Origin of the sequence: Micromonospora sp. NPDC049801 (assembly GCF_040656575.1) — a bacterium.
Lineage (GTDB): Bacteria > Actinomycetota > Actinomycetes > Mycobacteriales > Micromonosporaceae > Micromonospora.
Window position 1 is genome coordinate 1 of the sequence record NZ_JBFAMS010000014.1, and the last position, 98,835, is coordinate 98,835.

183 protein-coding genes and 1 pseudogene (1 of these 184 only partly in view) are annotated in these 98,835 nt (G+C 68.5%); 130 read left to right on the plus strand and 54 right to left on the minus strand.

Annotation, left to right across the window (positions count from 1 at the left end):
* From AB0I89_RS23405 to AB0I89_RS23450, 10 genes and pseudogenes are all read left to right on the plus strand, one after another.
* A pseudogene (locus tag AB0I89_RS23405) lies at positions 1 to 450 on the plus strand (hypothetical protein); the annotation flags it as partial.
* Positions 447 to 617, plus strand: coding sequence for a hypothetical protein (locus AB0I89_RS23410; RefSeq protein ID WP_357130445.1), 171 nt, complete (start codon positions 447 to 449; stop codon positions 615 to 617). The pseudogene AB0I89_RS23405 and the gene AB0I89_RS23410, both read left to right, overlap by 4 nt.
* Before the next feature lie 77 nt (positions 618 to 694).
* On the plus strand, positions 695 to 859 hold the full coding sequence (locus AB0I89_RS23415) for a hypothetical protein (protein ID WP_357130448.1): 165 nt from the start codon (positions 695 to 697) through the stop codon (positions 857 to 859).
* A gap of 17 nt (positions 860 to 876) precedes the next feature.
* Positions 877 to 1,281, plus strand: coding sequence for a hypothetical protein (locus AB0I89_RS23420; RefSeq protein WP_357130451.1), 405 nt, complete (start codon positions 877 to 879; stop codon positions 1,279 to 1,281).
* Between the two features lie 306 nt (positions 1,282 to 1,587).
* Positions 1,588 to 1,899, plus strand: coding sequence for a hypothetical protein (locus AB0I89_RS23425; protein WP_357130454.1), 312 nt, complete (start codon positions 1,588 to 1,590; stop codon positions 1,897 to 1,899).
* Complete coding sequence (locus AB0I89_RS23430) at positions 1,896 to 2,576, plus strand: hypothetical protein (protein WP_357130456.1); 681 nt, start codon at positions 1,896 to 1,898, stop codon at positions 2,574 to 2,576. Before AB0I89_RS23425 ends, AB0I89_RS23430 begins: the two co-directional genes overlap by 4 nt.
* Positions 2,573 to 2,962, plus strand: a complete 390-nt coding sequence (locus AB0I89_RS23435; RefSeq protein ID WP_357130459.1) for a hypothetical protein — start codon at positions 2,573 to 2,575, stop codon at positions 2,960 to 2,962. Before AB0I89_RS23430 ends, AB0I89_RS23435 begins: the two co-directional genes overlap by 4 nt.
* Positions 2,952 to 3,263, plus strand: coding sequence for a hypothetical protein (locus tag AB0I89_RS23440; protein WP_357130462.1), 312 nt, complete (start codon positions 2,952 to 2,954; stop codon positions 3,261 to 3,263). The genes AB0I89_RS23435 and AB0I89_RS23440 overlap by 11 nt, the downstream gene beginning before the upstream one ends.
* Before the next feature lie 303 nt (positions 3,264 to 3,566).
* Positions 3,567 to 4,043: a hypothetical protein gene (locus AB0I89_RS23445; RefSeq protein WP_357130465.1), complete on the plus strand. Its 477-nt coding sequence runs from the start codon at positions 3,567 to 3,569 to the stop codon at positions 4,041 to 4,043.
* On the plus strand, positions 4,040 to 4,210 hold the full coding sequence (locus AB0I89_RS23450) for a hypothetical protein (RefSeq protein WP_357130468.1): 171 nt from the start codon (positions 4,040 to 4,042) through the stop codon (positions 4,208 to 4,210). The genes AB0I89_RS23445 and AB0I89_RS23450 overlap by 4 nt, the downstream gene beginning before the upstream one ends.
* Before the next feature lie 264 nt (positions 4,211 to 4,474).
* Here the strand turns inward: AB0I89_RS23450 and AB0I89_RS23455 are convergent, their stop codons facing one another.
* The gene (locus AB0I89_RS23455; RefSeq protein ID WP_357130471.1) at positions 4,475 to 4,723 is read right to left on the minus strand and encodes a hypothetical protein; all 249 of its coding nucleotides are present in this window, start codon (positions 4,721 to 4,723) and stop codon (positions 4,475 to 4,477) included.
* Between the two features lie 205 nt (positions 4,724 to 4,928).
* Here AB0I89_RS23455 and AB0I89_RS23460 point away from each other — a divergent pair, with 205 nt between their 5' ends.
* From AB0I89_RS23460 to AB0I89_RS23590, 27 genes are all read left to right on the plus strand, one after another.
* Complete coding sequence (locus AB0I89_RS23460; RefSeq protein WP_357130474.1) at positions 4,929 to 5,246, plus strand: hypothetical protein; 318 nt, start codon at positions 4,929 to 4,931, stop codon at positions 5,244 to 5,246.
* On the plus strand, positions 5,243 to 5,515 hold the full coding sequence (locus AB0I89_RS23465) for a hypothetical protein (protein ID WP_357130477.1): 273 nt from the start codon (positions 5,243 to 5,245) through the stop codon (positions 5,513 to 5,515). The genes AB0I89_RS23460 and AB0I89_RS23465 overlap by 4 nt, the downstream gene beginning before the upstream one ends.
* Positions 5,512 to 5,871 carry a hypothetical protein gene (locus AB0I89_RS23470; protein WP_357130480.1) on the plus strand — a complete coding sequence of 120 codons (360 nt, stop codon included), beginning with the start codon at positions 5,512 to 5,514 and terminating at the stop codon, positions 5,869 to 5,871. Before AB0I89_RS23465 ends, AB0I89_RS23470 begins: the two co-directional genes overlap by 4 nt.
* On the plus strand, positions 5,868 to 6,287 hold the full coding sequence (locus AB0I89_RS23475) for a hypothetical protein (RefSeq protein ID WP_357130483.1): 420 nt from the start codon (positions 5,868 to 5,870) through the stop codon (positions 6,285 to 6,287). Before AB0I89_RS23470 ends, AB0I89_RS23475 begins: the two co-directional genes overlap by 4 nt.
* Positions 6,284 to 6,523: a hypothetical protein gene (locus AB0I89_RS23480; protein WP_357130486.1), complete on the plus strand. Its 240-nt coding sequence runs from the start codon at positions 6,284 to 6,286 to the stop codon at positions 6,521 to 6,523. Before AB0I89_RS23475 ends, AB0I89_RS23480 begins: the two co-directional genes overlap by 4 nt.
* A complete protein-coding gene (locus tag AB0I89_RS23485) occupies positions 6,520 to 7,566 on the plus strand; it encodes a hypothetical protein (RefSeq protein ID WP_357130489.1) in 1,047 nt (348 codons plus the stop codon). The genes AB0I89_RS23480 and AB0I89_RS23485 overlap by 4 nt, the downstream gene beginning before the upstream one ends.
* 17 nt (positions 7,567 to 7,583) lie before the next feature.
* Positions 7,584 to 8,777, plus strand: a complete 1,194-nt coding sequence (locus tag AB0I89_RS23490; protein ID WP_357130492.1) for a hypothetical protein — start codon at positions 7,584 to 7,586, stop codon at positions 8,775 to 8,777.
* Positions 8,774 to 9,172, plus strand: coding sequence for a hypothetical protein (locus AB0I89_RS23495; protein WP_357130495.1), 399 nt, complete (start codon positions 8,774 to 8,776; stop codon positions 9,170 to 9,172). Before AB0I89_RS23490 ends, AB0I89_RS23495 begins: the two co-directional genes overlap by 4 nt.
* Positions 9,172 to 9,726, plus strand: a complete 555-nt coding sequence (locus AB0I89_RS23500; RefSeq protein ID WP_357130498.1) for a hypothetical protein — start codon at positions 9,172 to 9,174, stop codon at positions 9,724 to 9,726. The genes AB0I89_RS23495 and AB0I89_RS23500 overlap by 1 nt, the downstream gene beginning before the upstream one ends.
* A complete protein-coding gene (locus AB0I89_RS23505) occupies positions 9,723 to 10,049 on the plus strand; it encodes a hypothetical protein (RefSeq protein ID WP_357130501.1) in 327 nt (108 codons plus the stop codon). Before AB0I89_RS23500 ends, AB0I89_RS23505 begins: the two co-directional genes overlap by 4 nt.
* Entirely contained in the window at positions 10,046 to 10,738 is a 693-nt protein-coding gene (locus AB0I89_RS23510; RefSeq protein WP_357130504.1) for a hypothetical protein, read from the plus strand. The genes AB0I89_RS23505 and AB0I89_RS23510 overlap by 4 nt, the downstream gene beginning before the upstream one ends.
* Complete coding sequence (locus AB0I89_RS23515; protein WP_357130506.1) at positions 10,735 to 11,211, plus strand: hypothetical protein; 477 nt, start codon at positions 10,735 to 10,737, stop codon at positions 11,209 to 11,211. The genes AB0I89_RS23510 and AB0I89_RS23515 overlap by 4 nt, the downstream gene beginning before the upstream one ends.
* Complete coding sequence (locus AB0I89_RS23520) at positions 11,211 to 11,582, plus strand: hypothetical protein (protein WP_357130510.1); 372 nt, start codon at positions 11,211 to 11,213, stop codon at positions 11,580 to 11,582. The genes AB0I89_RS23515 and AB0I89_RS23520 overlap by 1 nt, the downstream gene beginning before the upstream one ends.
* Complete coding sequence (locus AB0I89_RS23525) at positions 11,582 to 11,950, plus strand: hypothetical protein (RefSeq protein ID WP_357130513.1); 369 nt, start codon at positions 11,582 to 11,584, stop codon at positions 11,948 to 11,950. Before AB0I89_RS23520 ends, AB0I89_RS23525 begins: the two co-directional genes overlap by 1 nt.
* A complete protein-coding gene (locus tag AB0I89_RS23530) occupies positions 11,947 to 12,174 on the plus strand; it encodes a hypothetical protein (protein WP_357130516.1) in 228 nt (75 codons plus the stop codon). Before AB0I89_RS23525 ends, AB0I89_RS23530 begins: the two co-directional genes overlap by 4 nt.
* Positions 12,171 to 12,488 carry a DUF4031 domain-containing protein gene (locus AB0I89_RS23535; RefSeq protein WP_357130520.1) on the plus strand — a complete coding sequence of 106 codons (318 nt, stop codon included), beginning with the start codon at positions 12,171 to 12,173 and terminating at the stop codon, positions 12,486 to 12,488. The genes AB0I89_RS23530 and AB0I89_RS23535 overlap by 4 nt, the downstream gene beginning before the upstream one ends.
* Entirely contained in the window at positions 12,485 to 12,850 is a 366-nt protein-coding gene (locus AB0I89_RS23540) for a hypothetical protein (protein ID WP_357130523.1), read from the plus strand. The genes AB0I89_RS23535 and AB0I89_RS23540 overlap by 4 nt, the downstream gene beginning before the upstream one ends.
* Positions 12,840 to 13,082 carry a hypothetical protein gene (locus tag AB0I89_RS23545; protein ID WP_357130526.1) on the plus strand — a complete coding sequence of 81 codons (243 nt, stop codon included), beginning with the start codon at positions 12,840 to 12,842 and terminating at the stop codon, positions 13,080 to 13,082. The genes AB0I89_RS23540 and AB0I89_RS23545 overlap by 11 nt, the downstream gene beginning before the upstream one ends.
* Positions 13,072 to 13,806 carry a hypothetical protein gene (locus AB0I89_RS23550; RefSeq protein WP_357130529.1) on the plus strand — a complete coding sequence of 245 codons (735 nt, stop codon included), beginning with the start codon at positions 13,072 to 13,074 and terminating at the stop codon, positions 13,804 to 13,806. Before AB0I89_RS23545 ends, AB0I89_RS23550 begins: the two co-directional genes overlap by 11 nt.
* Before the next feature lie 32 nt (positions 13,807 to 13,838).
* Complete coding sequence (locus tag AB0I89_RS23555; RefSeq protein WP_357131258.1) at positions 13,839 to 14,111, plus strand: WhiB family transcriptional regulator; 273 nt, start codon at positions 13,839 to 13,841, stop codon at positions 14,109 to 14,111.
* Positions 14,108 to 14,647 (plus strand): helix-turn-helix domain-containing protein, encoded by a 540-nt coding sequence (locus AB0I89_RS23560; protein WP_357130532.1) that lies wholly within the window; start codon positions 14,108 to 14,110, stop codon positions 14,645 to 14,647. The genes AB0I89_RS23555 and AB0I89_RS23560 overlap by 4 nt, the downstream gene beginning before the upstream one ends.
* Complete coding sequence (locus AB0I89_RS23565; protein WP_357130535.1) at positions 14,629 to 15,183, plus strand: helix-turn-helix transcriptional regulator; 555 nt, start codon at positions 14,629 to 14,631, stop codon at positions 15,181 to 15,183. Before AB0I89_RS23560 ends, AB0I89_RS23565 begins: the two co-directional genes overlap by 19 nt.
* The gene (locus AB0I89_RS23570) at positions 15,180 to 15,317 is read left to right on the plus strand and encodes a hypothetical protein (protein WP_357130538.1); all 138 of its coding nucleotides are present in this window, start codon (positions 15,180 to 15,182) and stop codon (positions 15,315 to 15,317) included. The genes AB0I89_RS23565 and AB0I89_RS23570 overlap by 4 nt, the downstream gene beginning before the upstream one ends.
* The gene (dnaN, locus tag AB0I89_RS23575) at positions 15,314 to 16,447 is read left to right on the plus strand and encodes a DNA polymerase III subunit beta (RefSeq protein ID WP_357130542.1); all 1,134 of its coding nucleotides are present in this window, start codon (positions 15,314 to 15,316) and stop codon (positions 16,445 to 16,447) included. Before AB0I89_RS23570 ends, dnaN begins: the two co-directional genes overlap by 4 nt.
* Complete coding sequence (locus AB0I89_RS23580; RefSeq protein ID WP_357130545.1) at positions 16,447 to 17,190, plus strand: hypothetical protein; 744 nt, start codon at positions 16,447 to 16,449, stop codon at positions 17,188 to 17,190. The genes dnaN and AB0I89_RS23580 overlap by 1 nt, the downstream gene beginning before the upstream one ends.
* A gap of 2 nt (positions 17,191 to 17,192) precedes the next feature.
* Complete coding sequence (gene ssb / locus AB0I89_RS23585; RefSeq protein ID WP_357130548.1) at positions 17,193 to 17,678, plus strand: single-stranded DNA-binding protein; 486 nt, start codon at positions 17,193 to 17,195, stop codon at positions 17,676 to 17,678.
* A gap of 68 nt (positions 17,679 to 17,746) precedes the next feature.
* Entirely contained in the window at positions 17,747 to 17,956 is a 210-nt protein-coding gene (locus AB0I89_RS23590) for a hypothetical protein (protein WP_357130551.1), read from the plus strand.
* A gap of 208 nt (positions 17,957 to 18,164) precedes the next feature.
* Here the strand turns inward: AB0I89_RS23590 and AB0I89_RS23595 are convergent, their stop codons facing one another.
* A complete protein-coding gene (locus tag AB0I89_RS23595) occupies positions 18,165 to 18,416 on the minus strand; it encodes a DNA-binding protein (RefSeq protein ID WP_357130554.1) in 252 nt (83 codons plus the stop codon).
* Between the two features lie 125 nt (positions 18,417 to 18,541).
* Here AB0I89_RS23595 and AB0I89_RS23600 point away from each other — a divergent pair, with 125 nt between their 5' ends.
* The 47 genes from AB0I89_RS23600 (at position 18,542) to AB0I89_RS23830 (ending at position 51,794) form a co-directional block, all read left to right on the plus strand.
* Positions 18,542 to 19,246 (plus strand): hypothetical protein, encoded by a 705-nt coding sequence (locus tag AB0I89_RS23600; protein WP_357130557.1) that lies wholly within the window; start codon positions 18,542 to 18,544, stop codon positions 19,244 to 19,246.
* Between the two features lie 39 nt (positions 19,247 to 19,285).
* Positions 19,286 to 20,161 carry a GIY-YIG nuclease family protein gene (locus AB0I89_RS23605; protein ID WP_357130560.1) on the plus strand — a complete coding sequence of 292 codons (876 nt, stop codon included), beginning with the start codon at positions 19,286 to 19,288 and terminating at the stop codon, positions 20,159 to 20,161.
* Positions 20,158 to 21,150, plus strand: coding sequence for a hypothetical protein (locus AB0I89_RS23610; protein ID WP_357130563.1), 993 nt, complete (start codon positions 20,158 to 20,160; stop codon positions 21,148 to 21,150). The genes AB0I89_RS23605 and AB0I89_RS23610 overlap by 4 nt, the downstream gene beginning before the upstream one ends.
* 14 nt (positions 21,151 to 21,164) lie before the next feature.
* Positions 21,165 to 21,836, plus strand: coding sequence for an ATP-binding protein (locus AB0I89_RS23615; protein ID WP_357130566.1), 672 nt, complete (start codon positions 21,165 to 21,167; stop codon positions 21,834 to 21,836).
* Positions 21,833 to 23,185 carry a replicative DNA helicase gene (locus tag AB0I89_RS23620; protein WP_357130569.1) on the plus strand — a complete coding sequence of 451 codons (1,353 nt, stop codon included), beginning with the start codon at positions 21,833 to 21,835 and terminating at the stop codon, positions 23,183 to 23,185. Before AB0I89_RS23615 ends, AB0I89_RS23620 begins: the two co-directional genes overlap by 4 nt.
* Before the next feature lie 5 nt (positions 23,186 to 23,190).
* Positions 23,191 to 23,409, plus strand: coding sequence for a hypothetical protein (locus AB0I89_RS23625; RefSeq protein ID WP_357130572.1), 219 nt, complete (start codon positions 23,191 to 23,193; stop codon positions 23,407 to 23,409).
* Complete coding sequence (locus AB0I89_RS23630; protein ID WP_357130575.1) at positions 23,406 to 23,603, plus strand: hypothetical protein; 198 nt, start codon at positions 23,406 to 23,408, stop codon at positions 23,601 to 23,603. Before AB0I89_RS23625 ends, AB0I89_RS23630 begins: the two co-directional genes overlap by 4 nt.
* The gene (locus tag AB0I89_RS23635) at positions 23,600 to 23,941 is read left to right on the plus strand and encodes a hypothetical protein (protein WP_357130578.1); all 342 of its coding nucleotides are present in this window, start codon (positions 23,600 to 23,602) and stop codon (positions 23,939 to 23,941) included. The genes AB0I89_RS23630 and AB0I89_RS23635 overlap by 4 nt, the downstream gene beginning before the upstream one ends.
* A complete protein-coding gene (locus AB0I89_RS23640) occupies positions 23,941 to 24,978 on the plus strand; it encodes a hypothetical protein (RefSeq protein WP_357130581.1) in 1,038 nt (345 codons plus the stop codon). Before AB0I89_RS23635 ends, AB0I89_RS23640 begins: the two co-directional genes overlap by 1 nt.
* Positions 24,975 to 25,589: a hypothetical protein gene (locus AB0I89_RS23645; protein WP_357130584.1), complete on the plus strand. Its 615-nt coding sequence runs from the start codon at positions 24,975 to 24,977 to the stop codon at positions 25,587 to 25,589. Before AB0I89_RS23640 ends, AB0I89_RS23645 begins: the two co-directional genes overlap by 4 nt.
* Before the next feature lie 11 nt (positions 25,590 to 25,600).
* Entirely contained in the window at positions 25,601 to 26,032 is a 432-nt protein-coding gene (locus AB0I89_RS23650; RefSeq protein ID WP_357130587.1) for a hypothetical protein, read from the plus strand.
* A complete protein-coding gene (locus tag AB0I89_RS23655) occupies positions 26,029 to 26,319 on the plus strand; it encodes a hypothetical protein (RefSeq protein ID WP_357130590.1) in 291 nt (96 codons plus the stop codon). The genes AB0I89_RS23650 and AB0I89_RS23655 overlap by 4 nt, the downstream gene beginning before the upstream one ends.
* Complete coding sequence (locus tag AB0I89_RS23660) at positions 26,316 to 26,672, plus strand: hypothetical protein (protein WP_357130592.1); 357 nt, start codon at positions 26,316 to 26,318, stop codon at positions 26,670 to 26,672. The genes AB0I89_RS23655 and AB0I89_RS23660 overlap by 4 nt, the downstream gene beginning before the upstream one ends.
* Before the next feature lie 4 nt (positions 26,673 to 26,676).
* Positions 26,677 to 27,042, plus strand: a complete 366-nt coding sequence (locus AB0I89_RS23665; protein ID WP_357130595.1) for a hypothetical protein — start codon at positions 26,677 to 26,679, stop codon at positions 27,040 to 27,042.
* Positions 27,039 to 27,440, plus strand: a complete 402-nt coding sequence (locus tag AB0I89_RS23670) for a hypothetical protein (protein WP_357130598.1) — start codon at positions 27,039 to 27,041, stop codon at positions 27,438 to 27,440. Before AB0I89_RS23665 ends, AB0I89_RS23670 begins: the two co-directional genes overlap by 4 nt.
* Positions 27,437 to 27,847: a DUF6085 family protein gene (locus AB0I89_RS23675; protein ID WP_357130601.1), complete on the plus strand. Its 411-nt coding sequence runs from the start codon at positions 27,437 to 27,439 to the stop codon at positions 27,845 to 27,847. Before AB0I89_RS23670 ends, AB0I89_RS23675 begins: the two co-directional genes overlap by 4 nt.
* Positions 27,844 to 28,179, plus strand: a complete 336-nt coding sequence (locus AB0I89_RS23680) for a hypothetical protein (protein ID WP_357130604.1) — start codon at positions 27,844 to 27,846, stop codon at positions 28,177 to 28,179. Before AB0I89_RS23675 ends, AB0I89_RS23680 begins: the two co-directional genes overlap by 4 nt.
* Positions 28,176 to 28,442, plus strand: coding sequence for a hypothetical protein (locus AB0I89_RS23685; RefSeq protein ID WP_357130607.1), 267 nt, complete (start codon positions 28,176 to 28,178; stop codon positions 28,440 to 28,442). The genes AB0I89_RS23680 and AB0I89_RS23685 overlap by 4 nt, the downstream gene beginning before the upstream one ends.
* Positions 28,443 to 28,468: 26 nt before the next feature.
* Positions 28,469 to 28,852: a hypothetical protein gene (locus AB0I89_RS23690; protein ID WP_357130610.1), complete on the plus strand. Its 384-nt coding sequence runs from the start codon at positions 28,469 to 28,471 to the stop codon at positions 28,850 to 28,852.
* Positions 28,849 to 29,169, plus strand: a complete 321-nt coding sequence (locus tag AB0I89_RS23695) for a hypothetical protein (protein ID WP_357130613.1) — start codon at positions 28,849 to 28,851, stop codon at positions 29,167 to 29,169. Before AB0I89_RS23690 ends, AB0I89_RS23695 begins: the two co-directional genes overlap by 4 nt.
* A gap of 144 nt (positions 29,170 to 29,313) precedes the next feature.
* Positions 29,314 to 29,769 carry a DUF6221 family protein gene (locus AB0I89_RS23700; RefSeq protein ID WP_357130616.1) on the plus strand — a complete coding sequence of 152 codons (456 nt, stop codon included), beginning with the start codon at positions 29,314 to 29,316 and terminating at the stop codon, positions 29,767 to 29,769.
* Between the two features lie 318 nt (positions 29,770 to 30,087).
* The gene (locus AB0I89_RS23705; RefSeq protein WP_357130618.1) at positions 30,088 to 31,194 is read left to right on the plus strand and encodes a hypothetical protein; all 1,107 of its coding nucleotides are present in this window, start codon (positions 30,088 to 30,090) and stop codon (positions 31,192 to 31,194) included.
* A gap of 136 nt (positions 31,195 to 31,330) precedes the next feature.
* On the plus strand, positions 31,331 to 31,642 hold the full coding sequence (locus tag AB0I89_RS23710) for a hypothetical protein (protein WP_357130620.1): 312 nt from the start codon (positions 31,331 to 31,333) through the stop codon (positions 31,640 to 31,642).
* Between the two features lie 65 nt (positions 31,643 to 31,707).
* Positions 31,708 to 32,301 carry an HGGxSTG domain-containing protein gene (locus AB0I89_RS23715; RefSeq protein WP_357130623.1) on the plus strand — a complete coding sequence of 198 codons (594 nt, stop codon included), beginning with the start codon at positions 31,708 to 31,710 and terminating at the stop codon, positions 32,299 to 32,301.
* A 16-nt stretch (positions 32,302 to 32,317) separates the two neighbouring features.
* Complete coding sequence (gene terL, locus AB0I89_RS23720; protein WP_357130625.1) at positions 32,318 to 33,811, plus strand: phage terminase large subunit; 1,494 nt, start codon at positions 32,318 to 32,320, stop codon at positions 33,809 to 33,811.
* Between the two features lie 17 nt (positions 33,812 to 33,828).
* Positions 33,829 to 35,562 (plus strand): hypothetical protein, encoded by a 1,734-nt coding sequence (locus AB0I89_RS23725; RefSeq protein WP_357130628.1) that lies wholly within the window; start codon positions 33,829 to 33,831, stop codon positions 35,560 to 35,562.
* Between the two features lie 77 nt (positions 35,563 to 35,639).
* Positions 35,640 to 35,975 (plus strand): hypothetical protein, encoded by a 336-nt coding sequence (locus tag AB0I89_RS23730; protein WP_357130631.1) that lies wholly within the window; start codon positions 35,640 to 35,642, stop codon positions 35,973 to 35,975.
* Positions 35,976 to 36,200: 225 nt separating this feature from the next.
* The gene (locus AB0I89_RS23735; RefSeq protein WP_357130634.1) at positions 36,201 to 36,485 is read left to right on the plus strand and encodes a hypothetical protein; all 285 of its coding nucleotides are present in this window, start codon (positions 36,201 to 36,203) and stop codon (positions 36,483 to 36,485) included.
* A complete protein-coding gene (locus AB0I89_RS23740) occupies positions 36,485 to 36,721 on the plus strand; it encodes a hypothetical protein (RefSeq protein ID WP_357130635.1) in 237 nt (78 codons plus the stop codon). Before AB0I89_RS23735 ends, AB0I89_RS23740 begins: the two co-directional genes overlap by 1 nt.
* A gap of 9 nt (positions 36,722 to 36,730) precedes the next feature.
* Complete coding sequence (locus AB0I89_RS23745; protein WP_357130638.1) at positions 36,731 to 37,822, plus strand: hypothetical protein; 1,092 nt, start codon at positions 36,731 to 36,733, stop codon at positions 37,820 to 37,822.
* Positions 37,823 to 37,846: 24 nt separating this feature from the next.
* Positions 37,847 to 39,466 carry a hypothetical protein gene (locus AB0I89_RS23750; protein ID WP_357130642.1) on the plus strand — a complete coding sequence of 540 codons (1,620 nt, stop codon included), beginning with the start codon at positions 37,847 to 37,849 and terminating at the stop codon, positions 39,464 to 39,466.
* A gap of 2 nt (positions 39,467 to 39,468) precedes the next feature.
* Positions 39,469 to 39,825 carry a DUF2190 family protein gene (locus tag AB0I89_RS23755; RefSeq protein ID WP_357130645.1) on the plus strand — a complete coding sequence of 119 codons (357 nt, stop codon included), beginning with the start codon at positions 39,469 to 39,471 and terminating at the stop codon, positions 39,823 to 39,825.
* A gap of 13 nt (positions 39,826 to 39,838) precedes the next feature.
* The gene (locus AB0I89_RS23760; RefSeq protein ID WP_357130648.1) at positions 39,839 to 41,077 is read left to right on the plus strand and encodes a Mu-like prophage major head subunit gpT family protein; all 1,239 of its coding nucleotides are present in this window, start codon (positions 39,839 to 39,841) and stop codon (positions 41,075 to 41,077) included.
* A gap of 2 nt (positions 41,078 to 41,079) precedes the next feature.
* Positions 41,080 to 41,547, plus strand: a complete 468-nt coding sequence (locus AB0I89_RS23765) for a hypothetical protein (protein ID WP_357130651.1) — start codon at positions 41,080 to 41,082, stop codon at positions 41,545 to 41,547.
* A gap of 35 nt (positions 41,548 to 41,582) precedes the next feature.
* Positions 41,583 to 41,990, plus strand: a complete 408-nt coding sequence (locus AB0I89_RS23770) for a hypothetical protein (protein WP_357130654.1) — start codon at positions 41,583 to 41,585, stop codon at positions 41,988 to 41,990.
* On the plus strand, positions 41,975 to 42,406 hold the full coding sequence (locus tag AB0I89_RS23775) for a DUF6093 family protein (RefSeq protein WP_357130657.1): 432 nt from the start codon (positions 41,975 to 41,977) through the stop codon (positions 42,404 to 42,406). Before AB0I89_RS23770 ends, AB0I89_RS23775 begins: the two co-directional genes overlap by 16 nt.
* A 13-nt stretch (positions 42,407 to 42,419) precedes the next feature.
* Positions 42,420 to 42,773, plus strand: coding sequence for an HK97-gp10 family putative phage morphogenesis protein (locus AB0I89_RS23780; protein WP_357130660.1), 354 nt, complete (start codon positions 42,420 to 42,422; stop codon positions 42,771 to 42,773).
* Positions 42,766 to 43,212: a hypothetical protein gene (locus tag AB0I89_RS23785; protein ID WP_357130663.1), complete on the plus strand. Its 447-nt coding sequence runs from the start codon at positions 42,766 to 42,768 to the stop codon at positions 43,210 to 43,212. The genes AB0I89_RS23780 and AB0I89_RS23785 overlap by 8 nt, the downstream gene beginning before the upstream one ends.
* On the plus strand, positions 43,205 to 43,528 hold the full coding sequence (locus AB0I89_RS23790) for a hypothetical protein (protein ID WP_357130666.1): 324 nt from the start codon (positions 43,205 to 43,207) through the stop codon (positions 43,526 to 43,528). Before AB0I89_RS23785 ends, AB0I89_RS23790 begins: the two co-directional genes overlap by 8 nt.
* 28 nt (positions 43,529 to 43,556) lie before the next feature.
* Entirely contained in the window at positions 43,557 to 43,883 is a 327-nt protein-coding gene (locus tag AB0I89_RS23795; RefSeq protein WP_357130669.1) for a hypothetical protein, read from the plus strand.
* Positions 43,880 to 44,377, plus strand: coding sequence for a hypothetical protein (locus AB0I89_RS23800; protein ID WP_357130672.1), 498 nt, complete (start codon positions 43,880 to 43,882; stop codon positions 44,375 to 44,377). Before AB0I89_RS23795 ends, AB0I89_RS23800 begins: the two co-directional genes overlap by 4 nt.
* A gap of 100 nt (positions 44,378 to 44,477) precedes the next feature.
* Complete coding sequence (locus AB0I89_RS23805) at positions 44,478 to 44,687, plus strand: hypothetical protein (protein ID WP_357130675.1); 210 nt, start codon at positions 44,478 to 44,480, stop codon at positions 44,685 to 44,687.
* Positions 44,684 to 45,241 carry a hypothetical protein gene (locus AB0I89_RS23810; RefSeq protein ID WP_357130678.1) on the plus strand — a complete coding sequence of 186 codons (558 nt, stop codon included), beginning with the start codon at positions 44,684 to 44,686 and terminating at the stop codon, positions 45,239 to 45,241. The genes AB0I89_RS23805 and AB0I89_RS23810 overlap by 4 nt, the downstream gene beginning before the upstream one ends.
* 101 nt (positions 45,242 to 45,342) lie before the next feature.
* Entirely contained in the window at positions 45,343 to 45,651 is a 309-nt protein-coding gene (locus tag AB0I89_RS23815) for a hypothetical protein (RefSeq protein WP_357130680.1), read from the plus strand.
* Between the two features lie 18 nt (positions 45,652 to 45,669).
* Positions 45,670 to 49,344, plus strand: a complete 3,675-nt coding sequence (locus AB0I89_RS23820; protein ID WP_357130683.1) for a hypothetical protein — start codon at positions 45,670 to 45,672, stop codon at positions 49,342 to 49,344.
* 3 nt (positions 49,345 to 49,347) lie between these two features.
* A complete protein-coding gene (locus AB0I89_RS23825) occupies positions 49,348 to 50,364 on the plus strand; it encodes a hypothetical protein (protein WP_357130686.1) in 1,017 nt (338 codons plus the stop codon).
* 17 nt (positions 50,365 to 50,381) lie between these two features.
* A complete protein-coding gene (locus AB0I89_RS23830; protein ID WP_357130689.1) occupies positions 50,382 to 51,794 on the plus strand; it encodes a hypothetical protein in 1,413 nt (470 codons plus the stop codon).
* A 14-nt stretch (positions 51,795 to 51,808) separates the two neighbouring features.
* On the opposite strand, the gene AB0I89_RS23835 is transcribed toward AB0I89_RS23830, so the two are convergent.
* The gene (locus AB0I89_RS23835) at positions 51,809 to 52,036 is read right to left on the minus strand and encodes a hypothetical protein (RefSeq protein WP_357130692.1); all 228 of its coding nucleotides are present in this window, start codon (positions 52,034 to 52,036) and stop codon (positions 51,809 to 51,811) included.
* Between the two features lie 80 nt (positions 52,037 to 52,116).
* On the opposite strand from AB0I89_RS23835, the gene AB0I89_RS23840 reads away from it, so the two are divergent.
* Together AB0I89_RS23840 and AB0I89_RS23845 are read left to right on the plus strand one after the other, a co-directional pair.
* Positions 52,117 to 53,184, plus strand: a complete 1,068-nt coding sequence (locus tag AB0I89_RS23840; protein WP_357130695.1) for a DUF5047 domain-containing protein — start codon at positions 52,117 to 52,119, stop codon at positions 53,182 to 53,184.
* A gap of 2 nt (positions 53,185 to 53,186) precedes the next feature.
* A complete protein-coding gene (locus AB0I89_RS23845; protein ID WP_357130698.1) occupies positions 53,187 to 53,921 on the plus strand; it encodes a hypothetical protein in 735 nt (244 codons plus the stop codon).
* Here AB0I89_RS23845 and AB0I89_RS23850 read toward each other — a convergent pair.
* On the minus strand, positions 53,918 to 54,436 hold the full coding sequence (locus AB0I89_RS23850; protein WP_357130701.1) for a hypothetical protein: 519 nt from the start codon (positions 54,434 to 54,436) through the stop codon (positions 53,918 to 53,920). The two genes, AB0I89_RS23845 and AB0I89_RS23850, sit on opposite strands and share 4 nt — an antisense overlap.
* 86 nt (positions 54,437 to 54,522) lie before the next feature.
* Here AB0I89_RS23850 and AB0I89_RS23855 point away from each other — a divergent pair, with 86 nt between their 5' ends.
* From AB0I89_RS23855 to AB0I89_RS23870, 4 genes are all read left to right on the plus strand, one after another.
* On the plus strand, positions 54,523 to 55,053 hold the full coding sequence (locus AB0I89_RS23855; protein ID WP_357130704.1) for a hypothetical protein: 531 nt from the start codon (positions 54,523 to 54,525) through the stop codon (positions 55,051 to 55,053).
* Between the two features lie 13 nt (positions 55,054 to 55,066).
* Positions 55,067 to 55,957 (plus strand): hypothetical protein, encoded by an 891-nt coding sequence (locus AB0I89_RS23860; RefSeq protein WP_357130707.1) that lies wholly within the window; start codon positions 55,067 to 55,069, stop codon positions 55,955 to 55,957.
* A gap of 29 nt (positions 55,958 to 55,986) precedes the next feature.
* Positions 55,987 to 56,271: a hypothetical protein gene (locus AB0I89_RS23865; protein WP_357130710.1), complete on the plus strand. Its 285-nt coding sequence runs from the start codon at positions 55,987 to 55,989 to the stop codon at positions 56,269 to 56,271.
* A 112-nt stretch (positions 56,272 to 56,383) separates the two neighbouring features.
* A complete protein-coding gene (locus tag AB0I89_RS23870; protein ID WP_357130713.1) occupies positions 56,384 to 56,875 on the plus strand; it encodes a hypothetical protein in 492 nt (163 codons plus the stop codon).
* On the opposite strand, the gene AB0I89_RS23875 is transcribed toward AB0I89_RS23870, so the two are convergent.
* A complete protein-coding gene (locus tag AB0I89_RS23875) occupies positions 56,872 to 57,198 on the minus strand; it encodes a hypothetical protein (protein WP_357130716.1) in 327 nt (108 codons plus the stop codon). The genes AB0I89_RS23870 and AB0I89_RS23875 overlap by 4 nt on opposite strands.
* Positions 57,199 to 57,287: 89 nt before the next feature.
* On the opposite strand from AB0I89_RS23875, the gene AB0I89_RS23880 reads away from it, so the two are divergent.
* Together AB0I89_RS23880 and AB0I89_RS23885 are read left to right on the plus strand one after the other, a co-directional pair.
* A complete protein-coding gene (locus tag AB0I89_RS23880) occupies positions 57,288 to 57,635 on the plus strand; it encodes a hypothetical protein (protein WP_357130719.1) in 348 nt (115 codons plus the stop codon).
* 9 nt (positions 57,636 to 57,644) lie between these two features.
* A complete protein-coding gene (locus AB0I89_RS23885) occupies positions 57,645 to 58,028 on the plus strand; it encodes a hypothetical protein (RefSeq protein ID WP_357130723.1) in 384 nt (127 codons plus the stop codon).
* 373 nt (positions 58,029 to 58,401) lie between these two features.
* On the opposite strand, the gene AB0I89_RS23890 is transcribed toward AB0I89_RS23885, so the two are convergent.
* From AB0I89_RS23890 to AB0I89_RS23960, 15 genes are all read right to left on the minus strand, one after another.
* Positions 58,402 to 58,596: a DUF397 domain-containing protein gene (locus tag AB0I89_RS23890; RefSeq protein WP_357130726.1), complete on the minus strand. Its 195-nt coding sequence runs from the start codon at positions 58,594 to 58,596 to the stop codon at positions 58,402 to 58,404.
* Complete coding sequence (locus AB0I89_RS23895; protein ID WP_357130729.1) at positions 58,593 to 58,826, minus strand: hypothetical protein; 234 nt, start codon at positions 58,824 to 58,826, stop codon at positions 58,593 to 58,595. The genes AB0I89_RS23890 and AB0I89_RS23895 overlap by 4 nt, the downstream gene beginning before the upstream one ends.
* Positions 58,823 to 59,065, minus strand: coding sequence for a hypothetical protein (locus AB0I89_RS23900; RefSeq protein WP_357130732.1), 243 nt, complete (start codon positions 59,063 to 59,065; stop codon positions 58,823 to 58,825). Before AB0I89_RS23900 ends, AB0I89_RS23895 begins: the two co-directional genes overlap by 4 nt.
* 394 nt (positions 59,066 to 59,459) lie before the next feature.
* Complete coding sequence (locus tag AB0I89_RS23905) at positions 59,460 to 60,713, minus strand: helix-turn-helix domain-containing protein (protein WP_357130735.1); 1,254 nt, start codon at positions 60,711 to 60,713, stop codon at positions 59,460 to 59,462.
* 270 nt (positions 60,714 to 60,983) lie between these two features.
* Positions 60,984 to 61,229: a hypothetical protein gene (locus AB0I89_RS23910; RefSeq protein ID WP_357130737.1), complete on the minus strand. Its 246-nt coding sequence runs from the start codon at positions 61,227 to 61,229 to the stop codon at positions 60,984 to 60,986.
* Complete coding sequence (locus tag AB0I89_RS23915; protein WP_357130740.1) at positions 61,226 to 61,927, minus strand: hypothetical protein; 702 nt, start codon at positions 61,925 to 61,927, stop codon at positions 61,226 to 61,228. The genes AB0I89_RS23910 and AB0I89_RS23915 overlap by 4 nt, the downstream gene beginning before the upstream one ends.
* Positions 61,924 to 64,362 carry a hypothetical protein gene (locus AB0I89_RS23920; RefSeq protein ID WP_357130743.1) on the minus strand — a complete coding sequence of 813 codons (2,439 nt, stop codon included), beginning with the start codon at positions 64,360 to 64,362 and terminating at the stop codon, positions 61,924 to 61,926. Before AB0I89_RS23920 ends, AB0I89_RS23915 begins: the two co-directional genes overlap by 4 nt.
* A gap of 89 nt (positions 64,363 to 64,451) precedes the next feature.
* Positions 64,452 to 66,386, minus strand: a complete 1,935-nt coding sequence (locus tag AB0I89_RS23925) for a hypothetical protein (RefSeq protein ID WP_357130746.1) — start codon at positions 66,384 to 66,386, stop codon at positions 64,452 to 64,454.
* A gap of 3 nt (positions 66,387 to 66,389) precedes the next feature.
* The gene (locus tag AB0I89_RS23930; RefSeq protein WP_357130749.1) at positions 66,390 to 66,812 is read right to left on the minus strand and encodes a hypothetical protein; all 423 of its coding nucleotides are present in this window, start codon (positions 66,810 to 66,812) and stop codon (positions 66,390 to 66,392) included.
* A gap of 20 nt (positions 66,813 to 66,832) precedes the next feature.
* The gene (locus AB0I89_RS23935; RefSeq protein ID WP_357130752.1) at positions 66,833 to 67,120 is read right to left on the minus strand and encodes a hypothetical protein; all 288 of its coding nucleotides are present in this window, start codon (positions 67,118 to 67,120) and stop codon (positions 66,833 to 66,835) included.
* Positions 67,117 to 67,398, minus strand: a complete 282-nt coding sequence (locus AB0I89_RS23940) for a hypothetical protein (RefSeq protein ID WP_357130755.1) — start codon at positions 67,396 to 67,398, stop codon at positions 67,117 to 67,119. Before AB0I89_RS23940 ends, AB0I89_RS23935 begins: the two co-directional genes overlap by 4 nt.
* 140 nt (positions 67,399 to 67,538) lie before the next feature.
* The gene (locus tag AB0I89_RS23945; protein WP_357130758.1) at positions 67,539 to 67,751 is read right to left on the minus strand and encodes a hypothetical protein; all 213 of its coding nucleotides are present in this window, start codon (positions 67,749 to 67,751) and stop codon (positions 67,539 to 67,541) included.
* Complete coding sequence (locus AB0I89_RS23950; protein WP_357130761.1) at positions 67,751 to 68,008, minus strand: hypothetical protein; 258 nt, start codon at positions 68,006 to 68,008, stop codon at positions 67,751 to 67,753. The genes AB0I89_RS23945 and AB0I89_RS23950 overlap by 1 nt, the downstream gene beginning before the upstream one ends.
* A gap of 29 nt (positions 68,009 to 68,037) precedes the next feature.
* The gene (locus AB0I89_RS23955; RefSeq protein ID WP_357130764.1) at positions 68,038 to 68,397 is read right to left on the minus strand and encodes a hypothetical protein; all 360 of its coding nucleotides are present in this window, start codon (positions 68,395 to 68,397) and stop codon (positions 68,038 to 68,040) included.
* Positions 68,398 to 68,492: 95 nt separating this feature from the next.
* Positions 68,493 to 70,358 carry a DUF2637 domain-containing protein gene (locus tag AB0I89_RS23960; protein ID WP_357130767.1) on the minus strand — a complete coding sequence of 622 codons (1,866 nt, stop codon included), beginning with the start codon at positions 70,356 to 70,358 and terminating at the stop codon, positions 68,493 to 68,495.
* Between the two features lie 111 nt (positions 70,359 to 70,469).
* Here AB0I89_RS23960 and AB0I89_RS23965 point away from each other — a divergent pair, with 111 nt between their 5' ends.
* The 3 genes from AB0I89_RS23965 (at position 70,470) to AB0I89_RS23975 (ending at position 72,745) form a co-directional block, all read left to right on the plus strand.
* Positions 70,470 to 71,234, plus strand: a complete 765-nt coding sequence (locus AB0I89_RS23965; RefSeq protein ID WP_357130770.1) for a GntR family transcriptional regulator — start codon at positions 70,470 to 70,472, stop codon at positions 71,232 to 71,234.
* A 411-nt stretch (positions 71,235 to 71,645) separates the two neighbouring features.
* Positions 71,646 to 72,470 (plus strand): helix-turn-helix domain-containing protein, encoded by an 825-nt coding sequence (locus tag AB0I89_RS23970; protein ID WP_357130773.1) that lies wholly within the window; start codon positions 71,646 to 71,648, stop codon positions 72,468 to 72,470.
* A 77-nt stretch (positions 72,471 to 72,547) separates the two neighbouring features.
* The gene (locus tag AB0I89_RS23975) at positions 72,548 to 72,745 is read left to right on the plus strand and encodes a hypothetical protein (protein WP_357130776.1); all 198 of its coding nucleotides are present in this window, start codon (positions 72,548 to 72,550) and stop codon (positions 72,743 to 72,745) included.
* A 31-nt stretch (positions 72,746 to 72,776) separates the two neighbouring features.
* Here AB0I89_RS23975 and AB0I89_RS23980 read toward each other — a convergent pair whose 3' ends face one another.
* The 32 genes from AB0I89_RS23980 to AB0I89_RS24135 form a co-directional block, all read right to left on the minus strand.
* Positions 72,777 to 72,956: a hypothetical protein gene (locus AB0I89_RS23980; RefSeq protein WP_357130779.1), complete on the minus strand. Its 180-nt coding sequence runs from the start codon at positions 72,954 to 72,956 to the stop codon at positions 72,777 to 72,779.
* A complete protein-coding gene (locus tag AB0I89_RS23985; RefSeq protein WP_357130782.1) occupies positions 72,953 to 73,258 on the minus strand; it encodes a hypothetical protein in 306 nt (101 codons plus the stop codon). The genes AB0I89_RS23980 and AB0I89_RS23985 overlap by 4 nt, the downstream gene beginning before the upstream one ends.
* The gene (locus AB0I89_RS23990; protein ID WP_357130785.1) at positions 73,255 to 73,518 is read right to left on the minus strand and encodes a hypothetical protein; all 264 of its coding nucleotides are present in this window, start codon (positions 73,516 to 73,518) and stop codon (positions 73,255 to 73,257) included. Before AB0I89_RS23990 ends, AB0I89_RS23985 begins: the two co-directional genes overlap by 4 nt.
* Positions 73,515 to 74,042 (minus strand): hypothetical protein, encoded by a 528-nt coding sequence (locus AB0I89_RS23995; protein WP_357130788.1) that lies wholly within the window; start codon positions 74,040 to 74,042, stop codon positions 73,515 to 73,517. Before AB0I89_RS23995 ends, AB0I89_RS23990 begins: the two co-directional genes overlap by 4 nt.
* A 4-nt stretch (positions 74,043 to 74,046) precedes the next feature.
* Positions 74,047 to 74,337: a hypothetical protein gene (locus AB0I89_RS24000; protein WP_357130791.1), complete on the minus strand. Its 291-nt coding sequence runs from the start codon at positions 74,335 to 74,337 to the stop codon at positions 74,047 to 74,049.
* Positions 74,338 to 74,342: 5 nt separating this feature from the next.
* Entirely contained in the window at positions 74,343 to 74,717 is a 375-nt protein-coding gene (locus AB0I89_RS24005; protein ID WP_357130794.1) for a hypothetical protein, read from the minus strand.
* 2 nt (positions 74,718 to 74,719) lie between these two features.
* Positions 74,720 to 75,082, minus strand: a complete 363-nt coding sequence (locus AB0I89_RS24010) for a hypothetical protein (protein ID WP_357130796.1) — start codon at positions 75,080 to 75,082, stop codon at positions 74,720 to 74,722.
* A gap of 5 nt (positions 75,083 to 75,087) precedes the next feature.
* Positions 75,088 to 75,252 carry a hypothetical protein gene (locus tag AB0I89_RS24015; RefSeq protein ID WP_357130799.1) on the minus strand — a complete coding sequence of 55 codons (165 nt, stop codon included), beginning with the start codon at positions 75,250 to 75,252 and terminating at the stop codon, positions 75,088 to 75,090.
* A gap of 133 nt (positions 75,253 to 75,385) precedes the next feature.
* Positions 75,386 to 75,673 (minus strand): hypothetical protein, encoded by a 288-nt coding sequence (locus AB0I89_RS24020; protein WP_357130802.1) that lies wholly within the window; start codon positions 75,671 to 75,673, stop codon positions 75,386 to 75,388.
* The gene (locus AB0I89_RS24025) at positions 75,670 to 75,858 is read right to left on the minus strand and encodes a hypothetical protein (RefSeq protein ID WP_357130805.1); all 189 of its coding nucleotides are present in this window, start codon (positions 75,856 to 75,858) and stop codon (positions 75,670 to 75,672) included. Before AB0I89_RS24025 ends, AB0I89_RS24020 begins: the two co-directional genes overlap by 4 nt.
* Before the next feature lie 2 nt (positions 75,859 to 75,860).
* On the minus strand, positions 75,861 to 76,256 hold the full coding sequence (locus AB0I89_RS24030; RefSeq protein ID WP_357130808.1) for a hypothetical protein: 396 nt from the start codon (positions 76,254 to 76,256) through the stop codon (positions 75,861 to 75,863).
* A 40-nt stretch (positions 76,257 to 76,296) separates the two neighbouring features.
* A complete protein-coding gene (locus tag AB0I89_RS24035) occupies positions 76,297 to 76,497 on the minus strand; it encodes a hypothetical protein (protein ID WP_357130811.1) in 201 nt (66 codons plus the stop codon).
* Between the two features lie 93 nt (positions 76,498 to 76,590).
* Entirely contained in the window at positions 76,591 to 76,860 is a 270-nt protein-coding gene (locus AB0I89_RS24040; protein ID WP_357130814.1) for a hypothetical protein, read from the minus strand.
* Between the two features lie 94 nt (positions 76,861 to 76,954).
* On the minus strand, positions 76,955 to 77,194 hold the full coding sequence (locus tag AB0I89_RS24045) for a hypothetical protein (protein ID WP_357130818.1): 240 nt from the start codon (positions 77,192 to 77,194) through the stop codon (positions 76,955 to 76,957).
* Between the two features lie 100 nt (positions 77,195 to 77,294).
* The gene (locus tag AB0I89_RS24050) at positions 77,295 to 77,810 is read right to left on the minus strand and encodes a hypothetical protein (protein ID WP_357130821.1); all 516 of its coding nucleotides are present in this window, start codon (positions 77,808 to 77,810) and stop codon (positions 77,295 to 77,297) included.
* 490 nt (positions 77,811 to 78,300) lie between these two features.
* Positions 78,301 to 78,906, minus strand: a complete 606-nt coding sequence (locus AB0I89_RS24055; protein WP_357130824.1) for a hypothetical protein — start codon at positions 78,904 to 78,906, stop codon at positions 78,301 to 78,303.
* Positions 78,907 to 78,995: 89 nt separating this feature from the next.
* Positions 78,996 to 79,253 (minus strand): hypothetical protein, encoded by a 258-nt coding sequence (locus AB0I89_RS24060; RefSeq protein WP_357130827.1) that lies wholly within the window; start codon positions 79,251 to 79,253, stop codon positions 78,996 to 78,998.
* Positions 79,254 to 79,404: 151 nt separating this feature from the next.
* Entirely contained in the window at positions 79,405 to 79,575 is a 171-nt protein-coding gene (locus AB0I89_RS24065; RefSeq protein WP_357130830.1) for a hypothetical protein, read from the minus strand.
* Positions 79,572 to 79,766, minus strand: coding sequence for a hypothetical protein (locus AB0I89_RS24070; protein WP_357130833.1), 195 nt, complete (start codon positions 79,764 to 79,766; stop codon positions 79,572 to 79,574). Before AB0I89_RS24070 ends, AB0I89_RS24065 begins: the two co-directional genes overlap by 4 nt.
* A gap of 122 nt (positions 79,767 to 79,888) precedes the next feature.
* Entirely contained in the window at positions 79,889 to 80,293 is a 405-nt protein-coding gene (locus AB0I89_RS24075; protein WP_357130836.1) for a hypothetical protein, read from the minus strand.
* Between the two features lie 3 nt (positions 80,294 to 80,296).
* The gene (locus AB0I89_RS24080) at positions 80,297 to 80,482 is read right to left on the minus strand and encodes a hypothetical protein (protein WP_357130839.1); all 186 of its coding nucleotides are present in this window, start codon (positions 80,480 to 80,482) and stop codon (positions 80,297 to 80,299) included.
* The gene (locus AB0I89_RS24085) at positions 80,482 to 80,679 is read right to left on the minus strand and encodes a hypothetical protein (protein WP_357130842.1); all 198 of its coding nucleotides are present in this window, start codon (positions 80,677 to 80,679) and stop codon (positions 80,482 to 80,484) included. Before AB0I89_RS24085 ends, AB0I89_RS24080 begins: the two co-directional genes overlap by 1 nt.
* 95 nt (positions 80,680 to 80,774) lie before the next feature.
* Positions 80,775 to 81,041 (minus strand): hypothetical protein, encoded by a 267-nt coding sequence (locus tag AB0I89_RS24090; RefSeq protein WP_357130845.1) that lies wholly within the window; start codon positions 81,039 to 81,041, stop codon positions 80,775 to 80,777.
* Positions 81,041 to 81,214: a hypothetical protein gene (locus AB0I89_RS24095; protein WP_357130848.1), complete on the minus strand. Its 174-nt coding sequence runs from the start codon at positions 81,212 to 81,214 to the stop codon at positions 81,041 to 81,043. Before AB0I89_RS24095 ends, AB0I89_RS24090 begins: the two co-directional genes overlap by 1 nt.
* A gap of 81 nt (positions 81,215 to 81,295) precedes the next feature.
* The gene (locus tag AB0I89_RS24100; RefSeq protein WP_357130851.1) at positions 81,296 to 81,442 is read right to left on the minus strand and encodes a hypothetical protein; all 147 of its coding nucleotides are present in this window, start codon (positions 81,440 to 81,442) and stop codon (positions 81,296 to 81,298) included.
* Positions 81,439 to 81,819 carry a hypothetical protein gene (locus tag AB0I89_RS24105; RefSeq protein ID WP_357130854.1) on the minus strand — a complete coding sequence of 127 codons (381 nt, stop codon included), beginning with the start codon at positions 81,817 to 81,819 and terminating at the stop codon, positions 81,439 to 81,441. Before AB0I89_RS24105 ends, AB0I89_RS24100 begins: the two co-directional genes overlap by 4 nt.
* Entirely contained in the window at positions 81,816 to 81,971 is a 156-nt protein-coding gene (locus AB0I89_RS24110; RefSeq protein ID WP_357130857.1) for a hypothetical protein, read from the minus strand. The genes AB0I89_RS24105 and AB0I89_RS24110 overlap by 4 nt, the downstream gene beginning before the upstream one ends.
* Positions 81,968 to 82,180: a hypothetical protein gene (locus AB0I89_RS24115; protein WP_357130860.1), complete on the minus strand. Its 213-nt coding sequence runs from the start codon at positions 82,178 to 82,180 to the stop codon at positions 81,968 to 81,970. Before AB0I89_RS24115 ends, AB0I89_RS24110 begins: the two co-directional genes overlap by 4 nt.
* On the minus strand, positions 82,180 to 82,383 hold the full coding sequence (locus AB0I89_RS24120) for a hypothetical protein (protein ID WP_357130863.1): 204 nt from the start codon (positions 82,381 to 82,383) through the stop codon (positions 82,180 to 82,182). Before AB0I89_RS24120 ends, AB0I89_RS24115 begins: the two co-directional genes overlap by 1 nt.
* Positions 82,383 to 82,631, minus strand: a complete 249-nt coding sequence (locus AB0I89_RS24125; protein WP_357130866.1) for a hypothetical protein — start codon at positions 82,629 to 82,631, stop codon at positions 82,383 to 82,385. Before AB0I89_RS24125 ends, AB0I89_RS24120 begins: the two co-directional genes overlap by 1 nt.
* A 2-nt stretch (positions 82,632 to 82,633) precedes the next feature.
* A complete protein-coding gene (locus AB0I89_RS24130; RefSeq protein WP_357130869.1) occupies positions 82,634 to 82,861 on the minus strand; it encodes a hypothetical protein in 228 nt (75 codons plus the stop codon).
* Position 82,862: 1 nt separating this feature from the next.
* Positions 82,863 to 83,357, minus strand: a complete 495-nt coding sequence (locus tag AB0I89_RS24135; RefSeq protein WP_357130872.1) for a hypothetical protein — start codon at positions 83,355 to 83,357, stop codon at positions 82,863 to 82,865.
* A 189-nt stretch (positions 83,358 to 83,546) separates the two neighbouring features.
* Here AB0I89_RS24135 and AB0I89_RS24140 point away from each other — a divergent pair, with 189 nt between their 5' ends.
* The 31 genes from AB0I89_RS24140 to AB0I89_RS24290 all read left to right on the plus strand — a co-directional run bounded on the left by AB0I89_RS24140 (position 83,547) and on the right by AB0I89_RS24290 (position 95,875).
* A complete protein-coding gene (locus AB0I89_RS24140; RefSeq protein WP_357130875.1) occupies positions 83,547 to 83,771 on the plus strand; it encodes a hypothetical protein in 225 nt (74 codons plus the stop codon).
* On the plus strand, positions 83,768 to 84,292 hold the full coding sequence (locus AB0I89_RS24145) for a GIY-YIG nuclease family protein (protein WP_357130878.1): 525 nt from the start codon (positions 83,768 to 83,770) through the stop codon (positions 84,290 to 84,292). The genes AB0I89_RS24140 and AB0I89_RS24145 overlap by 4 nt, the downstream gene beginning before the upstream one ends.
* Positions 84,293 to 84,427: 135 nt before the next feature.
* On the plus strand, positions 84,428 to 85,288 hold the full coding sequence (locus AB0I89_RS24150; RefSeq protein ID WP_357130881.1) for a hypothetical protein: 861 nt from the start codon (positions 84,428 to 84,430) through the stop codon (positions 85,286 to 85,288).
* An 80-nt stretch (positions 85,289 to 85,368) separates the two neighbouring features.
* Positions 85,369 to 85,653, plus strand: a complete 285-nt coding sequence (locus AB0I89_RS24155) for a hypothetical protein (protein WP_357130884.1) — start codon at positions 85,369 to 85,371, stop codon at positions 85,651 to 85,653.
* 16 nt (positions 85,654 to 85,669) lie between these two features.
* On the plus strand, positions 85,670 to 85,873 hold the full coding sequence (locus tag AB0I89_RS24160; protein WP_357130887.1) for a hypothetical protein: 204 nt from the start codon (positions 85,670 to 85,672) through the stop codon (positions 85,871 to 85,873).
* Positions 85,870 to 86,325: an HD domain-containing protein gene (locus AB0I89_RS24165; RefSeq protein WP_357130890.1), complete on the plus strand. Its 456-nt coding sequence runs from the start codon at positions 85,870 to 85,872 to the stop codon at positions 86,323 to 86,325. The genes AB0I89_RS24160 and AB0I89_RS24165 overlap by 4 nt, the downstream gene beginning before the upstream one ends.
* A 22-nt stretch (positions 86,326 to 86,347) precedes the next feature.
* Positions 86,348 to 86,752: a hypothetical protein gene (locus tag AB0I89_RS24170; RefSeq protein WP_357130894.1), complete on the plus strand. Its 405-nt coding sequence runs from the start codon at positions 86,348 to 86,350 to the stop codon at positions 86,750 to 86,752.
* 27 nt (positions 86,753 to 86,779) lie between these two features.
* Positions 86,780 to 87,022, plus strand: a complete 243-nt coding sequence (locus AB0I89_RS24175; protein WP_357130897.1) for a hypothetical protein — start codon at positions 86,780 to 86,782, stop codon at positions 87,020 to 87,022.
* The gene (locus AB0I89_RS24180; protein WP_357130900.1) at positions 87,019 to 87,330 is read left to right on the plus strand and encodes a hypothetical protein; all 312 of its coding nucleotides are present in this window, start codon (positions 87,019 to 87,021) and stop codon (positions 87,328 to 87,330) included. The genes AB0I89_RS24175 and AB0I89_RS24180 overlap by 4 nt, the downstream gene beginning before the upstream one ends.
* Positions 87,327 to 87,557: a hypothetical protein gene (locus tag AB0I89_RS24185; protein ID WP_357130903.1), complete on the plus strand. Its 231-nt coding sequence runs from the start codon at positions 87,327 to 87,329 to the stop codon at positions 87,555 to 87,557. Before AB0I89_RS24180 ends, AB0I89_RS24185 begins: the two co-directional genes overlap by 4 nt.
* Positions 87,554 to 87,847, plus strand: coding sequence for a hypothetical protein (locus tag AB0I89_RS24190; RefSeq protein ID WP_357130906.1), 294 nt, complete (start codon positions 87,554 to 87,556; stop codon positions 87,845 to 87,847). Before AB0I89_RS24185 ends, AB0I89_RS24190 begins: the two co-directional genes overlap by 4 nt.
* Positions 87,848 to 87,863: 16 nt before the next feature.
* Positions 87,864 to 88,208 (plus strand): hypothetical protein, encoded by a 345-nt coding sequence (locus AB0I89_RS24195; RefSeq protein ID WP_357130909.1) that lies wholly within the window; start codon positions 87,864 to 87,866, stop codon positions 88,206 to 88,208.
* Between the two features lie 15 nt (positions 88,209 to 88,223).
* On the plus strand, positions 88,224 to 88,472 hold the full coding sequence (locus tag AB0I89_RS24200; protein WP_357130912.1) for a hypothetical protein: 249 nt from the start codon (positions 88,224 to 88,226) through the stop codon (positions 88,470 to 88,472).
* The gene (locus tag AB0I89_RS24205; RefSeq protein WP_357130915.1) at positions 88,469 to 88,891 is read left to right on the plus strand and encodes a hypothetical protein; all 423 of its coding nucleotides are present in this window, start codon (positions 88,469 to 88,471) and stop codon (positions 88,889 to 88,891) included. The genes AB0I89_RS24200 and AB0I89_RS24205 overlap by 4 nt, the downstream gene beginning before the upstream one ends.
* On the plus strand, positions 88,888 to 89,298 hold the full coding sequence (locus AB0I89_RS24210; RefSeq protein WP_357130918.1) for a hypothetical protein: 411 nt from the start codon (positions 88,888 to 88,890) through the stop codon (positions 89,296 to 89,298). The genes AB0I89_RS24205 and AB0I89_RS24210 overlap by 4 nt, the downstream gene beginning before the upstream one ends.
* Entirely contained in the window at positions 89,295 to 89,552 is a 258-nt protein-coding gene (locus tag AB0I89_RS24215) for a hypothetical protein (protein WP_357130921.1), read from the plus strand. Before AB0I89_RS24210 ends, AB0I89_RS24215 begins: the two co-directional genes overlap by 4 nt.
* Positions 89,553 to 89,564: 12 nt before the next feature.
* A complete protein-coding gene (locus AB0I89_RS24220) occupies positions 89,565 to 89,876 on the plus strand; it encodes a hypothetical protein (protein WP_357130924.1) in 312 nt (103 codons plus the stop codon).
* A gap of 189 nt (positions 89,877 to 90,065) precedes the next feature.
* Positions 90,066 to 90,278, plus strand: a complete 213-nt coding sequence (locus AB0I89_RS24225) for a hypothetical protein (RefSeq protein ID WP_357130927.1) — start codon at positions 90,066 to 90,068, stop codon at positions 90,276 to 90,278.
* 166 nt (positions 90,279 to 90,444) lie between these two features.
* Positions 90,445 to 90,780 carry a hypothetical protein gene (locus AB0I89_RS24230; protein ID WP_357130930.1) on the plus strand — a complete coding sequence of 112 codons (336 nt, stop codon included), beginning with the start codon at positions 90,445 to 90,447 and terminating at the stop codon, positions 90,778 to 90,780.
* A complete protein-coding gene (locus tag AB0I89_RS24235; protein WP_357130933.1) occupies positions 90,777 to 90,956 on the plus strand; it encodes a hypothetical protein in 180 nt (59 codons plus the stop codon). Before AB0I89_RS24230 ends, AB0I89_RS24235 begins: the two co-directional genes overlap by 4 nt.
* On the plus strand, positions 90,953 to 91,117 hold the full coding sequence (locus AB0I89_RS24240) for a hypothetical protein (RefSeq protein WP_357130936.1): 165 nt from the start codon (positions 90,953 to 90,955) through the stop codon (positions 91,115 to 91,117). The genes AB0I89_RS24235 and AB0I89_RS24240 overlap by 4 nt, the downstream gene beginning before the upstream one ends.
* Positions 91,114 to 91,329: a hypothetical protein gene (locus AB0I89_RS24245; RefSeq protein ID WP_357130939.1), complete on the plus strand. Its 216-nt coding sequence runs from the start codon at positions 91,114 to 91,116 to the stop codon at positions 91,327 to 91,329. Before AB0I89_RS24240 ends, AB0I89_RS24245 begins: the two co-directional genes overlap by 4 nt.
* Positions 91,330 to 91,594: 265 nt before the next feature.
* On the plus strand, positions 91,595 to 91,792 hold the full coding sequence (locus AB0I89_RS24250; RefSeq protein ID WP_357130942.1) for a hypothetical protein: 198 nt from the start codon (positions 91,595 to 91,597) through the stop codon (positions 91,790 to 91,792).
* 78 nt (positions 91,793 to 91,870) lie between these two features.
* The gene (locus AB0I89_RS24255) at positions 91,871 to 92,518 is read left to right on the plus strand and encodes a helix-turn-helix transcriptional regulator (RefSeq protein WP_357130945.1); all 648 of its coding nucleotides are present in this window, start codon (positions 91,871 to 91,873) and stop codon (positions 92,516 to 92,518) included.
* Between the two features lie 59 nt (positions 92,519 to 92,577).
* Complete coding sequence (locus AB0I89_RS24260; protein WP_357131261.1) at positions 92,578 to 93,114, plus strand: endonuclease domain-containing protein; 537 nt, start codon at positions 92,578 to 92,580, stop codon at positions 93,112 to 93,114.
* Positions 93,115 to 93,149: 35 nt separating this feature from the next.
* Positions 93,150 to 93,677, plus strand: coding sequence for a hypothetical protein (locus AB0I89_RS24265; protein ID WP_357130948.1), 528 nt, complete (start codon positions 93,150 to 93,152; stop codon positions 93,675 to 93,677).
* Positions 93,678 to 93,740: 63 nt separating this feature from the next.
* Positions 93,741 to 93,941: a hypothetical protein gene (locus AB0I89_RS24270; protein ID WP_357130951.1), complete on the plus strand. Its 201-nt coding sequence runs from the start codon at positions 93,741 to 93,743 to the stop codon at positions 93,939 to 93,941.
* A 70-nt stretch (positions 93,942 to 94,011) separates the two neighbouring features.
* Complete coding sequence (locus AB0I89_RS24275; RefSeq protein ID WP_357130954.1) at positions 94,012 to 94,554, plus strand: Panacea domain-containing protein; 543 nt, start codon at positions 94,012 to 94,014, stop codon at positions 94,552 to 94,554.
* On the plus strand, positions 94,547 to 94,840 hold the full coding sequence (locus AB0I89_RS24280) for a hypothetical protein (protein ID WP_357130957.1): 294 nt from the start codon (positions 94,547 to 94,549) through the stop codon (positions 94,838 to 94,840). Before AB0I89_RS24275 ends, AB0I89_RS24280 begins: the two co-directional genes overlap by 8 nt.
* 14 nt (positions 94,841 to 94,854) lie before the next feature.
* Positions 94,855 to 95,250, plus strand: a complete 396-nt coding sequence (locus AB0I89_RS24285) for a hypothetical protein (RefSeq protein ID WP_357130960.1) — start codon at positions 94,855 to 94,857, stop codon at positions 95,248 to 95,250.
* Positions 95,251 to 95,341: 91 nt separating this feature from the next.
* Positions 95,342 to 95,875 carry a nucleoside 2-deoxyribosyltransferase gene (locus AB0I89_RS24290; RefSeq protein ID WP_357130963.1) on the plus strand — a complete coding sequence of 178 codons (534 nt, stop codon included), beginning with the start codon at positions 95,342 to 95,344 and terminating at the stop codon, positions 95,873 to 95,875.
* 101 nt (positions 95,876 to 95,976) lie between these two features.
* Here the strand turns inward: AB0I89_RS24290 and AB0I89_RS24295 are convergent, their stop codons facing one another.
* The gene (locus AB0I89_RS24295) at positions 95,977 to 96,090 is read right to left on the minus strand and encodes an excalibur calcium-binding domain-containing protein (protein ID WP_357130966.1); all 114 of its coding nucleotides are present in this window, start codon (positions 96,088 to 96,090) and stop codon (positions 95,977 to 95,979) included.
* 28 nt (positions 96,091 to 96,118) lie between these two features.
* On the opposite strand from AB0I89_RS24295, the gene AB0I89_RS24300 reads away from it, so the two are divergent.
* On the plus strand, positions 96,119 to 97,327 hold the full coding sequence (locus tag AB0I89_RS24300) for a transposase (RefSeq protein WP_357130970.1): 1,209 nt from the start codon (positions 96,119 to 96,121) through the stop codon (positions 97,325 to 97,327).
* 81 nt (positions 97,328 to 97,408) lie between these two features.
* On the opposite strand, the gene AB0I89_RS24305 is transcribed toward AB0I89_RS24300, so the two are convergent.
* The gene (locus tag AB0I89_RS24305) at positions 97,409 to 97,660 is read right to left on the minus strand and encodes a hypothetical protein (RefSeq protein ID WP_357130973.1); all 252 of its coding nucleotides are present in this window, start codon (positions 97,658 to 97,660) and stop codon (positions 97,409 to 97,411) included.
* 105 nt (positions 97,661 to 97,765) lie between these two features.
* Between AB0I89_RS24305 and AB0I89_RS24310 the strand changes: the two genes are divergently transcribed.
* The 3 genes in view from AB0I89_RS24310 to AB0I89_RS24320 are tightly spaced (at most 2 nt apart) and all read left to right on the plus strand, a layout consistent with a single transcriptional unit that may run on beyond the window.
* Positions 97,766 to 97,957 carry a hypothetical protein gene (locus tag AB0I89_RS24310; protein ID WP_357130976.1) on the plus strand — a complete coding sequence of 64 codons (192 nt, stop codon included), beginning with the start codon at positions 97,766 to 97,768 and terminating at the stop codon, positions 97,955 to 97,957.
* On the plus strand, positions 97,954 to 98,199 hold the full coding sequence (locus AB0I89_RS24315; RefSeq protein WP_357130979.1) for a hypothetical protein: 246 nt from the start codon (positions 97,954 to 97,956) through the stop codon (positions 98,197 to 98,199). Before AB0I89_RS24310 ends, AB0I89_RS24315 begins: the two co-directional genes overlap by 4 nt.
* A gap of 2 nt (positions 98,200 to 98,201) precedes the next feature.
* A protein-coding gene (locus AB0I89_RS24320; RefSeq protein WP_357130982.1) for a hypothetical protein crosses the window boundary here: on the plus strand, positions 98,202 to 98,835 show its 5' portion. 185 nt of this gene lie beyond the right edge of the window; 634 of the gene's 819 nt are visible here — the first part of the coding sequence; it begins with the start codon at positions 98,202 to 98,204; its stop codon lies beyond the right edge, outside the window.

Here is a 98,835-nt window from a genome sequence, read left to right on the forward strand (position 1 = left end):
TACGCCTTGGCGACGTGCGGGGTGAGCGCGGCGACCAGTTCCAGCCGGCCGCCGCGCGCGTCGGACGCCACTAAGGGCGGTCCGAACCAGCGGGGCAGCGCCGGCGATCTGATGCTCCCGTCGGCGGTTCAGCCTGGGCGGTTCGGCCTGTACGAGTCGGCGGTACGCCGGCAGGAGCAGATATTCGGTGTTCCCGCCCCGGAGCCGACCGACCTGGGCCGTAATGGTTTTCCTCGGCTGGCTGCGGCGTTCCCGGAGTGGATGATGGGCAACCCGCCGGGCTGGATTACCGACTTGGTCACGTCGGGGCTGATTACCCGCAATGACGCGATCCGGATCGCTGGCAACGGCGTGGTGGAGCAGACGGTGTTGTACGCGCTGCCGACCCTACCGACGTTCCCTGTGGCACTTGCGTTGCTGGCGGCCGAGCGTGTGGCGGTGGCGGCGTGACGGGCGTTCTGCGTATCGAGCGTGCGTCGGGTCCGGTGGTGGTGCCGTTCGGTCCGGGTGACGTCCAGGATGCGGTGCGGTTGCGGGACCGGTTCGCGGGATTGGAGTCGGTGCGGTCGGGCCAGCGTCGGGTGGAGATCGTGCCCGCCGAGGGTGATGCCCGGTGATGCGCCTCTTGTCGAAGCCGCCTTTGGGTGCCCGGTACGAGTGCGGCGGCCCGTGTGTGCACTGCGCGGAGCCGGTGGTGCGTCTTCACGTGGAGGGGCGGGCCGCGCCGTCGCGGTGGCTGCACACGCCGAACCGGCTGCACTGCATCAACCCGCTGACTCGTGAGCCGGTGTCGACGGTCGCCGAGGCTGCGGAGCTGTCCGTGTTGCGGGATCCGGCGCGGGCGGGGGTCGCCTCGTGATTCGCCGTCTCGCCGTCGTGGCTGCGGTCGCTTTGGCCGCCGGTGTGTTCGTGGTGGCCGGGACGGTGGCGGTGTTGTTGGCCGCGTCGGCGGTGTTGGACCTGTATTGGGATCCGCAGGCGGCTGTGGTGCAGGCGATCGTCGCGGTGTGGGTGGTGCAAACCCCGCTGTTGGCGTGGCTGTTTGGTCGCCTGCGTCGCTCGGAGGTCGCCGTCCTGCGCGCCGAGTTGGACTCTGCCCGCGCCGAGGTGGCCGCGTTGGAGGGCGAGCGCGCCCACTGGTGGAACCGCGCCGCCGAGTCGCGGTGGGCCGACGACAACCGGCTGCTGCCTGATGACCGCCCGGACTGGGCGTCGATCGACCGCAAGCCTGACCTCTCCACGGCGGGCACCTCACTGCCTGCTGTTGTTCCTCATCCCTGACCCGTCCCTGAGGGGAGATCTTCGTGAATCTGTTGTCTCGCTTGGCCAGCAAGTTGCACAACGCAATCCGAGCCTCCGTCGCATTCGCTCCGTCTACGTCCGCGAACGTGCTGCCGATGGCCGCCGGCCGGGCACCTGTGCGTGTCCCCCGCGTCCGTGAGGTCGACGGCCCGACCGTCCGCCTGCCGCGTGTCGGGGAGCCGGGTGTGAACGATGGCCGCCGGTACACACCCCGGGTGGGTCGGCATCGGACACCGGACGTCAACCAGGTGCCGGCCCGGTTCACACGCCAGCAGGTGGCCTGAGATGGCCGACCTGATCGTGTACGCGGCGCTGCTGGGAATGCTCGTCGTCACCGCGGCCGTCCTGTTCACCGACCCTGCCCCGCTGTTGGCACGTGTGCGTGCCGTGTGGTCGGCGACGCACGTCGACCTACTCGGTTTGCCGTTGGGGCGTCCTCTGCATGAGCGGTTCGACTACCCGGACGGGCAGGAGGGCGCTTACGTCATCCACGTCGAGATGCGGGCATGGTCGGGGATCGTCGCCGGCCTGGCGGATGCGGCCGAGACTGCCGCGCGGATCGAAGCCGAGCACCGGCAGTCGGGGGCGGCGCGGTGAACGGGTGGGAGCTGGCCGGCTACACGGCAGGGTTCGCGGCGCTGCTGACCCTCGGAGCGCTCATCGTCCGTGAGTTCGTGCTCGACGAGCGTGAGCACCGGGCCGCGAACGAGCGCATCGGCACCGAGCACCAGCCGGTGTTGGCCCCTGCGCAGGCGTGGCAGGAGTCGTGCGGCGCCGGCTCCACCGTGTTCCCGGTGTCACGTCCGCGCCGGCCGTCGTGGCTGTCGGTGTGGTGGCGGCGTGTGGCGTGGGCGGGCCGGGTTGCCGCCGACCGCCTGATGGTGCGGGTTGGTCGGGGTGGTCGTGTCGCCGAGCCAGGCGGAAAGCGTGCGCCGACGGTGGGGTGGTCGCCGCGTGAGGTGGCCCGGCATTTGGCGGCCCGCGACCACCTGTCGCAGGACAAGGTGGACCGGATTGTGGTGGATGTCGCCGACCGGGTGGTGCGGGACCGGTTTGAGGCGGCGTGGTCGGCTGCAGCCACCGACGCGGGGCAGATGCCGGAGCGTCTGCCGTGGGATGTGGTGGATCGGGCGAAGGGTTCGGCTGCAGTGCCGCTGCCGTTCGACGAGCAGATCCGCGCACAGAATGACGTGCTGCATTGGCTGGTTCGCCCTGACGTGCCGGGCGATCAGACGCAGGTGTTGCCGACGGTCACCCCGGGTGGTGCCCGGTGAGGTGGTGGCGGTGGCTGCGGGCGTTCCTGTCGAACCAGGCCACGTTGGCGGCGCTGGTCGTCGACCTGGAAGCCCGCTCGGATCGACTGGTGGCGTTGCTGCGCCGGGAGAAAGCCTGCCGGGAACTTGAGGCGGAGATGCGCCGCGCCGAGCTGGCCACCGAGCGTGCCTCCCATCGGCGTGAAGCCGAGTCGCTGGACGCCGGCAACCAAACCCTGATCGAGCTGAACCGGCACCTTGAGGCGACGAACAGCAGGCAGGCCCAGCGTCTTGGGGCCGCGCACCGGTTCGCCGACCGCCTGCCCGACGACTTGGCCGCCGAGCTGCGCGCCCTGCTCGCCCCCACGTTTTCCGCCCAGCCTGAGGAGGCCACCCGTGTCCGTTGAGTTCACTGCCACGCCCATCGAGGTGGCCACGATCACCGCCGCCGACTATCTGGTCGCCGTTGGGTTGGGGTTCGTTCTCGCGCTCGCTGCTGCCGCCCTCGGGGCGTGGGTGTTCTCGCAGGGCGGTGAGTGCGAGCCGCCACCCGCCGACACGGATTCGTGGGAGTCGGCGGAGACGCAGGAGTTGCCGGAGTCGGTGCGGCGCCGTTCGGGTCTGCGTACGGGCACCCTGCACGGTCCTGTGTACCGCCGTTCGGATGACGACACGGTGGTCGTCAAGCCTGCGGAGACACGCCGGTGATGGGGACGTTGTTCAACCCTGGCCCGTTCTGGATTGTGGCCGGCGGCGCTGCCGTCTGCGTGGGCTGGGTGATGTTGTGTCGGGCGGTTGGCCGCCGTATCAGCTTCTCGGCCCGGCAGGCTCACGCTGAGGCGGTCGCCGAGATCACCCCGGCGTCGGGTGTGGCGCGAGTGCCGCAACCATGGCATCCGTCGCAGGGTGCGCCTCGCCCGGAGCCGGTGACGGAGCTGTTCACGCTGCGCGCGGACGAACCCGACTCGACCGTGGTCATGTCGCGTGTTCCCCGGCAGCGGGCGGTGCGCCGTGGCTGAGACGCGAACTCCGGCACAGGCCGAGGAGAACGGCGACCGCTGGCGGCGGCGTGGCTACTACTGCCTCGCCGCCGCCGTCCCGTTCGCGCTGTTCGGGTACGACACCCTCTTCTGGTTCCTGGTTGTCGTCGGTTTTGCCTGTGCCCGCGAGGCGGCGAGTCAGTTCGTTGGCGGGCCGGTTACCTGGACTGCAAGACCCATGCGGCGAAACGCCTTCGCGAGGTGCGCCGTGGCTGATCGGGAGCGGTGTGTGCCGCTGGTTGACGACGACGGCCAGGTGGTCGCGTCGGTGCGCGTGGCGGGCGATCTGGATGAGGAGTCGCGCGAGCATCTGCTGAACATCGTGCATGCCGCCCTGCGGCGCGAAGCCGAGCTGGACGCGGCGGACCCGGGGCGGGCGGAACGGCAGCAGGCCGCGATGGAGCGGATCCGGGAACGGGCTCGGCGCTGGCGGGGTGAGCTGCGGTGAACGCCACCGATCGACTGGTAGTCGGTGGGGCGCTCATCGCGTTCGGCGTGGCTGCTGCCGTCGCCGGCTGGCCGATGCCGGGCGCGTTGGTTGGATTCGGGTTGGGCACGGCGCTGTCCGGGCTGCTCGCCGTGTGGCGGGAACGTCGGTCGGGTGAGCCGTCGTGAGCCGCGCCTTCTATCGGGGCTACCAGTCGCGGCGTGTCACCCGCCTTCACGTCATGCGTGAGGACGGGCCATTCGCGGGTCGGCAGGGGTTGTGTGGCACGGGTGGTTGGGCTGGCCGCCGGTCGGAGCCGATCATCTTGGACCCGATGCCGTTGGTGCCGCCTGCCGGGTTGTCGTGGTGCCCGGCGTGTGTGGGTTGGTTGGCGGAGCGGCGTGGGCTGCTGGCCGGGTGGGCTGCCGAGATGGCGAGCGCACGGTGAACGACTACAGGTCGGTGGGGTCGCCGAGGGCTTCGCGGGCGCGGCGGTACCAGTCCATGGGCACGAGCGCGCCCCGGTCGGCTCCGCGCTTGCCAATGATCGTGTGGACGCCGGTCTTCTCGCCCTCATCCAGTCGCTGGCCGAGCACTTTGCGCACTGCCTCCACGCCGAACCGTTCGGTGTTCGCCACGCCGGGATCGTACAGCGCGGCTGGTGTTTGGCCGTACTGCTCGGCCGGCGCGGGACGAAACACGGGCAACTCCTTAAGCCGAAACACTAGCCCAACCTTAAGGTTCAGGGTAGAGTTAGTGGTGTCGAGGGGTCAACCAGACCACCTCACCACCCGCCGGTCCCGGCGGTACGGCACCCGCAGGCATACCGCCCGCACCGACTGCCTCCGCCGGGACGGCGCACAAGCCAACCAAACGATCACCTCCAACCTTTGGAGTCGATGACGCATGCCCGAAATCATCCTGCCGCCGCTGGACATGCCGTGCCCGCACTGCGCCACCGAAGAGGCGCATAAGCGAGCGGCTGCCGAGTACAAGGCATGGTCCGACGAGGAGCAGGCCGCCTACGAGAGCTTCGCCCTCACCTACGACCTGTCGTGGGGCGTGGCAGACGCGTGGAAGAACAGCCCCACCTACCGCGAGCTTAAGGACCGCGAGCCGGAGCCCGCCGGGGTCGGCTGCGTGGAGTGCGACTACACGCAGCGGAAGCTGACGGATGCCGGGCGGCAGGTGCTCGACTTCCTTCACACGTGGACCAGCAAGTGACCGCCCTCAACACCGCCGAGACGCAGAGCCCGTCGTACGTCGCGCTGGTTGCTGCCCTGCGTTCGGAGTTCAACTCGCTCGCGCTTGAGGCGCTGCGGATTCAGCTTCTCCCCCACCGCGACAGCCGCACCTCCCTCGGTCTGCTGACACGCGCTGTGATCGATGCCGGGGATATCACCTACGACGCGGGCGAGTCGGCCCACCCGGCGGTGCGCGCCTACCTGGATCGCGCGCTTGAGTCACACCGAGACATGCGGGTGCAGTCGTGACCGTCCTCGCGGTCGCCGTGTGCCGCCCTGCGGTGTTCCTCCTCCGCCGCATCGCCCACTGCCCCACCTGCCAGCGTCCCGGACCGTTCGCCGGCTCCGACGCCCCCTGGTACGGCACCACCTGGTCGTGCTGCGGCTGTGGCGACTCCTGGACTGACGGGGAGATGCACCCCCGCCCGTTCGCCCGTGGCTGGCGGAAGAAGGCCGTCGCGGAGGCCCGCCGGACGTGGATCGAGGCGATTGCGTTCGACCCCCGGGAGCACATGGCGTGGGTGCGGGCGGAGGTCTTCGGTGAGGCCGAGGCCGCCGACACCCCGCCGCTGGTTGAGGCCGCCGTGGCTGGTGATCTGCTGTGACCGCCGAGGTGGAGTTGCTGCGCGAGGCCGCCCGGCTGATGCGGGAGCGGGCCAACGCTGCCACACCGAGCCCATGGACGGCGACCAGCAACCGCAGCATCGAGGCGCCGGCTGGCTGTCGAGGGCGGGTGGTGGCGTCGGTCGGTGCGTACGAGTGCGGCTGGCCTTCGACCGCTGACGCCCAGCACATCGCGTCGTGGGATCCAATGTCCGCCCTCGCGGTCGCGGACCTGCTGGACACGTTCGCCGAATACGACTGGTCGGATGAGCGGCACCGCGCTGCGCTGACTCTCGCTCGCCGTTACCTGCGGCTGTGCACCTGCACGATCGATCCGGATGGTGCCCGCAACACGGACGGCTGCGTACTTCACGACCTGCCGCCGTGCGGGTTCCTGGTCGACGAGGTGAGCCGATGACCGCGCCCGCCCTGGCCGCGCCCAAGCCGCTCGACCAGCCGCTTGAGAAGGATCCGCCCCGCCACCCGGCGAACCCGGAGCCAATCCCGCCGCGCCCCTGCTACCAGCAGGCCACATGCCCGACGTGCCTTGGCCCCGTGGCGTCGCTGCTGGCCGCCTGCTGGGCGACCCCGGAATGCCTGACCGCTGACCTGGACTACGACGCCGCCATCGACGCGAGGTGCGACGACCTGTGAGCATTCAGACCGCCGAGCGTACCGGACCCATCTTCCACGGGGTCGAGGAAACCGACGACCGCCGCTTCTACCTGATCGGCGACCACCGGCTCATCTCCACCACCGCCGCAACCGGGGTCATCGCCAAAGACGCCCTCATGCAGTACGCCGCCAACCAGGCCGTGCAAGCCGTGTTCGCCGAACTGCCTGCGATCGTCATCGCGTCCCGCATCAAGCCGTGCGGGAACACGTACAACCGGTGCGAGCACGACCGCACCGAACGGTGCGACCGGTGCCCGTGCATCGAATGCAAGGCGTGCGTGGGCCGCTGGGTGGCCGACCGGCACAAGGTGAACACGGCCCGCCGCTCCGATGAGGGCACACGCGCCCACGATGTGGCCGAGTGGTGGTCGTTGACGGGTGAGATCAAACCCCACGACCAGGACATCGCCCCCTACGTGAAGGCGTTCCAAGCGTTCGTCACCGAGTACGGGCTAACGCCCGAATCGTTCCTGCTTTCTGAGGCGCTGGTCGTGAACCGGGGCGCCGGGTACGCGGGTACCACGGACGGGGTGGTGCGGTTCCGCGCCGACGCCACGCAGGCCGCCGCGAAGCTCGTGTCGCGGGTGACGTTGATCCCGTGGAAGAAGGCCGCGAAGTTGGGCCTGACCGTGGACTTGGTGGTCGATTTCAAGTCCCGCGAGGGTGAGGGGCCGCAGTTCTACCCGGAGCAGGCGTTGCAGCTCACCGGCTATCGGCATGCCCCCGTGCTGCGGATCAAGAACACGGACATTGAGCAGCCGATGCTGCCCACCGACGGCGGCATGCTTATTCAGCTCCGCCCGGACGGTGTCAGCACCCGCCTCGCGGTGACCACCGAACGTACCTACCGGCGCGGGTTCCTGTACGCGCTGGGCTTGACGAAGTGGCTGATCGAAGAGGGTCCGGCCGCGGTCAGCTCCCACACGTTTGTGCTGCCGGAGACGATCGCCGCCCGCAAGCGCAAGGCCGCGAAGGACGCCGCCGCCGTTCCCGCTCCTGAGCCGGCCCCGGCCGCCGCCTGAATCTGAGGAGAACACATATGCCTATCAAGACTTTGCAGCGACGACTGACGCAGGTTGGTGTGATCCGCCTCGGGGAGAAGCGGCTGTCGCAGCGCGGCAAGGAGTACCCGGCGAAGTTGGAGACGCTGCGGTTCACGTCCCCGTTCCGGTCGCTGATCGAGTCGGTGGCCGCGAAGTACGGCGGCGAGGTAAAGCCGTGGCAGCACACGACCGGACCGCAGTTTGAGGTGGTCACCGACGCGAAGACGATCCCCGTGTTGGTGCCGCCGCAGCAGATCGACCCGAACTACGAGCTGTGGGGCAACGGCTTCAAGTCGCGGCACTGCGACGGGGAGACGGAGAAGATCCGCAACGCGTCGTGCCTGTGTGACCCGGTGCGGGCTGCCGCGCAGGCCGCAGGCCGTGACCTCAAGCCGGGCGACGTGTGCAAGCCGACGACCCGCATGTCCCTGATGCTGGCGGAGATCCCCACGCTGGGCACGTTCAAGCTTGAATCGCATGGCTGGAACGCTGCCGCCGAACTGCCGATGCTCGCCGAGTCCATCGCCACCGCCGCCCAGCCGATCCCCGCTCGGTTGGAGTTGCAGCACCGGGAGAAGAAGCTGTTCCACCCGGGCAGGCCGCAGAACGAGCAGATCGAGTCGCGGACGTTCATGGTGCCGGTGCTGCACTTCGAGTTCGTCACCCCGGCGCAGGCGTTCGGCGGGCAGATCGGGCAGGCCGCCCGTCAGGCGATGGTCGCCCAGCACTTGGCGGCGATCGGTGCCGCACCGGAGCATCAGGCGGACCCGGAGAAGTTGACGGAGGCGCAGGTCATTGACGCCGCCGGCCGGGTGTCGACGATCCCTCAGTTGCAGGAGTTGTGGAGCACCGCCGGTAAGGACGGCGCGCTGACGGAGGCGGCGAAGGACGCGTTGAAGGCGCGGGCTGCCGTGCTGGACCCGCCGAAGCCTGCCGCGCCCGCTGAGGCCACACCCGCGCCGGCTGCTGCGCCGCAGTCCTCGCCTACCGGCGAGCCGGTGGATGCCGAGGTGGAGCCGAACCCGGACGTCCTGTGGGTGCAAATTCAGGCGGTCGCCGGGCAGCGGAAGTGGAACGCGGCGGCGCTTGAGGAGCGGATCTGCGCCCGGTTCAACAAGTCGTCCATTGAGATCAACGGCTTCCACATGGCGACGTTCCTCGCGGAGGTCGAGAGCGGGGCCATCTCGTGACCTACGAGTGGGAGACGTCGGAGTTCGACAGCCTGTCGCTACTTGAAGCGCAGAGCTACATGCGTTGGGTGCTCCGCGCCCTGCACGACACCGCCCGGCAGTTGAAGGATCTGCGGAACGCCGAGGTCGAAGCCAAGAAGGAGTACGAGGCGGCCCGCCGCAGGCTGATGCTGTCCGGTGAGTGCCCGCGAGTGGAACGGGGTGGCCACACGGTTGCCGACCGGGACGCGTGGGTGGACGAGCGGTGCGCTGACCTGCGTTCGGCTTACGAGGTGGCTTCTGCCGCGCGGGAGACGGCCAGCGACCAACTGCGAACGTTGAATTCGCAGTCTGTGGTGATCACGGCGCTGTCGAAGAACGTGGCGCAGATCCACAACGTGCTGGGTGAGCGCTGATGTTGGAGCGCAAGCGGCCCATCAACCACATGTCGGAGAAGCAGCGTCAGAAGCGCGCCGCCGCCGGTGACACCAACCCGTTCTCCACGCTGTCGGCTGGGGCGCCGTTGAACCGTGCCACTGGTGGCCGGATGGCATCGCTGGATCGGAAGCCGGCGCGGTACACGGGCCCGGATGCGGCGACGGTCGCCCTCGTGGTGGCACGTGACGGGGGCTGTGTGCGCTGCGGCAAGGACGTGGCCGGCGGTGTGCGCGGTGTGGACTTCTCGATCCAGCATCGGCGGGCGCGGGGCGCTGGTGGGACTCGCCGCGCGGACGCGAACAGCCCTGCCGCCCTGATCGTGTTGTGCGGGTCGGCAACAACGGGATGCCACTTCCATGTCGAGTCACACCGGGCTGAGGCCCGCGAGTTTGGTTGGGCGGTCCGCCAGTCGGACGACCCGGCCGTGATGCCTGTTCTTCACGCCGCACACGGCGGCTGGGTGATGTTGACCCCGGCCGGCTCCGTCGCGGCGTACTCCCCCAACCACGATCACCAGGAGGCCAACGCATGAACAACGACGAGAGCAGCAACAACCCCTGGGTCGCCTACCTGGCGTCCGCTGACGGCTGGGTGTACCAGAGCGCAGAGGACGCCGCCGAAGACCTGGGCAGCGACGCCGAGGTTCGTGTCGGTGTTGCCCGTGGCACGTGCGCCCCGGTCGAGGATGACGGTGCGCTGCGCCTGCAGGGCGGCACCTACCTGGCCGGGGATCAGGTGTTCGAGTTGGAGTTGTACATCGACGGCGAGGGCAACGAGGCCGAGTCGGCGGCGACGCGGTACGCGCAGGCGCAGGCGATGGCTGCCGGCCTGAACGCTGCGGCGGTGTCGGCGTGAACTACACCGACTTCGAGCGTCAGCAGTTGGACGCGGTGCGCGACTTCAACAACACCTGCCTGCCCGGCTACTGGGTCAGTTTCGAGCTCCACGGGCGCGTGCGGTACGGCCAGACCATCGGCGACGCGATCGTCGTGGGCCGTGGCGATGACATGCGGGCGGTCGTCGGCGTGACCGGATACGACCACCACGTGCCGCTGTCCGAGGTCACCGTCATCCCTCAGCAGCCCGACGGCATCGAGGACGACAGCCGCGACCTGCCCGAGCCGGCCGCTGCGGCCGAGCGGGTCCGCGACTACACCACCGAGTTCGGCGACGGGATCCTGAATGTGATCGACGGGCACCCGCTGTACGCCCGTGACCTTGAGGCCCTGGCCCGTTCCGCTTGGGCGAAGGCGCACGGCGTGACCGCCCCCGCCGAGAACTTGACGTGTGTTCAGGCTGGCCGTGTCCGTGGTGACAACGAGTCGCTGCGCCGGGCCAACCAGGCGTTCGTGGATGAGAACGCGCGCCTGCGCAACAACCTCGCCTACCTAGCCGGGGAGGCAGTCGACGAGGCCGAGCGTTGGGCGGCGCTGCGACCGGTGGAGGCGGGTCAGGCGTTGAAGGCGCTGATCGACGCGGTCCGGCGGACCGCTGGTGTGGGCGTGGCGGACGGCAAGCACGTCGGGCAGGTGAACGGCCAATGACCGCCGAGACTTTCACCCACAACCTCACCAGCGAATACGTCGACAACAACACCCGCGTCAGGCGGGTCTGCCCGTGCGGCTACGAGTCTCAGCCCTGGACGGTCGTTCCCGGCCACCCCAACCTGATCTCCGACCCGAATGCCTGCCCGAACGACGACACCATCCGCTCCCTCGTGACGCTTCAGTTCGCCTCTGGCGGGCTGGTCGACGCGAAGCCGGTCGACGGGTGGGCCGTCCACCTTGTGCGTGGGGCGTACCGGGGCACCCCCGGCCCCACCTTGTGCGGCATCGACCGGTTCGCGCCCGGGTCGGCTGGCTGGTCGGTGGGCGGCGGGGTGAGCGGGCCTGGCATCACGCACACGCCGTGCGTTGGCTGCGCTGATGTTGCCCGCCGTGACTTCCCTGGGCTGCCGGTGGTCGGGTCGGTTGGCCGCCGGGAGATGGCGGCTGCGCTCGCGGCGGTGAACGCCTGATGCACGCAGAGATGATGCCGGAGCCGCTGGACCGCGCGTTGGTTGGCCTGTTCCACCCCGCCGGCCGTGACCTGCCGATCGTCTTGGAGCGCGACGACATCGAAGACGCCGAGCGGGGCGAGATCGACCACTGGTTCGCGCACGACAACGCCTACACGTGGGCGCAGGTGTTGGAGCTTGCCGCCGCGAAGGGCTGGCAGGTGGTGCGCCTGTACCGGGCCGACGACCCGGCCGTGACCGACGCGTTCAACGCCGGGGTGAAGGCCGCCGCCGACGCGATCGAGTCGCACGCGGAGTCGATTGGCTGGTATGAGGGTGACGGCGTGTGGGCCGAGGCGATCGAGGAAGCCCGCAAGGCGGTGAAGAACTGATGGCCGCCGAACTTGCCCACAGCCCCGCCGCGAACGCCCTCGGCGAGCACATGAGCGACATCTCGCAGGAGGTGTACGCCGCCGGGTGGATGCGCGGCACCGAATGGGTCCTGTGGCAGGCGCTGACCGACTGGCGTGCGACCGGCCGCGCCTACTGGTCGCCAGGCTCCGAGTTCCCAGGCGACATCACCGAACACATGCCCGAGTTGGACCGGTTGCAGAAGGCGGCCGGCGGCTGGGTGTGGTGGTTGGACGGCATGCAGTTCGTGCCGGAAGACCGCTGGCTGCGGTTGGTTGCCGTCCGCGAGGCGTCCCCGTGGGGTTGGCAAACCGAGAACCGTGAGCTTGACGCGGCGGTGACGACATGATCGCCGACCGCCGGGAGTTCACCACCCGCACCGTCGAATACCTCGTCCCGTCCGGCACGAACGTGTCCGAGTTCGACAAGGCGTGGACGGCGGCGCTGGCCGAGTACAAGCGTGTTCACGGACTTGACGCCGCCGCCGAGCCGCCGTCGGACTGGATGAGCCTGCACGCGGGTGACGACGTGATCGTGTTGCGGTTGGAGTTCAAGACGGCGGCGGGCCTGTGACCGTCTACGTCGACAACGCCCGCATCCCTGCGACCGTCCGCCGCATCAAGGGCCGCTGGTCGCATCTCACCGCCGACACGGTGGAGGAACTGAACGAGTTCGCCGCCCGTCTTGGGCTGCGACCGTCGTGGTTCCAGACGTGCAAGCGGAAGTGCTCGCCCGAGGGTCAGCCCTGTCCCCACTGGCACTTTGACGTAGTGGACGCCAAGCGGGATGAGGCGATCCGGCTGGGCGCGAAGGCTATCGACGTTCGCGAGATGGGTGCCATCACCAGTGCCCGGCGGCAGGCGCTGCGAGCGGGTGAGGGCCAATGACGCGCGGGAAGCCGGAAGAAGACCTGCAACGGGACATCCTCAAGCTGTGCAAGCTGTTCGGCCTGCACACCGCGCACTTCCGGCCCGGCCTCACCCAAACCGGCAAGTGGCGTACCGCTGTCGCCGGCGATGGCAAGGGCTGGCCGGACCTGACCATCGTCGGGCCGGGCGGGGTGCTGTTCCGGGAGTTGAAGTCGGCAACCGGATCCCGAACCGCCGACCAGCGGAACTGGGCCGAATGGCTCACCGAAGCCGGCGCGGACGTGGCGGTGTGGAAGCCGCGCGACTGGCAGTCCGGCCGCATCGAGCAGGAGTTGCGGGCGTTGCGGCGCGGGCGGGTGGTGGCCGGCTATGACCTCTGACCTGACGGTCGCGGACATCATCGCCGCCCGCCCCGTCCTGCCGTACGTGTCCCCTGAGGGCGAAACCGTCGCCGTGTCCCGGGGTCGCATCTACCTGACCTCCCGAGAGATCACCGGGGCGTCGGCCCTGGAACTGTCCGCTGCCCTGGCCCGCGCCGCCACCGATGTTGGCGAGCTGCGGGCGGGCGGCACCCCCAACCACACCCGAACGGAGGCCACCCATGGCTGCTGAGATCATGCTCGCCTACCAGGAGCGGTTCGTGCTCGACGATGACGAGTACACCGGCCCCGCCGGCACCGCCTTCGCCTGCAACATCTGCGACACGCCCGTGGACGACCGGCCGTGCCCCGACCACGCCCCCACCGCCGTTCCCGGCCTGCGACTGGTCGACTGCGACGCCGAGCCCCGCCACCTGCTGTGGGTGCACGACCGCGACGACTACGGGGTGCCCTGCTTCCAGTGTGCGTGGGTGAAGCAGGCTGAGGCCGAGCGTCTGGAAATGCAGTGCCGTCACTGGGGGTGGCGGGCGTGGCGCATCACCAGTTGGTTGGAGCGCCGCGCCTACAGCCTCGGTGTCACCGGCGGTGGCGGCAACACGTACGGCGACGGCCACAACGGCTGCGTCACCGGTGTCCGGTTCCGTGGTTCCCGGTCGTACATCCTCGGGGTGTCCCGCGACGTGTGGCGCTGCTGGTTCCGGGGGCACCGCCGGGGTGAGCCGGTCGGGTTCGGGTTCTGCGGCAAGTGCGTGCCGTGGCCGTGCTGCCAGTCGATCCGTGAGGAGCACGCCGACGGCTGTGTGGAGGGCAATCCGCCGGTGACGTTCGACCCGTCGGTGCCACCGGGTGGGTTCGTGTGTGCGGTGCCGATGGCGGACATGCCGGGTGGGATCTGCGGGATGCCGGTGGAGTCGGAGCCGTGCTCGGAGCACAGCCCGCAGCGGGTGATCTCGTGACCCGCCACTCTTCCCGCTTCGTCAGCACCCGCGTGGACTCCGAGCCCGCCGACGACTGGCGTAAGCGCTCTGCCTGCCGTGACACCGACCCGGAGTTGCATTTCCCGATCGGCACATCCGGTCCGGCCCTGTTGCAGATCGAGCAGGCCAAGGTCGTATGCCGTCCGTGCTCCGTGAAAGACGAGTGCCTGCAATTTGCGCTCGACGGCGGTATTGACCACGGCGTCTGGGGCGGGATGTCCGAAGACGAACGCCGCGCCGTCAAGCGCCGCGGCGGCCTCCGTGTTTTGCGGACCGCCCAATGACCGCCAGCACCATGGCCCGCCCCACCATCGGGGCGGGCCCCGCACCCGAGGAACAGCGCTGCATGACCAGCAACCGCACCTTTGAACGGCTCCTCATCGGTGTACGCAACGGCACCGTTCGCCTCGACCCACGCGACTACCGGTACCGGGCCGCGAACGGCACCGACATGGACGAAGCCACCTATGAGGCCGCCTCCCCGGAGAAGGGCTGGGTGACTCTCGCCCCGGGCGTGGCGCCGCAGATCACCGACGCCGGACGGGCGTGGCTCGCCAACCGGTACGAACAGCACGGCCCGTCCCCCACCCGACCCGTGTTCCTCGCCCCCGACCCGGAGGCCGCCGCCCGACGGCTGCCACAGGGCGCGTACCGCGGTGAGCGCATCCACACCGCCCGGCTCACCGAAGACAACGTGCGGGAGATCAGGCGGCGGCTGGCGGCCGGCGAGGGAAGCGGCAGCGTCGCCCGGGAGTACGGGGTCGCTAAGGCGACGGTGTTGCGGGTCAAGACGGGCGAGACGTGGCGGCACGTCTCGTGAAGACGATCCCCGACCTGCACCCCGACGACACGGCCGCCCGGTACGTGCTCGCCCACCACCTGCGGACCATCCGCGAAGCCCGCAGCCTGTCCCAAGCCGACGCGGGTGAACGGTTCGGCTGCAACGAGTACGCGTTCTCCCACATGGAGCTGCGCCGGTCGTGGCTCATCCCCACCGTGCAGGCGTGGGCGCGGGTCCTCGACAGCCGCCTCAACCTGACCGTTCGGGGTTTGGTCGTGCCCGACGACGGCGACCCGATCGCCGCCCTGTACGAGGCGTCGCAGCCCGAGAGTGAAACCGCCGAAGACCGCCTTGACCTGCGGATCTTTGTCAACAACCTGGCTCGTATTCGCCGGGCGCAGGGTTTGACGCTCGCCCAGGTCGGCACGCGGATGGGTTGCTCCGAGTCAGCGGTGTCGCGCCGCGAATCCGAGCCGGACCGGCTGCTGGTGTCGACCCTGCAACGCCACACCCGCGCCTTGGGCGGGGTGCTCGACCTGACTGTTGTTCCCGCCTGGCAAGGAGCCGCCGCATGAACATCACCGACCAGCTCGCCCTGCAACGCCTCGGCCGCCGCTGGGGCATCCGCGTGTGGACCGACCAACCCGACCAGCCGCGCACCGTTCCGAACCGGGCCGAGCGACGCCGCAACAGAGGGGCTGCCGTATGAAACTCACTGCCGAGCGTGACGCCCTCGTTGAGGCTGTCGCCACCGCCGCGAAAGCCGCCCAGCAGCGTCCGTCTGTGCCGATCCTCGCCGGGGTGAAGCTGGTCGCCGCCGACGACGGTGTCACCGTGTCCGGCTACGACCACGAGGTGTCCCACCAAGGTTGGGCACGCGGCTCGGTCACGGACCCGGGCACTGTCGTGGTCGCCGCCCGTCTCCTAGCCGAGATCACGAAGTCGCTGCCGAACAAGCCGGTCAACCTCGCGTCCGTCGGCACCCACCTGGAACTGGTGTGCGGATCCGCCCGGTTCACCCTGCCCACCATGCCGGTGGAGGACTACCCCACCCTGCCCGGACTGCCCGCCACCATCGCCACCGTCGACGCGGGACTGCTCGCCCAGGCGGTCGCGCAGGTCGGTGTAGCAGCCGGCCGGGACGACACGCTGCCCATGATGACCGGGATTCGCATGGAGTTCCGGGGCACCACCCTGTCGCTGCTGGCCACGGACCGGTACCGGCTCGCCCACCGCGACATCAGCGTTGAGCCCGCCGACCCGAACCTCAACGCCGACGTGCTCATCCCGGCGAAAACCCTCGCCGAAACCGCCAAGACGTGGGGCGCCGGGACGGTGGACGTCAGCTACGACCCCAACGGCTACGGCCTTGTCGGGTTCGCGTCCGGGCACCGCAAAACCACCACCCGGCTGCTCGACGGGGCCAACTACCCGCCCGTCCGCACCCTGTTCCCGGCCGAGTTCCCGTCGGCCGCGGTCGTGCCCGTCGCCTCCCTCATCGAGGTCGTGAAGCGGGTCGCCCTGGTCGCCGAACGCACCACACCCGTTCTGCTCACGTTCGCCGACGGGTCCGACACGCTGACCGTGGAGGCCGGTGGGGTGGAGGAAGCCCGCGCGTCCGAAGCCCTCGGCATCAGCTCCTACGCCGGTCAGGACACGCTCACGGTGGGCTTCAACCCGCAATACCTCATCGACGGGCTGCACAGCCTCGGCACGCAACACGCCCACTTCGGGTTCGTTGACGCGTTCAAGCCGGCCGTGATTTCCGGCGCCGACGACGACGGGCAGCCGGTCGCCGGGCACCGATACCTCATTATGCCGATCAGGGTCAGCCGCTGATGAGCATGCTCACCATCCCGATTAGCAAGACGGCCGCCCACCCCGGCCCTGCGCTGCCGCGTGGGCGCTGTGACAACCACACCGCCTACGTGTCCGGCTGCGAGGCATGCAAGACACGCAACCGGGTGCGGCAGCAGATGTACCGCAAAGCGTCAATCGTCGGTACCCACGCGCCCGGCCTCATCCCCGCCGTCGGGGCAGCACGACGACTCCAAGCCCTCGCAGTCGCAGGCTACGAAGCTGTTGACATCGGCACCCGGCTCGGTGTTCACCGCGAGCAGATCCGGCGGTGGCGCACCCCCACCGCCCCCACGATCAGCCGCCGGCGCCATAACGACATCGCCGCGCTCACGCGCCAACTCGCCGGCACCGTCGGACCCTCGCGAACTGCCCGCACCGTCGCCCACCAGAAGGGCTGGCAGCCGCTCGCCGCCTGGGACGACATCGACAACCCGGATGAGCAGCCGCAGGTCCGCGAAGCGCACCACCACCGTGACCCACGGCCCCTCATCCACCGGGTGTTGACCGGTCTCGCGCCCATCGACGTGCTCACGGCTTCCGAGCAGGCGCGGCTGTGGCTGCGGTGGGCCGAACAGCGGGAGCTGGACAACCTGCCGGATGGGCCGCGCAGCTTCGGGCGGCAGTTCGACATCAGCCACCACCGGGCGGCCCGCATCATCGCCGCCGCCCAGCAAACCCCAACCACCGCGGCCGAGGGCCGCACCATCCGAAAGGTGGCCTAACCATGGCCAATGAACCGCTCATCACGATCGTCGGCAACGCGACCGACGACGCCCAGCTCAGATTCACCCCCAGCGGCGCTGCCGTCGCCAACTTCACCGTTGCCGTCACCCCCCGCGTCAAGCGCGGAGACGAGTGGGCCGACGGGGACACCACGTTCTTCCGCTGCGCCGTGTGGCGGGAGATGGCCGAGCAGGTCGCCGAGACCGTCACCAAGGGCATGCGGCTGATCGTGCACGGCCGGTTCAAGACCCGGCAGTACGAGAAGGACGGGCAGCCCCGCCTGTCGGTGGAGATTGACGTGGACGAGGTGGGCCCGAGCCTGCGGTACGCAACGGCGAAGATCCAGAAGGCGTCCCGCTCTGGTGGCAGCTCGGGCGGCGGACAGGCTGGCGGGTTCGGTGGTGGCATGGATGACCCGTGGTCGACGTCCGCCCCGGCGCCGGCACGTTCGGGCGGCAGCACCTTCGACGAGACGCCCCCTTTCTAGATCAACCCACCGGGTGCGGCCTGTCGAGGGGGCAGGCCGCACCCACTTCCCCGCCCGGAGGTGACCCCATGGCAACAGACACCCTGCCAGCACCCACCCGCAGCGACACCCAGGCTGGCGACGTTGACCACCTGTGGTGCTGCGTCACGTACGTGGCCATGTGCGGGGTCGACCTGACGGGTGTACCCGACGCTTCGGCCCCGACGAAGCTGTGCCCGCTGTGCGCGCTGGCCGATGACACGGGCATGCCGTGCCCGGTTCCGGGGTGCCGGCCGTGACCGCCAAGGTGATCGACCTGAACTCGCGACGCCGGACTGCCGCCGTCCGACCGGCCCCGCCCACCAAGCCGTGCGCTGCCGGGGTGACACCGTGTGGGGCTGAGCCTGCCCGCCTGTATGCCTGCGGGTGGCGGTGCGACGAATGCCGGCCGGGGGCAGCACGAGAGCCCGACACCGTAAAGGGGTCGGGTGAGGTGGCGTGAGAGGGCTAGTCGGTGGCGGGCTTGCGCCGTCCGCCCCGCTTGACGGGGGTGACGGTCGGTCCGGCCTCAGCGTCATGCAGGGCGGGCCGGTTCTCGCGGATCCACTCCTCGACGTCTTCGATGCGCCACACCTTGCCCATGGCCAGCACGTCGTACGGCTTGGGCCAGTTGGGCTGGGCCATGAGTTGGTGGACACGCTGCCGGGACACGCCGAGTCGGTCTTCGATCTCGCGTGCGCCCATCAGGTGACGGCCCATGGTCAGGAGCATAGGCGCAACCCTACTAGGCACTTGCCTAACATCGCAATCCCTGATAGGACTAGACATGTGCCTAGCTAGGCACTTCCCTAGTCAATCCATTCCACCCACGGCAGGGAGCCACCATGATCGATCGCACGCTTGACCGGCGACCCGACGACGCCCACCACCTGATCAGCGACGCCCTCGAAGTTCTCGGCCGCCACGTCTACAGCCACCGTCTGTACGCCAACGAGGCCACCGTCACCCCCAACGGCTCCCGCTACGACTTCGACACCGACACCGACATGGGCGGCCTGCCCGGCATCCGCCTCGAACTGACCGCCACCGAGTTTCTGCTGTGGTGCGAGGCGCTGAACGCGCCGCGTGTCGCCGTCGCCCGACGCGTCGGGCGCACCGAGCTGTCCGCCAGTCTGCGGCGCGACGACTGTTCGTGGTGGTTGACCGCCACCATCGGCCACACCAAGGGCGACGACCGCCTACCCGGCGCCCGCATCGCCTGGAACCGCAACGAGACCGGCCGCCGACTCTCGGACGGCTACACCACCGTCGGTGACCTGCGCAACGCCCTCGCCGCCCTCGGCTACCGGTACGAGACACCCGCCGGAGACATCAAGCCGGTCGAGCCGTACGGGCCGACCACCCCGCAGATCATCCGCTACGGACATTCGGCGCTGGAATCCCCGCTGCGGCCGAACTGGCGACCGGTCCCCTGCACCGACTGCGGTTCGGAGATCCCTGCCGGCACCCGTCCGCCGGTGTGGACCGACGACGCGACCACCTGCCCGGTCTGCACCGACAAGCGGCACGCGAACAACCCCACCGCCTGACGTTGCCCAAGCCTCGCTCAACCAGCACAGGAGAACCGCATGCCACGACGGGTAAGCGCCGCCACCTTGGCGCTTGAGAACCAACCCCACGCCCTCTACCGGTTCTTCGACCGCACCGACGTTCTGCTCTACGTCGGCATCACCGCCGACCTGCCCACCCGGCTCAAGAGCCACCGCAAAGGCAAGCCGTGGTGGACGCAGGTCGCCAACATCACCATCGAGCCGTTCGAGACCCGACAGGAAGCTCTCGACGCCGAGAAAAGGGCCATCCGCGAAGAAGGACCGCTGCACAACGACCAGCACAACCCGCACGTGTGGGTGGAGACCGGCGTCCGTCCCGAGGACATCGACGGAGCCTGGATCGCGGAGAACTGGCGGAAGGTTCACCCATACGTCAGAGATCACGTTGAGATGCCAGCCTGGCACACCGGACGGTACGAACTAGCCGGCAGCATCCTGGAAGAGTTCACAATCGGCGAGGCGGACCGCTTCATCGCGGCTGGTCGCGCCCAAGGTGAAGCGGACGGCGAGGACGGCCTCGGCGGAGAGGAGGCCATCGCTCGCGCCGTGTTCGCCGCTGTCGCCGAGATGCAGACCGACATTGCAGTTCTCACGACGGCGGCTCATGCACTGCTCGACGTTCTTCCCCCCGAGCAGGTGTACTCGGCGCTGGCCAAAGACTTGGGCGAGCAGATCAACGACACGCGGACTCTCGCCGCGTCGGTACGCCTGGTCGCCCAGAGCATGGCAGTCGCGTACCTCAATGGACTCGATGGCGCTGATCGCGCCGCTTGCCTCAAGCGGGCACAGGACGCCAATCCAACCCTTGCCGGCCTTGAGTTGGCCCACGAGGCGGTCGTCTCCGCCCGCGCCCGCGAAGCCTTCGATCTTCCCCTGACGGATTCCGAGGGGTGACGGGGTTGGTCACGCGGTGGGAGGTGGAGAAGGCCGTAAAGGTGTCGAGCATTGACATCACCGGCAAGTGCATCCTCATGATGCTGCTGTCTGAGTCGAACGCCAGCACGGCCGAAATCGCCCCTAAGCACGCCCCCACCTACACCGAGCTTGAGGCCACAACGAGCGCTTCCCGCTCGACGCTCGTCGAATGGATGAGGGCTCTGACTGCCGCTGGGTGGGTTCGGAAATTGTCGGTGGAGGGCGAGTCTCGGACCGGCTACGCGCTCTCTGTTGGTGACCCAAATGCGGCACGGGAACCGCGCAAGCGGGCCACGAAGACGGCAGCCTCAACCACCCCCGACCGGCAGGGTGCGGCGACGGACGTCGATGGCGCGTATCGCCTGGCGGCACGGGCTGGCGGGGAGGGCATGCCGCCAGGCGATACGGAGCATGCCGCCAGGCGATACGCCGGCATGCCGCCAGGCGATACGCCGAGCGAGGGCTTCCTTATTAGGAACTCTCCTACGGAGAGTTCTACAACTAACCCAACCCTTACTCCTCCCCTGTTCGGGGAGGGCGCGTCCCCCGAGGGCTCCAAGCCATCAGCGAAACCGAAGAAGGTCGAGCCGTACCGCGAAGACGTCGAGCGAGTGTGCACCTATCTCGCCGAATGGATCGTCAAGAACGGCTCTAAGCGCCCAACCATCAGCGACGGGTGGCGGGCTGAGGCGCGGCGAATGATCGACCTCGACAAGCGATCCCTCGACGAGATCCATCGGATTACTCGGTGGTCCCAGAAGCATCCGTTCTGGAAAAGCAACATCATGTCGATTCCGAAGCTGCGCGAGAAGTTCGACCAACTGCGTCTGCGCATGGAGGCCGAAGAGGCTGCCGAAGCCGAGCGCAACCAGCAGGGCGGTCGGATGAACGGCGGCATGAAGCCCGCGAACCCCCGGATCTTGCGCAACAGCCACGAGAACCAAGACCGCTACGACGTGAAGCTCTAACGGAAGGAGGGCCAGTGGACATCAGCAGCACCGACCTCGGCGGCCTCGCCCGCGAAGTGATGGAACGGCACGGCATTGACCCGACCACCGTCCCCCCACGGCCCGGGTTTGACCTCGCCGACCATCTGACCGAGCAGGCCGAGGCGACGTTGAGCCTGATCCTGCCGCCCCGGTTCCGCAACGCCGAACCGGACCACCCGTACGTGCGCCGGTGGGTGGACGCGTACCTGCGTGGCCCGGCCGAGTGCCCCGGCCTGCTGCTGCTCGGACCGGTGGGCACCGGCAAGAGTCACCAGGCGTTCGGCGCCCTGCGGCGGGTGGTGTTGGAGTCTGCCCGCCGCTGCCGGCGGATGACGTACACGATCACCAGCCACCCCGAGTTCAACGCGGCGATGCGCCCGCAGCTCGACGACCGGCATCTGCGCGCCCTGGCTGACTTTCAGACGGTGGATCTGCTGGTGTTCGACGACTTGGGGGCGGGCAAGTCCACCGACTGGACGGAGGACACCCTGTACCGGCTGATGGACACCCGGTGGGCGAACCAACTGCCGACGATCACCACGACCAACCTTGACGCTGCCGGCCTTCGCGCCGACGTGGATGAGCGGGTGGTGTCCCGCCTGTCCACCAGCGTGCAGGTGGGGTTGAAGGGTTCGGACCGGCGGCGCGGCGGTGACCTGCCGTGACGGACACGCTGGACCGGGCCGACCCGGTGACCGTGTTCTACGACCACGGCGCCGAGCAGGTGGTGTTGGGGGCAATGCTCCGCGACCCGCTGGTCATCGGCGAGGTGGAGGCGTTGGTGTCGGCGGCATCGTTCCACAAGCCGTGCCATCCGCTGCTGTTCAAGGCGATCACCACGCTGCGGGAGAAGGGCCGCAAGACGGACCCGACGAGCGTGGCCGGGTATCTGGCGGACGAGAAGCTACTCACCCGCCTGCCGGGTGGCGCCCTGTACTTGAACGACCTGATGGCGGTGGTCCCGGTTGCCGCCCCGGTCGGTGAGGCGATTTATCACGCGCGGACGGTCGCCTCCAAGGCCCTGCTGAGGGACTTCGACGCCGGGCTTGAGAAGGTCCGTGACGACATTCGGTCCGGTAGTGCGAGCGATCCCGCTGAGCTGTTGGAGCGTACCCGGGTCATGATTTCGGACCTGGGTACGCGCGCCGCAGGTGACGGTGGTCCGAGGCGGTGGCGGGACATCATCCGCCCCGGCCTGGACGCGATCGAACTCGCTGAGGAAGGCACCGGCCCGCCGGGAGTGCCGACGGGCATCCCCGACCTGGACCAGTTGATCCACGGCTTGCAAAAGCAGCGTCTGTACGTGGTGGCTGGCATCCCGGGCGGCGGCAAGTCGACGTTGGGCGCCGGCGACTTCGTGCGGTCGGCGGCGTTCGCGCACAGCCGCCCGACGGGGGTGTTCTCGATGGAGATGACCGAGCAGGAGTTGTTCAACCGGCTGATCTGCGCCGCCGCCCGCGTGCCAGCGAAGAAGGTCACCGACGGCACGTTGGACACCGACGACTGGACGGCCATCGCCCGGGTGTGCGGGGAGACCGAAGACGCGCCCCTGTGGATCGACGACACCAAGGGTTTGACGATGGCGGACATTCGGGTGCGTGCCCGCCGGTTGAAGCAGCAGCACGGCCTGGAACTGGTCGTCATCGACTACCTGGGGTTGATCGAGTCAGCGACCAGCGCGCCCCGCAACCAGCAGATCGACGAGATGGCCCGGTCGGCGAAGAACCTCGCCGGTGAACTAGACCTCGCGGTGGTGCTGCTGGCGCAGATGAATCGGGCGTACGCGCAGCGCGCCGACAAGCGGCCCGTCCTGACGGACTTGAAGGAGTCGGGCGGCATCGAAGCCCACGCCGACGTGGTGATTTTCGTGCACCGGGACGAGCAGTTCGACAAGACGAAGCGCCTCGGCGAGGCGGATTTGATCGTGGAGAAGAACCGTGGTGGCGCTCGCGGCACCGTTGAGGTGGCTGCGCAACTGCACCTGAACCGCTTCGTGTCGATGGCGATGCCGTGAGCGGGATGAGCCTGGTGGATAACGCCGCCGACCGACCGCCGTACTCGGACTGCTGCCCGCGCTGCCGGTTCAACCGAACTCCGCTACCCCCACTGATGGTTCGGGAGAACGAACGCGGCACGGGCGTGGTCGCCGACTACGTCTGCCCGCGCGGGCACATCTGGTTCACGGGCTGGGCGTGGTGGTCGGGCGAGCGCCATGACACGGACGGGTTGGCGGCATGAGTTGCGACTACTGCGGCCTTGCCACGGACGAGCCTGCGCGCTGGGAGGTGTCGTCGGGCCGTTTCCCCGGCGACGGGATGACCCGCTACGTGTGCGAGGTGCACCGGGGGTCGGCTGAGCAGCATGTGGCCCAGCTCGGCGACGTGTTCGTGTTCCCGATGAACAGCGATTCGAACCGGAGGGCTGCGGCATGAGCGAGGCGTGCACGAACACTGATCCGCACGGCCGGCACGAGCATTACGGGCAGCCTGCAACGCTGCGCCGGGAGTGCCCCGGCGTTGAGGCGAACGACGGCCACCGCATGGTGGCGGCCCTCGAAGCGGCCGGGTTCACGGTGTACGCGCGCCGCCGCGATGCTGTGCGGATGGCCCGCCCTGGCACGGATGAGGGTTGGTGGCCGGTGCCGACGGACCCGACCGCGCCCGAGTTCGCCGAGATGCTGGCGAAGGTACGGCGGGTGTTGTTGGAGGACGTCGCCCACGGTGAGGCAGCGAAGACGGCGCTGGCCCTGTACGACGGGGAGGCGTCGTGATGGAAGAAAATCCCCTGCCGAGCCTGCACAACAACGGCGCACAAGACCCCGACCGGTGGGCGCCGGCGTTGGGGAACCGCCGTGACCCGTACGGCTGCACCCACCCCGAGGAAGGCGACGTGGTGGCGTGGCGGTACGCGGCGTGGCTGGTCCACGAGATCCGCCCCATTCCCGACGCCGACCTGACCGATGAGCAGCGGGCGAAGCTGGTCGCGTCGGTTGGCCGCCTGTCGGGTGAAAAGCGGGCACTCGCCCTGTTCAAGAACCGGCCGTTCCACATCGTGCTGCGCCACCAGGCCGGGCCGCTGATCATCAAGCCGGGTGAGGAGCGCGGGTTCATCCGGTTGCACGACGGCACCCGTGAGGTCAGTTTCACGTCGTGGCCGCGCCAGAACGACTGGCATCGGCTGCCGGGCCCGTATCAGACGTGCTCGTGTCACGGGCATCCGTGGCCGTGCCAGGACCGGGATCAGCAGGTGCTTGCCCAACACCAGATGCGCAAGATGGATCGGCTGATGGCGACCGCCCAGCCGGGCGTGTGCGCGCATTGCCTTGAGCCGATCTCGACCCGGCAGAAGACGGTGACGTTCCCCGAGGAGTCCCGGTTCGTTCCGGGCGCTCCGGGGTCGACGTTCCACGCGGGCCGTGCCGCCTGTTGGGGCGCTGCCGAGGAGTACGAGCGAGCCGGCCGGCTCGTCGACAACCCGGACGTCGCGCGTCTCGCCTCATGCCCGGGGATCAGGTTCATTCACGAGCAGCACGGCATGCCCGCCGACCAGCGGGTCGAGTGCACGGCCGGACCGTTGTGCACGGGGCTGCACGGGCCGGCGGGTTTCCGGCAGGACGTGCCGTGCTGGCATCGGGTGGAGTTGGCCGGCAATGAAGGCGCGTACGCCCGCCCCAGCGTCGACTGCGGCTATCGGGGCCGTGGGGTGTGTCTGGGTGGCGACCTTTCTGGTGGCGGCTCGTCTCTGTCCCCGATCGCTGCCGACCTGCTGTGGGAGAACAAGTCGCGGCGGGGAGGTGGGCTGCTGTGACCGCCCCCGTGTGGCCGACGGTGATGGTGACCGGCCACCGCCCGCAGGACATCCCCGACGACGCCCACGGCTGGGTGCGGGAGCGGTTGGACGCGGCGGCGGTGTGGCTGCGCGACGAGCGCGGCATGACCACGGGCATTACCGGCATGGCGTTGGGGTCGGACATGTGGTGGGCGGACTCGCTGCACCGGGCGGCAGTGCCGTTCGTGGCGCACATTCCGTTCCCGCAGCAAGCGGACCCGTGGCGGAAGTCGAACCCGCAGGCGGTGGCCGAGTGGCATCGTCTGCGCGCCCTGGCCGCCGACGTGGTGCCGTACGGGGACCTCGCCGGCCTAGCCGTGCATGCCCGTAAGCGGGTGGCGGTGTCGCTGCTGCACAAGCGCAACGACGGCATGTTGGCCGCGACCGCCGAGGCCGACGGCGCGGTGCTGGCGGTGTGGCGTCCGTCGAAGCGTGGCGGGGGCACGTTCTCGGCGGTGAAGAAGGCCCACCAACTGCGCCTGCCGGTGATCCTCATCAACCCGGAAGCCCGCACCACGTCCCTGCCCAGCCCTGACCGGCTGGCCGACCTGCTGTACCCGAACCGACCCCAACCGTTGATTCAAGCCTGAGGAGGCCACCAATGACCGACACGACCGCGCCTGTAATCGAGGATGTGCCGCTGCCCGGCATGCCCGACGCCGACGACCTGTCCAGCCCGGCCGACCCAGCCGCGTTCCCGGAGCGGCTGGAAGACGTCAACGCGGACAGCCTCACCCGGTGGTTGGTTTGCCACGCCACCGAACGAGGTGCCCTCAACTTCACCGGGCTCAGCGTGCAGAACCCGGCCGCCTTCGCCCACTCGTCGTGCGCCCTCAACGCGGAGTGGGCGTTGGCGTACGTGCTGCGCGAGTTGCCCCCCAGCTTGGGTGACCGGCTAGCAAAGCAGATTTGGTCGACCTGGGACGAGGGGTCTGGTCCGTACGAGCTGCCAGCAGAGTGGATGACCGAGTACGGCATGAACCCGGACGCCCTGATCGAGCGGGTGCAGCGCAACCGTCGGGAGGCGGCGTGAGCAAACGCCCCTGCTTCTTCTGCGGCCAGGCCGAGCCGGATCACGTGGACGGCCGCTGCGAGCGGTACCAGCCGAACAACCCCGACTTCGAGGAGACGACCATGACCGAGCCCTACTACGAGATCAACGTCGTGAAGCACGACGTCCACCCGAGCGTGCGCGACCGGCAGGCCGACGCCGCCGCCCCCGTCGGGGTCATCTCGGCGACCGTCCTGCCGCAGCTCGCCGGGGACATTCTGCGGGCGACCGCAGACCAGATCGCGCCGAAGAAGCCGGTGACACGATGACCGACATCCCGGCGGCCGAGGCGTCGCCCACACTGCCCCCGGAGTTGATCCGATACTTCGAGGTCCGTCGGCAGGAGCGCGCCGACGCCGTCAGCCGGGCACTGTCCACACTTCGCCCATACGAGCGGCGGCTAGTGCGCGAAGCCGCCGTGATGGGGTACGTGCGCGGCACGATGGCCGGTCGCGTGGACGCCAACATGGGGCGCGACACGCAGATCCCCAAGGACTCGGCGGTCCTCTTCGAGGTCGTCGAAGCGTGCATCGCGATGGACGACTTGTACCCGTACCTCGCTGAGGCGGCGGATGGCCGTCGCCGTCGCATCACCAAGTCACGGCGGTGGCCCGGTGAGTGACCCTGTGATCGACACCCCGCGCGTGGTCGTCGCCCCGCCGTTCAACCCTGAGCGCGCCGCGCTCAACTTCGCGGCCCGCCTGCTGCGTGCCGACTACGAAGATCACGAGCTGCTGCACTCGCACCTGGCCGCCACTGACGAAGACGTGCCCGCCATCCGGGCGGCGTTGCGCGACCTCGCCGACCGGCTTGCCTCCGGCGGCAACCGCGAATGGTCGGTGCGCTACGCAGATGGGTTCGTTGACGGCATCCCGTTCACCGAGGCCGTTGCCCTGCAACGCGCGGCGGGCATGGGCGAGTATGCCGAGGTCGTGTGCCGGGACGGCGGCCCGTGGGTGACCGCACCCACAGATGAGGGGCAGCGGCCGTGACCGACCAGCCGTACACCGACGCTGACGTCAGCCTGATCGCTGGCGAGCTACGCGAGACCGGGATGAAGGACGCGTTCTTCGACGACTCGTCCGGGTCGTGGGAGGTAGAAGAGAAGCAGCACCAGTACGAGGCTGCGGCCCGCGCCGTGCTGGACGCCCTCGCGACGGCCGGGCGGCTGCTGCCCGCAGGGACGGAGACGGTGGAGCAGCCGGGCATCCGCATCCGCCGTGACGGTGTGGTGATGTCGGAGGAGCCAGCCACTCGGGAGCAGGCGCGGATCATGATCCAAAGCCACGAGGCGCACCGCGCGGTCGACCCGGGGTGGCGTGGCTCGGCGGAAATGATTCACCGCTACCAGCACACCACCCCGTGGGCGACCGTGGAGGAAACATCGTGACTGGGCGGCCGTACACCGACGACGACGTTAACCTCATTGAGGCTGCGTGGGACGAACATGCAGTGGCCTTCTACGACGGGTTGATCGCCGAGTGCCGCTGCGGGTCCCGGGAAGACAACCACGACGCGAAGGTCGCGCTGGCCGCTCTCGCCGCCGCCGCTCGCCTCGCCCCCGCAGACGACGACCCCCGCCATATCGCGGAATTCCGCGACGAAGGTTGGTGCATACAGCACCCGCTGGCCTGCCGCCAAAACGGTGGCTTGTTCGGCTGCCCGTTCAACCGGGCCGCCCTCGCCCTTGACAGCCCGCCGGCGCAACTCGGTCGATTTGTGGTGGATCTTTCCGACGAAGGTCAGGGCGGCGATCTTGTTATCGGTGACCGGGTTGGGCCGGGGGTGCCGTTATGACCGGGCAGCCCAGCACTGTCGAGGTTGCCTACAACACGGAAGCCCTCACCGCCCGGTGGTCTGCCGTGGTCAACGACGAGATCGGCGGGTGGGCGGTCACCACCAACGGCCTCGGCCCGCTTGATGGGGGCAGGATGGCCGCCGACCTAGTGATGACCCGCGAGCTGGCCGAGCACATCGCCGACGTGCACAACCAGTGGGTGGCGCGGCAAAACATGGGCGTGCCGGTGGTCACCGGATTCATCACCACCATGGACGTCTCAGCGCCGCCCCTGTTCCGCACCCTGTGGCGTCGCCTGCGACGTCGAAGTCCGGGCGGGGTGGGTCGGTGAGTAACCGTGACGGTGCGGACCGCCTGCGCCTGTTCCGGGCGTTGCGGCGTGCCCGCTGGCGGGTGGAGTTCGCCAAGTCGGGCCACGTCAAGATTTGGAACCCGAGCGGCCTGCTGGTCACCACCACCCCGTCGAGCGCATCCGACACCAACAGCTTGAATGCGCTGCGCCGGGACCTGCGCAAGGCCGGATTCCAGCACAACGGGCGCGGCCAGAAGCCGAAGCCCAACAAGATCCCGAACCAGAGGAGCCAGCCGCGCTGAGCGGCCCCACCGAAAGGAACAACCCTGTGCGCACTCACCTCGGCACCATTCTCACCCTCACCGCAGACAAGCTCGTCACCCCCGACGGCTTCGGCGCCGTTCACGAACTGCTCGACTACATGACCGGCGACACCCTGTTCACCCACCAACTGCCGCGCGCCGCCGACGAGTGCAAGCCGGAACTACTGCGACAGCACCCCGACCTTGCCGACGTCAAGCCGCCGGAGTTCCGCGACGAGGCGCACGTGTGGTCGTGGCTGGCCGAGCAGACCGACCGGTACGGCACCCACCGAGAGGTTCAGCCTCTGCCGGCTGACGCTCACACCCGAATCAACCCGCTGGACGAGCTGGCGATGAACCACCCGCACCTTGCCGTGATCCCGGTGGCCATGCCCGACTCGACGCCGTGATGACCCTGCCGCTGCTGCCCGGCCCGCCCGAGCCCCGTACCTGCCAGTCCTGCGGCCGAGCTGTGCCCAAGGGGCCGTTGGTGGCGGGCCTCGGCTCGGGCTGCGCACGTGAGCACGGCATCACCGCCCCGTCCATCGTCCGGCCCCACCACAACGGGCAAGACGGGCCGACTCTGCTCGACCTGCTCAACCAGCAGCAACGGAAGGAGCCCGCCGTGATCGAGTCGCCGGGCAACGTGGTGTGCCGGCAGCGCACCGACGACGAAGACGAAGCCGTGCGGGCGGCACAGCGGCGACGGGGGTTGGCCGATGGGTGAGCGAGATGAGGCGGCCCGGTGGCGGCACGCGGTCATCGTCAACTGGCACAGGCGGCTGTACCGACGGCGGCTGCGGGCGCGGCAGGTCGGCAGGTGGTGTCGGTGATCAGGCAGAATGTACGCAGCGTCATCGAAGGAGGGCTAGTGACGAGCGAAACCCCGGGTCCAGACCAACGCACTTCGATGGACAGTGACACGCTGTCACTCGCGGTCTTCCTGCGCGCCCGGTACGACGAACGCGAGCAGAAGGCGGAAGCCGCCGCAGCCGAAGGCCCCATGTGGCGCTCCTCCGATAGCGGCATCTACCCCAGCGACGATCGCCGTCATCCTGGCGCGATCGTCTCCGGCCCTTACGGCTACCTTTTCGAGGAGCACGGCGAACACATCGCCGACAACGACCCGCAGTACGTGCTTGACGACTTGGCCTCCAAGCGGGTCATCCTCGACGCCCACCACGACGACGGGCACGGCGACTGCGCTGGTTGTGGCCTTGACCCGATCGGGCTGCCCATGCATCAGATCGACGAATGTCCGACGCTGCTGGCGCTCGCCCGGCCATTCACCGCCCACCCCGACTGTCAGGATGCGTGGAAGCCGTGACCGACGACCGGATGGAGTGGCTGACCGGGCAGATCGACGAAGACGAGCAGTTGGCGCACGACGCTGGCGGGTGGGGTGGCTGAACGAATGACGACCCGGGTCTTGAGTTGGCTCATCGACTTCTGTCGTGCGGGCACCGAACCGATCGCCCGCGCCATTGATGACATCGCCGACGGCATCCACTCGTTCTGCGACCGACTGTAGCCAGAACGGCAGCAGCGGCCCGGACTGCCATCCAAGCCGCCGCCAATCCCACCACCCCGAAATCCCCCGGAGTCTCCGCCACAGCGTAGCCACGCAGATCGGAGACCAGCCACCATGCACCAAGACACTGATGCCCCCGAAGGTGCGTGCAACGCCTGCCACCGACGCGACCCCGAATACGGGCTGATCTGCGAACCCTGCCGTCGCTGGCTACCCGTCGCCCTCACCAGCCTGCTCGAACTCACCGTCCGGCTTACTGACGACCTCATCCCCGCCGACGACAGCACCACCGCAGCGGTGCTCATCTGCCGCACCTGCCACCTCACCGTGCCTGCCGGTCAGACCCCCCGCCACCCCGGCCACCCTGAACACGACCACTCACCCACCGGGAAATGGCACGGCGGCTGGACCGCACACCACCTCATCCGCCGCACCGCCGGGCCCGCCCCCTCCATCGCCCCGGACATCATCGTTACGGGGGGTGGGCACGAAGCCCCCGTGCCTCTCGACCTGCACGCACACGACCTACTCGGACCGGTCATCCGCGACGGCGGCCGACCCATCGACACCACCGGCGACAACTGGATCCCCGCCAGCCGACTCACCCCTGTCGCCGTCAACTACACCCGCTTCGAAGTCACCGAGCGGCGCGAAGAAACAGAGAACGAAGACGGCACCATCGCGGTCACCTTCCACCGCGACTTCCACCACCACCGCCAACAACTCACCGTGATGGACCGGCAAGCCCGCCGCGACCCCAACGGGTACAAGGTGATGATCCCCGCAGGCGACCAGATCGGCGCCGTCCCCATCGCCCAAATCCTCGACCAAGAAATGCGGGCATGGGCAGACGCGGGAGCACCCGGCAGCCGCTACCGGCCCACCCCCACCATCAACAACCTTGTCGACTGGCTCACCAAACGCCTCAACTGGGCATGCGACAACTACCCGGCCATGGACGCGTTCGCCGACATGCTCAGCAGCATCCGCGGCACCCTCATGGGCGCCCTCGGCGACTTCGACCCCCAGGCCGAACTGTGCGACGGCGTCGACTGCCCCGCCTGCACCCTGCGCATGCTGTACCGCCGCCAGGACGGCACCGGTGACATCGAATGCCAGAACCCGGACTGCCGCCGCATCTTCACCGCCACCCAATACCGGGACCATTTGAAAGAAATCGCCCCCACCGCGAGGCGGAAAAAGCAACCCGCCGCCGTGTGACCGGCGTGTCACGCACCCGCACTGGTCAACTCGATTACGACCCTTTATCGTTGCGGGTGGCGAAGTCTGCCCACAAACACCACAGGAAGCCCCGCAGCCCACACGGCGCGGGGCTTTCCCGTGTACCCGAAAGGGGGTGACGGTGCGCCCCGGAGCCAACCCCGACGCGAAACTCACCGCCGCGCAACTCGCCCTCGCCCTCGGCGTCACACCCCAACTCGTCAACACGTGGCACACCGACGGCTACCTCAACGCCGACGGGGAGCGCGTCTACCTGACTGAGGCGGGCCGCAACTGGAAAGGCCACCGCCTGTTCCGGTACCTCGACGGGGCCAAAGCCGAGTCAGCGACACGCCGGTCTCCCCGCTCCTACCGCAAACCGCGGCCCGGCCGCGACTGGGATGCGCTTGACCGGAAGCCAATCAGCGCGGACGCACTGGCCGGGTAAGGTCGCTGCAAAGTGACACGCTGGCCGGCAGACCTCATAGCATCTGCATGGGGAGGGGGTACCCCATGGCAGAGCTTTGCGGAGCGCACGCCAGAAGTACCGGTAAGCCGTGCACTCGCCCGGTCGTCAAGGGCACTAATCGGTGCCGGTTCCATGGTGGCGCAGCGCCGCAGGTCAAGGCGGCGGCAGAGCGGCGGGTCCAGACCGCGCTGGCCGAGCAGGCGGTGAAGACATTCGGCTTGCCGCGCGAGGTTGACCCCCGCGATGCCCTCCTTGAGGAGGTGCACCGCACGGCCGGCGCTGTCGCGTGGCTGCACGAGCAGGTGCAGGCGTTGCAGGCCGATCAGGTGGTGTGGGGTGTCACCTCGGAGGTGACAAAAGACGCCAGCGAGTTCCCCGGCGTCGACACAACCCGCGCAGCCGAGGTGAACGTGTGGGTTCAGTTGTGGCGTGCCGAGCGTGCCCACCTGGTGAAGGTGTGCAAGGAGGCCATCGGCGCCGGGCTTGAGGAGCGCCGGGTGAAGTTGGCGGAGCAGCAAGGCGCGATGCTCGCCGGGGTCATCAAAGCGATCCTCGGGGATCTGGACCTGTCGCCGGCCCAGCAGGCGAAGGTGGCCACGGTGGTGCCAATGCGGTTGCGGGGGGTCGCCGCGGCATGAGAACCGGGGGTGACCCATGACGGTCGCCGCTGTTTCACCGTGGGAGGCTGCCGCCCAGTTTTTCGAGCCGCCGCGCGAGCGGGATTGCCCTTGGGTATCACCTGGGCAGATGGCGTTGGAGTTGGACCCGAAGACGGTGCAGACGCCGGCGCTCAACCTGATCGATGAGGCGTTGGTTGACGTTGCCGAGGGTCGCTGTAAGCGGCTGATGTTGGCGATGCCCCCGCAGGAGGGGAAAAGTCAACGCACGTCGCGGCGGTTCCCGCTGTGGATGCTGGTCCGTAACCCTGACCTGCGGATCGCCATCGTGTCGAACAGCCACGGGTTGGCTCGGCGTTGGGGCCGCAACATCCGCGATGACATCGCCGAGCATGGCGGCAAGCTGAACCTGACCGTCAACCCGGCGTCGTCGGCGGCCGATGAGTGGGAAATCCTCGGCCACGAGGGCGGGGTGTTCTGTGTCGGCATCGCCGGCAGCCTCACTGGGCGTCCAGTCGATCTGCTGATCATCGACGACCCGTACAAGAACAGTGAGCAGGCCGACTCGAAGGCGTGGAAGGAAACGGTCCAAGAGTTTTGGACAGAGGTCGCCATCCCCCGGCTCGGCAACAACGTCGCTGTGGTGATCATTCAGACGCGTTGGCGCAACGACGACCTGTCGGGCTGGTTGCAGGAACGCGACGACGGCGTTGACTGGCGCGTCCTGAACATCCCCGCGCAGGCAGACCACGATCCGAACAAGGGCGAGTCTGACCCGCTGGGACGCGAGCCGGGCGAGTTCATGATTTCCGCGCGGGGCCGCAGCCGCGACGACTGGGAGCAGCGCAAGCGCGAAGCTGGCTCCCGGTCGTGGAACGCCCTGTTCCAGGGCCGCCCCTCCCCGGCGGAGGGCAACATCTTCCAACGCGAGTGGTGGCAGTTCTACACCAACCCGCAGTGGACTGAACGGGAAGACGGCTCACGATGGGCGCACGGCTTCGACGAAATCCTCACCTCGTGGGACATGACGTTCAAGGACACCGAGGGTGCCGACTACGTGTGCGGCCAGGTGTGGGGCCGTCGGGACGCGACCGCGTATCTGCTTGACCAGAAGCACGGGCGGATGACGTTCGTGGAGACGTTGCAGGCGGTGCGGGCGCTCGCCGCTCGGTGGCCGCAGTCAACGGCGAAGCTGGTTGAGGACAAGGCCAACGGCACGGCGGTCATCAACTTCTTGCGCCGTAGCATCGCTGGCCTGATTCCGGTGGAGCCGGACGGGTCGAAGACGGCGCGCGCCGCCGCCGTCTCGCCGCTGGTGGAGTCGAAGAACGTGTTCCTGCCCGCGCCGGAGATCGCCCCGTGGGTGGACGGCCTGATTGAGGAGGCGGCGGGCTTTCCGAACTCGGCGCATGACGACCGGGTTGACGCCCTGTCGCAGGCCCTCAACCGGCTGCTGATCAGCCCGTTGTTCTTGGGCGACGACGTGTACGTGGACGAAGAGGACGACGACTTCGAAATCTCGCCCGTCTGACCGGCAGGGGGTGGCCGGTGTCTGAGACCCCCGTCGTTGAGGTCGCCCCGTCCGCCGAGGTGGACTTGCACGAGCAGGTGGAGCACCTGTTGACCCGCCTCAACCAGGAGGTCAACAACAACGAACTGCTGCAAGAATCGGTGTCCGACTTGCAGCGGGCGTTGTACGAGCCGGGTTGGATCCGCCTGACCGCGCAGGGTGAGCACGAGTTTTCGCCTGAGGCGATGGTTCAGATGCGGGCGATCTGCCGCCTGTTCGCCATCAAGCAACCGCTGATCAAGCGGGGTTTGAACCTGCGGTCGGCGTACGTGTGGGGTCAGGGTGTGGAGATCACCGCCCGCGCGAACGGCCGCAAGGACGGTGAGCAGGATGTGCAGGCGGTGGTGCACGCGTTCCTGACGGACCCGTCGAATGAGCGGACTGCCACCGGCGCGGCGGCGCGGGACCAGTTGGAGACGTTCGGTCTCGGCTGCGACGGGGAAGTGTTCCTCGCCTTGTTCACCCGGCCGACGACGGGGCATGTGCAGGTGCGCACCCTGCCAGCGGATGAGATCGCCGAGATCATCTGCGACCCGGAGGACGCCGCCACGCCGTGGTTCTATCTGCGCCGGTGGACGCACGTAGACCGGGACGAGCACGGCAACGCGCTGCGGTCGACGCGGGAGCAGTTGTACCCGGACGTCGACTACCGGCCTACCTCTCGACCAGGCACGTACGCGGGGAAGAAGGTTGACTGGTTCTCGCCCGTCCTGCATGTGCCCGTCAACCAGCCGCTCGGCTGGCAGCGGGGCATCCCCGACGCGTACGCCGCGGTGGACTGGGCGAAGGCATACAAGGAGTTCTTGGAGGACTGGGCGCGGCTGATGCGGTCCCTGTCCCGGTACGCGTGGAAGGCGAGCGCGCCGGGCAGTCGCAACGGCACCGTCCGCACCCGCCTGGCGGCCCCGCCCACCAGAGACGCGGCGACAGGCGAACCGTTGCACGCGGGCGCGACCGCCGTCTTGCCGCCGGATGTGCAATTGGAGGCGGTGTCGAAGTCCGGCGCCACCCTCGACGCCGACTCTGGTCGCCCCTTGGCGGCGATGGTCGCGTCAGCGATGGACATCCCGGTGACCTGGCTGCTCGGTGACCCGGGGGTAGCCGGCAACCGTGCTACAGCGGTGACACTGGACAAGCCCACCGAGGGCACCATGTTGCAACGCCGCGACCTGTGGACCGCTGTGCTGGGCCGCATGCTCCGGTATGTGATCGCCGAGTCGGTGCGCGCGACACAGGGCCGGTTGAAAGGCACGATCGCCGCCGACCCGTGGACGGGCCGGGAAGTGGTGACTCTTGCGGGGGCCACCGACCCGACGATCGACATCACCTGGCCGCGCCTCGACAAGGTTGACCCGGTGGCGGTTGTGCGCTCGGTGGTGGAAGCCAACGGGACGGGCACCATCCCACCCGAGGTGGTCGCCCGTCTCCTGCTGACCGCGCTGGGTGTGCGCAACGTCGACCAGTTGCTTGAGGAAATGGTCGGCCCGGACGGCGAATTCCTGTGGCCCACACCGCTCGGCTCACCGGCCGCCGACCGGCAACGCGACGGCGGTGACCCCGCCGACACCGGGCCGGGACGCATGGCACCCGACGACGACGAACCCGACGTTGACGGCGGCGAACCGGATCCGGGCGATGGGCCTGCCACCGAACAGCTCGCGCTCCCCATCCCTGCCCCGCCGCGACGGCGAGCAACCCGACGACAGGGGTGACCGGCATGTGGCACCACCTACAACGCCGCCTCGGAATCGCCGAGGTGCGCACAGCACTGCACAGGCAGGAGATCAAGATGGCGAAGATCAGCGACGAGCTGGACGACGTACAGCGCCGGATCCAGGCGGCCCGCGAGGCGCAGGACGCGTCGAACCAGAACGTGCGGGACGCCCTGGCCCGGCTGGAGGCGAAGGTCGCCGAGCTGGAAACCGTCATCAACGACGGTGAGGCGTCGGCGGAGGTGCAGGCGAAGCTCGACGAGTTGAAGTCGGCCGCCGATGACGTTCGCACTGCGGCCGAGTCGGCGGACGACGGCTACGAGCCGCCGGTCGTGGAGCCGGCCCCCGTTCCGGGTGTGGAGGGTGAGCCTGCACCGGGTTCGGTGGCGGACCGGGAGCGCGGCGGCCTCTGAGGCCCGCACTGATCGTGTCGGGGTGGCCGGTTACGGTCCGGCCGCCCCGGCGCCACCTCTGATTGGAGCCAGCATGCCGCGAGCATCGCAGCCGCCCAACGGGCAGCGACTTGTTCCGTCCGGGGTGGCCAGCGTCCCTCCTGCTGTGCGCACCATCCCGTCGCCACCCCCACCGCCGAGCGGCAACCGCAGGTGCCGCCATTGCCGATGTGGAGGTGACTAGCGTTGCGCGTCGCCGACCTCGAACCATTCACCGTGCACATTGCTGCACCGCCGATTGGGCTGCTGCAACGCTGCGCCGCCTGCCAGTTCGTGCTCACAGACAACACCGCGTGGGCTGAGGGCCGTGTTGCTGTCATGGACGGCGACGACACCGGCATGTCGTGGTGGCCGGCCGGTGAGCGGATCGCCACCGACAAGACCGGCGAGCAGCGGGCCAGCATCACGTACGTGGTTCAGGCCGGACGACGGTTGGACGACGATGAGCGCCTGTGCTCCGGTAGCAACTGATGGCACCGGATGAGCCAGGCCGCCCGTTCGGCGAGCTGAGCGAGACTGGCCTGTTGTGGCTGATCAACGCCACTGTCTTCCATCCACGCGGCTACGCACTGGCACTTCACGCTGACAGCACTGGAACGGTTACCGGCTGGTCCCTGATGGGTGATGGAAGCGAGCCCTGGAGGTTCGCGGACGACATGAACGAGCAGTTCGCTGCCGCTGAGCAGACGTTGCGCAACCAGCGCTAGCCGCCGGGGGTGACGGTGGCTGTCACCTCCCGCACCTTGCGACTGGTACGCGCACTGCGCGCGACCGTGGGCGGGTACGCCGACAGCGCCGTCCGTGACCTCACAGCCCAGTGGGTTGAGGCATGGGACCGGCTCGCCCCCACCTGGCACACCGCCGTTGACCTGCTCGCCGGGTGGGCGTTGACCCGCGACCGGTGGCCCACCCCCGTCGAGTTGGCCCGGGTGCAACCGTTGCAGCAGGTGCTCGCCGACACCGACGACACGCTCACCGTCCTGGCGGCGGCCACCACCGACACGGTGATCACCGCCTCCGGGTTGGCCATCGACGCCACCATCACCGCCCAACCCGAAGTGGTCGCGTCGCAGCTCCCCGCCGCGTACCGGGATGACACCCGCCAGCGTGTGACCTCCCGGATCCTGCCGTCCGCGTTGGATGTGATCCGCACCCGCGTCACGCAGGCCATCACCGTGCAAACCCGGCCGCTGTCAGCGGACGCGTCAGCGGCGATCCGCCGCGAACTGGTGCGCGGAGTTGAGTTGGGCAGCAGTCCGGAAGAGGTCGCCCGGCGCGCTGTTGCCGCAGTGAACGGGGCCTTCGACGGCGGGTTGCGGCGGGCCCTGAATGTGGCTCGCACGGAGACCCTGGATGCGTACCGCACCGCAGCCCGGTACGCGGACGACGCAAACGCTGACCTGCTCGACGGGTGGGTGTGGCTTGCCACCGTCACCGGTAAGAGCGCGGCGAAGACCTGCCCGTCCTGTTGGGCGATGCACGGCACCGTCCACGACCTGGCTGAGGCTGGCCCCCTCGATCACCAGCAGGGGCGTTGCAGTAGGGCCCCACACGTCAAACCCTGGTCGGCGCTCGGTATCGACCTGGACGAACCAGCCGACGCCACCCCCGACCGGCAGGCCGCATTCGACGCCCTCACCGACGCGCAGCAAACCGCCGTGCTCGGTGCCGCCCGCCTGGCCCTGCTTCGTAACGGCTCCATCGACTGGGCTGACCTGGCTGTGAGGCGTGACAACCCGGCCTGGCGCACCTCCATCGTTCCCCGCCCTTTGCGGGACCTCAACCGCATCGCCGACCAGCGGCGCTAACCAACCCCCGGGAGGCGATCCCCCATGCCCGAACGGCCCCTACCCGTACGGGTTACCGCACCAACCGGCTACTCGCAGGAAGCGTTCGCGACGGCGTTGCGCACCCGCCCCGTCGCCGAGTCCGCGCCCACCGTCGAAGCGCCCACCGAACGAATCACCGTCCGGGAAGCCGACGCATCCGGTGCCACCGTCACCGCCCCAGGCCGTCTCGCTATCCGCCTGATACGCAGTGGGTGGAGCCTGAACGGGAACCTGTATCCCGCCGAGGTGCTGCGCCGTGACGGCCCAGCCGCCTGGCCCGCCGGCACGCTCTGCTACGTCGACCACGCCACCGACGAGGAAGACGCCGCCCGCCCCTCCGGCAGCATCCGCAACCTTGCCGCCGTCACCACCACCCCCGCGCGGTGGGACGAAGCCGAACAGTCGCTGATGGCTGAGGCCCGCCTGTTCGCCCCGTGGCGGGAAGCGATCACTGACATGGCCGACACGATCGGCATGTCCATCCGCGCCTGGGTGACCGGCGAGCACGGCGAACGCGACGGCCGTGAAGGCTTCATCGTCCAGTCGATTCCCGAGGGCCGCTCCGTTGACTTCGTCACCAAACCAGCGGCTGGGGGTGGCATCGTGTCCGTCCTCGAATCCGTCGGCAATCAGGTCCCGGCCGCCGAGGCCCGCAACGTTGGCCAGTGGCTGGAATCGCGGCTGCACCTGCGGCTCACCGAGATCGGCGACGAACTGTACGGCGACGGCCGGCTCACTCGCGACGAACGGATCACCTTGTCTGCGGCGATCAGCGACGCGTTGCAGGCGTGGGTGGCCCGCGTTGAGGCCGACGCCCCGCAACTGTTCCAGCGGGACTTGTGGGATGAGCCGCCGCAGCCCGAGGCGGCGTCAACGGCTGAGGCCGCACCCGACCCCGGCGAGGCCGACACCGCACCGGCCGCCGCCCCCGAGGCCGCAACGGCGGCCCCCCACTCCGTGACGGACGGCGCCCCGCCGACCGCACCCAACCCACCCATCGAAGGAGGACCCGACATGTCGGGTACCACGACCGGCACCGCGCCGGTTGAGGCGGGGACGGCACCGGTCGTCGACACCGCCCCCACCACCCCGCCTGCCCCGGCGGCGGAGGCCGCTCAGCCGCGCGTGGACGTGCAGGCCGCGGTCGCTGCGGCGCTCGCGGAGGCCCTGGCGCCGCTGACGCAGCAGCTCACCACAGTGCAGGCCGCCCTGAGCACCCAGCAGTCCGAGAACACGGCGCTGCGGAACCGTGGCCGCGCGGCGGAGGCGGTGTCCGCCGCGCTGCGCGCCCCGGAGCACGCCGACGTGGCCACGCAGATCGGCCCCCGGGTCACCGCCCGAATCCTCGCCGACGTCCCCACCACCGCCGAGGGCGTGGTGGATGACGCCGCCCTCGGTGAGCGGATCACCGCCGCGATCACCGATGAGGCCACCTACGTGCGGGCCGCCCGCGCGGAGGCGCTGGAAGCCGCCGGTGTGGGCCAGCCGTACGGCCTGGGCGCCGCCCGGCAGGAGTCGACGCAGCAGGACGACGGGTTCGCCGCCGAGCTGGACGACTTCTTCTCCAAGACTCTGGGTCTCACCGCTGAGGCCGCGAAGATCGCCGCGAAGGGGCGTGCCTGATCATGGCCAAGAACACCGTCGTCATGTGGACCGAGACGCTGCCCCTGGTCTGCTCGGCTCCCACCACCCCGCAGTCCGGTGACCCGGTGCTGTGCAACCAGATCCCCGGCGTGGCTCTCACGCCGAAGGACACCAACAACGTCACCACCGTCGCCCTCAACGGCGTGTTCGACCTGTCCGTCAAGGGTGAGGGTTCCGGCGGCAACGCGGCGATCACGCTCGGCTCGAAGGTGTACTACGAGGCTGGTCAGACCCCGCCGCTGAACGTCGACTCCACCAACGGGGTCTTCTTCGGCTACGCCCTGGCCCCCGTCGCCTCCGGTGCGACCACCACCATCCCTGTTCGCGTCGGCTACTAGGAGACCAGCGCACATGACTACCGCTCTGCTCGACGCTGGCTCCCACACGCTGGGTCAGCTCGACACCTTCCAGGCCGGCACCGACGGTGCCGCCACGAACGCCATCTACAGCAGCGAGGGCGTGCTGCTGTCCGGCAACCGCCGTCAGCGGCGGCAGGAGTCCCGCGACTACCGGCAGCGCCTCGTCGGCCTCACCCGCCTGTACCGGGGCATGATCGAGGGTGACCGGCGTGCCGCCCTGGCCTTCCAGGAGGCCATGTCCCGGGCGGACTTCACGTTCCTGTTCGGCGACATCATCGACCGGCAGCTCCTGGCGTCCTACCAGACCCGGCCGGTGCAGTGGAACATGTTCGCCAAGCGGGGTCGGGTCCGCGACTTCCGCACCGTGCGGCGCTACACCCTCGACGGCGGTGAGGCCGTCCTGAACCAGGTGAAGGAACTCGCCCCGTACAAGGTGCGGAAGGTCGCCGACGGCTCGTACGAGTACGCGGTCGCCAAGTTCGGTGACCAGATCGCCGTGTCGTGGGAGACCATCGTCAACGACGACCTCGACGCACTCACCGACCTGCCGACCCGCCTCGGTAACGCCGCCCGGCGCACGGAGGAGCGGTTCGCTGCCGCCCTGTTCTCGGACAGCGCCGGCCCGAACAGCACCTTCTTCTCCACGGCCAACCGGAATGTCATCAACTCAACGGTCGTGGGGTCGACGGTCACCCCGAACCCGGCGCTGACCATCGGTGCCGTGCAGCAGGGCATGCAGGTACTCGGCCAGCAGAAGGACACCGACGGCGGTCCCATCTACATCGAGGGCGTCACCCTCGTTGTTCCGCCGGCTCTGGAAGTTCCCGCGATGAACATCATCAACGCGACGGAGATCGACGCCGCGTCTGGTGGCGGTCCCGGCACCGGCAACGACCAGCTTCGGGTGACGAACTGGATGCGTAATCGCGTCCGTGTCGTCGTGAACCCGTGGCTGCCGATCGTGAACACCACCTCCGGCAACACCTCGTGGTACCTGTTCGCGGACCCGCAGGTGGGCCGCCCGGCCATGGAGATCGGGTTCCTCATTGGCCACGAGACTCCCGAGTTGTGGGTCAAGAGCCCCAACGCGATTCGCGTCGGCGGCGGGCCTGTGGCACCTGAAGAGGGCGACTTCGAGCATGACTCGGTGCAGTACCGGGTGCGTCACGTCCTCGGCGGCACGTTGATGGACAGCAAGAGCGCGTTGGCCTCGAACGGGACCGGGGCCTGACGATGGCTCGGCCCCGCCCGAACCTGGGTACTCCGTTCGGCACTGACGGGCCGTGGCTCGCCGCGATCCTCGACACGCTCGGGGACATCGCGGATCTGCTCGACGCCCGACTCCCTGCCCCCGCTTCGGCGGACGGCGGGGGGTCGGCGTCGGGTGATCCGATCCGGGTCAGCGAGCCGGCACCCGAGCGCCGCCCCGACAAGCAGTCAGTGCCAGTGTCGGAACCGTCCGCGGACGAACCACCCACGGTCGACGACGACACCGACGCAGACCCGGTTGAGGTGACGGAACCGGCGCCGGACGCCCGCCAGCCACTGCCGCCGCCGCCACCGCGGCGCGGCAAGGGATCCGGGTTGGACGCCTGGCAGGTGTTCGCGAACGTCGCCAAGGTCACGTACCCGCCGGATGCGGGGCGCGACGACATCGTCAACGCCTGCGTGGAGGCCGGTGTCATCAGCGCCGACGGCTAGTCCGTTGCGAGCCGCGCAGGTGGGGAGGGGTGCGAATGCCAATCGACCTGACGACCCCGGTGGGGTTGGTGCGGTTACTCATCGCCGACATGAACGAAGCTGATCCGCTGTTCACCGACACGGAAATCGAAGCGTTCTTCACCCTTGAAGGTGGGGTGAAACGGGCCGCCGCCGCAGCGTTGGAGACGATCGCCCGCTCGGAGCTGCTGATCTCGAAAAAGATCACCACCCAGGATTTGAGCACCGACGGGCCGGCGGTGGCCGCCGAGCTGCGGGCGCAGGCGAAAGCGTTGCGGGATCAGGCGCGGCAGGACACCGACGATGTGGTGGGTGGTGCTGACGCGTGGGCGATCTCTGTGGCGGACTTCGACCCGGACGCCGTCTACCGGTACTTCGACCCGGACGCCGCCTACCGGTGGGGTGATGAATGGTGCCGCTACTGAACACGTACCTGATCCACCCCCGGTTTGAGGCCCATCACCGTCCGGTCGCCGACAAGCAGGCCACCGCCGAATGCCGGGTGGAGCGTCCGGCGCAGCAGGCCGTGTGGGACGACGCCGCCGGCCAGAACGTGTACCCGCCGCCGGCCCTGTTGTATGAGGGGCCGTGCCGCTACCAGTACCTGTCACCAGCCGGGCAACCGGTGGTCGCGGACACCACCACCCCGCTCGCTGATGTGCGCATCACCCTGCCCGTCGGTGCGGTCGTGTACCAAACCAACGACCTGGTGACGCTCACCGCCACCGCCACGAACCCTGACCTTGTGGGCCGCGGCCTGACAGTGACCGCCGTGTCCGGGTCCTCCATTTCGTGGCAGCGGGATCTCACCTGCCAGTTGAGGCAGCCGACAACCCGATAGAGGGGGTGCGTCGGTGGATGACTTTGACCGGCTCGCCGACGACATGGACGACGCCGGGGACAAGCTCGGGCGGGATGCGCACGACCTGGTGCGGTCGTCCACGTTGCGGACCGAGCATCTAGCGAAGGCGCGTGCGCCCGTCCGTACCGGTCACCTGCGGTCGTCGATCTCGTCAGACTTCGACGGCGGGCCGGACTCGGCGGTGATTACCGGCGAAACGGGGCCAACCGCCTCGTACTCCCACTTCGTCGAGCACGGCACCTCGCGCATGGCCCCCCAGCCGTTCCTTAACCCTGCCGCTGACGTGGTGGAGCCCATGTTCTACGCGGGCGCGGAGAAGATCGCCGGGCAGGTGCTCGATGGCTGACACTGATGTCGGTTGGGCGCACGCCGAAGGGCTCGCCGCCCTGCTGGAACCGTTGCCGTATCAGGTGCACATCGGCCAGGTTGACGAGGTTGACGGCCCGATTGAGTACCCGCACCTGATCCTGTGGCCGCCGCCTGCCACCCGGCCGACGGTCACGTTGAACGGGTACGGCGGTGAGGTCACCACCACCACCCAGTTGACGGCGGTGGGCCGGGACCCTCGCGAGGCGATCACCGCCTTGGATCGGGCGTCCGCCATGTTGCACCGCCGACGACCCGTCATCGAGGGCCGACGCTGCTCGCTGATCACCCAGCAGCCGGAAGCCGCCGGGCCACCACAACCACAGCGGGACGAGCAGGCACGCACCCCCGACGGCCACGCCCCGTACTTCACGTTCGCCCTGTTCACTCTGCACTCATCACGGAGCCCCGATGGCTGAGATTCCTGTCCGAACGCCCTCCTACGAGGGTGTCAACCTTGCGCTCGCTGCGGCAGCCTCCGGTGACACCGCGAAGTGCGGTTCCGGCTATTCGCTGCTGGTCAACAACGGCTCCGGGTCGTCGATCACGCTGACGATCGCCGTTCCGGGCAACACCACGTACGGGGTGGCGGCGCCGGACAAGGCGTTCACGATCCCGGCGGGCCAGTTGTGGTCGATTCCACTGCTGGACGTGTACCGGGATCCGGCGGATCGGCTGGCGCATCTGACGTGGTCGTCGACGACGACCGTGACTCGCATCGTGACGAAGCGCTGAGGGGGCTGCCGTGCCGAAGTGGATCAGGGTGCGCGACACCGAAACGAGTCACACCTTCGATATCGAGGCCAGCGCGCTGGCCCGCCGTCGTGGTGTGGAGCCGGTGAACGACCCGGAACGGTGGCCGGACATCGAGGGCCCCCGGGTGGGGCCGCGCCCGGCGAAACCGTTCGTCGGGAAGGGCGGGCGAGCCCGGACCCCCAGCCCGGATGCGACCTCCGACGGCGGTGAGGTCGACACCAGTCAGGTGCCCGACGGGGAGCAGACCAACAGTGGTGAGCGCTCCACCCGCCAGCGCAAGACCCCCAACACCCCGGCGGATGTGCCGGCTGACACCAGCAAGGAGCAGCAATGACCCAGCCGGCGAGCGTGCCTGCGGACGGTAACCAGGCCGTCTGGTGGGTGCCTGTCCTCGCGGACCCCGAACACCCAACCGTCGCCGAACTGACCTCCGGGTCCGTCATCGACGCGTCGTGCTACCTGACCGCCGAGGGCTGGTCGCCCGAAACGGATGAGCAGACTGTCGCCGATGAGCGCCTGTGCTCCGTGTCGACGTACGAGCAGCCGGGGCGCCTTCAGCACAGCCTGAACGTGTCGTACGTGCACAACCCGGACTCCCCGGCGGACAACGAGCTGTACCTCGCCCTGACGCGGCTGACGACGGGCTTCTTCGTGGCTCGCGTGGGTGTGCCGTTCGACCAGGCCGTTGCCACGGGGGACATCGTCGATGTCTACCCGGCGAAGATGGGCTGGCGGCGCAAGAACCCGGGCACGTCGAACTCGGTGCTGACGGTGACGCAGAAGCCGTTCATCACCGGCCCGGTCGTGCAAGACGCCGTCGTCGTCTAACCCTCCCGCGACTCCCCTGATCTGGCGGTGTGGGCTTTCTTCAGCCCTTAGCCCACACCGCCTTCAACCATGTCCAAGGGCTGAACGAAAAGGGCTGACCATGTCAAATATCGTGATTGCACCCCTTGGCGAGCGCGGTGAATACCGCCTGATCGTCAACGGCGTCGACATCTCTGCTGCCGTGAGAGCGGACAGTTTGCGCATCACGTGGGAGAACAACCGTCCGGTACTGGGCTTGGTACTCATGCCCGAGTCCGTGCGGACCGAACTTCCGGACGCGATCGTGCGAGCGGTGGAGGGACTGTCGTGACCAGAGCCACCAAGGCGGCACCACCGCCGAGCACGAAGGACCGGCTGGCGGCGGCGAAACTCCCCGAACGCACTGTCGACATCTGCCTGCGCGGTGACCTGCAAGCCGAGTGGGAGGATCTGCACCGCCAGTTGGCGGACGCCGAAATGGCGGCGGCGAAGGACAAGCGCCTTGCCGGTGACGCTGCCGTGAAGGCCATCGGTGAGCAGATCACCGCCGTGCAGGACCAGATGCGCGCCGACACCATCGTGTTCCGCATGCGCGCCCTGTCCCGCAAGGTGTGGGCTGAGCTGATCAAGCAGCATCCGCCGCGTAAGGACAACGACGAAGACCAGCAGTTGGGCTACAACGTCGACACGTTCATGGTCGCCCTGATCCGGGCCAGCACGTACAGCCCCGACGACCTGGACGATGAGACGTGGGCAGATCTGCTCGATGAGCGGATCACGGAATGGCAGTTCGCCCAGTTGCAAAACACGGCGCTCGCCCTGAACGTCCGCAAGGTTGACGTCCCAAACTCGTTCGCCGTCTCACGGCAGACCCGGGCCTCCTAGCTCGGGTACGTGCCGCGAGACGGCAGCACATCACGCTGCGCGAATTCGACGGGTGGACCCCCGAGCGGGTCACCGAATACGAGTACGACACCGACGGCAATATGGTGCGCTCCACGGAGTGGGTGGAGTCGGCGTGGGATGAGCAGCAGCGCGGGTGGATGCTCGCGCTGGCCGAATATGACGCTGACGTGTGCCCCCACTGCGGCGGCCCGTCCGAGGTGTGCCAGTCGAAGGACGCCGACCGCAACAACCCGCGCGCCCAGTGGATCTACTGGCCGATCACTCCCGCCGAATGCGCGGTCACCACGGCTATGCGCCTGCACAAGCCTGACCCGGAGGACAAGCGCGCCCTCATCCCGAGGGTGGTGCGCGTGCGCCGGGGCTCCCCGAAACCCAGCAACGCCATCTGATCGGGCGGGGGTGGCGGGGTGCGGCGGATCGCGGTGCAGTTCGTCGCCGAACTCGCCAAGTTCAAGCGGGACATGCGCGACGGGGCGACCGAGGTCCGCCGCATGCGCGACGAAGCCAAAGCCACCCAGGCGGAGGTCAGCGCCCTCGGCAGGGCGGGCGATGATGCCGGACGGCGACTCGGTGACGGTCTGGTGCGCGGGGCCGACGGCAGGCTACGTAACGCCCGGGGCCGGTTCGCGGCAGCCGGGCAGGCTGGCGGTCGGGTGTTCGGTGACAGTTTCACTCGTGACGCGTTGGGTCGGCTGCGTTCGGCAGACGGGCGGTTCGCCTCCGAAGGGCGGCGGCTGGGTTCTTCAGCAAGCCGCGGTGTCGCCGGTTCTCTCGGGTCGGTGTCTTCGGGTGGCCGGGCGTTCCTCATCCTTGCTGGCGGCGCTTCGGCCGCTTCGGCCGCGTTGCAGGGTGTCCCGCCGGTCTTGACGGCGATCGGCGGGAGTCTCGCCGCGATTCCCGGTCTGGCCGCTGGTGCTGCGGCATCGCTCGCCACGCTCGCCCTCGGCGGGGTGGGTGTCGGGTCGGCGATCGGGGAGGTGTTCAACCCTCCCGCCCGTGGCGGCGGCGGGGGTGGGGGCGGCGGTGGTAGGGACAACAGCGCGGCGAACGCACGCGCTATCGCCTCCGCCGAACGTGGATTGGCTCATGCCCAGCGTGAGTCCCGGCTAGCCCAACTGGATGTGAACCGGGCCCGCCGGGAAGCCACCCGCGAACTGCGGGACATGCGCATCGCCCTCGGCCGGGTCGCGTTGGATGAGCGTGAGGCTGCCCTGTCGCTGGAAGAGGCGCAGGCCGAACTGAACCACCTGCGGGAGGTCAACGCCGAATCGCCCGGCCTGGTGCCTGAGGGTGACATGCGGCGGGCGGAGTTGGCGTACGACGAGGCCGTTCAGTCGATGACGGAGGTGTCGGTTCGGGCGAAGGATCTGCGCGAGGATCAGTCGGCGGCGGCGAAGGCCGGTGTTGAAGGATCGGAGCAGGTGCAGTCCGCCCTGCGCCGGCAGCAGGACGCCGCCGAAGCAGTCATTGACGCCACCGACGCGTTGGCTGCCGCGCGGGAGTCGGCAGCAGCGGCCGGCGGCGGCGCGTCAGGTGGTGCCGCCGCAGCGGCCACCGCCTACGACAAGCTGTCGAAGAACGCGAAACTGTTCGTGGACGAGATCGCCCGGATCAAGCCCCAACTGGTGGGGTTGCAGCAGCTCGCCCAGGATCGGGTATTCGCCGGCCTGAACACGGAGTTGCGGGACGCCGCGCAGGTGGCGTTGCCGTTCGCCCGCAAGCAGGTCATCCGGTTCGGTGACACGTGGAACGACACGTTCACGCAGGTGCTGCGCCTGGGCCGGGACAAGCGGTTCCTGACCGGCCTGGATGCGGCGCTGGCGTCGTCGGACCGGTTCTTCGACAAGGTGAATGCCCGGATCCCGGCGACAGGTCAGGCACTCGCGCACCTGTTCACGGGCAGCGCCCCGTTTGTGGACGCCTTCGGTGACTCACTGTTGCAGTACGTGGACGACTTCAACGCGTGGGTGGACCGGTCGGCCCGTAACGGCAACCTGGAGGCGTTCTTCGCTGACGCCGCCGAGCAGGCTGACGCGCTGCTTGATCTGACACGTGAGGTGTTCGTCCTTGTGGGGCGGATCGGCGGCATGCGGCAGGGCTCCACGCTGCTGCGGGACATGGCTGACGCGGTGGCGAAGTTCAACGACGAAGCGCACGACATGCGCTCGGTGGAGGGCATCGTCGCCACCGGAAATGCGGCGATCAAGGGCACCGTTGAGGTGCTGCTGGTGCTCGGGGAAACCCTCGGTGAGACCCTGGCTGACCCGGGTACCCGCGCCGCCGTGGAACTCTTTTTCGACGTGTTGAAGGTGGGCGCGCAGACGGTCGGCGAGCTGGCCGAACTGTTCAGCCACCTGCCGGACGGGGTGCAGGCGGTGATCCTTGCCGGGGCCGCCCTGACCATTCTGGGTAGCCGTGTGGTGACGGTGTTTGGTCGGGCGCAGGACGCCGTGGGTAAGTTCAGCGGCAAGCTCGGCGGGCTCGGTCCGGCGGGTGCTGTGGCCGGGCGCGGGTTGGAGTCCACCACGAAGTGGGCTGGTCGGGCGGCTGGCGCGTTCATCGCCTTGCAGGCAGCCGGTGTGGTGTTCGACCAGTTCCGTGCTGCCGCGCCCGATGTGGAGCGGCTGACGAAGGCGTTGCAGGAGTACGCGGTCAGCGGCAAGGTCACCGGTGAGGCCACCCGCATCTTCGGTGACGACCTGGGCGACGTGGGCCAGGATGTGCGGGCCGCCGGTGACTCGTGGTTCCCGAAGTTGGGCCGCGCCATCGAATCGATCATGCCCGGTGCCCGCGAGCTGAACGAGGTGTTCTGGGGCGGATCGTGGACGGGCTCGGCCGAGAACGTGAAGGCGTTGGACGAGTCACTGGCCCGGCTGGTGGAGACCTCGGGTAAGACGGCGTCGTTCGAGGCGTGGAACCGGATCCTGTCAGAGTCGGGCATGAACGCCGACGAGCTGATCAAACTGTTCCCCGCCTACGAGCAGGCGTTGAAGGACGCCGACATGGCCGCCGGGTCCGTGGGTGCGAAACAGCAGTTGCTCAACGGCAGCGTGCAGGACGCCATGACCACGATGGGGTCGTACACGCGGGCGTGGCAAACCCTCAACGGTGTGCAGTTGGACGCCGACGAGGCCGCCTTGTCCGCCATCGACGCCATCGACGACGTGCGTGAGGCGTTCAAACGGAACAAGGACACGGTTGCCGGGAACTCGCGGGCGGCTATCGAAAACCGGATCGCCGTCGGCCGGGCCGCGCAGGCTGCCGCCGAGGCCGCGCAGAAACGCTACGACGAAACCCAGTCGGTGCAGGAGGCCACCGCCGCCTACAACGGGCACGTCAACATCCTGCGGGGAGTGTTGCAGCAAACCAACCTCACTGACGCCGAGATTGAGGCTCTGCTCGCCTCGCTTGCGAAGATGCCGCCGCTCAAGCAGACAGCAGTGTCGGCGCCGGGGGCAACGGCGGCGAAGAAGCAGGTGGAGGACTTCAACTTCGTGGTGAAGACGGTGCCGCCGTCGAAGACGGTGCCGTTCTGGGCTAACACCACCGAGGCGAAGGCGGCCATCGCTGTCCTCAAGGCGAAGATCGATGAACTGAAAAATCAGAAGATCTACGTTGAGGGTTCGGTGCGGTGGACCAGCAGCGGTGATCTGAAAGTTCCCGGCGGCACCATACGCCGGGACCGCTGGGGTGGCGTCCACGAAGGCCCGTACGCGAAGGCGGCCACGGGTCTGCTGCGAGAAGCGGCAGTGTTCACGCCCCGCAACCCCGGCCGGTACATGATCGCCGAACCCGAAACGCAGGGCGAGGCGTTCATTCCGAAGGTCGGCGACCGGGATCGGGCCATCAGCATCGGCCGTCGTGCCATGGAGTGGCACGGCATGGCCGTGGTGCCCCGATCGGCGATCACCGGGCAGCCTTACCAGCAGTCCGGGGGCGGCGGCCAAGTGCAGGTCAGCCAGGGCGACACCCACGTCTATGTGGAGATCGACGGCCAGCAGTTGGAAGGCCGCATCGTGCGGGTTGTCCGCGACCGTGACCGGGATTTGAAACGGCGTGTGGGTGCCGGGGCGGGGAGGTAGAGCATGGCTCGGCTGATTGGCCCGGATGCGGGCTCCCGCCAGGCGCAGCACTTCGAGGACGGAACGCCGGCTGCAGAGGCGACCGCGGTGGTGTACGCGAACGCCGCCGGGACGGTGCTCGCGGACATTCGCACCTACGACGGTAGCTCCACGCCGGGTGGGGCGATCCTCAACTCGCGGGTCATTACCGACAGCTACGGCCAGTTGCCGCCGTTCTGGTTCCCCGACGGCGCTGACCGGGTGTGGGTGCGCATTGGTGAGGACGGCCCGGTGTGGCCGGTCGACGCGGACAACAACGCCCGCTTCGACGGCCCGTTCGCCGTGGTGGATCCGCAGTGGGAGCCGGGCCGGCCGTACCGGTACGGCTACTGGGATTCGGTGTACGCGGTGGACGGCTGGGACGACGCGTCCGGCGCGAGCACCCCGAGCATCCTGTACAGCAAGATGTTCGGCGGCACGGCCACGAAGACGGGCGACGGGAACATCGACGCGCACTGGGCGAGCATCGTGCACCGCGGTCCGGGCGAGGCGGGGCTGTTCATCGGGGATGTGACCGCGCCGTCGGGTGCTGCGGGCGGGAATCTGTGGGGTGGGCATTTCCGGCTTCAGGCGGACGTGGCGGCGTCGCTTCAGGGCCTGCATGTGGATCTGGTGCCGAACGCGGCGCCGACGGGCAAGCAGACCATCGGCGTGACGATCTCGAACGCGTCGGGCGCGAACCAGTTGCAGCAGGCGGTGCGGATCACCGGCAAGTGGGAGAACCCGGTGATCGTGTACTCGGACGCTGCCGGGTTGGTGCCGATCTGGTGGATCGACAACGCCGGCGGTACGCACCTGGCCGGGATGATCTATGTCGGGACGGGTGCGTCCGCGCCGACGATCCGGTCGGGCAGTGGCAGCCCGCAGTCGGTGGTGACCGCGCCCGTCGGGTCGCTGTACATGCGCACGGACGGGTCGAATGGGCAGCTGTGGGTGAAGGGCTCCGGCACGGGCAACACCGGCTGGACCCAGCTCACGTGACCGGAAGGCGGTGAGCTGTGCCGATTCCCGCTGGCAGTATTCCGCTGGCCCCGCCGACGACGGGCCCGCTGGTGTACGACCCGGTCCTGTCGCGGGTGCGGATCAACCTGTCTGGTCTGCGCGCCACCGACGCTTTCGGCCGCACCGTGTCCGCCGGGTGGGGTACCGCCGACACGGGCCAGGTGTGGTCGGTGACCGACGGCACCGCCGCCCAGCACTCGGTCAACGGCAGCGTCGGGCAGCATTCGGTGAACGCGTTGAACACGTTGTTCCGGGATCGCCTGGACGTGGACTACGCCGACTTTGACCTGCTGATGCTGGCCAAGGTCAGTGTGAGCCCGACCGGCTTGTACCTGCGCCACCAAGTCGACTTCCGCTACATCGACGCCCTGAACTACTACGCGGCCCGGGTGCACATCCAGACCTCTGGCGCGATCGACCTGATGCTCATCCGCGTTCTGGGCGGCGTGGAGAGCACGTTGCAGGCGGCGGCGACGGGGCAGACGCACGTGCCGGGCACGGCGCTGGTGTTCGACGTCCAGACCCGAGGGTCGACGCTGCGGGCGAAGGTGTGGCGCGATGGTCTGACGCCGCCGCTGAACTGGCAGGTCGAGGTTACTGACGCGTCGCATCCGTCGGGTGCGGTGACGGTGGCGTCGCTGCTGCCGCCGGGGAACACGAACACGCTGCCGGTGGCGGTGCAGTACGACGGCCTGACGGTGATTCCGACGTTGACGGTGCAGCGGTCCACGGACCAGAACCGGTGGACGACTGTGCGCGGCGGGTTCGAGATGGTGCCCGACGCTGGCGTGCTGCGCTTGGACGACTACGAGTTCACGCCTGACACGGTGAACTACTACCGGGTGGGCAACCTGTTCTCGGGGTCGATTGTGCCGCCGCTCGGCGGGGTTTGGTTGAAGTCGCTGTCCCGACCGTTCCTGAACCGGCAGGTAGTGGTGCGGGACTACTCGGACGTCGGCCGCCGGTCCCGGGCCGGGGTGTTCGACGTGAAAGGCCGATCGCTGCCGGTGGCGGTGACAGACGTGCGGGGTTCCCGGCAGTGGACGTTGGACGTCAACACGTACAGCGATAAGGAGCGTTCCGACCTGGATTTGCTGCTCGCCTCGGGTGACGTGCTGCTGGTGCAGGTGCCCCCGAACGCGGGCCGGATCTCGGCGGTGCCGAGCGGGTATGTTCTGGTGGGTGACAGCCGGGAGGTGACACCGCCGACGGCCGAGTTGGAGTGGCGGGTGTTCTCGCTGCCGTTGACGGAGGTCGCGGCACCTGGCCCGGACGTTGTGGGCACCACCTCAACCTGGCAGTCGGTGTTGAATGCTTACGCGACGTGGGCTGAGGTTTTGGCCGCGCACCCGACGTGGGCGGATCTGCAAGAACTCATCGGCGACGGCACTGAGGTGATCGTCAGCTAGAGCCGTCCAGTAGTTCAAGCCAGCGCGTTGGCCAACCGATACACGCGAAAGCTGATGGCCTCCACCGGCCAGTGGTCGGAGATCGATCCGCACGCTGTTCCGTCGCCGAAAGTCTTCTGACACCTGTAGAGCACGGACTCAGCCGTTTCGACGGCAATGAACTCGCAGGCGTGCGCCTCGCGGACCACGTCCCCGACGACCACGTATCGGGTCGGCCGGTTCGGCGAGCTGACATCGGTCACGTCACTGATCGTACGGGGAGGTACCCGTGCGCCCGATCACCGACGCGTTCCTGCGCACCGTCCGGGGCAGTCACCGGGCCGTGTTCGAAGCCCGGATTGTCGCCCCCGGGCAGACAGGCGTTGACCCCGACGGCACCACCATCACCATCCTCGACGGCGACGTGCAGCTCGACGGCACCGCCGACGTTCGTTCCACCCTCGAACTCACCACCGACGGCACCGGCATGTGGCCCACCGGGTCGGGTTCCCTGCTCGCCCCCTACGGCAACGAAGTGTTCGTTCGCCGAGGTGTCGCCTTCGGCAACGGCACCACCGAATGGGTGTCGCTCGGCTATCACCGCATCAACACCACCGAACAGGACGACGCCCCGTCAGGACCCGTCCGGATCTCTGCCCGTGACCGCATGTCCGGCATCGTCGACGGCCGCCTGACAGCACCGCGCCCTTTCCCCGCCGCCACCACCCGGGGGGCTCTGCTCACCGCCCTCGTGGCCGAGATCTACCCGTGGGCGACCATCGAATGGGACGACGTGGCCGCCCGCGATGATCAGATCGGCAGGCAGGTCATCGCCGAGGAAGACCGCTACGCCGTCTGCAACGAGGTCGTCACCAGTGCGGGCAAAACGTGGTGGTGGGATCACCGGGGCGTCCTCGTGATTCGTACCTCCACCCCCGCCAGCAGCCCCGTGTGGGAGGTCAACCACGGGGCCAGCGGGGTGCTCGTTGAGATGGGCCGGCGTCTCACCCGTGAGGGCGCATACAACGCCGTCGTGGCCACCGGAGAAGGGGCGGACACCGCCTACCCGGCCCGTGCTGTTGTCGTCGACACCAACCCCCTGTCCCCCACCTATTGGGGCGGCCCGTTCGGGAAGGTGCCCTACTTCTACAACTCGCCGCTGCTGACCAGCGTCTCCCGCGCCCGCGCCGCCGCCGCAACCATTCTGGCGCGCATGGTCGGCTTGCCCTACAGCGTTGATCTGACGGCCGTCCCCAACCCCGCGTTGGAGCCCGACGACCCGATCCGCGTCACCTACCCGGGCCGGTCGGAACTGCACGTCATCGACCGCCTGAGCATCCCCCTGACAGTCGCCGACGCCCTCACGGCGTCAACCCGCGAACAGGCCGCCGTACTTCTTGGGGAGGTGTAAGCGTGGCTTCCTACGGATCCGACGACCTGACCCCGGTCCTCGCCCCGCAACCCACCACGGGACTGGCACTACGGCAAGGCATCGTCCGCGCCTGGAACCAGACCACAGCGGAGAACACGGTCGAAGTGTCTGGCGTGCTCGTCGACAACCTGCCCGTCCTCAACACCAACGAAGCCGCCCAGCTGGCGGCCGGCGACGTGGTGAGCATCCTCGCCGCAGGCAGCGCCGTCGGCTCGTGGGCGGTCCTCGGCAGGCTCACCATCCCCGGCACCCCCGAAGCCGCATCCGCCCTGCGCCTGGTGTCCTCCCGGATCGTCGCCGCCGTCGACAACTCGACCGGAACCCTCACCGCACCGACCCCTGTGTACACCGACCTCGCCGGTGTCAGCGCCGGACCGTCCGTGACGGTCAACATCAGCAGCAGCGGCAAAGCCCTGGTCATGTTCGGTGTGGAGACAGCGTGGGCTGGCTCGGTTCCGGACGGCCTCGGCGCGTACGCATCCGTCGCCGTATCCGGTGCGACGTCAATCAGCGCCAGCCCGCAGTGGGGCGTCGGGCATGACGTTAACCCGGTCAACGAGGCGGAAACGTTCACCGCGTCGAAGCATCACCTGTTCACCGGCCTTACCCCGGGCTCGAACACGTTCACCATGAAGTACCGCATGTACACGGTCACCGGCTCGGGCACCCCAAGCGTGTCGTTCCGCGAGCGGGAGATAGCCGTGTTCGCGCTCTAAGGGTTCGGCCACACGTTGTAGGCGCACGCGCCGAGCTGGTAGTTGATGGCTCGCATGACCGGCGCCGGCCCCTCGCCGCGGCACTCCTGATGGGCGTAGCCGAGTAGGTGCCCCAGTTCGTGTAGCACGATCCAGGCCCGCTGATCAGCGAGGGTGCCGCCGACCTTCGCGAACCTCGGGCCGAGGGTCATCCACGCGTCCTCGGTGATCAAAGCCAGGTGGTCGTCCCGGTAGGCCATGCCGATGTGCCCGCCGAGGCCCTGCGTTCCGCCGATGCCCGGCTCAACAATCCGCAGCGTCCACTGATCGAAGTCGGCGTGCCAGGCACGGCGGTCGTTGACGATCCGCCCTATTTCGGCCGCCACCTGCGCGTGCGTGACGCCGACCCCTTGGTCGATCTCCACGGCCGGCGGCTTGTATACGGCCTGCTCGGCGGCGTCGGCGGGTTGTCCGGCGAGCACATTCAGCCAGGCGGCGGCGGCAGCAGCCGCAAGCAGTGCGGCTATCACGCCCATCGCAACGACTCGCCTCACTGTCACCCCCCGGGATCGCCTCGGGGCCGACGGTAGCCCACCCTCACCACCCGTCTCAGGAGGCGCGCATGCCCGGCACCACCGCGAACTTCGCGTTCCCCTACCAGACCGACAGCGACGCGCCCAACGGACCACTGCTCGGTCAGCAGCTCGCCGAAGCGGTCGACGCCGCCATGCTGGTCCGCCGCCCACTGGTCGGCAACGGCGCGCTGTCGTCGCTGTACACGTTGACGAACACCCAGACGGACCTGGCCGGCACCACGGTGACGATCAACGTTCCGACGTCGGCCGCTGTGTACTTCGCGTCGTGGACGATGGCGGGTCAACTGATGACCGCCGGCAACATCACCGCCATCTGTCAGCTTGTTGTCGACACCGTCGCCCAGACCGCCCAGGCGATCTGGAACCCCGGCAACGTGGCTGCGGCCAGCGGATCGCCGCGTGGCGGTAAGAGCCAGCAAACCTCCGGCCTGCTGTCCGGCTCCGGCAACCACGTGTTCAAGCTTCAGGCCCAGCGGGTGTACCCCACCGGCAGCACCGGCGACATCCGCCTAGACAACGTGCACACCAACCTGTCCGTGCTGGTGATCCCGCTCTAAGGAGGCACCGCCAATGGCCACGTACGCCCAGTTGCAGGCCGAGTCGTATTGGACGCGGGAAATCGTCACCGACGAGATCGACTGGTTGGGTGACGAACTGTGCCGCCGCACGAACCGGCCCCGCACGGCGTTCGGGTCGAAGGGCGACAACGCGCATGTGCGCGGCGCCCACCGTTCGCAGGAGTGGATCGAGCGGTCGCGGTACTGCACCAGCCGCACCTACACCGTGCAGTCGGGGTTGACGGCCGAGCAGAAGCGGCACGTCGCCGGCCTGGACTTCACGCCCGGCTCCGACATGCAGATGATCGCCCAGTGCAAGCGGCTGTTGGCGGCGATGAAGGCCGGACGGCTGGACGAGGTCCGCGAGTTCTACGGCAACGTCGACGGCGACCGGATCGTCGACGGGTGGGACAACGTCGCCGACCGGGCGGCCAGTTCCGACAGTAGTCACCTCTGGCATTGGCACCTGACGATTGACCGCCGGCATTGCCGGAACAAAGCCCTGATGGAGCGCATCCTTTCGATCGCGCTGGGACTCCCGACGGAGGACGACGACATGACCCCCGAGGAACACAACTGGCTGGCCACGGTGCACAAGAACCTGACGGTGCTGGACGGCCGGAACCCGATCGGACAGGTCTACACCCGGCTGACCAACGGCACCGACGAGGTCTTCGGCAAGGACCACCAGCAGACGTTCCCGTCGCTGACGGCGCTCGGTAAGCAGCTCACCGCCGTGCAGACCCTGTTGACGGGGCTCGCCGGGAAGGACTTCACCGACGAAGACGCCATCGTGCAGGGCGTGTTGGCGTCGCTGACACCGGAGAAGATCGCCGCCGCGATCCCACCCAGCATCGCCCGGCAGGTCGCCGACGAACTCGCCCGACGTCTGGTCGCCGAGTAACTAGCCCAACTACTCATACGGGGGCCCGCGTGACCACCGCCCGCAGCCGGCCCGAGCAGGTCCGCGACCTGATCATGATGCTGGTCTTGGCCATCTGGGTGATCTACGCGGGCGCGGCCGTGACCCAACTGTTCCTCTCCGGGGCGAAAGTCCTCGAAAGCCTCCCCCCGTTCTGGTTCTGGGGCATCCCACTCGCCCCCTATTCGGCGCTGTACACGCCATGGACACGCCCAGGATCGGGTACAGGTAGCCCCGTGGAACCCACCCCGCCGCAGCCGCCGCAGCCGCCGCAACCCTCGGAGTCAGCGCCGTGACCCCGGCCGTTTATGTCCTGCTCGCCGCAGCCAGCGCAGGCGTCTACTGGGCGATCGGGTGGGCTGTACGCCGCGCCTACCTGCACACCACGAGGCAGCAAGGAGATCCCCGATGACGGTGCCGGAAGCTCTCGCCCCCCGCCGGGTGTGGAGGTGGCTGGGCACTCCCGGGTCGGTGCGGGCCATCACCGCCGGCATGGTGGTGTATGCGCTGCTGATCGGGGCGCTCGTGTTCGGGTACGCCCGGGTCAGTTCGTGTCTCGCCCAGTACGCGGACGCTTCGGCCCGGTCGACGGCCGCCAGAGCGCAGGCAGCAACGGAGGACCGTGCGGTTGATGAGGCGGACCGGCGCATCAACGACCGGGATCGGGAGGCGGCGGCCCGCGCTGATGACGCCTTGGATCGTGTGTTGATGGCGATGGCCCGCAGTGATGAGGCGGGCACGCAGGCGGCGTTCCGCGACCTGTTGAAGGTGCGGACGGAGGTCGCCCAGGTGCGCGCGGAGTCGGCGTCGGCGCGGGTGGAGAACAACGCCATCCGGGCGCGTAACGATGTGGCGCGTCGGCAGAATCCGGTGCCGCCTCCCCCGTCGCAGTCCTGCTAGCTGGCGGGATCGTCGCGCATCCACGCGCCGCCCCGCCGCACCCACCCGTCGGCGCTCCCTCGGGCGTCGATGACGGCGGGCACTTCCTGCCAGTCGCCGTCCCACATCAGTTCGGCTAGTTGCCGTTCTGCGCGCTCCCGGGTGAGGTAGGCGCGGGATTCACGCGCGGTGTCGGAGTCTTCGGCCAGCCAACGACCGTCGCCCATCTGTCCGAGGGTGAGATGCCGGGCCCCGTATCCGGCGGTGTGCCCGTGCTGCCAGCGGCGTAGCCGTCGCAGGCCGGTGAGCAGCCACGGGTCCACCCGCTCGCCGTCGTCTGCCACGCCGCCGATCGTAGGGCGGCTTTCATTCCGCCGACCCGATTTAAAGGTTCGGGCGGTTTCCTTTACATCCAAGATCCCCGGAGGGCTTCATGAGCACGGGCATGCCGGCCGGGATCTGGCTGACGAAGTTCGGCGTGATCGTCCGCGACTACTTCGGCCACGTCCCCTACCAGGTCGGATCGTCGCTGAACTCGAAGCAGTGGCGTGACGTTGACGTGCGGCTGATCCTGCCGGACGACGAGTTCGCCGTCCTGTTCGGCAAGAACGCCAGCAGCGAGACCAACCCGAAGCTCGGCGCGGTCACCCTCGCGTTCGCCACGCTCGGCCAGCAGATGACCGGCCTGCCGATCGACTTTCAGATCCAACCGCAGGGCTGGGCGAACGAGCACTATCCGGGGCCGCGCAGTGCCCTCATCGAGATCACACCCGAACCCTGAGGAGGGGTCATGGACTCTGTCATCCTGCCCGAACTGCCCACCTACCTGTTCGCCCCCACCCTGGCGGGCGTCCTGTCGCTGGCGCTCACGTTCCTGCTGCCGATCATCGCCGCCCTGTTCATGCGCACCACATGGTCGGCGTTCCGCAAGGGCCTCGTCCTGTACGCGGTGGCGGCGGTGAAGACGTTCCTCGAAGCGTGGCTTCTCGCGCTCGACGCGCACGTGGCGTTCAACTTCGCGGACGCCGCCTACGCGACGCTGGTGAACTTCGGCCTCGCGGTCGTCTTCTACTTCGGCATTCTGCGGGACACCCGCATGCAGCAGTCGGCGATCCAGGGCGGCGTAGTCCGCAGCAAGGTCATCGACGGCACGGCGACGGAACGACTGGCCTGACCTTCCGCCCCCACGATCTGGCGTCGTTCCCTCTCCCCAGCGGCGACGCCTCGGCCGCCCTCCCACTCTGTGCCCTGCCGCCACGCGGGCCGAAGTGGGAGGGCGGCCCCCTTTTTCGTGTTCAGGGTCGGGTGGGGATCAGCCACGGGTGGTCGCCGAGCGCGCCGTCGGCGCGCAGCCTGTACCAGCAGGGCCATCGGGCGGCGCAGTCCCGGCATCGGCGGGGCTCCGCGTCGCAGCGTCCATGCCGTGCCGCGAGCGCCCGCCAATGCTCACGATCCACGATGCTTCTATACCCCTGGCCTGCGGAAACGGAACCGGCCCGGACTCAACGGGGGAGAGTCCGGGCCGGTTCCGTCGGGTGGAGTATCGCTCAGGGGGTGAACTGGCCGCCAGCAGCCGCCACCGCGAACACGGCAAACGAGGCCGGCGAGAACGTCAACACCGGACCCTGACGGTCCTTCGTGTCCCGCACGTCGACCACCTGGCCGTCACGCACCTCCACGCAGTTGTCACAGTTCGGCCCGGACTTGCTGCTCTTGAACCACACGCCAGCAGGCTTTCTCACGATCGTGCTCCCTCAACTTCGCCGACGGTCGTGTTGCCGCCGGACGTATCCACGGGGGTGGAGTTGAACGCGCCGAGGTAGTACACGTCGTTGGCGATCAGGTCAGCCAGCGCGCCCGCCCGCACCCAACACCTACGGGTGCCGCAGATGGGACACCTGCCGTAGCGCGGCTGATGCTCGTCGAGGATCCGCCACCAGCGGGCCACCTGCTCGGGTGTCGGCGCGGTCACCGGGCACCGTCAAGGTTCGCTTTGATCGCCGCCACCGTCACCTGCGCCTCGAAACACCAGCCCGCCGCGCACTCCCCGTCCGGCCCGCACACATGCCCGTGCAACGTCGCCAACCCGCCCGCCTCCCGGTGCACGGCCACCGCCCACACCACCTCGTCGCGGTTCGTCGGGTTAGGTTCGATCTCGTGGGCGAGCAGGATCAGTCGGGTACCGCGCGGCACATCCGCTTCGACAATCACCGCAGCCGCCTCGGATAGCGGTGGCCGCGGTTGCGGGCAACCCAGGCAGTGCCGGACGCGAACAGATGCTCGGCGTCCATTCGGCTGTTCGCGCCCGCGCCTCTCGGTGCTGGATCGCTGCCGCGCACCGTGCGCCCGTTGTGCATCCGCCACAAGTCCACGACACGCCCCCTGATGGGTGGGGTGGCGGCCGGTCAGGCTGGGGGTCTGCCCCGGCCGCCACACCTCGGGTCGGCTACAACCACCCCCGACGACCCGTCTGCGGGCGGCTGCGCCATTTCAGTCAGCAACATGTACTGACATGTTCAGGATGGCTGTCACATCGAGCAAAAGGGAGGTACCCCACGTACCGCTAACCACCCTCAGCGGCCAGAGTGGTACACAGCGTGCGACCTCAGGGCGCGTAGCCGACCACCGACGCGAGATCCGCCAAATCCTCCGTCATGGCCCTGCGGCGCCCATCGGCGATCGTGTTCACGATGTCCCGGGCGTACCTCTGCTGCCGCAGCCACGCCGGCGCAAGGTGCCGCAACTCCACCAACACGCCGGTCGCGTCCTGGTGTTCGCGGCGCTGCGCATGCGCCCACGCCACATCGAGGCGGTGCCGCTGCCAACTCGACCCCACGGGTGTCGGGCCCGGCGGGACCAGCCGCGCCAGATCCAACACCCTGCTCGGGTCGCCAGCCACGGCGGCGTTTTCCACCCGGGCCATCTGCACCCTGCCCGCGTCGAACCCGCCCACCATCATCAGATGCCCCGGCTCCGGTGCCCGCTCCCCGATGCGAACGGCGGCGGCCTGCGCCGCGTCGACGAGGTCCACCGCACGGTCGGGCTGGTTGTCCCGCGCGAACGCGGCAGCACCACCCACCAGCAGCCACCCCCAGGCAGCAAGCTCCCCCGGGGTGGCGCGGGAGAACCGAGGTTCGATCTGGTCGGCGGTGGTGGTGGCCAGGTCGGCGGCCTCGGCCAGGCGCCCCTGCCTCATGAGGAGCCAGCACATGCCCTGGATGACGGTCCCGGACACCACCTGATCGCCGGATTGGCGGGCAGCGTCGAGCGCCCCCGTCAGGGCGGTCTGCGCGAGGTCACCCGCCCGTAGTTGGATGAGCAGGTTCCCGGTCAAGTGTTGGGTGCGGGCCAGCAGCGCGTACGCGGCCGACCGGTCCCGGTCGGTGGCGATGTCGACGGCGGCTCGGACATCCGCGAGTAGCGGCGGCAGAACCGACAGCGCCTCCGCGTAGTTGTTGCCCTGGTAGGTGCGGTCGGCGGCGCGTAACCGTCCAGTAAGCACGTCGAGGGTGGGCGGGTCGCCGACGGGCGAGGTGAGGAGCGTTCCGTTGAGCCCACGTACGGGGGCGACGACCCGGCGGATGGCTGCCAGTGACAGCGGCCGGTGGTCCGGTTCGGCGCGGGCTGCGGCTTCGGTGGCGTCACCCATGAGCGCTGTGGTGGGCACGTTGAGGGCGCGGGCGAGCGCGTGCAGGGTGGCGAGGCTGGTTGAGCGGCGCACGTCTTGTTCCAGCTTCCGCACGATCTCAATACTGACGTCGGCCCGTTCGGCCAACTGTTGTTGGGTGAGCCGGCGGGCTTTGCGGTGACGCTTCAGTTTCTCGCCGATGGTCTGCTTGGCGGCTTTTCTGCCTGTCATTGAGGGCTCCCGGTAGAGGTCGGGGGCGGGCAGTCGGCCTCTACCCCGACGGCCCGCCAAGTTCCACGCTACCCGCGACTGGCAACCGTGGGCGTGTACGCGCCGGAGGGCTCTTTACCGCTCCTGCCGCCGGTCAAGGGCGGCCGACTGTCGTGCTGCGTCAGCCAGGTCCACCATGCCCCACACGCACCGCTTGAACGGCCCAAGATGCCGGGTGATCACCCACGTCACGCCGGGCGTCAACAGATGCGGCGGGTGCATAACCGCAGGCTAGCGCCCCACGGCCTCCACCGTGCGCAACCAGTCATCCGCATACGCCCACGCCTCCGCGCCATCCACCCAGGCCCGCACCCGCCACCCGGCGAGCCGCCGAAAATCAGGCCGGGCGCGCACCATCAACTGCGCCATCGCCATATCCGCAGCCTCGCCGACGGTGCCAGCGAACGGGTCGGTGAGCGTGTCGACGATCATCCGGTCACCGTCGAGGCCGTACGCCTCCCACTGCCACGTCGTCACCGGCGGGACCTGCGACGACGCTTCCCCGGCATACGGAGACCCGTGACCGTGCACGCTACACACGCCACATAGGCGACCCCGTCATACCAAGTCGCCACCGGAAGAGACGCGACCCAGCCGATTACCGCTAACACGGCAACCGCCCACACCGCAGCCTTGATCCGCTCGGGTGTCCACTCCCACGCCCAGGCGGTGACAGCCGTCGGACTACTCGCCGCCAAGGCGGTGCGACGCTGGCGGGAAACACGCGCGCCCTTCACCGGCGGCTGCCATCCCGGCTCACGGGCCTGACGGTGCGCCACCGCCTCCCACGGCTTAATCCGGTCCGGGTTCTCCCGATTGAAGTCGATGTTGTACTTCGGGCGCTGCGGCTTCTGACCGGGCAGCAGCACCACTCCGTTGCGGATGTGACGCCGCTCCCGCTCGTCCAACTCCTGCTGAGTCCAGAAACCCTCTTCGATCGTCCACGACCCGCCGACGATGATGTCGGCGAACGGCTGCTCATCACGGTGCTGCTGCTCCCGCTGCCACACCGTCTGCCGGGACTGGCCGATGTACCCAACCACCGGTGCGGCGCCGGGGATCGGAATCCCCTGCCGGTCCACGTCCAAGGTCATGATGCCGTACACGGCGCGTTGGCGACGCTCACCGGCTGGCGGGCGCTGGCGCGGCAAGCGATTGTGGCGCTGGGCGGTCACTGCTCGGCATCCTCAGCGGCCTCATGAAGCTGCGACAGCAGATCCTCTTGCACGTGATCGTTGATCTGATACGAACCGTGCTTCGGCTTGAACGCGAAGCCCTCCTCCACCAGCTCCCGCAGCACCTTCCGCGCCATTGACGTCTGACACCGCACACCCCGGGCACGCATCGGCTTCAACGCCTCGTCAATCGCGTCGATGTCCATCGGGCCGCCGTTGGCGAGCAGGATCGACGCCACCGCCTCCTTCGCGCCCTTCACATCCGCGTCACCGGCCGTCGCCGTCTGCACCGCCTCCGCCGTCGCACCCGACGCCCAAGTCCCGGCAGGCCGACCACCCAACTGCCTGCCCGCCTCAGCCCACGCCACCCACTCCGGGCCAAACACCTCCAACGTCTCCGGCGGCAGCACCGCCGGGAAGCCGATCGGCTCGTTGTTGTCGTCGAAAAGCAGGTCATACACGTTGACAGGGGCGTCCTCGTCCGACGGAATGTACGACTGCCGGGCGTGCATCGTCTGCTGCTCACCGTCGGCCACCAGGCACATGCCGGGCAGCTTCGGCAACTGGCGCGGATCGGCGGTCAGGGTGCCGCCGGTGACGACGGACGTAAGGCTGTCGGTGGTGCGCCCGAACAGGGCGTACCCGCCGGCCAGCATGTCCCGCAAACCCCGCGACCCCGTGTCGCCCAGGGTGCCCATGTGGGTGCCGATGACGACGCGGATACCGCAGGCGCGCATCTTGCGTGCCAGCAGTTCGAGGGGGCCGATGAACTCCTTGTCCTTGGCGATCTCGTGGAACTCGTCGATGGTCCACGACAGGATCGGGCCGTGGACGCGCGGATCCCAACTGATGCCGCCTTCACGCTGCCGGCCCTTCTTGTCGACCCACTGATGGGAGGCCAGCATGTCGTAGCGGCGGTTCATCTCACGGATGAGCGCGTCCCTCATGATGTACGCGTCTTCGACGGTGGAGCCGGCGGCGTGCACCGCCCGCCGGAACTCCCCGTACGACTCGAACTGCTTAAAGTCGTGCAGGAAGCTCGCATACAGGCCGCGCTTCTGCCCGGTGCCCGGGTCGTCGTAGGCGAAGTAGCGTTCGATGACGAGCTGCTTGCGCAGGTTCTCCGACTTGCCCGACCCGGTGGTGCCGGTGACGATCTTCGACGGGGCACCCCACCCATACCTGTAGAACGGCTCGAACATGGGGCTGCCATCGATGTAGTAGCCGGTCAACGCGACACCCTTGTCGACGTCGATCGACTCGGGCCCCGCCCACACCTTCGCCTGAGCGAGCGGCGGGTTCGGCTGCACCAGCATCAGCACATCGTTGGGGTCGTCCTGCTCCACGAAGTTGAAGTACTTGCGGTTGACGCCGAACGTGCCGGCAATGACCCGCAGGCGTCCCTTCGCGGACTGGTCGGTGAGCATGTCGATGGCGACCGCGCCGGGCTTGGTGGCGCGGATGATGATGCCCCACCCGCCGACCACCTGCCGGTACGACTCGGGCAGCAGGATCGTGTTCGGCACCGCCCCGTTCGGATCGTCGGCAACCCACCGTGCTGCCGCGCGCATCCCCGGCGGGGTGCTCGGTGCCGCGGATTCCACAGCGGGGGCGTCCTCCACAACGGGCGTGGTCTTGCGGTGGCCGTCCACGTACGCCCGGTAGGGGCGGGAGCACACCACACCCAGTCCTGCGAGCGCGGCCATGCCGACGACGGCCCGACCGGACGTGGTGGTCCAGTCGGCCAGGTCGGCGATGCGCTCCCAACCGACAGCGGCACCGGCCGCGTAGGCGGCGATACGGGCACGACGTGCGATCTTCCGACGGCGGCGGGCTCCCGCCACCTGATCGTCAGGGTCGAAGCCGGGCTTCTTCGCCTCCGCACGCGTCAACCACCAGCGGGTCAGCCACCACGACGACCACACCACGGCAGGCATCGCCGCGAACTCTGCGGCGTCACCCCACCACGGCAGATCCGCGACATCATCCACCGCACCGACCACACCGGCGGCGGCGGTCACCGCGGCGACCCGAACGCGCTCATCGGCGACGTCCCACACCTTGCCCCACGGCAATCCGGACGTCTTCGCGGAAGTCGCCTCGGCGCTCATCTCACAGCCGTGGTCGGGGCAGAAACGGGTCTTCTCGCCGGGCAACAGCCACATCGTCTGGTCGCACGCCACAACCTGCTTGACGGGCTTGCCGTCTACCTCAACCTCAATCTCGATCTTGCCTCGGGAGCAGGCGAACCGCTCATGTGCTGTGCGCCGATTGTCCTCGTCCACCGGCACCGGATACGGGCTGTGCTGCGGCATCCCGCTGGCGTCCAGCCACAGCGTCGACCACCCGTCCGCACCCTCCGGCGGACGCGGGCCCTTACCCCTCCACTCCCGGCGCGGCAGCGGAGTCGGCCTCATCTCAGTCTTCAACGTCATGGTCGTCATCTCCCCTCACAGGCCGAACCTCCGGCGTTCACGGCACGGGCCGGGCACGTAGCCCAGCCCGCACCGGTGGCGTCGGAAGTTCAGTGCTCCTCCAACGCCCGCCCGTCGATGCCCGTCTCCTGCACCCCAGCCGCCAGCTCCCCGAACTGCGACTTGACGTGCTGCAACGACCCCTGCACGCCCTCGATCGACTCCGCCAATTCCGCCTTCCACTGCTCGTTGCGCAGTACGGCGGCCTCGATGTTCTCCTGCACCTCAGCGATCGACCCGGCCGTCAGAGCGGATACCGCCTCAGCCGAACCCTGCGTGGCGTCGGCCCCGAACCGGCTGCCCTCCATGCCCTCCGACAGGGGGGCGAGCGCGGTAGCGACCTCGCTGCGGTTGGCGTCCATCGCCTCCACGGCGGCGAGCAGCCCGGCGGCGTGCTGCTCGAACGCGACAGCCTGCGCGTGCTGCTCCCGCAGGGTTTCGAGGGCGCGCTCGTGTTCGGCGACGGCAGTGTTGTAGTCGACCAGGTCGGCAGTTCCTGTGTTCATGGTGGTTCCTCCGTTGCTTGATTCGGTTCCAGTGGTGAGGTGGTCAGCCGGGCGGTGCTTGTAGTACTTGACCGCGTTCTGGATCTCGGCGCGCGTCCACCCGTGGGTGTTGTTCGCGGACAGGGCGTCGAACACGGCCCGCCCAACCTGCCGGGAGTCACCGGTGTGGTTCGGGTCAAGGCGGGCCCACTCGGCTTCGGCGGCAGTGCTGAGCTGGTCGAGGATGTGGGCGCATGCGGTGCCGACGGTTCGGCCGGGCAGGTTGGGTTCGTCTCCGCATCGGGAGCACGCACCGTGCTGCTTGCGCTGTTCGGCCATGTCGGCGGACATCCGGTCTGCAACGTTCGTGGTGGCCATGCGGGCCCGCGCCTCACGCAGCCGGTTCTCGGCGGCCTGCTGGTGCACACACGGCGGCTTTGCCCCGCGCCGCCGGCCGCACGAGTTGCAGCCGTGCACCTTGTCGGCGAGGGCCATCGCCTCGGCGATGACCTCCGGGTGGAGTCGCGGGAACATCCGGGCGATCGCCGCTTCCGCGTCGTCCAGGTTCTTCGGCCGGCGGTGCCCGTCCGGGTCGGCGTCGGCGAGCGCGTCTAGGGCGACCTGGGTCACCTTGTCGTGGTCCGGCATCCAGCCGCCTTCCGGCGCCGGGGTGTGGGTGGCGTCAGCGGCGGCCTGCTCGTACACGTGCTGCGGGTACCGGTCCCCGAACATGCCCCGCAGGTCCCGGGCGGTCTGCGTCTCCCCCAGTGCGCCGCTGCGCCCCTCGGCCCGGTTGAGCCGGTACAGCTCGGGTGCGGCTTGCTTCACCGGCCACGGCACGTGGTAGCCGCCGTCGGGCCGTCGGGCTGTCTCGCACGTCGACTCGGCCGGGTGCGACCACACGCCGTCGCGTTCGGTGAGGCTGTCCCCGCACACCTGGCAGGCGGTACGCGGACCGTCGGCGACAGGGGCGGGAGCGGGCGGCGGGCTGGCCGGTGGTGGCATAACCCCCGACGGCTGCCGACCCTCCCCCACCGGGTCGATCAGCAGCCGCCCTGCCTGCTTGATCCGACCCGTGTAGCCGGTCTTCGTCCGCTGGGCCTCAACCTTGCCCTCCACCGCACGGTCCATCCGCGACGGCGCGGGACGCTTCCCATCCGGGCCGACCTGCGGGCGGCTGGCGCGCTTCGCCTTCCGCTTCTCCAACTGGTCTTCCCACACCCCGTGGTAGACGTCGCCCAGGTAGGCGGCCATACCCGGCCGGTACTGGCCCGTGCCGCCGGCCTTCCTGTTCCGGGCCGCCCGGGTCGACTGCCACGCCTTCGACATGGCCTCCCGGCGGGACTGCGCCTTGGCGGCCTTACGGTCACGCTGCTTGTCGATCAGCGACCACTCACCGGCCTTCGACGCCCGCAACGTGGTCACCAGGTCGCCGGCAGTCTCCGCGGCAACCTTCACCCACAGGGCGAGGATCATCGCGCCGATCATCATCGAGATCATCGGCTACTTCCCCGACTTGCCGGCCGGCTTGTCGCCGACCTTCGACATCTGGTCGGCGACCTGCTTACCGCCGTCACCGATCTGGTTACCGACGGCGGGGATCTGCACGATCCCCACCACCAGCAACGTCGGCAGGGCGTACGCAGCCCAGAACGCCGGCTTGTCGGGCCGCTTGTCCATCGCCCAGTCGACGACGAGCACAACGAAGGCGATGAACATCAACGCCACGATGACGCTGGCCCAGAAGTCCGACAGAACACCCATCCAGTCACCGACGACCGCCGCGAGGGTGGCCAGCCCGGCAACGAACGCGAACGCCGTGCCGATCTTCTTGCCCTTCGGGTTGCTTGACTTGTGGAAACGCAGAGCACAGAACAGCAGGGCGGCGGCGATGACCACCGCACCTGCTCGGGTTCCGAATTCCATGGCTTGCTCCTTTCGAGAGGTCAGATGACGGTGGTCAGGTCGTGGAGGATGTCAGCGGCGAGCGCGACCGCGTTCGGGCCGAACACCACAAGGCAGGTCACACCCACCGCGAGACGGAAGAAGGTGCGGACGGCGTGCAGCCGCCAGCGGTCAACCCACGGGCTGTTCTCGACGCGCTCCACGTACCACCGCAGTAGGCGGGTGGCGTTCGTGGTGGTGAGGAACGTGCCTGCGGCGGCCCCGGCGATGGTCGCCAGGGTGTTGAGGTCGTGCAGGAAGTTCAGCAGGAACGATCCGATGGCGCTCACCCCCACACCACCGCCCCCACACCGGCACCGGTGGCGGTGAGGAACAGGGGTCCGCGGACGGGGTGGATCAGCATCCACTTCACGCCGTCGAGGACAGCCGCCGACGACACCGCCGCATACCGGTAGCCCCGGCACCACAGCCGGAACGGCAGGTAGTCGATCGTCGCCAGGGCGGCATAGTCGGTGGCCCACACCTGCCGGATCGACGGCGTGGCTTCGCGAACAATCCACGAATCGGCGGCGTCCAGGTACATGACCCGGCCGATCCGGCGGGTCACGGCGACCGGACGGACCGCCCCCGCAGCCCGAAGCCGATCACGGCGGGTTACACTCTCGTTGACCCTCGCGCGCCCAGACGCGCGCGGGCTGTCAACCCCCCGTGATGCACTGCCATGTGGCAGTGCCACAACACTCTCAGTCACGGACGGCTCCTTTCGTTCAACTCGCGGGCAACCCCGCTAATGCGGTCGGCGAGGGCGGGCACGTCGTCCCGGTTCATGGCTCGGGCTTCGGCCATCACCCACTCCAAGGCGTGCCGCAGCCGCTCGTACGGCGACACCGCCCGCGCGATCTTCACGGTGTTCGCGGTCGCCCGGTTGTCGGCGGCGCGGTTCAACGCCCGGACGGACATCACGCCACCACCGGCACGCTGAACTGGAACAACGCCCGACCTTCGGCCCGTTCGCCGCGCACCTCGTGCACGTCCAGGTGGAACAGGTGCGCCCGGTCCCGGCCGTGACCGGCACGTTCGGCGGCAGCCAGCAGATGCCCGGTGAGCCGCACGTTCGTGCCCCGCGCGTTGTCCAGGTCGAGGACGTCGCGGAGCCGGTTGGGGGTGTCAACCTCCCGGCGGCCCTGGAACACCCGCAGCTCGTACGTCTTCGGCATCAGACTGTCTCCTTCGGTGTTTGCGCAGGTCAGGGGGTGTCAGAGTTGGTCGCGTACACCCACAGGCGGCGGGTCGACGCGGTGAAGTCGCGGTGCAGCGCAAGAGCGGTCGGCGCGAACAATCCGGCGATGACCGTCAGCACCTTCGCGACCAGCAGGTGCCGGTCGGCGGCGAACAGGAAGACGCTGCCAGCGGCGGCGGGTGCCGCGACGGCGAGCGCCAGGTTGGTTCCGGTCTGCCGCCAGTCCCGGTACTGCCGCCTGACCTGCGTGTGTTCCAGAACGTCGCCTGCGGAAGGGGTGGGTGCTTCGTCGAGGCGGACGGGGATCTGCGGCACACCGGTCGCCGCGAACGCGGTGCTGCGGGTGGGCAGAGTCTCAGTGGTCATCGGTTTCCTCCTCCGGTTCGGTGATCAGTCGGCGTGCGGTCTTCGGGTACTCGGGCCACAACGCCCGCAGGTAGTTGATGGCGTCGCGGTGAACGTCATCCGGCATGTGCGACGGGTTGAGCAATCTGCATGTCCTCTCCGGTCTGCGATGCGGGCTCACCGGTGGTCGCCTCCGGGGGCGTCTCACCGCTCCCCGCGCCGGACTTCTCCGCTTCTCTGCGGTGGTGCTCCGCGACGGCCTTCTGCAACCGCGACAGCCGCTCACCGCCCGCCCCGGTGATCTCCCGGATCTGCGGCTGCGACCACTCCCACTCCGGCTCGGGGTGGGCGCGGAGAAGCGCCTGAACTGCTTCTTCGTCGCTCATGCGGGGAGCGTTCGACGGCACGGACCGCTTCCCCGTCGTGTTCCCCCGGCTGGCGGTGCGGGTGGTGTTCCGCTCCCCGGTGCGGTAGGCGGTGAGGTTCACCGTGCCCATCTCCGCGCGAATGCGAGCCTCGTTCTCCGCCATCTGCACGCGAAGCCGCGAGGTGGTCTCCGCCAACTCGGCGGTGTGCTTCTCCGACTGCTCGGTGAGCGCCGACCGGAGAGCCGCCGCTGTCTTCTCCGCCCGGTCGGCGGTGAGGCGGGCAGTGTGCGTCTCCGTGTGCGCTTCGGTGAGCTTGCCGGCGAGAACTGCGGCTTCCTGCTTCGCGGCGATCCACTGCTGCTCCATCCGGTCTAGCCGGGCGGCGGTGTGCGCCAGCTCCGCCTGGGCTGCGGTGACTCGGCGGTCGGCGATGCTCTCCGTGCGGTGCACGGTCGCGGCGGCGTCGGTGCGGGCCTTCTCCGCCTGCCGGAGCGCGTCGGTGGCCTTACCTTCGGCGGTGGCTTTCTCCGCGAGGGCGCGGGCGGCGTTGCGGGCCTGCTCCTCCGCGCGCTGCACCGCGGCTTCGGCGCGGGCCTTCTCCGCAGTGAAGTCGGCGGCCACCTTGTCGAGGCGCGCGGACATCTCCGCCATCTCCGCCTGCTGGACGGTGACGGTGGCGGTGAGCTTGCGAACGGCGGGGACCTTCACCAGCCACACCGGAGCGCCGGTCGTGCGGGTCTGCTCGTCGATGCGGAACTGGGCGATGCGCTTCGCGCGCCGCACCGTTTCCAGGTGGGCGACCGCGTGGCGCACCGACCCGTACCAGACGATCTGCTCGTCGGTGGGGTGGGCGGACAGCGGACGCGGCGGGTGGTTCTGCCACGCCAGCCACGCGCACACCGTGTTGGGGGTGTAGGTGACCCACCGCAGCCCGAACACCGGGCTGACACGGGCCGCCTTCTTCTCGGTGTGCGAGCGGAACAGATCCAACAGTTCGTGCAGGATCGCCATCGCACCCAAAGCGAGCAGGCCCAGGTAGATCGCGGCGAGCATCGTCTTGGTGGTGCCGTCGTATTCGTGGGAGAACCCGATGGCGGCCGAGGCGATGGTGGCGGTCCACACCACCCGGTAGGCGCGGTTGGCAGGCCGTCCGGCCCGGACTGCGGCGAACATGAGGATGGCGAAGGCGATGGCGACACCGTCGAGGGTGGCCGGCACCAGCCAGTCCCAACCGTCACGCCATTCGAGGGTGTCGCGCGCCCAGCCGATCAGGTTCTTGCCGGACCCGATGAGGACGCCCGCCCACAGGAGCATGGCGAAGCCGACGGCGACGCCGAACAGGGCGCCGAGCTTCTTGGTTGACGCTCCGGTTCCGGGCGGGTTGGCGCGGTGGGCTTTCCGGAGCCGTCCGAGTACGACGAGCAGGGATGCGAAGAGAAGGCCGGCGGTGGTGAGCCACATGAGGGGCCACACCCAGGCGGGGAAGGTGTTGCCGAGCCAGAGGTTGACGCCGTCAACCCAGCCGCTTGTCTCCGGCGCCGGGGTGCTGGGCACGGTCGTGTAGACCGACTCCCCCGGGTCGGGGATGAACGTGATGCTGGCCGTCTGGGTCACGCCATCGACCATACACATGACTATGCTGGCGTGTCTAGACAGGGGATGGTGTGGCGTGGTGTCCTTACAGGTGATGCGAATCTTGCAAGATCGGTCAGTAAGGTGACCTGCATGCCAGACGACCCGCGCCCCCGCTACGCCCAGATCGCAGACGAACTCGGGCGGCGAATAGACGCGGGCATCATCGGCAATGGCATGCCGTTCCCCTCCGACCACGACCTGTCCGCAGAGTTCAAGGTCGCCCGCAACACCATCCGGCAAGCCCTCGACGTCCTCAGGGCGAAGGGTCGCATCCACACCATCAAAGGCCGCGGCTCCTACGTTCGCCCCCGCGTCGAACCCCGCCGGGTCGCGTCGTCCCGATACCGGGCGGACCAGCAGTCAACGCCGGAGGCCCCTCAAACGTCGGTGACCCACGACTACGGGTTGACGTGGGAGCAGCACAAGCCGGACTTCGTCATCACCCGCGAGGACGCGCCAGCCGAGGTTGCCGACCTGTTCGAGGTTCCCGCTGGAACACCCGTGGTGCGGCGCGATCTGGTGTTCCGCAAGGACGGCTGGCCCACCCACATGTCGACGTCCTACTACCTGGCGGAGATGGTCGACGGCACACCCGTTGCCGGGCCAGGGTCGGAGCCGGCGCCGGGCGGGGCGATCGGACACTTGGCGTCGCTGGGGGTGACGGTGACTCAGGTGAAGGAGACCGTGGAGTCACGGATGCCGACACCGAGGGAGGCGGAGGTGTTGCGCATGTCCGCCGGCCCGGTGTTGGCGATCACTCGACGGATGTTGGCTGGGGACAGGGTGGTGGAGGTGGCCCGGGAGATCGTGTATCCGGGCGATGGGGTGCAGTTGGAGTACGACATCCCGCTGTGAGTTGGTGTGGCGGTGGCGGGACGCGCTGCTGCCGTAGACCGGTCGTGCAGCCGCCAAAGTTGCACTGAGCCCCAGACGGTCATCCGTCCGGGGCTTCGTCGTGTCGGCTCCTCCTACTGTGGCGGGAACGCACCTCTCGCCCTGTTCGGCGATTTCTCCCGCTGACGCTTTCGGCCGTGCGGTTTCCCAGTAGTGAAAGCGGAGCCTGCGACCAGGATAGGGGTCCGGAGGGGCATCGGCCCAGGTCAGCAAGATCCGGACATCGAGTATGATCAGAGGTGATAAATAGAGACGGGTCCGGAATCGCAGCGCTGGTAACGCTGGCCGGACCCTTGATCGCCGTAGGGGGCGACCCATGCTCAAGGTACAAGTCTACCTTGCCCGCACGTCTGTGCGACCCGGCGGTGTGCGATGACCGCCACCCCTCCCCCGGACCTGCACGTCCGGCTCCCTGTCGAACTGCTCGACCTCGTTGCGACGGGCAAGCTGACCATCAACGCCGCGTACCTCTACGCGCTGCTGCTGACGCACCTCAACTACGGGCGCGGTGACACCCACGTGTGGCCGTCCCGGTCGAACCTCGCCAAGCGGATGAACCTCAAGAACGCCCGTGCCGTCGACCGGTACATCGCAGAGCTGATCGACGCCGGGTTGGTCGAGAAGGAGTGTCGCCGCAACGAGCAGAAGAAAGTCAACGACACCAACCGGTACACGCTGCTGTGCGTCTCGTGGCCGGAGAAGAACTCCGCAAGGGGTAGTGCTCCACAGCACACCACCCCTGGTATGCCAGAGCACACCACCCTAGTGAGCCACAGCGCACACGAACTAGAAGAACCACAACTAGATCAAGGTGAACTAGACCAACGATCAGATCAGAGCGGCACCACTTCCAGTCGCTTCGCTCCTTCCAGTGGCGGCACGAATCGAGACAACTTCCCCGATCCGTGGGCGCTGCCAGCCCAGCGACAGCCGACGACCGGTGAAAAGCTCACCCGCAAACGCGAAGACGACCGGAACCGGTTTCTCAACCTCATCAACGCCAAGCGTCTGCGCTCCGACGGCAGCACCTTCAACGAGGGAGTGTTCGACGTGGACCTGTTCTACGACGGGTTCCGCAAGGTGAAGATCGGCGACAAGAAGATCGGGTTCCCTGGCGCGTACGTCGAGAGCATGAGCGGCGACTACGGGCGCGGCGTTGAAGACTGGCTGCTGTCGCTCGGCATAGAACCGGCGTAGGGGCGGCCATGGCACCTGCCATGGCAACCGCCTAGCAAATGCCATCCGCCCAGAACCACCGAGCTACGCTCACCTGCGTGAAGGTGCTGCTCAGGCATGGTCCCGCCGACGGTCGTGTGGTCGACGGCGGCGGGGAAACGGTCGTAGCCGGCGCGTGCCTGTACGAGCGGACCGGTGAGCGGGCCAACCGGCGGGGCGAGGATCTGCCGGTGTACGTGCATCGGGCGGACTGCTGCGAGGCGAATCAGAGGGGCGTGGTCGACGGCTGCGAGTGAGTCGCCCATGCCGCGCATCTTGGCTGGGCTGTTAGCGTCGTGGGCCGGAGGTGCCTTTCGTCCACGCGTGGGCGAGGAGCAGGACGATGCCGGCCGCCGCGAACCCGTTCTGCACTCGCGGGTGCCCGGCCGCGGCGAGGCACATCACGAGGGCGACGATGCCGGTCCAGAACAGGCGGTCGCTGAAACTCAGCTTCTTCCACATGGTCACGACGTCCCCCCGTTGCTGCCCTTCCGCTGCTTGCATGCGAGAGCGTCGATACACAGGGCCGTCGCACCGCTCTCGCCGAGCCACTTCAGTTCCTCGATCTGACTGTGCCCGCACGAGTCGCAGGTAGTGGCGATCGGCGGCACTGTCGCACCGGGGCGGGGCTCGGCGGCGCGAATGAACTCGGCACGTCGCGCCAGCTCGGCCGGGCTCATGGGGGTGAACCCGTTGAGGGTGAAGTGCTTGTCGAACCAGGCGGCGGCGTGGGCTCGGGCGGTGGCGGCGTGCTCGGTCGAGTCGGTCATGTTGCCTCCTTGCTGGTCTTGGGCCGTACTCGCGTCTCGGTGGTCAGCTTCGGCTTGTACTTCTTGATCACGGTTTCTTGGGCGACACCGAACACGTCGGCAATCGCCTGCCACGTCACCCCGGCGTCCCGGCAGGCCGCCACATGCTCGATGTCCAGGGCGTCGAGGCGCTGCTTCTCCCGTTCGAGTTGGGCGCGATCGGGGGCTGTGCTGGTGCGGTGCGCGGCCAGGGCGGACAGCGCCTCATCCTTGGCGGTCACTCGTCGTCCGCCTCCGACTTCATCGCGTCCAGCAGCTCGCCGGGCAGCATGTTCCGCCACGACTGCGCAAGGTCGTCGTAGTGCACGAGCCCGAGCAGGGAGGCGAGGGCCGACACCGCGTCGGGGCTGAACTTGACGGTGACCGTACCGACTGGCTCGAACTGCACCGTCCCGTTGGCGCGGTTGAGATGCCCGATCAGCTTCGGACCGTCCGCGTCGACTCGTACCACGCCGCTGCCGGGCCAGCCCGTGTGAGGGATGACGAACGCGGCCGGGGCATCGAGGACACCGGCAACAGCCAGCGCATCTACATCGTTGCCGGATGCCACGCGCACCTCCGAGGTGTACGGGGTGCCCACCCAACGACCGGGGAGCGTGCTCGGGTAGTTGATCGCCGCAGCCTTGTTGGGGGCGACGACGAGGACCCTCGCCTGCCGAATGTGGTTGGGCTGGTCGAGCATGGCGAAGATGTCCGAGTGCACGTGGGTGTTGATGCCGATGGCGTACGTCTTGAGCTTGGCCACGTTGTTACTTTCCCTCGGGCGCAAGCCGCGCGTCGTAGTCGGCGAGGGCCTGACGTCCGGCGTCGGTGAGCCGAATCCCCCGCACGTGGAAGTCCTCATCGGCCGGGTCCGTTTCGCACAGACCTGCCGTCTTCAACACCCGCACCTTGCCGGTGACCACGGCGCCCCAGTGGTGGCCTTGCGCGCCCAGTCGGATCGTTGCGGGCTCGTCGGCGTGCCAGTCCTCGGTGATGGTGCCGGCGTCGATGGCGCGCAGGATGTCCGCGCGGCCGTCAGTGATGGTCAGGTCGGCCACGGTGGTCACTTCCCCTCGGCGAACTGGTCGGCGGGGGCCATCCACGGGCCTATGATCTGTGTGCCGTTGACCAGCATCCGCACCTCACGGAACACGGCGGCGGCGTGGGCGATGTCCGTCTCCCCTGCGTCGCGTCCCTTGGCGCGGTGACGGTTGTCGCGGGCCGCCTGCTTGCGGGCGTCCTCTTCGTCCAGCTCGTTGAAGTAGCGGGTTTCCCCGTCCCCGTAGGTGATGGCTTCGGCCCAGTCGACGCGGGCGGGTTCGGCGATGAGCGCGTGGTCGCCGGTGAGGATCCGGTCGGCGGCGGCCCGCACGTCGGGGTTGGGGCTGGTGCGGGCGTGCTGGGCGAGGGCGAGCACGTCGGTGTGGAAGGCGGCCATGGTCACGCCTCCTTGCCGGTAATGGCGGTACGGATACGGGTCAGCAACTGCTCGGCGGTGTCGGTGAGCGGGCCATTCTGCCTGCACTCAACGCCGTACCGAACGACCAGTCGCATGGCCGCGTCAACGTCTACCGGGTAGGTGGTGGGAACCGTACCCACGGACGCCTCGTCGTCGGTGTCGGCGATGTACCAGCCGCCACCTCCGGCGTTGCCGATGTGCTCGTCGGTCATGTCGTCGAGCATCACGGCGCGCTCGGTGGGGGTCATGTCGTTCCACCGGGCCCGGTCGATTTCGACGGTGTCGGTGGAGGGGTTCGCTTCGCAGTTGAGTTCGATGACCACAGGGTCGGTGCGCTCGGTCATGGCGGTCACTCCTCGTCGCTGCTCTCGGTGTTGCTGGAATCTTCGGCACCACACCGGGTGCACTCCCACGCGGTGCCGTTGGGTCCGCTGTAGGTGCGGTGGTACAGGTGTTCCGGGTAGCCGTCGGAGCAGATCGACTCAGGCTGGCTGGTGTCGGTGCGCTCGGTCATGGGTTGCTCCTTCGTCTCGCATCACGTCTACTACCCACATGCTAGCGCACTAGCACCATGCTAGCAGCCATCGACATGTGCCACCACAAGAAAAAGCCGGCCACCCGAAAGCGACCGGCCCCGACGCCATCCCCTAGCCCCGCCACATGCCGAACACGTCGACCTGCCCGCGCCACGGCATCCGGTCGTCCGGGTCGATCCGGCTCTTGTCGATGACCTCGTAGTCGCGGCGGGTCGTCCAACCCGTCTCACCCCGGTCGTCAACCACCTGCTTGCAGCACGGTGTTCGCCACACCGAGCAGTCGGTGTACCGGGCTGTCACCTCAACGGTGCCGATGTCGTACATGCCGTTGCGGCAGCGGTTGCACGACGCGGGCTTGAACATGCCGGCGATCTGGGCGTTCGTGTGGCGCATGCTCATCGACTTGCCTCCGTCTTCATCTTGTGGGCGACGATCTCGGCCCGCAGTCCGAACGAGGCCAGCTCGCCGCGAAGGCTGCGCGCATCGTCGTCACCGGCGGCCTCCGCCTCGTTGAGTCGGTCGATGAGGTCGGCGATGAGCTGGGTGTGGTAGCCGCAGACGGTGTGGCCGATGCATCCGCACATGGTCAGCTCCCCTGTCCGGTGATGACGGCGAGGATCGCGTCTGCCTCCGCGTACACGGCGTCGTAGTCGATGGTGTCGGCGCGGCGGTCCCAGCGCAGGGCGTCGTGGTCAGACCAGTCGGCGGGGCTGTTGCGGAGGAACAGGTGCCGGGCCAGGCGTTCCCGGGCGTCCGGGGTGACCAGTCGGCTTGTGGTGTCCAGCCGTTGCGGGGTGGCGTCGTGGGCTACCTGCATCGCCTTGTCCAGGACGGCGTCCGATGCGATCGTGTGGCACGCGTCGGCGATGTACTCGCCGACCACCTTCCGCAGGTTGGGATCCACGATCAGCACCCATGGGCCGTTCTCGACGGTGCCGATGAGCGATTCGTTGACGTCGGCGGTGGGCGAAATCTCGGGCATCTTAAATCTCCCCGCTGCTGGTCTGGTGAACTGGATGCTTCTACTTGTCGTCCACGATCGCGCCGTCGGACAGCCGCACAGTCCACTCATCGGTGAACGGGCGACCGTTCGGTGCGCTCATCAGCACGGCGTGGGTGTCGCCGTCGGCGATCTCACGGGCGGCATCGATGGCCTTACGCCACGTCGGGGCGGGAGTGGTCTCGACGCCAGACGGACGGAGGCGGGCTTTCCATGTGGCCATCTCGACTCTCCCTGCTGCTGGTCGGATCGGTGTGGTGCCTCCGGCCGCATTCGATGCGGCACCCTCACGACGTGACTGCGGAGGCTGGGTAGGTCAGGGGGTGTGGGCGGCGATCCGCTCGCCCAGGGACTGGCTGTCACCGAACCCGATGAGGTAGCCACCCTTCAGCCGATCGCCTGCGTACCCCGCCTGCCGGCCATCGGAGATCTCGCTCCGGCCGATGACCTGCCCGGCGCGGATTACGTAGGTGGTGGGGATGCCCAGGTAGACGGTCGTGGCGAGGGTGCAGCCGTCGGGCGTGGTGGCGTCGACACCGGACCAGTGGATGGGCAGATCGGCGAGGATGGCGGGGGTCTCGGTCATTTCAGGTGCTCCCTGCTGCTGGTCGGGGTTTCGGTGTTGTGCCCTCGGCTGGTTTTGAACCAGCACCATCACGGCGGGGCGAGGGCTGAGCGGGTCAGGCCAGCTCGGGCTGAACCTCGGAGCCGTCGGACTCGGTGGACATCTCCCACTCCCCCAGGTCCAGGGACCAAGGCTGGTTCCAGCCGCTGCACTGGGCGCACACGTCGCGGGGTGCTTCGTCGTACGCCTTTTCGATGGCGGCTTCGCGCGCTTCATCCTCGGAAAGGTTGTCGTCGACCTCCACGGTGACGGTCATGCTGGCGGTTGTCTCCATGTAGACGCGGTACTTGGCCATGTCGTCCATCCTTCGCTGCTGCTGGTCGGCTCGGTGTTGTCGCCGGTCCGGGCCACGACGTCCGGGCTGCGCGGCCTCCCGCGGCCGACCGGCGGGATGCTCAGCGGTTGCGGTTGCGGTAGCGCAGGCTGCGGGCGCAGTCGACGCAGTTGGTGTCGTTGGAGCCGGACAGCGCCTCGTACGCCTTCGCGTCGGCGTGCGGGTCGGCGGTGATGTAGAACATCGGCTTGCCGCAGAACGTGACGTGGTCACCGGCGAGCATCAGGTGAGTGGTGCGGTCGGGGGCGCAGGTGTCGCACCAGCCCTGCTGCTTGCGGCTGGGCGTGACGCTGGGCGCCGTCAGGTCGGCGTTGCAGCCGGGGCAGAGCACGGCGGCGGTGTCATCGGCGGGGAGCGCGGCGAGGCCGTCCGTGGTGATGACGAACATCCGCCGGTAGCGGGTGACGGCACCGTCGGTGATGTAACCCAGGTCGGTGAGCTGCCGCACGTGGAGGTCTTTGACGGTGGCGCCGCCGAGGCCGATGGTGACGCTGCCGTTGTTGTTGCGACCGAGGGTGCCGTCTGCGGCGGCGCGGAGCGCGCGGATGGCGGCTTTGGAAAGCTTCGGCGCGGTCATCTCGACTCCCTCAATTCTCTGTCTGGGTTATATGGACCAGTCTAGGCCCACGAAACCGCCGGGTCAACAACCCGGACCAAGTTTCTCTAGCTACTTCCCACCGGCAGGCTTCGGCGGACGACCGCCAACACCCGAGCGGTCCTGATTCCGCGCAAACCACGCCTCAATCAGGTCACGGCGCTCCGCTGACCACCACGGCCGCGAACCCGACAACGAGCCCTCACGCCCGCCGATACGCCCATCCGGCTCCGGGAACGGGTCCCCCGCATACCGACCGCCAGGCTTCGAACGCTGCAACGCCTTCGACACCGTTTCCGGCTTCACCCCGCCCAGGCGGGCAACATCAGCCATCAACAGCATGGGCAGGTCAGCAGGCACAGCACACCCCGAAACTCGGTCTACGTTGTCTGCCAGATCGTAGAGCCCCAGGCTTGTCGCCTCCATAACCACTCTCCCTCCTGTCACCTTGGTCGGTTGGCCAGCAGGCCCGCTAGCCAAGGATCAGGCCGTCGTCGCTGGTCACGTGCCCGTAGAACCGGACGTCGAAGTAGTCCGTCGTGATATCTGAGCCGTCGTAGTTGTAGGCGTCCATCACCTCCCGGATCGCTTTAGCGAAGGCCTTGAGGGCGGGCGTGGCGATCTTTCGCGGACGCCGGTCGATGTACGACTCGTCGGGTTCCTCGGTCCAGCCCCACTCGGCGGGAATGTCGGACAGCCGGACGTCGATGGAGCCAACACCTGAGTAGTACTGCGTCCGCACACTGACCCTGATGGCGGCAGGCGCGTCGCCGATCGGGTCGGCGACCTTGAGCGCGCCAGGGGTGGCGGCCATTCTGGCGATCTTCCGCGACAGCTTCACCTCGGCGCGGATCAACTTGGCGATGTCGGTCAGCCGCAGGCTGCGCGTGTCGGCGTACTTGTCGCCGTACGAGCGCCGGTCAGCGAAGGCGGTTGCGGTGTGTTCGGCGAGCAACTTGCGGAAGCGGTTGAGCATGCGGTTCGCAGCGGCGCGCTCGTTTTCGGGGGTGCTGGTGCGCTTCGGGTCGGCGAGCGTTTCCAGTGCCTGGATCTTCGCTCGGATGGTCTGCACGTCCATTGCCGCCCCCTCGGTGATTCTCTGTCCTGGTTACATGGACTAGATTAGCCGGGTTGCGACCCCTGGGTCAACAACCCGGACCAAGTTTTCTAGGCGAGGTCGAGCGGCACATCGGTCCACGCCACGGTGAGCGGGTTCCCGTCCCGCCACACCTCGTACGTGCCATCGGCGACCGACGTCACGAACCAACCCTTACCCCTGCCGACCACCTCCACGGTGACGACCTCGTTCGCGGCGAGCTGCCGGCGGATCTCGTCGGCCTGGGCGACATGCACCCGGCCGGGCGGCGGCGGGATGCGGCGCCGGTGGATGCGGGCGGGGGCGGCGGTCAACGTGGGAGGGGTCATCGGTTCGCGTCCTCTCGGGATGGGCAGTTCAGGGGGCAGGGGGTGGGTTGCTCGGTGAGACACGCCGGGCAGACGGTCGGCTTCGGTTCGTAGTCGACGGGGCGGGTGGTGCGGGGACGGGCGTTAACGTCCGCCCCCGCCTGCTCGGCACTCACGTCCGGCCCGACCCGCCGGTGTTGTCGCGGCCGTGCTCGGTGGTCCACGTGCCGTCCCGCCGGTCGTACGTGGATCGGCGGCCGGACGCGCCCGCGGCCATCGCACCGAACACGGCGGCAGCCTTGCGGTTCACCTCGGCCGGGTCGGGACGCTGCGGGGCGGTCACCGGCGGCGTCCGGTCGGGGTCTGCTGCGCCTGCCGGCGGTGCTCGACACGCGCCCGCCCGACCTCCGGGGACTCCCGCAACGCCTGCGCGGCGTCGGCCAGCGCCCGCTGGGCGTTACGGTCCTGCGGGTTGGCGTTCGCGAACGCCTGCGCGTCCTGGAATTCCCGCCGTCGCTGAGAGAAACTGGCCATGGTCGGCCTCCTTCGGGGGTTGGCCCACCCCTGGCGCTTCCGACGCCTTCGGGGTGGATCCTCGTGGTTGGGGATCAGGGCGGGGCGCGGTGGCTTGTCGAAGGGCTCCGCGCCCCGCCGTCTCATCGCAGGTGCCGCACCGCCAGCAGCGCACCAGCGGTCACACCGACGGCGCAGATCACACCGACTAGCCACAGCAGGCAGGCAGGCCACGCGCGCGCGGCCGGAACGTCGGGCTGGTCGGGCTGCTGCCGTAGCGCGATCTCGCCCTCAACAGTGGGCGTCAGATGTTCGACGCCGTCCGGGTCGACCTGCACCCACGCCATGCCGGCGTCGGCCAGCAGCCCGGCCGTGTAGTTGACCGAGGTGACCCACCGGCCGTCGCGGCGCACCACGTCGCCGTCGTTGATGGAGGCGAGCACGGCGGTTTCGTCGGCGGTCAGGTGGCCGTCGTGGATGCGGCGAACGTCGGCGGCCCGCAGCTCGGCGAGCACGTCCGCGAAGATCGGGTCGGTGTCGGCGGTCACCGGCTACACCACTTCGACGCGAGCGTCGGCGTCGTACTCGACGTGGCGGGCCCGGTCAGTGGTGACGAGCACCTTCCCCGGCGGTCCGTCTTCGTGGTTGACGCCGTGGACCCGGTCCCACGCGCCGTCGTCGGTGACGATCTGGTCGCCGCTGGACAGGTCGCGGTATCGCTTCGTGTGGCCGGGCATCAGCGGTCACGCTTCTGCTGCTGGTCCCACTTGAAGCGCGGGTCGGACAGCGCCTTTCCGATCTCGGCGTGGACGGACTGGGTGATGCCCTCGGCGAGCCGGTACGGATTGTCGGCGCTGCCGCCGCTGGCCTTCTTGGTGATCTTCTGGCCGTTCACGGTGACGGTGATGGCGACGTCGACGGTGTTCATGTCCATGGGTTCTCCTTGCTGTTGGCTGCTGGTCTGCGATGACCCCGCACCCGGGCTCGGACGTGCTGGCCGAGCCCGGGAGGCTCACTTGCAGGCTGCTGTTACGGCTTGACGGAGAAGGCGTTGTGCCAGGCGTCGCGATCGGTGTCGCTGCGGCTCTCGGTGCCGTCGCTGTACCACTGGGCGTCGACCATGGCGGCAGTGCGGGCCAGGTCGGCGTGCAGGTGGGCGCGCATCAGCAGGCGGTACCGCTGCTCATCGGACGGGCGGTTGACGCCATCCCAGGTGGGCTGCTCGGCGAGGTCGGCGAGACGCAGGGCCTCTTCGACGTGCTGCGGGCCGGTCAGGTTGGGAAGGTCGTCGGCCATCAGAAGCTCAGCCCCATCTGCGAGGCGCGGATGGCGGCCTGCTCGATGTTGCGGCGGGCCGGTCGGCGGGCGGGCCGGTACGTGGTGACGGTGCCGGCCTCGTCGGCGATCTCGACGGCGATGCTGGTGCGGGTGGCGCGGGCGAGACGGCGGGTCGTCGACTTCGCGAACATGACACTTCTCCCTAGATCAGGATGAAACAGGCTTGGATGGGTGTGCCGGCCCCGCCCCCTCGACGGGGCCGGCGGGTGGAGCTACTTGCGGTTGTTGCGCTGGCTGCTGCGCGGGGCCGGCCTGTCCAGGTCGGCGCGAACCTCGTTCACCGCGTCAAGCAACTGGTTGTCGGCGGCCCGCCGGTTGCGGTCACGCTGCGCGGCCAGCGACCGCACCTCCGCGCTCACGACTGCGGCTCCGCATCGGCGGGCTTCGTGCGGGGCAGCGACATCAACGCCAGCCACGACCCGGCCAAACCGAACACCGGTGCGACCTCGTCCGAGTCGAGCCGCGTCGCCTCGCCGCCCACCTCCACCACCGTCTGCGGGCGGGGATTTTTGGCAGCCCGGTCGTAGGTGACCGTCACCGTGAACCGGACACCGTTCTCACCGATGGCCGCGGTCGACACCTGACACGGTCCGTCGTGCCCGACGGTGCGGCACCACAGCGGGTGCTGTCCGTAGTCGGCGGGCAGCCCGTCCTGTTTCGGCGGCTTGTAGTCGTCGTAGGCGGGCGACTCGTTGCGGGCCTTGTGGCCGGCAGTCCACCGGTCGAAGATGCTCACGCGATCACCTCGAACTGCGCCGTGTCCGTCGACCAGTGCATCGCCTCGCCGACCGCCCACGGGTCCGACGCCGGCTGCACGTCCGACAAGGGCCGAACGAAGCCAGGCCGGTGCTGACCGTGCGTGCCGAAGATGCGGCGCAGCCGGGTCACCGGGTCACGCTCCGGGCGTTGTAGCTGCCCGACGGCTGGTCGTAGCCGTAGCTCACCCGCGAGCGGTAGCGGTCGTTGACCGGCACCCACGCCCGGGTGTTGTCCGCCTTCGTCACCCGCTGCTCGACGCTCCCGTTGGGCAGGAACCGGGTGCGGGTGCGACCCTGCCGGACCGGCGCCGGGCTGTTCGTGTTCGCCTGCTCCGTCATCACGCACCCGCCTTCGGTGCCGCCGGGGCAACGTTCTCGGCGTCCACCCGCCTGGCTGCCGTCCGGTAGGCGACGAACGCTTCACCAACGGCCGGATACCAGTCCAGCAGGTCCGTGTCCCGGTACACGTCGCCCACGGCGTCGTGAAGCCGGTCGGCGAGGGCCACCAGTTCGGTGGCCTGCTCGATGTTCATGCCGCCCATCACGCCACCACCGAATCCAGCCACACGGCCAACTCGGCGGGGACGTCGACCGGCTCGACACGGTGGTTGAACCAGCACACCGACTCGGCTTCGTTGGCGGCGACCGCGATCAGCTTCCACACCCCAGCCGGGTTGCGGTGGTAGTAGCGGTATCCGGGGGTGCCCTTCTCGGCGATGGCGACGGTGATGCCGAGCAGTGGCACGGCGGGGCGGTCCGCCCACACCCACGTCAGGTTGTTGGTGTCCATGGTCAGCGCACCCCCGCCTGCACGTACGCGGCCAGCTCGTCCAGGTCGGCGACCGGGACCGTGTCCACCGCTTCCATGGCGGCGTCCAGTTCGGCAACCCGACCCTCGTAGCCAGTGCGCCCTCGGTAGTCGTTGGCGAGACGAATCAGCGTCGCCATCACCTGGTCGACGTTGCCCGACTTGGTGACGGCGTCCCGGTCCTCCGGGTTCGACAGCGTCAGCGCGGCCATCTCAGGCCACCGCCCGACGGCCACGCTCGGTCAGCGTCGCCGACGCGACCACCTTGCGCAGGCCGGTACCCGACGCGTAGTTGAGGGTGACCAGACCCTTACGGGCCAACGACTTGAGCTGCACGACCGTCGCCGCAGCGGACCGGTTGACGGTGCCACCGTTGTTGGCGGCGGCCCGCAGGACCCGGTTGCCGGCGTCGGACGGGCTGGTGAGGTGCGCCCCCGCCATGGTCGGCGGGACCTGCCGGCGGCGAACCGTGGTAGCCGGCTCGGCAGGGTTCTCCTTGCGGTACATCTCCGCGTAGCCCCGGGCGATCAGGCGGGCGGTGTCCTCGTTGTCGTAGCTGCCGCAGTTCGCGTCGATGCGGAGGGTGCCCTGCATCGTGGTGACCGTGTAGGCGTTCTCGCGGACGTACCGGAGCGTGACGGTGATTCGGCCGTTGGGGGTCGTGTAGATGACCTCCTGGCCGGGTGTGCTGAGAACAGTGGTGCTCATTCGGGGACCTCTCCCGATCAGGGCTCCGTCGGTGTTTTGCCCCACCGGCGGTGCCGCTCGTTGCCTTACACCCATGACGCTAGACCGCTCCGGTTTGCGTGTCAAGCGGGAACATGTTTACTATTGACTCAGATACTGAACGAGGGAAGGATGGGACGTATGGGAACAGCCACCACGTACCCTCAGCGCATGCCGCGAGGGAAGTACAGCCCGCCCACCAGCGACGTTGCCGACCGCATTGACGAGGTCGTCAACCTCTACAACCAACTCCAAGAGATCGACGCGAAGTACCGCGAGAAGCTAGGACACCTCGCGGACAAAGAAGGCGATGCCGTACCCATCGCGCACCTCGCGGCAAGGCTTGGTGTCGAGCGGAAGACCGTGTACCGCCACCTAGGCAGGTCAATGACGTGAGGCTCCACCACTACGACCGGAGCGACCGCACTGCGCTCTATCGGCTCTACAGCGCCGACGGTAACTTGATCTACGTCGGCATCAGCTACACACCGCATTCCCGGGTGCTCCAGCATCGAGCGAATCAGCCTTGGGGTGGCGAGATCACCCGGCAATCCATCGAGTGGTACGAAAACCGGGCAGCAGCGGAGGCGGCAGAGGCGTCCGCCATCGAGCACGACAGCCCGACCTACAACGTGAAACCGGGACATGCGCCGCGAGACGGCTCCCACCCTGCCGAAGATCAGGTGTCGGAGCGCCTGGCCGAGGTGGTCGAAGCGTTCGACACGATCCGGCAGCGCGAACGCGACTACCGAACGGCGCTCCGGCGGGCGCTGGCAAACGGCGTGCAGCAGCGAGCGATCGCGGAGGCACTAGGTCGCACGAGAGAGATGATCCGCCGCGATGCCATGACCGAGGAACAGCGTGACCAACTTCGCCGCGCGGAGGCGTCGCGCCAGCGTGGCGCGAGAGCAAGCTGACCCGGAAGACAAGTTCGGGCCGGGCAGGTGGGCAAACACCTGGACTCCCGGCCCTAACCCAGAGAGGCCCTGGGCTGTGCAAGAAGGTACCACTGTAGCTACGCCGAACTGGTGTGCGATCAAGGTCGTGCACGGGTGAGGGTCCGCCGCACCATGCCCGAAGAGGGGTGGACGGGCATCGTGAACACCGCGCATCGGGACTACCGGCTGAGCTGGCGCGCACGGGGACTGCTTGGCGAGCTGCTGTCGTACCCCGACGGGTGGGACACCAGCGTCGACAAGCTAGTAGCTCAGGCACGTGAGCACGGTGACGCCACCGAAGGCCGAGCGGCCATGCGCAAGGCGGTCGCCGAGCTGGCCGAGATCGGCTACGTCCGTTACATCCGCGAGATGGATGAGAAGGGCCACTGGTCGACGGTCATGTCCGTGTGCGATGTGCCGCAGCCCGAGCCCGACGCCCGACGTACCAGAAACCGGACCGTCGGTGCACCGGACCGTCGGTCTACCGAGACGTCGGTTAACCGGGCTGTCGGGCAACCGGACCGTCGGGGCACCGAGACGTCGGGCGACCGGTCCATTACTAAGAAGACGGTGACAAAGACGGTTAAGAAGAAAGATCAAAGAACAGCGGAGGGAAGTGAAGTGGAATGCTCCCCCTCCGGTCGCTTCGCTCCCTCCGGGGCCGGCGACGAATCCGAAGTTCACTCGACACTGATCCTCGAAGCCACCAAGCCCCGCAGCGGTGGATGGTCTGACTGGCGCACCGAGGACTACGAACTCTTCATCAAGATCCTTGGCACCGAGCAGGTCTATTCAGCAGGCGGCGAAGCTGGACCGCAGGGCTACCACCACGCCCACGCCCTCTACCTCGGCATGCAGCGGATGCCCGACGGCAAGAAGCCCTGGCCGGGCAAGTACCTCGAAGCCATGCATGAACGCGGCGGCGACGCGGCTGTCGACTCGTGGCTCGCCCAGTACGACTTGGAACGGGCATGACGAAGCAACCCCGTGGCAACCCGATAGCAAACCCCATAGCAAGTGCCATCACCTGCCAGCAACGACGAACGGAGCGAGCCATGACCGATCACACCACCGCCAGCGACGACCGCTGGCACCTCAACCGCATCCTCACCGAACGGGGCTTCGCCCACCTGCCGGCCATTCCATCCGAGTATGGCGGCGAGATCCGCGTGTACGAGTCGTCAGCCGCCGATGGCCCGCACATCTGGTTGAACGCCACAGCGCCCGCGAACCTGAACGACCCGACCGGGCCGACGGTGGAAGCGCCGATGCACCTGACCGCCGACAACGCGCGCCGCCTTGGTGAGCAGCTTCTCGCCCTGGCCGCTGACGCCAACTGACCGGACGGAGCACACCATGACCGACACGACGACGCCCCCGCAGATCAACAGCCAGTGGACCGGCAAGGACAACCGCATCTTCACCGTCACCGGCATCACCACGATCAACGGCAAGCCGAACGTCAAGTACGAGACGTCCTGGCCGGACCGCGACGACAAGGGTGTGGGGATCGCGGACCTCGACTACTTCATCAAGCACCACACGGAGGTGACCCGATGACCAACCCGACCGTCGCCGACGCCGACTGCCTCGCCGCGACCGCCCACACCGGCCAGGTCGACAAGGCGGGCCGCCCCTACATCGAGCACCCGCGCGCTGTAGCCGCGATGCTGGCCGAGCACGGCGACAACGCCGTCATGGCCGGGTTGCTCCACGACGTCGTGGAGGACACCCCGATCACCCTGAACGACCTGCGTGCCGCCGGCTACCCGGACGAGGTGGTGTCGGCCGTGGACGCCGTGTCTCGCCGGGAAGGTGAGACGTACATGGACATGATCCGGCGAGCCTCCGCGCACCCGCTGGGCCGGCTGGTGAAGTTGGCGGACAACCGGCACAACAGCTCGGAGGAGCGGTTGGCGCACCTCGACCCGGAGAACGCCGAGTTCCTGCGGCGCCGGTACGCGAAGGCCCGCGCCGTGCTGCTCGCAGGCAAGGCAACCACGGGCGTCTGAGCCCTGACGGACGGAGAACGCCATGACGATCACCGCAGATGACTTCACCACCGACACCGACCGGTGGGGCTACCGGAAGGGTGCCCGCTTCGTCGGCCCGGACGAGTGGCTGACCGGTGTCCGCCGCGCCGGGCTGGACCTCGAAACGCTGGTGCTGGAATCGGTCACCGAGGCGTACGCGGCTGCTGCCGACGACAACGGGCTGATCATCGACTTCCGCCCCAACGAGTGGTACGAGCGTCATGTGTCCGACGCGATGCGCAGCGACGACGACGGCCCGGACTGGACGCTCACCTACGACAGGTTCGTGGCGATGGCCTTGATGGACATTGACATGACGCTGTCGAACTCCGGCTACCTGGCGGGGCGCGGCAACGGGGACTCGAAGGACCGGCGTCTAACCCTGCCCGCCGCCGACCGCGGCTGACCCGAACATCGACGAACGGAGACGACCATGACCGACCCGACACCAGCACCCACATCCCCGGCGCCGCTCACGGCTTCGTGGCAGCACAAGGAGCGTGCCGCCGAGTTGGCGGCGACCGCGCGGGGCATCTACCAGGCGATCAATGACGCTCGCGGGGAGCACGGCGACTTGCATCCCACGTTGCTGAACGCGCATTTCCAAGAGATGCAGGCGGTGGCCGCGCTCGCCCAGGTCCATGCCACCCTTGCCACCGTCCGGGACGGGGCGTGACCATGGCTGACGTTGAGGACGAGATCCGCCGCGACCACGAAACCGCCACCGCAGCCCTGCGGGACCTGCTCGCCGAAACCGTTGGCGGTGACCACGCCGTCGTCGATGCCCTGCTGCCGCTGTTCGAAGCCAGAATGGAATGGGGTGTGCGTCTCGCCGGCCCGGATTCGCCGTCGGATGCGGTGTGGGAGTGCGACGACCGGGAGGGTGCCGTGGACATGTCACGCTCCCTGTCAGGAAACCCGCCAGCGATGCGACGGCTGACCGTGCGGCTGGTCGGCCAAGAATGGACGGAGGTCCAGCGGTGACCGTCGAGCAGGACCGCCCGCTGCGGGAGTGGGAGCCGGAGCTTAACGAGCGCGTCAGCATCTGGCGCGACCCTGGCACTGTAGGCACGGTGATCCGCTGTGACCGCTACGGGCATTTCGCCGACCCGTACTGGCGGGCGTCGGTCCGTTGGGATGGCGGCCGGGTGGAGCATGACATCGAAACGTCGGCGCTGGTGCGTGTCGACGGAACCCAGGGGCGGCGATGAACCTCATCCGCCGCCACCCCCTCGCAGCATTCCTCGCCTCCATCTACGCCTGGTTCGGCCTCACCGCAGCCGTCAGCATCACCACCGCAGCCACCGGCGGCGAAACCACCGGCACTGAGGCCGTCGTCATCGTCGCCGTGGGCGTGCTGTCCCTGTGCGGTATGGGCGCGTCGGTGTGGCTGTACCGACGGTACGAGCAACGCCGCCACGATGAGTTCATGCGCCTGCTGGACGAGCCGCTGCAACCGTCGCGCCTCACCCTGTGGCATCCGCCCACCGATCACGCCTGACGAACGGAGAACAACCGTGTCCACCAGATACGCCCACCACCTGCCCGCGTGCGTTCACGTGGAGATCGGTGGCAACCTGCTACAAACCCGCGACTACCTCATGCACCTCGCCTCTGAACTGTCCGACGCCTATCCGAAGTCGTTCCCGCCAGTAAAGGCAGTCGATGAGGCGTTGCGAGCCGTCAATCGTCTGCGGCTCGCTATGGACAACGTGTCGTCCGCCGAACTGCCTGGCGACAGGTGGGCACCGACGATCTATCGCGGCGCCGATGAGGATATGCGGCAGGCCGACATGCAGCGGGTGATGGAAGCGCACTGGGCCGATAACCCGGACTGCCCCTGCATTGACGGCAACGGCTAACCCGAGGAGATGACCATGACCGACCCAGCACCTGCGCCCGTGATCCCCACCGCGGCGATGCAAGCTGCCGTGCAAGCCGTCAACGACTTCCTCGCCGAATATGCCAACCTCCCGGGGGCGGCAATCGGGGGGCAGCGGAACACCGTCGACGCACTCAAGCAACTGACTGGGTTCGGGCGTCTGGACCTGGCGGTGCGGGTGGCGGAGGTGGCGTTGCTGGCCGCCATTCCGCAGCTTGACAACGACGCGGAGGCTCAACGATGACCGGCAACTACCCACCCACGTGGACGACCGCCATCGCCAACGCCGGCCCCCCGGTCGACGCTGCCCGTGACGAGCAAATCCGCCGTGATGAGCGTGAGCGCATCCGCCGCAACCTGTCCCTGCCCATGCTGCAAGCACTCCGCCTCATCCCCCACGGCCGCATCCAGCAAGGCTGTGTCGTCTCCGACGGGAACGTGGTGCGTCAGCGGCTACGGGCCGCCTACTTCGCGATCGTCGACCCGGGCGCGGCCGAACGGGTGCCCCTCGACCTGGCGGAGGTCGCACCTTGGATGGAGCTGTGTGGGACGTGCGATGCCGGTCTGCCGCAGGCGTGCACCTGCCCTGCCGGCGACCCTCGTGTCGTGATCGCCGCACTGGTCGACGAGATCGTGAAGCAGCGACAGGAGGCGACACGGTGAGCCGCCATCCCGCCCTCGCCTTGGTGGCAAGGCCAGGCGACCGTGGCCTTGACGCCGACGTGGACGGCCTGACCGTCGCCCGCGTCGGGGTGGACGCGAACACCCGCAGCCTCAGCGTCGACCTGGTGGACGGGTTCGGCCGGTTCGTCGACACCACCGGCGGCGAGCGGACGTTCCCGCCCGGCGACCCCAACGCCCGCGTCAGCACCGCCACGGTCACCGCATGGCTGCCCGACGTGCCCCAGCCCAACTGGGACGAGTACGTGACCGTCCTGCGACGCTGGTGGGAGACGGGCACACCCCTGCGCATGTGTGCGGCGCCGGGCCGGTACACGACACTGATCGAGGACCGGAACGCGTTCCTGCTGTTCCCTCGCACCCACGACCGGACGGAGGCTGCGCGATGAGAGATCTGCGGCCGACCCCCACAGTCCCCGCCCCTCACAGCGACGACGAGGTGATGGCCCTCCTTGATGTCATCACCGACGCCCGGATGCGCGGCATCGGGGCCGTCAGTTGGTCGATGGCGCTCGCCATCCTCAACGCCGGCTACCGGCGCACCGTCGTCTCCCCCACTGGCGAGCCGGTCTGCCAGCACTGCCACCCCGCGCCGGTCACGTTCCGGTGTAGGGAACTCGGGCACGTCATCACCCCCAACTGAGCGGAGACGGCCATGAACGACCGGACGCGACTTCAAGCCGCCGTTGCCCGCCTGCAACCACAAGCCACCGACCCAGGCGTGTGGGACAACCTGGCCGCCGAGTACGCCGACCTCACCCCTGCGCGCAGCCGAGCGAACCGGGCGCTGCTCGGGGAGTGGGTGGAACCGTGCTGCGACCTGCACAACGTGCACTGTGAGCCGCCGTCCGAGCTGTGCTGCTACCAGTGCGCGGAAGCCGCCCACCCTGAGCATCCGCGAGGCGTGCGGTGCGTTCTCGAAGCCGCAGCCAAGAGTGACCGACCGAAGGGATACGACCGTGCTTGATTGGGCTGACTGGCTCATTGGAGCCGGCATCGTTTCTGCCGCCGCGCTCGCGGTTCTGGCTGCGGTCATCTGGGGTCGGATCGCCGGAGAAGCTATCGCGAATGCCGGACGCCCAGCACTGCACCCCGACGACCCGGAACGGAAGGCGGACCAAGCATGACCGCCGGGAATCGGCGCCCAGGTGGCAGATTGCAGGAGTTTCTGACGTGGCTGCAAATCGCGATGCTTCTGCTCATCGCTGCCCTGTTCGTGTTTTTCGTCGGCGCGTCGTTCACCGGCGACGGCGTGTCCGACGGCGAGATTCAGGTTGGCCTCTACGGCGTGCTGGCGTTGTTCGCGATGGGGGCTGTGGGGCACATCCTCGACCCGGACAGCCCGCCGAGGAAACGGCGGCGCTGGTGATGGCCCGCATGCCCGGTAGGGCGCACCCGCCGTGGTGCCCGACCTGCCGCAAACCACCTGGCCCGGACTGCGTGTCGCGGGAACGATCCGGTAGGCAGGTGCGGTTGCAGTTGAAGCGGGACCTACGTCGCGACCAGCACGAAGACTGACCCGAACAGGGGTGGCCATGACCAACAACGTCGAAGCGTTCATCCGGCAGGCGATGCGCACGCCGGTCCCGTTCGACACACCCCGGCGACCACCGCCGAAGCTGCCTTCCGAGGCACACCCGCTTTACGTCGCGCTGCGAGCCGCCACCAGCGGTGTTGTTCGCACCCTCGTTGAGTTGCACGCACCCACCGACGGCTATCAGGTCGGCGATCGGATCTTCGGCTGGGTGTGTCGCGGCTGCGACTCGGAGGGCTACGAGACTGAGCCGCCGGACTGGCCGTGCCGCACCACCGTGACTATCGCGGTTGATGCTGGCGTGATGGTAGGCGGCCTGCAAGAGGTGCGGCCGTGACCGCGCCGACCGTCGAAGTGTTCGTGTCCTGCCCGGACTGCAACGCCTCGATCCCGATCACCGTGTGGGCTGAGTTTGCCGGCCGGGCCGACGATGGCGAGCTGCAAGCGACCGTGCTCGGCGACATGATTGAGCTGAAAGCCCACAGCCTCACCTGCAACGGGAGCCCGACATGACCGACAACGCCCCGTGCCCCGGCCCGCTGGTCTGGTTCGACGCCCCACCCGACAGTGCCGTGCTCGAATGCGCGGCCTGCGGCTACCTGATCGTCGCCGGCAGCTTCAACGACAAGGCGCACGCCGACACGCCACTCATCCGGGAAGGACTCGCCGCATGACCACCGCTGCGCCGTGCCCCGGCACCGAACGCCAAGGCCCCAACTGGCAGTTCGACTTCATTGACTTCCCCACCGGCTGGCACCTCGCCAACCAGGGACTACTGCACACCGACCGTCGCTGCTCGTACATTCAGACGTGGGGCGGGTCGCTGTGCGACTGCGGGGCGATTCAACGCGAGTGGGAACGACGCACCGGAAGGACGCTGCGATGACGTGCGTTCGCTTCAAGGCTCCCACCGGCCCACGTCGCGGATTCATCTGCACCGACAGCGGGCCACTTGTTGACCTGAACCCCGACTGCCCGAACGCCACGCAGCACACCCGACAGCCGTCGGGGTACATCGCGTCTAGCAACTGGGCGGACGAGATGATGGAGACACGCGATCAGCAGGAGTGCCCTGGCTGCGGGCGGCTCCTGATCTGGGGACCGAGGGAAGGGCTCGCCGCGTGACGCCATCACCTCGCGACGCCCTAGCCGTGGCCGCCGCAGCAACCACCCTCGGCAAGGCTGGCGCCGCCATCGGCGACGCGATCCGCGCTGCTGGCGTGAACCGCAAGCCGTGCGCCCCGTACTACTGCCCCACCTCCGGTGACACCGAATGCTGTCCTGCCCATTCCGGCTGGGATGTGTGCTGCAACCGCCCCGATCTGCACCAACCTGTCCACGTCGAGTGAGCCGAACGAACCTGTCGCCACCGACCACAAGCCGCTAACCTGGCCGTTCGTTGATCAACCAACGTTCGGGGGTGGCCTATGGTCCGCAGAAACCGCAGCGCCCCACCCGCCCACTCCGCCCCACCATTCCACGACCCGTGGATACCCCACGACTTCCCCAACACCACCACACTCATCTGCCGCGGCTGCTCCTACAGCCCCGAAGGCCGGCCACTCACCCCCGTGCCGTTCCCCTGCCCCGCCGTTGCCATCCCCCCACCAGATCCCGCCGAACAGCCCGCACCGCCCGACCCGTCGGTGCTGCTGAGTCGCGGCGCCCGGAAACGGCGGATCGCGTTGGGGCTCAGCCAGCGGCAACTCGCCGACCGTGGGCCAATCGCCCTGCGCACCGTCGCGAAGGTGGAGAACGCCCACCCGGGGGCGTTGACGTCCCGCACCGCCGCCACGTTGGAGCGGGCGTTGCAGTGGGACGCCGGCAGCATCCAAAGCATCCTCGACGGCGGCGAGCCGGTTGAACTGTCAAACCCGCCTATCGGTGGGACACCAGAGGTGACTGTGGTGTTGGAGGCCGGGTTGCCGGCGAAAGCGGAAGGGCTGCTGGTGGCCCACATGTCCGCGAGGCGAGCGGACATGGAGGCCGCGTTGGAGGAAGAGGCGAGGATGCTGATCGGCCAGGTTCGGGAAGCCATCCGCGCCGCGCAGAGGTTGGAGAGCGCCCACCGGTGACCGGCGTCGCGCCGGGCGTCCGGTTCATCGCGGGGTTCGGCGACGTGCCGGCGTGGGATGTGTGCTGCATCGAACTGCCCCGCAAAGCGCTCACCCGGCACCGGCTCACCCCTCAGCGGTATCGGGAGCTGCGCGACGCCCAAGACGGGGTGTGCGGCATCTGCGGTCGGCGAAACCTGCGTGGTTGGGACGCTGCGCCCCTGTTCGTCGACCACGACCACGTTTGCTGTATCGACCATCGCAGTGCCTGCGGCCGGTGTGTGCGCGGCCTGCTGTGCTCCCGCTGCAATGGCTGGTTGGGTGAGTTGGAGTTGTGGGGTTGGCGGGCTCACGACCCTGACCTTGCGTGGTGGCAGCCGGCCGCAGTTGCCTACCTTGCCCGTGCCGGCTGCGACCCGACCGATCCGGCCCGCCGGCAGCTCGTTGAGGCCGTGCACCGTCGGAAGGTCGCCAAATGGCCTCAGCCGTGCAAGTGCCGGATCTGTGACCCAGCCCATCCGTTGCATGAAGCCCACAAGCGACTGACCACCCCCGGTCCGACCGGCGGGCTACCTGCCAGTCAACAAGGGGAACCGTTGACCCTCCCGCCGATGTAACACTGACCGCCCCCGACCGGTGCGAGGTGACACCTGTGCGGATCGACGACCTGGATCACCGCCTTAGAGTGATCATGGCGAAGGTGGAGACCGGAAAGCCCACCACCGTTGAGGACGTGCGTCTTGCGGCGCTGCTGTGGGCGGTCGCCGACCAGCCCGACGAGGCTGCGACCGGGCACACCACCGGTGCCGATCTGCGGCTGATCGGTGCGGTCCGGGCGAACCGTGGCGGTGGTGATGCGGCAGCGCAAACGGTCTGCGACGCCGCCCGAGTGTGGCGGGCTAACACCCGCCTCGACGTGGAGCCCAAGCTAGGTCCGGCGCGCAGGCTGCTCGCCGCGGCCGTCGACCACCATCAGCGGTCGTGGTGGCAGAAGAACCGGTTCCGGGTGGCAGCCATACTCGGGTTCGTGGCCTCGGGCGCCATTGGCGCGGAGGCGATCATGGCGATTGAGGGCATGGACCCGCCGGTGGTGCACGGCGTTCTACTTCTCGTGGTGTTGGCGTGTCTGATTCCGTCCGCGATGGTGATGCTGGTCGCGGCCCGCCGGGTCGGTCGCTGACTGCGGGCAGCTAGCAGCGTTCAGAAATAGACAAAAGCCTTCTTGTAGTCGCACAATCAACGCATGGCGACGGAGACGCGCACCGATGGATTCCGGTATGTCGTGCCCTACCACGTGTGGGCTAGCCGCCGCAGCAGCACCATCGCCGCCGCCAAGCAGTCCGCCCGCCGCAAGCGCAAGCGCGCCGACGGCGACCCGATCGTGCATGTCGTCCTCGAATGGCCGGCAGACGGCGATGACCAGTTGCCGTTGGAGCACTGCTGACCGCACCTCAACCAGCAGTCGACCCGTTTCGCCCTGCCATGAATGTCCGCCCTGCTCGTAGACTGGGCGCATGGCCGCCACAGCCCACAGCATCGCCGCCGAACTTCGCCGACGCCTCCCCGACCTCGGCACGAAGAAGCTGCACAAACTGCTCTACTACTGCCAAGGGCACCACCTGGCGACCTTCGACCGACCCCTGTTCGGCGAGACGATCGCCGCCTGGGACATGGGCCCCGTCGTCGGCGCCCTGTGGCGGCAGGAGAAAGACGGGGACATTCCCGTCGTCGACGCGCGCCTTGGTGAGGCCGAGCTGAACACGATCGGCTACGTCATCTCCCGCTACGGGAACCTCACCGGCAATGACCTCGAACATCTCACCCACAGCGAGACGCCGTGGCAGTTGGCGAACACCAGCCGATCCCCCGGCGGCAGCGTCGCCATCCGCCACGACTGGATCCGCGACTACTTCCGCACCGCCGGGGCGGCGGTCGACGGGCCGGCGTTCGACACCGTTCAGGTACGGGACTGGCTGTACGAGACGTCCGCCGCCCACCAGCCGGGTGACTTGGACAGCGTTGACGTGCTGCGGGCCAGGATGACGGCGGGTGTCTGACCCGACCTTGTGGGTGCTGCGCGGCTTCGACCGGCACCTTGACCTGTGGATTTCCGAGTTCGACCCCGACCAAGATTTGATCAACCTGGTGACGGCGTGGGTGCTGTCCCGCTTCGAAGATCCCTTCCAAGGTGTGCGCCGGGAGCAGGGCTTCGACAACCTGTGGTGGGGGCATGTGCCGCTGTCGCTGCGCGACGACACGGTGGTGGTGTGCTCGTATTTCGTTCACGAACGGGAGCGGACGGTGGCGTGCAACAGCATCGTCCCGCTGTCGCTGCCAACATGAAGCCGGGGGCGTAGATGATCGTGCGCGAGTTTGAGGGCTGGCTCGCCGGGGTGTTGGGCGCGCAGCCGTGGGCGGGTCAGGTGGCCCGTTGGTCGACCGGTGGCGGGCCGAAACCGGTCGGCCTGACCCTGGCCGGACGGGTGCACCTGCAACTCGTCGGCGGGGACCAAAAGGCGGCGCCGCTCGACCCCGCCGACGCGGGTGCCATCCCGAGTGTGGACGCGTCCCCGACCGATCCGGCCGGCTGGGCTGAGGCGATCACCCGCACTGTCGCCGAGGCGGGCATGCCGCGCGTCAAGTCCGCCGAGACGTGCGCGGCGTGGGGCGGCAGCTCGAAGCCGGGCGGGATGCGCGTGGTGTTCGTGGACGGGTCGGAGCTGTTCGCGTCGGTGTTGACCGGCGTCCGGTAGCCGCTGCCCGATCGATGTGCGGGAACTGCCGGCGTCGCGGGCACCAGTGCACTACGGTCGGACTCCCCCCGACCTGAAGTGGAGGACCGCCATGACCGACTTCGATGGTATTCGCGTCTACGCCGCAGGGAAGATCACCAAGAATGGGTGGCGACATGGCCTGTTCCCGGTCATCGACGACGCCGACTACGACAACCCCGACGCCACCCCCTGGCCATCGGATGCACCCATCGGCCCCAGCCTGCCCGGCGCCGTGTACGTCGGCCCGCACTTCATGAGCGACGATCACGGCTGCTACCACGGGGAGAACAGCCATGGCGTGGCCGCGGGTGACCTGGCCTGCTCCGTCTACCCCGGCCTGTCTCGGCCCGAGGTGGCTGCCCGATGCTTGGGGGCGATCCGCTCGGCCACTCACGTGTTCGCCTGGGTTGATGACCCCACCTGCCATGGCACCCTCGTGGAGATCGGCTACGCGCGGGCCCTGGGCAAGCAGGTTCACCTGTACACGCAGGGTGGGCGTAAGGAGCTGGATGACCTGTGGTTTGCCGGGCAGATCGTCACCGCTCACGGGTCGGCCGCATCGGCTAGGGAGGCTTGGGCTGACTTCTGTCTGCGGATGCGGTAGCCGACCAGCGCCCCGCATCCTGGCAGCGACACCCATCGTTTGATCCCGTAGAGCCCCAGGCGTATCGACTCGACCGCCTGGGGCTCTGACACGTCCTGGGCCTATTCGCAGCCGACGCCGTCGCCGTCCCGGTCCAGTTTGCGGGAGTAGCCGGGATCACCCTTGTAAATGAGTGCTACGCCGGGCACTCTTCGAGAAACGCGACTCTCAGCCATGATCGGCGCATTTGGTAAGATGGGTCGCGTGAGGACGGCGTACAAATGTCGGGCGTACCCGACTCCCGAGCAGGCTGCGGTACTCAACCGCACCTTCGGATGCGTGCGCGTCGTCTGGAACCGCACCCTCGCTGCCCGTCACGTCCGCTGGCACACCGAGCGGAAATCCACGTCGTACGCCGAGACGGACCGGGCGCTCACCGAAGCGAAGAAGCAGCCCGAACTGGCGTTCCTCAACGAGGTTTCGTCGGTACCGTTGCAGCAGACGCTGCGCCACCAGCACACCGCCATGACGGCGTTCTTCCAAAAGCGCGCCCGGTACCCGCGTTACAAGTCGCGCCACGGCCGCCAGTCCGCGAGCTTCACCCGTTCGGCGTTCCGGATGCGCAACGGGGCGCTCAGTCTCGGCAAAACGCCGGGCGTGCTGGCGTTCGTCTGGTCGTGGCCGGACATCGATGTGACCGTGCTCGACCCGACGATGGTGACTGTGTCGCGCGGGCCGGATGGCCGTTGGTTCGTTACCTTCGCTGCCGATGTCGAGGCACCCGTCGCGCCAACCCGGACCGGGCAGAGCGTCGGCGTTGACCTCGGCTTGACCGATTTCGCGGTCCTGTCTACCGGGGAGCGCATTGCGCACCCGAAGCACATGGAGCAGCGGGAACGCCGGCTCAAGCGCTATCAGCGGATGATGGCCCGCAAAGAGAAGGGCTCCGCGAACCGGGCCAAGGCCAAGCAGAAGGTGGCACGGGCGCACTCGCGGGTGCGTGACGCCCGCCGGGACTTCCTGCACAAGGCCAGCACCAGCCTGGTCCGCCGCTTCGATGCGATCGCCGTTGAGGATCTGGCCGTGGCCAACATGGTCCGCAACCGGAAGCTGGCGAAGGCGATCTCCCGCACCGGGTGGGGCGAGTTCCGGGAGATGCTGACCTACAAGGCGCACCGCGACGGCCGCACTGTGGCGGTGGCGGACCGCTGGTACCCGTCCAGCAAGACCTGCTCGGCGTGCGGACATCTGCTCGCCAAGCTTTCGCTCGGCACACGGCATTGGTCGTGTCCGAGCTGCGGCACCCGACATGATCGGGACATCAACGCCGCCAAGAACATCATGGTCGCGGCCGGGCTGGTCGAGACTCGAAACGCCTGCGGAGCGGATGTTAGACACGACGGGCAACCGTTCGTGCTGTCCGCGGTGAGCCAGGAACCCCGACCTGCGAAGGTAGGGACTCTCGGCCCTTAACGGCCGGAGAATGCCAACCGACACATGGTGGTGCGCGCGCTCGGCTACGCGTTGGGCACCCGCCGACCGGACGTCGGGGTGTCAGCTTGACGACTGGTCGCCACTCTTTCGCCGAGAGAGGCCCAGCAGGATCCGCATGTACTCGCGGGACCACACGTGCTTTGAGGCGCGCAGGATCGCGGATTGCTGCTCACCGTCGGCGTAGGCGGCGCGCATGGCGTCGGCCAGCTTGGCGGACGCGCGCTCCTTCGCCTCGGCCGCCTGCTCGTATTCGGTGGCGGCTTCGGCTAGTGCGCGCTCGTGTTCCGGCTTCATGGCCACGTCGGCGATCATCCCACAACCGAGTGTGCCAACTTGTTTTGTGTACTGAGTTGACATCATGCACACAGAGTACGCATACTGAGTTGGCAGTGCAATCGGGAGTCCAGGAGGTCAGCCATGAAGGTCCGGGTTCCGCTGGTCATCGAGGTTGACCCCCAGGAGTGGGCCAACATCAACGGTCAGATCGTCGATGCCGACGGGAAGTTCACGATCGCCGACCTGCGCGAAGACATCCGCACCTACGTTCTGAACGCCATCCAGAACGCCGCCCTCATCGACGAGGTCGAGGCGTCGGTGTCGCTCTCATGACGCGCCAACCTTTCGCCCACCAGGACGCCTGCGGCATGGCCGGCACCCGCCACGCCGTGTTCGTCGACAACGTATTCGTCGAGCACGTCGACACCACCAAAGACCCGTACGGCTACGCCGCCATGGACCGCATCCTTGCCGCCCACGCACCCGCCCGGCCGTCGATCGAAACGCTGATGGTGTGCATCAACCACCTGACCACCGCAGCCGTCGACTGCGTCATCTGCGACCCGGAGGACTGACCATGAACGTCACCCTGCCCGGCAACTGGACCGCACCCCGTCGACAGGCCCGCACCTACGAGCACGACGGCCGTGAGGTTTACGCCGACACGGGACGCCCGGTCGATGAGCGCCTGGGTTCGCACGTCGTCCTGTGGATCGTTGAGGACCCCAACTTGTGGGCCAAGGCAATCGAGGTGGAAGGCGACACCCAGCTCGCGGCGTGGCCGAAGCGGCACCGTCACATCGGCGTGCAGCGCCGAGACGAGGCGTACGTTAGTGCCGCCAAGGTGCGGGCCGCCGGCACCCGAAGGTCGATCCACACCACCTGCGGCACCCCCTCCGAGGCTGAGGCGCTGACCGCCGACCTCTACCGGTCCCACCCCAACCCCGGTGTGCGGTACGAGGTGGCCGCCATCACCGGTGCGGACGCCTGCCCTGATTGCCGGCAGCCGAGGATTCACGCTGACGGGCAGTGGCGACACCACACCGGTCGCTGGCCGGTTGAGTGCACCCGTCGACCGGAGCCCCGGCCGGAACCCGAACTGGCCGACGGGGAGTTCGAGATCGACCCTGGCACGGGTGCGATGACGTGCGGTTACTGCGGCTTGACCGAACGGTGGGCTGAGGCGGGGGTCGGCAACGTCCGCCTGACCG

What these genes read in the sequence shown, in the direction of transcription:
- AB0I89_RS23425 (WP_357130454.1), top strand. Translation starts at nt 1,588, where the DNA reads ATGGCCGACCTGATCGTGTACGCGGCGCTGCTGGGAATGCTCGTCGTC.
- AB0I89_RS23460 (WP_357130474.1), top strand. Translation starts at nt 4,929, where the DNA reads ATGCCCGAAATCATCCTGCCGCCGCTGGACATGCCGTGCCCGCACTGC.
- AB0I89_RS23480 (WP_357130486.1), top strand. Translation starts at nt 6,284, where the DNA reads ATGACCGCGCCCGCCCTGGCCGCGCCCAAGCCGCTCGACCAGCCGCTT.
- AB0I89_RS23490 (WP_357130492.1), top strand. Translation starts at nt 7,584, where the DNA reads ATGCCTATCAAGACTTTGCAGCGACGACTGACGCAGGTTGGTGTGATC.
- AB0I89_RS23500 (WP_357130498.1), top strand. Translation starts at nt 9,172, where the DNA reads ATGTTGGAGCGCAAGCGGCCCATCAACCACATGTCGGAGAAGCAGCGT.
- AB0I89_RS23505 (WP_357130501.1), top strand. Translation starts at nt 9,723, where the DNA reads ATGAACAACGACGAGAGCAGCAACAACCCCTGGGTCGCCTACCTGGCG.
- AB0I89_RS23515 (WP_357130506.1), top strand. Translation starts at nt 10,735, where the DNA reads ATGACCGCCGAGACTTTCACCCACAACCTCACCAGCGAATACGTCGAC.
- AB0I89_RS23520 (WP_357130510.1), top strand. Translation starts at nt 11,211, where the DNA reads ATGCACGCAGAGATGATGCCGGAGCCGCTGGACCGCGCGTTGGTTGGC.
- AB0I89_RS23525 (WP_357130513.1), top strand. Translation starts at nt 11,582, where the DNA reads ATGGCCGCCGAACTTGCCCACAGCCCCGCCGCGAACGCCCTCGGCGAG.
- AB0I89_RS23530 (WP_357130516.1), top strand. Translation starts at nt 11,947, where the DNA reads ATGATCGCCGACCGCCGGGAGTTCACCACCCGCACCGTCGAATACCTC.
- AB0I89_RS23540 (WP_357130523.1), top strand. Translation starts at nt 12,485, where the DNA reads ATGACGCGCGGGAAGCCGGAAGAAGACCTGCAACGGGACATCCTCAAG.
- AB0I89_RS23545 (WP_357130526.1), top strand. Translation starts at nt 12,840, where the DNA reads ATGACCTCTGACCTGACGGTCGCGGACATCATCGCCGCCCGCCCCGTC.
- AB0I89_RS23550 (WP_357130529.1), top strand. Translation starts at nt 13,072, where the DNA reads ATGGCTGCTGAGATCATGCTCGCCTACCAGGAGCGGTTCGTGCTCGAC.
- AB0I89_RS23560 (WP_357130532.1), top strand. Translation starts at nt 14,108, where the DNA reads ATGACCGCCAGCACCATGGCCCGCCCCACCATCGGGGCGGGCCCCGCA.
- AB0I89_RS23570 (WP_357130538.1), top strand. Translation starts at nt 15,180, where the DNA reads ATGAACATCACCGACCAGCTCGCCCTGCAACGCCTCGGCCGCCGCTGG.
- dnaN (WP_357130542.1), top strand. Translation starts at nt 15,314, where the DNA reads ATGAAACTCACTGCCGAGCGTGACGCCCTCGTTGAGGCTGTCGCCACC.
- AB0I89_RS23580 (WP_357130545.1), top strand. Translation starts at nt 16,447, where the DNA reads ATGAGCATGCTCACCATCCCGATTAGCAAGACGGCCGCCCACCCCGGC.
- ssb (WP_357130548.1), top strand. Translation starts at nt 17,193, where the DNA reads ATGGCCAATGAACCGCTCATCACGATCGTCGGCAACGCGACCGACGAC.
- AB0I89_RS23590 (WP_357130551.1), top strand. Translation starts at nt 17,747, where the DNA reads ATGGCAACAGACACCCTGCCAGCACCCACCCGCAGCGACACCCAGGCT.
- AB0I89_RS23595 (WP_357130554.1), bottom strand. Translation starts at nt 18,416, where the DNA reads ATGGGCCGTCACCTGATGGGCGCACGCGAGATCGAAGACCGACTCGGC.
- AB0I89_RS23600 (WP_357130557.1), top strand. Translation starts at nt 18,542, where the DNA reads ATGATCGATCGCACGCTTGACCGGCGACCCGACGACGCCCACCACCTG.
- AB0I89_RS23605 (WP_357130560.1), top strand. Translation starts at nt 19,286, where the DNA reads ATGCCACGACGGGTAAGCGCCGCCACCTTGGCGCTTGAGAACCAACCC.
- AB0I89_RS23625 (WP_357130572.1), top strand. Translation starts at nt 23,191, where the DNA reads ATGAGCCTGGTGGATAACGCCGCCGACCGACCGCCGTACTCGGACTGC.
- AB0I89_RS23630 (WP_357130575.1), top strand. Translation starts at nt 23,406, where the DNA reads ATGAGTTGCGACTACTGCGGCCTTGCCACGGACGAGCCTGCGCGCTGG.
- AB0I89_RS23635 (WP_357130578.1), top strand. Translation starts at nt 23,600, where the DNA reads ATGAGCGAGGCGTGCACGAACACTGATCCGCACGGCCGGCACGAGCAT.
- AB0I89_RS23640 (WP_357130581.1), top strand. Translation starts at nt 23,941, where the DNA reads ATGGAAGAAAATCCCCTGCCGAGCCTGCACAACAACGGCGCACAAGAC.
- AB0I89_RS23650 (WP_357130587.1), top strand. Translation starts at nt 25,601, where the DNA reads ATGACCGACACGACCGCGCCTGTAATCGAGGATGTGCCGCTGCCCGGC.
- AB0I89_RS23660 (WP_357130592.1), top strand. Translation starts at nt 26,316, where the DNA reads ATGACCGACATCCCGGCGGCCGAGGCGTCGCCCACACTGCCCCCGGAG.
- AB0I89_RS23680 (WP_357130604.1), top strand. Translation starts at nt 27,844, where the DNA reads ATGACCGGGCAGCCCAGCACTGTCGAGGTTGCCTACAACACGGAAGCC.
- AB0I89_RS23705 (WP_357130618.1), top strand. Translation starts at nt 30,088, where the DNA reads ATGCACCAAGACACTGATGCCCCCGAAGGTGCGTGCAACGCCTGCCAC.
- AB0I89_RS23715 (WP_357130623.1), top strand. Translation starts at nt 31,708, where the DNA reads ATGGCAGAGCTTTGCGGAGCGCACGCCAGAAGTACCGGTAAGCCGTGC.
- terL (WP_357130625.1), top strand. Translation starts at nt 32,318, where the DNA reads ATGACGGTCGCCGCTGTTTCACCGTGGGAGGCTGCCGCCCAGTTTTTC.
- AB0I89_RS23730 (WP_357130631.1), top strand. Translation starts at nt 35,640, where the DNA reads ATGGCGAAGATCAGCGACGAGCTGGACGACGTACAGCGCCGGATCCAG.
- AB0I89_RS23740 (WP_357130635.1), top strand. Translation starts at nt 36,485, where the DNA reads ATGGCACCGGATGAGCCAGGCCGCCCGTTCGGCGAGCTGAGCGAGACT.
- AB0I89_RS23750 (WP_357130642.1), top strand. Translation starts at nt 37,847, where the DNA reads ATGCCCGAACGGCCCCTACCCGTACGGGTTACCGCACCAACCGGCTAC.
- AB0I89_RS23755 (WP_357130645.1), top strand. Translation starts at nt 39,469, where the DNA reads ATGGCCAAGAACACCGTCGTCATGTGGACCGAGACGCTGCCCCTGGTC.
- AB0I89_RS23760 (WP_357130648.1), top strand. Translation starts at nt 39,839, where the DNA reads ATGACTACCGCTCTGCTCGACGCTGGCTCCCACACGCTGGGTCAGCTC.
- AB0I89_RS23765 (WP_357130651.1), top strand. Translation starts at nt 41,080, where the DNA reads ATGGCTCGGCCCCGCCCGAACCTGGGTACTCCGTTCGGCACTGACGGG.
- AB0I89_RS23770 (WP_357130654.1), top strand. Translation starts at nt 41,583, where the DNA reads ATGCCAATCGACCTGACGACCCCGGTGGGGTTGGTGCGGTTACTCATC.
- AB0I89_RS23775 (WP_357130657.1), top strand. Translation starts at nt 41,975, where the DNA reads ATGGTGCCGCTACTGAACACGTACCTGATCCACCCCCGGTTTGAGGCC.
- AB0I89_RS23785 (WP_357130663.1), top strand. Translation starts at nt 42,766, where the DNA reads ATGGCTGACACTGATGTCGGTTGGGCGCACGCCGAAGGGCTCGCCGCC.
- AB0I89_RS23790 (WP_357130666.1), top strand. Translation starts at nt 43,205, where the DNA reads ATGGCTGAGATTCCTGTCCGAACGCCCTCCTACGAGGGTGTCAACCTT.
- AB0I89_RS23800 (WP_357130672.1), top strand. Translation starts at nt 43,880, where the DNA reads ATGACCCAGCCGGCGAGCGTGCCTGCGGACGGTAACCAGGCCGTCTGG.
- AB0I89_RS23805 (WP_357130675.1), top strand. Translation starts at nt 44,478, where the DNA reads ATGTCAAATATCGTGATTGCACCCCTTGGCGAGCGCGGTGAATACCGC.
- AB0I89_RS23815 (WP_357130680.1), top strand. Translation starts at nt 45,343, where the DNA reads ATGGTGCGCTCCACGGAGTGGGTGGAGTCGGCGTGGGATGAGCAGCAG.
- AB0I89_RS23825 (WP_357130686.1), top strand. Translation starts at nt 49,348, where the DNA reads ATGGCTCGGCTGATTGGCCCGGATGCGGGCTCCCGCCAGGCGCAGCAC.
- AB0I89_RS23850 (WP_357130701.1), bottom strand. Translation starts at nt 54,436, where the DNA reads ATGGGCGTGATAGCCGCACTGCTTGCGGCTGCTGCCGCCGCCGCCTGG.
- AB0I89_RS23855 (WP_357130704.1), top strand. Translation starts at nt 54,523, where the DNA reads ATGCCCGGCACCACCGCGAACTTCGCGTTCCCCTACCAGACCGACAGC.
- AB0I89_RS23860 (WP_357130707.1), top strand. Translation starts at nt 55,067, where the DNA reads ATGGCCACGTACGCCCAGTTGCAGGCCGAGTCGTATTGGACGCGGGAA.
- AB0I89_RS23870 (WP_357130713.1), top strand. Translation starts at nt 56,384, where the DNA reads ATGACGGTGCCGGAAGCTCTCGCCCCCCGCCGGGTGTGGAGGTGGCTG.
- AB0I89_RS23880 (WP_357130719.1), top strand. Translation starts at nt 57,288, where the DNA reads ATGAGCACGGGCATGCCGGCCGGGATCTGGCTGACGAAGTTCGGCGTG.
- AB0I89_RS23885 (WP_357130723.1), top strand. Translation starts at nt 57,645, where the DNA reads ATGGACTCTGTCATCCTGCCCGAACTGCCCACCTACCTGTTCGCCCCC.
- AB0I89_RS23905 (WP_357130735.1), bottom strand. Translation starts at nt 60,713, where the DNA reads ATGACAGGCAGAAAAGCCGCCAAGCAGACCATCGGCGAGAAACTGAAG.
- AB0I89_RS23920 (WP_357130743.1), bottom strand. Translation starts at nt 64,362, where the DNA reads ATGACGTTGAAGACTGAGATGAGGCCGACTCCGCTGCCGCGCCGGGAG.
- AB0I89_RS23925 (WP_357130746.1), bottom strand. Translation starts at nt 66,386, where the DNA reads ATGATCTCGATGATGATCGGCGCGATGATCCTCGCCCTGTGGGTGAAG.
- AB0I89_RS23930 (WP_357130749.1), bottom strand. Translation starts at nt 66,812, where the DNA reads ATGGAATTCGGAACCCGAGCAGGTGCGGTGGTCATCGCCGCCGCCCTG.
- AB0I89_RS23945 (WP_357130758.1), bottom strand. Translation starts at nt 67,751, where the DNA reads ATGTCCGTCCGGGCGTTGAACCGCGCCGCCGACAACCGGGCGACCGCG.
- AB0I89_RS23950 (WP_357130761.1), bottom strand. Translation starts at nt 68,008, where the DNA reads ATGCCGAAGACGTACGAGCTGCGGGTGTTCCAGGGCCGCCGGGAGGTT.
- AB0I89_RS23955 (WP_357130764.1), bottom strand. Translation starts at nt 68,397, where the DNA reads ATGACCACTGAGACTCTGCCCACCCGCAGCACCGCGTTCGCGGCGACC.
- AB0I89_RS23965 (WP_357130770.1), top strand. Translation starts at nt 70,470, where the DNA reads ATGCCAGACGACCCGCGCCCCCGCTACGCCCAGATCGCAGACGAACTC.
- AB0I89_RS23970 (WP_357130773.1), top strand. Translation starts at nt 71,646, where the DNA reads ATGACCGCCACCCCTCCCCCGGACCTGCACGTCCGGCTCCCTGTCGAA.
- AB0I89_RS23985 (WP_357130782.1), bottom strand. Translation starts at nt 73,258, where the DNA reads ATGACCGACTCGACCGAGCACGCCGCCACCGCCCGAGCCCACGCCGCC.
- AB0I89_RS24005 (WP_357130794.1), bottom strand. Translation starts at nt 74,717, where the DNA reads ATGGCCGCCTTCCACACCGACGTGCTCGCCCTCGCCCAGCACGCCCGC.
- AB0I89_RS24010 (WP_357130796.1), bottom strand. Translation starts at nt 75,082, where the DNA reads ATGACCGAGCGCACCGACCCTGTGGTCATCGAACTCAACTGCGAAGCG.
- AB0I89_RS24015 (WP_357130799.1), bottom strand. Translation starts at nt 75,252, where the DNA reads ATGACCGAGCGCACCGACACCAGCCAGCCTGAGTCGATCTGCTCCGAC.
- AB0I89_RS24020 (WP_357130802.1), bottom strand. Translation starts at nt 75,673, where the DNA reads ATGAGCATGCGCCACACGAACGCCCAGATCGCCGGCATGTTCAAGCCC.
- AB0I89_RS24025 (WP_357130805.1), bottom strand. Translation starts at nt 75,858, where the DNA reads ATGTGCGGATGCATCGGCCACACCGTCTGCGGCTACCACACCCAGCTC.
- AB0I89_RS24030 (WP_357130808.1), bottom strand. Translation starts at nt 76,256, where the DNA reads ATGCCCGAGATTTCGCCCACCGCCGACGTCAACGAATCGCTCATCGGC.
- AB0I89_RS24035 (WP_357130811.1), bottom strand. Translation starts at nt 76,497, where the DNA reads ATGGCCACATGGAAAGCCCGCCTCCGTCCGTCTGGCGTCGAGACCACT.
- AB0I89_RS24040 (WP_357130814.1), bottom strand. Translation starts at nt 76,860, where the DNA reads ATGACCGAGACCCCCGCCATCCTCGCCGATCTGCCCATCCACTGGTCC.
- AB0I89_RS24045 (WP_357130818.1), bottom strand. Translation starts at nt 77,194, where the DNA reads ATGGCCAAGTACCGCGTCTACATGGAGACAACCGCCAGCATGACCGTC.
- AB0I89_RS24050 (WP_357130821.1), bottom strand. Translation starts at nt 77,810, where the DNA reads ATGACCGCGCCGAAGCTTTCCAAAGCCGCCATCCGCGCGCTCCGCGCC.
- AB0I89_RS24055 (WP_357130824.1), bottom strand. Translation starts at nt 78,906, where the DNA reads ATGGACGTGCAGACCATCCGAGCGAAGATCCAGGCACTGGAAACGCTC.
- AB0I89_RS24060 (WP_357130827.1), bottom strand. Translation starts at nt 79,253, where the DNA reads ATGACCCCTCCCACGTTGACCGCCGCCCCCGCCCGCATCCACCGGCGC.
- AB0I89_RS24070 (WP_357130833.1), bottom strand. Translation starts at nt 79,766, where the DNA reads ATGGCCAGTTTCTCTCAGCGACGGCGGGAATTCCAGGACGCGCAGGCG.
- AB0I89_RS24080 (WP_357130839.1), bottom strand. Translation starts at nt 80,482, where the DNA reads ATGCCCGGCCACACGAAGCGATACCGCGACCTGTCCAGCGGCGACCAG.
- AB0I89_RS24085 (WP_357130842.1), bottom strand. Translation starts at nt 80,679, where the DNA reads ATGGACATGAACACCGTCGACGTCGCCATCACCGTCACCGTGAACGGC.
- AB0I89_RS24090 (WP_357130845.1), bottom strand. Translation starts at nt 81,041, where the DNA reads ATGGCCGACGACCTTCCCAACCTGACCGGCCCGCAGCACGTCGAAGAG.
- AB0I89_RS24095 (WP_357130848.1), bottom strand. Translation starts at nt 81,214, where the DNA reads ATGTTCGCGAAGTCGACGACCCGCCGTCTCGCCCGCGCCACCCGCACC.
- AB0I89_RS24115 (WP_357130860.1), bottom strand. Translation starts at nt 82,180, where the DNA reads ATGACGGAGCAGGCGAACACGAACAGCCCGGCGCCGGTCCGGCAGGGT.
- AB0I89_RS24120 (WP_357130863.1), bottom strand. Translation starts at nt 82,383, where the DNA reads ATGGGCGGCATGAACATCGAGCAGGCCACCGAACTGGTGGCCCTCGCC.
- AB0I89_RS24125 (WP_357130866.1), bottom strand. Translation starts at nt 82,631, where the DNA reads ATGGACACCAACAACCTGACGTGGGTGTGGGCGGACCGCCCCGCCGTG.
- AB0I89_RS24130 (WP_357130869.1), bottom strand. Translation starts at nt 82,861, where the DNA reads ATGGCCGCGCTGACGCTGTCGAACCCGGAGGACCGGGACGCCGTCACC.
- AB0I89_RS24135 (WP_357130872.1), bottom strand. Translation starts at nt 83,357, where the DNA reads ATGAGCACCACTGTTCTCAGCACACCCGGCCAGGAGGTCATCTACACG.
- AB0I89_RS24140 (WP_357130875.1), top strand. Translation starts at nt 83,547, where the DNA reads ATGCCGCGAGGGAAGTACAGCCCGCCCACCAGCGACGTTGCCGACCGC.
- AB0I89_RS24155 (WP_357130884.1), top strand. Translation starts at nt 85,369, where the DNA reads ATGACCGATCACACCACCGCCAGCGACGACCGCTGGCACCTCAACCGC.
- AB0I89_RS24160 (WP_357130887.1), top strand. Translation starts at nt 85,670, where the DNA reads ATGACCGACACGACGACGCCCCCGCAGATCAACAGCCAGTGGACCGGC.
- AB0I89_RS24165 (WP_357130890.1), top strand. Translation starts at nt 85,870, where the DNA reads ATGACCAACCCGACCGTCGCCGACGCCGACTGCCTCGCCGCGACCGCC.
- AB0I89_RS24170 (WP_357130894.1), top strand. Translation starts at nt 86,348, where the DNA reads ATGACGATCACCGCAGATGACTTCACCACCGACACCGACCGGTGGGGC.
- AB0I89_RS24175 (WP_357130897.1), top strand. Translation starts at nt 86,780, where the DNA reads ATGACCGACCCGACACCAGCACCCACATCCCCGGCGCCGCTCACGGCT.
- AB0I89_RS24190 (WP_357130906.1), top strand. Translation starts at nt 87,554, where the DNA reads ATGAACCTCATCCGCCGCCACCCCCTCGCAGCATTCCTCGCCTCCATC.
- AB0I89_RS24200 (WP_357130912.1), top strand. Translation starts at nt 88,224, where the DNA reads ATGACCGACCCAGCACCTGCGCCCGTGATCCCCACCGCGGCGATGCAA.
- AB0I89_RS24205 (WP_357130915.1), top strand. Translation starts at nt 88,469, where the DNA reads ATGACCGGCAACTACCCACCCACGTGGACGACCGCCATCGCCAACGCC.
- AB0I89_RS24215 (WP_357130921.1), top strand. Translation starts at nt 89,295, where the DNA reads ATGAGAGATCTGCGGCCGACCCCCACAGTCCCCGCCCCTCACAGCGAC.
- AB0I89_RS24220 (WP_357130924.1), top strand. Translation starts at nt 89,565, where the DNA reads ATGAACGACCGGACGCGACTTCAAGCCGCCGTTGCCCGCCTGCAACCA.
- AB0I89_RS24230 (WP_357130930.1), top strand. Translation starts at nt 90,445, where the DNA reads ATGACCAACAACGTCGAAGCGTTCATCCGGCAGGCGATGCGCACGCCG.
- AB0I89_RS24240 (WP_357130936.1), top strand. Translation starts at nt 90,953, where the DNA reads ATGACCGACAACGCCCCGTGCCCCGGCCCGCTGGTCTGGTTCGACGCC.
- AB0I89_RS24245 (WP_357130939.1), top strand. Translation starts at nt 91,114, where the DNA reads ATGACCACCGCTGCGCCGTGCCCCGGCACCGAACGCCAAGGCCCCAAC.
- AB0I89_RS24255 (WP_357130945.1), top strand. Translation starts at nt 91,871, where the DNA reads ATGGTCCGCAGAAACCGCAGCGCCCCACCCGCCCACTCCGCCCCACCA.
- AB0I89_RS24270 (WP_357130951.1), top strand. Translation starts at nt 93,741, where the DNA reads ATGGCGACGGAGACGCGCACCGATGGATTCCGGTATGTCGTGCCCTAC.
- AB0I89_RS24275 (WP_357130954.1), top strand. Translation starts at nt 94,012, where the DNA reads ATGGCCGCCACAGCCCACAGCATCGCCGCCGAACTTCGCCGACGCCTC.
- AB0I89_RS24285 (WP_357130960.1), top strand. Translation starts at nt 94,855, where the DNA reads ATGATCGTGCGCGAGTTTGAGGGCTGGCTCGCCGGGGTGTTGGGCGCG.
- AB0I89_RS24290 (WP_357130963.1), top strand. Translation starts at nt 95,342, where the DNA reads ATGACCGACTTCGATGGTATTCGCGTCTACGCCGCAGGGAAGATCACC.
- AB0I89_RS24295 (WP_357130966.1), bottom strand. Translation starts at nt 96,090, where the DNA reads ATGGCTGAGAGTCGCGTTTCTCGAAGAGTGCCCGGCGTAGCACTCATT.
- AB0I89_RS24305 (WP_357130973.1), bottom strand. Translation starts at nt 97,660, where the DNA reads ATGATCGCCGACGTGGCCATGAAGCCGGAACACGAGCGCGCACTAGCC.
- AB0I89_RS24310 (WP_357130976.1), top strand. Translation starts at nt 97,766, where the DNA reads ATGAAGGTCCGGGTTCCGCTGGTCATCGAGGTTGACCCCCAGGAGTGG.
- AB0I89_RS24315 (WP_357130979.1), top strand. Translation starts at nt 97,954, where the DNA reads ATGACGCGCCAACCTTTCGCCCACCAGGACGCCTGCGGCATGGCCGGC.